The 115,343-nt window shown below is 66.9% G+C and carries 105 protein-coding genes and 1 riboswitch (1 of these 106 running past the window's edge); of the genes, 55 read left to right on the top strand and 50 right to left on the bottom strand.

The window, feature by feature from the left end; all coding sequences use genetic code 11:
• Positions 1-1,419, top strand: the 3' portion of a protein-coding gene (locus AC59JP_RS19485; protein WP_497327454.1) for an acetyl/propionyl/methylcrotonyl-CoA carboxylase subunit alpha. Its footprint begins 372 nt before the window's first position; 1,419 of the gene's 1,791 nt are visible here — the last part of the coding sequence; its start codon lies off the left edge, out of view; it ends in the stop codon at positions 1,417-1,419.
• Positions 1,416-2,120 carry a haloacid dehalogenase type II gene (locus AC59JP_RS19480; RefSeq protein WP_497327453.1) on the top strand — a complete coding sequence of 235 codons (705 nt, stop codon included), beginning with the start codon at positions 1,416-1,418 and terminating at the stop codon, positions 2,118-2,120. Before AC59JP_RS19485 ends, AC59JP_RS19480 begins: the two co-directional genes overlap by 4 nt.
• Here the strand turns inward: AC59JP_RS19480 and AC59JP_RS19475 are convergent.
• Together AC59JP_RS19475 and AC59JP_RS19470 are read right to left on the bottom strand one after the other, a co-directional pair.
• Positions 2,117-2,515, bottom strand: coding sequence for a hypothetical protein (locus AC59JP_RS19475; RefSeq protein WP_497327452.1), 399 nt, complete (start codon positions 2,513-2,515; stop codon positions 2,117-2,119). The two genes, AC59JP_RS19480 and AC59JP_RS19475, sit on opposite strands and share 4 nt — an antisense overlap.
• Before the next feature lie 30 nt (positions 2,516-2,545).
• Complete coding sequence (locus tag AC59JP_RS19470) at positions 2,546-3,109, bottom strand: nucleotidyltransferase family protein (protein WP_497327451.1); 564 nt, start codon at positions 3,107-3,109, stop codon at positions 2,546-2,548.
• 118 nt (positions 3,110-3,227) lie between these two features.
• Between AC59JP_RS19470 and AC59JP_RS19465 the strand changes: the two genes are divergently transcribed.
• The 6 genes from AC59JP_RS19465 to AC59JP_RS19440 are packed head-to-tail and all read left to right on the top strand — an operon-like array spanning position 3,228 to position 10,451.
• Positions 3,228-5,138, top strand: a complete 1,911-nt coding sequence (locus AC59JP_RS19465) for a solute carrier family 23 protein (RefSeq protein ID WP_497327450.1) — start codon at positions 3,228-3,230, stop codon at positions 5,136-5,138.
• A gap of 9 nt (positions 5,139-5,147) precedes the next feature.
• On the top strand, positions 5,148-5,654 hold the full coding sequence (gene uraD / locus AC59JP_RS19460) for a 2-oxo-4-hydroxy-4-carboxy-5-ureidoimidazoline decarboxylase (protein ID WP_497327662.1): 507 nt from the start codon (positions 5,148-5,150) through the stop codon (positions 5,652-5,654).
• Entirely contained in the window at positions 5,651-5,974 is a 324-nt protein-coding gene (uraH, locus tag AC59JP_RS19455; RefSeq protein WP_497327449.1) for a hydroxyisourate hydrolase, read from the top strand. The genes uraD and uraH overlap by 4 nt, the downstream gene beginning before the upstream one ends.
• 5 nt (positions 5,975-5,979) lie before the next feature.
• Positions 5,980-6,900, top strand: coding sequence for a factor-independent urate hydroxylase (gene pucL, locus AC59JP_RS19450; protein ID WP_497327448.1), 921 nt, complete (start codon positions 5,980-5,982; stop codon positions 6,898-6,900).
• Positions 6,901-6,948: 48 nt separating this feature from the next.
• Complete coding sequence (locus tag AC59JP_RS19445; RefSeq protein WP_497327447.1) at positions 6,949-7,764, top strand: FAD binding domain-containing protein; 816 nt, start codon at positions 6,949-6,951, stop codon at positions 7,762-7,764.
• Entirely contained in the window at positions 7,761-10,451 is a 2,691-nt protein-coding gene (locus AC59JP_RS19440) for a molybdopterin-dependent oxidoreductase (protein ID WP_497327446.1), read from the top strand. Before AC59JP_RS19445 ends, AC59JP_RS19440 begins: the two co-directional genes overlap by 4 nt.
• Here the strand turns inward: AC59JP_RS19440 and AC59JP_RS19435 are convergent.
• The 3 genes from AC59JP_RS19435 to AC59JP_RS19425 are packed head-to-tail and all read right to left on the bottom strand — an operon-like array spanning position 10,439 to position 12,791.
• Positions 10,439-10,876 (bottom strand): Lrp/AsnC family transcriptional regulator, encoded by a 438-nt coding sequence (locus tag AC59JP_RS19435; protein WP_497327445.1) that lies wholly within the window; start codon positions 10,874-10,876, stop codon positions 10,439-10,441. The genes AC59JP_RS19440 and AC59JP_RS19435 overlap by 13 nt on opposite strands.
• A 23-nt stretch (positions 10,877-10,899) precedes the next feature.
• On the bottom strand, positions 10,900-11,610 hold the full coding sequence (locus tag AC59JP_RS19430) for a CPBP family intramembrane glutamic endopeptidase (protein WP_497327444.1): 711 nt from the start codon (positions 11,608-11,610) through the stop codon (positions 10,900-10,902).
• Positions 11,607-12,791, bottom strand: coding sequence for an NAD-dependent epimerase/dehydratase family protein (locus AC59JP_RS19425; protein ID WP_497327443.1), 1,185 nt, complete (start codon positions 12,789-12,791; stop codon positions 11,607-11,609). The genes AC59JP_RS19430 and AC59JP_RS19425 overlap by 4 nt, the downstream gene beginning before the upstream one ends.
• Before the next feature lie 110 nt (positions 12,792-12,901).
• On the opposite strand from AC59JP_RS19425, the gene AC59JP_RS19420 reads away from it, so the two are divergent.
• From AC59JP_RS19420 to AC59JP_RS19405, 4 genes are all read left to right on the top strand, one after another.
• Positions 12,902-13,510, top strand: a complete 609-nt coding sequence (locus AC59JP_RS19420; RefSeq protein WP_497327442.1) for a ribulose 1,5-bisphosphate carboxylase large subunit — start codon at positions 12,902-12,904, stop codon at positions 13,508-13,510.
• A 78-nt stretch (positions 13,511-13,588) separates the two neighbouring features.
• Entirely contained in the window at positions 13,589-18,106 is a 4,518-nt protein-coding gene (locus AC59JP_RS19415; protein ID WP_497327661.1) for an ATP-dependent helicase, read from the top strand.
• Positions 18,107-18,109: 3 nt separating this feature from the next.
• Entirely contained in the window at positions 18,110-18,883 is a 774-nt protein-coding gene (locus tag AC59JP_RS19410) for a DNA-formamidopyrimidine glycosylase family protein (protein WP_497327441.1), read from the top strand.
• A gap of 123 nt (positions 18,884-19,006) precedes the next feature.
• The gene (locus AC59JP_RS19405; RefSeq protein ID WP_497327440.1) at positions 19,007-19,135 is read left to right on the top strand and encodes a hypothetical protein; all 129 of its coding nucleotides are present in this window, start codon (positions 19,007-19,009) and stop codon (positions 19,133-19,135) included.
• Here the strand turns inward: AC59JP_RS19405 and AC59JP_RS19400 are convergent.
• Together AC59JP_RS19400 and AC59JP_RS19395 are read right to left on the bottom strand one after the other, a co-directional pair.
• Entirely contained in the window at positions 19,119-20,300 is a 1,182-nt protein-coding gene (locus AC59JP_RS19400; RefSeq protein ID WP_497327439.1) for an aminotransferase-like domain-containing protein, read from the bottom strand. The two genes, AC59JP_RS19405 and AC59JP_RS19400, sit on opposite strands and share 17 nt — an antisense overlap.
• Before the next feature lie 159 nt (positions 20,301-20,459).
• A complete protein-coding gene (locus AC59JP_RS19395) occupies positions 20,460-21,863 on the bottom strand; it encodes an NAD(P)H-quinone dehydrogenase (RefSeq protein WP_497327438.1) in 1,404 nt (467 codons plus the stop codon).
• Positions 21,864-22,008: 145 nt separating this feature from the next.
• Between AC59JP_RS19395 and AC59JP_RS19390 the strand changes: the two genes are divergently transcribed.
• Complete coding sequence (locus AC59JP_RS19390; protein ID WP_497327437.1) at positions 22,009-22,470, top strand: gamma-glutamylcyclotransferase family protein; 462 nt, start codon at positions 22,009-22,011, stop codon at positions 22,468-22,470.
• Between the two features lie 51 nt (positions 22,471-22,521).
• Here the strand turns inward: AC59JP_RS19390 and AC59JP_RS19385 are convergent, their stop codons facing one another.
• Genes AC59JP_RS19385 through AC59JP_RS19375 form a run of 3 tightly spaced genes read right to left on the bottom strand, consistent with a single transcriptional unit; the run spans position 22,522 to position 25,618 of the window.
• Positions 22,522-23,694: a M20 family metallopeptidase gene (locus AC59JP_RS19385; RefSeq protein ID WP_497327436.1), complete on the bottom strand. Its 1,173-nt coding sequence runs from the start codon at positions 23,692-23,694 to the stop codon at positions 22,522-22,524.
• Positions 23,691-24,878, bottom strand: coding sequence for a M20 family metallopeptidase (locus AC59JP_RS19380; RefSeq protein ID WP_497327435.1), 1,188 nt, complete (start codon positions 24,876-24,878; stop codon positions 23,691-23,693). The genes AC59JP_RS19385 and AC59JP_RS19380 overlap by 4 nt, the downstream gene beginning before the upstream one ends.
• A 38-nt stretch (positions 24,879-24,916) precedes the next feature.
• Positions 24,917-25,618, bottom strand: coding sequence for an enoyl-CoA hydratase/isomerase family protein (locus AC59JP_RS19375; protein WP_497327434.1), 702 nt, complete (start codon positions 25,616-25,618; stop codon positions 24,917-24,919).
• A gap of 59 nt (positions 25,619-25,677) precedes the next feature.
• Between AC59JP_RS19375 and AC59JP_RS19370 the strand changes: the two genes are divergently transcribed.
• Positions 25,678-26,472, top strand: a complete 795-nt coding sequence (locus tag AC59JP_RS19370; protein ID WP_497327660.1) for a purine-nucleoside phosphorylase — start codon at positions 25,678-25,680, stop codon at positions 26,470-26,472.
• On the top strand, positions 26,469-28,061 hold the full coding sequence (locus tag AC59JP_RS19365) for a phospho-sugar mutase (protein ID WP_497327433.1): 1,593 nt from the start codon (positions 26,469-26,471) through the stop codon (positions 28,059-28,061). The genes AC59JP_RS19370 and AC59JP_RS19365 overlap by 4 nt, the downstream gene beginning before the upstream one ends.
• A gap of 16 nt (positions 28,062-28,077) precedes the next feature.
• On the opposite strand, the gene upp is transcribed toward AC59JP_RS19365, so the two are convergent.
• The gene (upp, locus tag AC59JP_RS19360) at positions 28,078-28,701 is read right to left on the bottom strand and encodes a uracil phosphoribosyltransferase (RefSeq protein ID WP_497327432.1); all 624 of its coding nucleotides are present in this window, start codon (positions 28,699-28,701) and stop codon (positions 28,078-28,080) included.
• 93 nt (positions 28,702-28,794) lie between these two features.
• Here upp and AC59JP_RS19355 point away from each other — a divergent pair, with 93 nt between their 5' ends.
• Genes AC59JP_RS19355 through AC59JP_RS19335 form a run of 5 tightly spaced genes read left to right on the top strand, consistent with a single transcriptional unit; the run spans position 28,795 to position 32,028 of the window.
• Positions 28,795-29,100, top strand: coding sequence for a type VII secretion target (locus tag AC59JP_RS19355; RefSeq protein WP_497327431.1), 306 nt, complete (start codon positions 28,795-28,797; stop codon positions 29,098-29,100).
• Positions 29,097-30,194 (top strand): C40 family peptidase, encoded by a 1,098-nt coding sequence (locus AC59JP_RS19350; protein ID WP_497327430.1) that lies wholly within the window; start codon positions 29,097-29,099, stop codon positions 30,192-30,194. Before AC59JP_RS19355 ends, AC59JP_RS19350 begins: the two co-directional genes overlap by 4 nt.
• Positions 30,191-30,475: a hypothetical protein gene (locus AC59JP_RS19345; protein WP_497327429.1), complete on the top strand. Its 285-nt coding sequence runs from the start codon at positions 30,191-30,193 to the stop codon at positions 30,473-30,475. Before AC59JP_RS19350 ends, AC59JP_RS19345 begins: the two co-directional genes overlap by 4 nt.
• The gene (locus AC59JP_RS19340) at positions 30,472-30,744 is read left to right on the top strand and encodes a hypothetical protein (protein WP_497327428.1); all 273 of its coding nucleotides are present in this window, start codon (positions 30,472-30,474) and stop codon (positions 30,742-30,744) included. The genes AC59JP_RS19345 and AC59JP_RS19340 overlap by 4 nt, the downstream gene beginning before the upstream one ends.
• A 15-nt stretch (positions 30,745-30,759) precedes the next feature.
• Positions 30,760-32,028, top strand: coding sequence for a SatS C-terminal domain-containing protein (locus tag AC59JP_RS19335; RefSeq protein ID WP_497327427.1), 1,269 nt, complete (start codon positions 30,760-30,762; stop codon positions 32,026-32,028).
• On the opposite strand, the gene AC59JP_RS19330 is transcribed toward AC59JP_RS19335, so the two are convergent.
• Positions 32,025-33,128 carry an adenosine deaminase gene (locus AC59JP_RS19330; RefSeq protein WP_497327426.1) on the bottom strand — a complete coding sequence of 368 codons (1,104 nt, stop codon included), beginning with the start codon at positions 33,126-33,128 and terminating at the stop codon, positions 32,025-32,027. The genes AC59JP_RS19335 and AC59JP_RS19330 overlap by 4 nt on opposite strands.
• A 175-nt stretch (positions 33,129-33,303) precedes the next feature.
• Here AC59JP_RS19330 and AC59JP_RS19325 point away from each other — a divergent pair, with 175 nt between their 5' ends.
• Entirely contained in the window at positions 33,304-34,818 is a 1,515-nt protein-coding gene (locus tag AC59JP_RS19325) for an APC family permease (protein ID WP_497327425.1), read from the top strand.
• 23 nt (positions 34,819-34,841) lie between these two features.
• The gene (locus AC59JP_RS19320) at positions 34,842-35,705 is read left to right on the top strand and encodes a universal stress protein (protein ID WP_497327424.1); all 864 of its coding nucleotides are present in this window, start codon (positions 34,842-34,844) and stop codon (positions 35,703-35,705) included.
• A gap of 95 nt (positions 35,706-35,800) precedes the next feature.
• On the opposite strand, the gene AC59JP_RS19315 is transcribed toward AC59JP_RS19320, so the two are convergent.
• The gene (locus AC59JP_RS19315) at positions 35,801-37,222 is read right to left on the bottom strand and encodes an NAD(P)/FAD-dependent oxidoreductase (protein ID WP_497327423.1); all 1,422 of its coding nucleotides are present in this window, start codon (positions 37,220-37,222) and stop codon (positions 35,801-35,803) included.
• The gene (locus AC59JP_RS19310) at positions 37,219-38,700 is read right to left on the bottom strand and encodes a gamma-aminobutyraldehyde dehydrogenase (protein WP_497327422.1); all 1,482 of its coding nucleotides are present in this window, start codon (positions 38,698-38,700) and stop codon (positions 37,219-37,221) included. The genes AC59JP_RS19315 and AC59JP_RS19310 overlap by 4 nt, the downstream gene beginning before the upstream one ends.
• Before the next feature lie 113 nt (positions 38,701-38,813).
• Between AC59JP_RS19310 and AC59JP_RS19305 the strand changes: the two genes are divergently transcribed.
• Both AC59JP_RS19305 and AC59JP_RS19300 read left to right on the top strand, forming a co-directional pair.
• Complete coding sequence (locus AC59JP_RS19305; protein ID WP_497327421.1) at positions 38,814-39,275, top strand: Lrp/AsnC family transcriptional regulator; 462 nt, start codon at positions 38,814-38,816, stop codon at positions 39,273-39,275.
• On the top strand, positions 39,272-40,657 hold the full coding sequence (locus AC59JP_RS19300) for an aspartate aminotransferase family protein (protein ID WP_497327420.1): 1,386 nt from the start codon (positions 39,272-39,274) through the stop codon (positions 40,655-40,657). Before AC59JP_RS19305 ends, AC59JP_RS19300 begins: the two co-directional genes overlap by 4 nt.
• A 77-nt stretch (positions 40,658-40,734) precedes the next feature.
• On the opposite strand, the gene AC59JP_RS19295 is transcribed toward AC59JP_RS19300, so the two are convergent.
• The 4 genes from AC59JP_RS19295 to AC59JP_RS19280 are packed head-to-tail and all read right to left on the bottom strand — an operon-like array spanning position 40,735 to position 44,726.
• Positions 40,735-41,505, bottom strand: coding sequence for an amino acid ABC transporter ATP-binding protein (locus AC59JP_RS19295; protein ID WP_497327419.1), 771 nt, complete (start codon positions 41,503-41,505; stop codon positions 40,735-40,737).
• Positions 41,502-43,007, bottom strand: coding sequence for an ABC transporter permease subunit (locus tag AC59JP_RS19290; protein ID WP_497327418.1), 1,506 nt, complete (start codon positions 43,005-43,007; stop codon positions 41,502-41,504). Before AC59JP_RS19290 ends, AC59JP_RS19295 begins: the two co-directional genes overlap by 4 nt.
• Before the next feature lie 35 nt (positions 43,008-43,042).
• Positions 43,043-44,323 (bottom strand): thymidine phosphorylase, encoded by a 1,281-nt coding sequence (locus AC59JP_RS19285; protein ID WP_497327417.1) that lies wholly within the window; start codon positions 44,321-44,323, stop codon positions 43,043-43,045.
• Complete coding sequence (locus tag AC59JP_RS19280) at positions 44,316-44,726, bottom strand: cytidine deaminase (protein ID WP_497327416.1); 411 nt, start codon at positions 44,724-44,726, stop codon at positions 44,316-44,318. Before AC59JP_RS19280 ends, AC59JP_RS19285 begins: the two co-directional genes overlap by 8 nt.
• A 278-nt stretch (positions 44,727-45,004) precedes the next feature.
• Here AC59JP_RS19280 and sdhC point away from each other — a divergent pair, with 278 nt between their 5' ends.
• Genes sdhC through AC59JP_RS19260 form a run of 4 tightly spaced genes read left to right on the top strand, consistent with a single transcriptional unit; the run spans position 45,005 to position 48,418 of the window.
• Entirely contained in the window at positions 45,005-45,409 is a 405-nt protein-coding gene (sdhC, locus tag AC59JP_RS19275; protein WP_497327415.1) for a succinate dehydrogenase, cytochrome b556 subunit, read from the top strand.
• Positions 45,410-45,412: 3 nt separating this feature from the next.
• Positions 45,413-45,874 (top strand): succinate dehydrogenase hydrophobic membrane anchor subunit, encoded by a 462-nt coding sequence (locus AC59JP_RS19270; protein ID WP_497327414.1) that lies wholly within the window; start codon positions 45,413-45,415, stop codon positions 45,872-45,874.
• A gap of 14 nt (positions 45,875-45,888) precedes the next feature.
• Entirely contained in the window at positions 45,889-47,640 is a 1,752-nt protein-coding gene (sdhA, locus tag AC59JP_RS19265) for a succinate dehydrogenase flavoprotein subunit (RefSeq protein ID WP_497327413.1), read from the top strand.
• A 1-nt stretch (position 47,641) separates the two neighbouring features.
• On the top strand, positions 47,642-48,418 hold the full coding sequence (locus AC59JP_RS19260) for a succinate dehydrogenase iron-sulfur subunit (protein WP_497327412.1): 777 nt from the start codon (positions 47,642-47,644) through the stop codon (positions 48,416-48,418).
• A 63-nt stretch (positions 48,419-48,481) separates the two neighbouring features.
• Here AC59JP_RS19260 and AC59JP_RS19255 read toward each other — a convergent pair whose 3' ends face one another.
• Both AC59JP_RS19255 and AC59JP_RS19250 read right to left on the bottom strand, forming a co-directional pair.
• Positions 48,482-49,687, bottom strand: coding sequence for an acyl-CoA dehydrogenase family protein (locus AC59JP_RS19255; protein WP_497327411.1), 1,206 nt, complete (start codon positions 49,685-49,687; stop codon positions 48,482-48,484).
• A gap of 61 nt (positions 49,688-49,748) precedes the next feature.
• Positions 49,749-50,729 carry a Gfo/Idh/MocA family protein gene (locus AC59JP_RS19250; RefSeq protein ID WP_497327410.1) on the bottom strand — a complete coding sequence of 327 codons (981 nt, stop codon included), beginning with the start codon at positions 50,727-50,729 and terminating at the stop codon, positions 49,749-49,751.
• A gap of 60 nt (positions 50,730-50,789) precedes the next feature.
• Here AC59JP_RS19250 and AC59JP_RS19245 point away from each other — a divergent pair, with 60 nt between their 5' ends.
• From AC59JP_RS19245 to AC59JP_RS19235, 3 genes are all read left to right on the top strand, one after another.
• Complete coding sequence (locus tag AC59JP_RS19245; protein WP_497327409.1) at positions 50,790-51,824, top strand: Gfo/Idh/MocA family protein; 1,035 nt, start codon at positions 50,790-50,792, stop codon at positions 51,822-51,824.
• A 78-nt stretch (positions 51,825-51,902) separates the two neighbouring features.
• On the top strand, positions 51,903-53,081 hold the full coding sequence (locus AC59JP_RS19240; RefSeq protein ID WP_497327408.1) for a phytanoyl-CoA dioxygenase family protein: 1,179 nt from the start codon (positions 51,903-51,905) through the stop codon (positions 53,079-53,081).
• Between the two features lie 22 nt (positions 53,082-53,103).
• Positions 53,104-54,345 carry an MFS transporter gene (locus AC59JP_RS19235; protein WP_497327407.1) on the top strand — a complete coding sequence of 414 codons (1,242 nt, stop codon included), beginning with the start codon at positions 53,104-53,106 and terminating at the stop codon, positions 54,343-54,345.
• On the opposite strand, the gene AC59JP_RS19230 is transcribed toward AC59JP_RS19235, so the two are convergent.
• A complete protein-coding gene (locus AC59JP_RS19230; RefSeq protein WP_497327406.1) occupies positions 54,307-55,338 on the bottom strand; it encodes a LacI family DNA-binding transcriptional regulator in 1,032 nt (343 codons plus the stop codon). The genes AC59JP_RS19235 and AC59JP_RS19230 overlap by 39 nt on opposite strands.
• A gap of 73 nt (positions 55,339-55,411) precedes the next feature.
• On the opposite strand from AC59JP_RS19230, the gene AC59JP_RS19225 reads away from it, so the two are divergent.
• The 4 genes from AC59JP_RS19225 (at position 55,412) to AC59JP_RS19210 (ending at position 59,110) form a co-directional block, all read left to right on the top strand.
• A complete protein-coding gene (locus AC59JP_RS19225; protein ID WP_497327405.1) occupies positions 55,412-56,194 on the top strand; it encodes an SDR family oxidoreductase in 783 nt (260 codons plus the stop codon).
• Entirely contained in the window at positions 56,194-57,201 is a 1,008-nt protein-coding gene (locus AC59JP_RS19220) for a Gfo/Idh/MocA family protein (RefSeq protein ID WP_497327404.1), read from the top strand. Before AC59JP_RS19225 ends, AC59JP_RS19220 begins: the two co-directional genes overlap by 1 nt.
• Positions 57,198-58,088 (top strand): sugar phosphate isomerase/epimerase family protein, encoded by an 891-nt coding sequence (locus AC59JP_RS19215; protein WP_497327403.1) that lies wholly within the window; start codon positions 57,198-57,200, stop codon positions 58,086-58,088. The genes AC59JP_RS19220 and AC59JP_RS19215 overlap by 4 nt, the downstream gene beginning before the upstream one ends.
• A 62-nt stretch (positions 58,089-58,150) precedes the next feature.
• On the top strand, positions 58,151-59,110 hold the full coding sequence (locus AC59JP_RS19210; protein ID WP_497327659.1) for a Gfo/Idh/MocA family protein: 960 nt from the start codon (positions 58,151-58,153) through the stop codon (positions 59,108-59,110).
• 64 nt (positions 59,111-59,174) lie between these two features.
• On the opposite strand, the gene AC59JP_RS19205 is transcribed toward AC59JP_RS19210, so the two are convergent.
• From AC59JP_RS19205 to AC59JP_RS19185, 5 genes are all read right to left on the bottom strand, one after another.
• Complete coding sequence (locus tag AC59JP_RS19205; protein WP_497327402.1) at positions 59,175-59,315, bottom strand: hypothetical protein; 141 nt, start codon at positions 59,313-59,315, stop codon at positions 59,175-59,177.
• A 48-nt stretch (positions 59,316-59,363) separates the two neighbouring features.
• Positions 59,364-60,179 carry an ATP-binding cassette domain-containing protein gene (locus AC59JP_RS19200; protein WP_497327401.1) on the bottom strand — a complete coding sequence of 272 codons (816 nt, stop codon included), beginning with the start codon at positions 60,177-60,179 and terminating at the stop codon, positions 59,364-59,366.
• A gap of 20 nt (positions 60,180-60,199) precedes the next feature.
• Positions 60,200-61,258: an ABC transporter permease gene (locus tag AC59JP_RS19195; RefSeq protein WP_497327400.1), complete on the bottom strand. Its 1,059-nt coding sequence runs from the start codon at positions 61,256-61,258 to the stop codon at positions 60,200-60,202.
• Positions 61,259-61,372: 114 nt separating this feature from the next.
• Positions 61,373-62,536 (bottom strand): Gfo/Idh/MocA family protein, encoded by a 1,164-nt coding sequence (locus tag AC59JP_RS19190; protein WP_497327399.1) that lies wholly within the window; start codon positions 62,534-62,536, stop codon positions 61,373-61,375.
• 65 nt (positions 62,537-62,601) lie between these two features.
• Positions 62,602-63,339: a GntR family transcriptional regulator gene (locus AC59JP_RS19185; protein ID WP_497327398.1), complete on the bottom strand. Its 738-nt coding sequence runs from the start codon at positions 63,337-63,339 to the stop codon at positions 62,602-62,604.
• Between the two features lie 172 nt (positions 63,340-63,511).
• On the opposite strand from AC59JP_RS19185, the gene iolC reads away from it, so the two are divergent.
• From iolC to iolD, 4 genes are read left to right on the top strand one after another with little or no spacing between them, the layout of a single operon-like run.
• Positions 63,512-64,531 (top strand): 5-dehydro-2-deoxygluconokinase, encoded by a 1,020-nt coding sequence (gene iolC, locus AC59JP_RS19180; protein WP_497327397.1) that lies wholly within the window; start codon positions 63,512-63,514, stop codon positions 64,529-64,531.
• On the top strand, positions 64,524-65,462 hold the full coding sequence (locus AC59JP_RS19175; protein ID WP_497327396.1) for a Cgl0159 family (beta/alpha)8-fold protein: 939 nt from the start codon (positions 64,524-64,526) through the stop codon (positions 65,460-65,462). The genes iolC and AC59JP_RS19175 overlap by 8 nt, the downstream gene beginning before the upstream one ends.
• A gap of 6 nt (positions 65,463-65,468) precedes the next feature.
• Entirely contained in the window at positions 65,469-66,347 is an 879-nt protein-coding gene (gene iolB, locus AC59JP_RS19170; protein ID WP_497327395.1) for a 5-deoxy-glucuronate isomerase, read from the top strand.
• 2 nt (positions 66,348-66,349) lie between these two features.
• Entirely contained in the window at positions 66,350-68,329 is a 1,980-nt protein-coding gene (gene iolD, locus AC59JP_RS19165) for a 3D-(3,5/4)-trihydroxycyclohexane-1,2-dione acylhydrolase (decyclizing) (protein ID WP_497327394.1), read from the top strand.
• Between the two features lie 55 nt (positions 68,330-68,384).
• On the opposite strand, the gene AC59JP_RS19160 is transcribed toward iolD, so the two are convergent.
• Positions 68,385-69,407 carry a LacI family DNA-binding transcriptional regulator gene (locus AC59JP_RS19160; RefSeq protein ID WP_497327658.1) on the bottom strand — a complete coding sequence of 341 codons (1,023 nt, stop codon included), beginning with the start codon at positions 69,405-69,407 and terminating at the stop codon, positions 68,385-68,387.
• A 186-nt stretch (positions 69,408-69,593) separates the two neighbouring features.
• Here AC59JP_RS19160 and AC59JP_RS19155 point away from each other — a divergent pair, with 186 nt between their 5' ends.
• The 7 genes from AC59JP_RS19155 (at position 69,594) to AC59JP_RS19125 (ending at position 77,439) form a co-directional block, all read left to right on the top strand.
• A complete protein-coding gene (locus AC59JP_RS19155; protein WP_497327393.1) occupies positions 69,594-71,009 on the top strand; it encodes a sugar porter family MFS transporter in 1,416 nt (471 codons plus the stop codon).
• A gap of 38 nt (positions 71,010-71,047) precedes the next feature.
• Positions 71,048-71,953 (top strand): sugar phosphate isomerase/epimerase family protein, encoded by a 906-nt coding sequence (locus AC59JP_RS19150; protein WP_497327392.1) that lies wholly within the window; start codon positions 71,048-71,050, stop codon positions 71,951-71,953.
• 23 nt (positions 71,954-71,976) lie between these two features.
• Entirely contained in the window at positions 71,977-73,011 is a 1,035-nt protein-coding gene (locus AC59JP_RS19145; protein WP_497327391.1) for a Gfo/Idh/MocA family protein, read from the top strand.
• Between the two features lies 1 nt (position 73,012).
• Entirely contained in the window at positions 73,013-73,888 is an 876-nt protein-coding gene (locus AC59JP_RS19140) for a sugar phosphate isomerase/epimerase family protein (protein WP_497327390.1), read from the top strand.
• A 7-nt stretch (positions 73,889-73,895) separates the two neighbouring features.
• A complete protein-coding gene (locus tag AC59JP_RS19135) occupies positions 73,896-75,392 on the top strand; it encodes a CoA-acylating methylmalonate-semialdehyde dehydrogenase (protein ID WP_497327389.1) in 1,497 nt (498 codons plus the stop codon).
• 102 nt (positions 75,393-75,494) lie between these two features.
• Positions 75,495-76,772, top strand: coding sequence for a D-alanyl-D-alanine carboxypeptidase family protein (locus AC59JP_RS19130; protein ID WP_497327657.1), 1,278 nt, complete (start codon positions 75,495-75,497; stop codon positions 76,770-76,772).
• Between the two features lie 49 nt (positions 76,773-76,821).
• On the top strand, positions 76,822-77,439 hold the full coding sequence (locus AC59JP_RS19125; protein WP_497327656.1) for a class I SAM-dependent methyltransferase: 618 nt from the start codon (positions 76,822-76,824) through the stop codon (positions 77,437-77,439).
• Here the strand turns inward: AC59JP_RS19125 and AC59JP_RS19120 are convergent.
• The 10 genes from AC59JP_RS19120 to AC59JP_RS19075 all read right to left on the bottom strand — a co-directional run bounded on the left by AC59JP_RS19120 (position 77,436) and on the right by AC59JP_RS19075 (position 86,865).
• The gene (locus tag AC59JP_RS19120) at positions 77,436-78,443 is read right to left on the bottom strand and encodes a prenyltransferase/squalene oxidase repeat-containing protein (protein WP_497327388.1); all 1,008 of its coding nucleotides are present in this window, start codon (positions 78,441-78,443) and stop codon (positions 77,436-77,438) included. The genes AC59JP_RS19125 and AC59JP_RS19120 overlap by 4 nt on opposite strands.
• Before the next feature lies 1 nt (position 78,444).
• Positions 78,445-79,161: a class I SAM-dependent methyltransferase gene (locus tag AC59JP_RS19115; protein ID WP_497327387.1), complete on the bottom strand. Its 717-nt coding sequence runs from the start codon at positions 79,159-79,161 to the stop codon at positions 78,445-78,447.
• Positions 79,155-80,381, bottom strand: coding sequence for a glycosyltransferase family 4 protein (locus tag AC59JP_RS19110; RefSeq protein ID WP_497327386.1), 1,227 nt, complete (start codon positions 80,379-80,381; stop codon positions 79,155-79,157). The genes AC59JP_RS19115 and AC59JP_RS19110 overlap by 7 nt, the downstream gene beginning before the upstream one ends.
• A 75-nt stretch (positions 80,382-80,456) precedes the next feature.
• Complete coding sequence (gene yhjD / locus AC59JP_RS19105; protein WP_497327385.1) at positions 80,457-81,479, bottom strand: inner membrane protein YhjD; 1,023 nt, start codon at positions 81,477-81,479, stop codon at positions 80,457-80,459.
• A gap of 4 nt (positions 81,480-81,483) precedes the next feature.
• Positions 81,484-82,494 carry a tryptophan--tRNA ligase gene (gene trpS, locus AC59JP_RS19100; RefSeq protein WP_497327384.1) on the bottom strand — a complete coding sequence of 337 codons (1,011 nt, stop codon included), beginning with the start codon at positions 82,492-82,494 and terminating at the stop codon, positions 81,484-81,486.
• 110 nt (positions 82,495-82,604) lie between these two features.
• Positions 82,605-83,099 (bottom strand): pyridoxamine 5'-phosphate oxidase family protein, encoded by a 495-nt coding sequence (locus AC59JP_RS19095; protein ID WP_497327383.1) that lies wholly within the window; start codon positions 83,097-83,099, stop codon positions 82,605-82,607.
• A 44-nt stretch (positions 83,100-83,143) separates the two neighbouring features.
• Positions 83,144-84,199 (bottom strand): alkene reductase, encoded by a 1,056-nt coding sequence (locus tag AC59JP_RS19090; protein WP_497327382.1) that lies wholly within the window; start codon positions 84,197-84,199, stop codon positions 83,144-83,146.
• Positions 84,200-84,364: 165 nt separating this feature from the next.
• Positions 84,365-85,153, bottom strand: a complete 789-nt coding sequence (locus AC59JP_RS19085; RefSeq protein WP_497327381.1) for an exodeoxyribonuclease III — start codon at positions 85,151-85,153, stop codon at positions 84,365-84,367.
• 2 nt (positions 85,154-85,155) lie between these two features.
• Entirely contained in the window at positions 85,156-85,635 is a 480-nt protein-coding gene (locus AC59JP_RS19080; RefSeq protein ID WP_497327380.1) for an Lrp/AsnC family transcriptional regulator, read from the bottom strand.
• Between the two features lie 21 nt (positions 85,636-85,656).
• Positions 85,657-86,865, bottom strand: a complete 1,209-nt coding sequence (locus AC59JP_RS19075; RefSeq protein WP_497327379.1) for an MFS transporter — start codon at positions 86,863-86,865, stop codon at positions 85,657-85,659.
• A 115-nt stretch (positions 86,866-86,980) separates the two neighbouring features.
• Positions 86,981-87,099, top strand: a riboswitch (SAM riboswitch).
• Between the two features lie 167 nt (positions 87,100-87,266).
• Between AC59JP_RS19075 and AC59JP_RS19070 the strand changes: the two genes are divergently transcribed.
• Entirely contained in the window at positions 87,267-88,613 is a 1,347-nt protein-coding gene (locus AC59JP_RS19070) for a bifunctional o-acetylhomoserine/o-acetylserine sulfhydrylase (RefSeq protein WP_497327378.1), read from the top strand.
• On the top strand, positions 88,610-89,758 hold the full coding sequence (gene metX / locus AC59JP_RS19065) for a homoserine O-acetyltransferase MetX (protein WP_497327377.1): 1,149 nt from the start codon (positions 88,610-88,612) through the stop codon (positions 89,756-89,758). The genes AC59JP_RS19070 and metX overlap by 4 nt, the downstream gene beginning before the upstream one ends.
• 1 nt (position 89,759) lies before the next feature.
• On the opposite strand, the gene AC59JP_RS19060 is transcribed toward metX, so the two are convergent.
• Complete coding sequence (locus AC59JP_RS19060) at positions 89,760-89,999, bottom strand: DUF3017 domain-containing protein (protein WP_188546137.1); 240 nt, start codon at positions 89,997-89,999, stop codon at positions 89,760-89,762.
• A 38-nt stretch (positions 90,000-90,037) separates the two neighbouring features.
• On the bottom strand, positions 90,038-90,886 hold the full coding sequence (locus AC59JP_RS19055) for a bifunctional methylenetetrahydrofolate dehydrogenase/methenyltetrahydrofolate cyclohydrolase (RefSeq protein ID WP_497327376.1): 849 nt from the start codon (positions 90,884-90,886) through the stop codon (positions 90,038-90,040).
• 32 nt (positions 90,887-90,918) lie between these two features.
• On the opposite strand from AC59JP_RS19055, the gene AC59JP_RS19050 reads away from it, so the two are divergent.
• Complete coding sequence (locus AC59JP_RS19050; protein WP_497327375.1) at positions 90,919-91,383, top strand: tRNA (cytidine(34)-2'-O)-methyltransferase; 465 nt, start codon at positions 90,919-90,921, stop codon at positions 91,381-91,383.
• A 15-nt stretch (positions 91,384-91,398) separates the two neighbouring features.
• Here AC59JP_RS19050 and AC59JP_RS19045 read toward each other — a convergent pair whose 3' ends face one another.
• Positions 91,399-94,695: an error-prone DNA polymerase gene (locus AC59JP_RS19045; RefSeq protein WP_497327374.1), complete on the bottom strand. Its 3,297-nt coding sequence runs from the start codon at positions 94,693-94,695 to the stop codon at positions 91,399-91,401.
• A 134-nt stretch (positions 94,696-94,829) separates the two neighbouring features.
• On the opposite strand from AC59JP_RS19045, the gene AC59JP_RS19040 reads away from it, so the two are divergent.
• The 3 genes from AC59JP_RS19040 to AC59JP_RS19030 are packed head-to-tail and all read left to right on the top strand — an operon-like array spanning position 94,830 to position 99,855.
• Positions 94,830-95,741 (top strand): NAD(P)/FAD-dependent oxidoreductase, encoded by a 912-nt coding sequence (locus AC59JP_RS19040; RefSeq protein WP_497327373.1) that lies wholly within the window; start codon positions 94,830-94,832, stop codon positions 95,739-95,741.
• A gap of 10 nt (positions 95,742-95,751) precedes the next feature.
• Positions 95,752-97,866, top strand: a complete 2,115-nt coding sequence (locus AC59JP_RS19035; protein WP_497327372.1) for an MMPL family transporter — start codon at positions 95,752-95,754, stop codon at positions 97,864-97,866.
• A 24-nt stretch (positions 97,867-97,890) separates the two neighbouring features.
• The gene (locus AC59JP_RS19030; protein ID WP_497327371.1) at positions 97,891-99,855 is read left to right on the top strand and encodes an SDR family oxidoreductase; all 1,965 of its coding nucleotides are present in this window, start codon (positions 97,891-97,893) and stop codon (positions 99,853-99,855) included.
• A 3-nt stretch (positions 99,856-99,858) separates the two neighbouring features.
• On the opposite strand, the gene AC59JP_RS19025 is transcribed toward AC59JP_RS19030, so the two are convergent.
• The 4 genes from AC59JP_RS19025 to imuA' are packed head-to-tail and all read right to left on the bottom strand — an operon-like array spanning position 99,859 to position 104,127.
• Entirely contained in the window at positions 99,859-100,611 is a 753-nt protein-coding gene (locus tag AC59JP_RS19025) for an alpha/beta fold hydrolase (protein ID WP_497327370.1), read from the bottom strand.
• Between the two features lie 29 nt (positions 100,612-100,640).
• A complete protein-coding gene (gene dinB / locus AC59JP_RS19020; protein WP_497327369.1) occupies positions 100,641-101,840 on the bottom strand; it encodes a DNA polymerase IV in 1,200 nt (399 codons plus the stop codon).
• Entirely contained in the window at positions 101,837-103,426 is a 1,590-nt protein-coding gene (locus AC59JP_RS19015; protein WP_497327368.1) for a DNA polymerase Y family protein, read from the bottom strand. Before AC59JP_RS19015 ends, dinB begins: the two co-directional genes overlap by 4 nt.
• Positions 103,423-104,127, bottom strand: coding sequence for a DnaE2-dependent mutagenesis accessory factor ImuA' (gene imuA' / locus AC59JP_RS19010; protein ID WP_497327367.1), 705 nt, complete (start codon positions 104,125-104,127; stop codon positions 103,423-103,425). Before imuA' ends, AC59JP_RS19015 begins: the two co-directional genes overlap by 4 nt.
• 220 nt (positions 104,128-104,347) lie before the next feature.
• Between imuA' and AC59JP_RS19005 the strand changes: the two genes are divergently transcribed.
• Positions 104,348-105,547: a serine/threonine-protein kinase gene (locus tag AC59JP_RS19005; protein ID WP_497327366.1), complete on the top strand. Its 1,200-nt coding sequence runs from the start codon at positions 104,348-104,350 to the stop codon at positions 105,545-105,547.
• Between the two features lie 3 nt (positions 105,548-105,550).
• Here the strand turns inward: AC59JP_RS19005 and AC59JP_RS19000 are convergent, their stop codons facing one another.
• Both AC59JP_RS19000 and AC59JP_RS18995 read right to left on the bottom strand, forming a co-directional pair.
• On the bottom strand, positions 105,551-106,198 hold the full coding sequence (locus AC59JP_RS19000; protein WP_497327365.1) for a response regulator: 648 nt from the start codon (positions 106,196-106,198) through the stop codon (positions 105,551-105,553).
• A complete protein-coding gene (locus tag AC59JP_RS18995; protein WP_497327364.1) occupies positions 106,195-107,436 on the bottom strand; it encodes a PspC domain-containing protein in 1,242 nt (413 codons plus the stop codon). Before AC59JP_RS18995 ends, AC59JP_RS19000 begins: the two co-directional genes overlap by 4 nt.
• Positions 107,437-107,550: 114 nt before the next feature.
• On the opposite strand from AC59JP_RS18995, the gene AC59JP_RS18990 reads away from it, so the two are divergent.
• Together AC59JP_RS18990 and AC59JP_RS18985 are read left to right on the top strand one after the other, a co-directional pair.
• On the top strand, positions 107,551-108,747 hold the full coding sequence (locus tag AC59JP_RS18990; RefSeq protein WP_497327363.1) for a PspC domain-containing protein: 1,197 nt from the start codon (positions 107,551-107,553) through the stop codon (positions 108,745-108,747).
• The gene (locus AC59JP_RS18985; protein WP_497327362.1) at positions 108,740-108,955 is read left to right on the top strand and encodes a hypothetical protein; all 216 of its coding nucleotides are present in this window, start codon (positions 108,740-108,742) and stop codon (positions 108,953-108,955) included. Before AC59JP_RS18990 ends, AC59JP_RS18985 begins: the two co-directional genes overlap by 8 nt.
• A 3-nt stretch (positions 108,956-108,958) precedes the next feature.
• Here the strand turns inward: AC59JP_RS18985 and guaA are convergent, their stop codons facing one another.
• The 4 genes from guaA to guaB all read right to left on the bottom strand — a co-directional run bounded on the left by guaA (position 108,959) and on the right by guaB (position 115,070).
• Positions 108,959-110,521 (bottom strand): glutamine-hydrolyzing GMP synthase, encoded by a 1,563-nt coding sequence (gene guaA / locus AC59JP_RS18980; RefSeq protein WP_497327361.1) that lies wholly within the window; start codon positions 110,519-110,521, stop codon positions 108,959-108,961.
• 20 nt (positions 110,522-110,541) lie between these two features.
• Positions 110,542-112,254: an FAD-dependent oxidoreductase gene (locus AC59JP_RS18975; RefSeq protein WP_497327360.1), complete on the bottom strand. Its 1,713-nt coding sequence runs from the start codon at positions 112,252-112,254 to the stop codon at positions 110,542-110,544.
• A 55-nt stretch (positions 112,255-112,309) separates the two neighbouring features.
• Positions 112,310-113,452, bottom strand: a complete 1,143-nt coding sequence (locus tag AC59JP_RS18970) for a GuaB3 family IMP dehydrogenase-related protein (RefSeq protein ID WP_497327359.1) — start codon at positions 113,450-113,452, stop codon at positions 112,310-112,312.
• A 76-nt stretch (positions 113,453-113,528) separates the two neighbouring features.
• Positions 113,529-115,070: an IMP dehydrogenase gene (guaB, locus tag AC59JP_RS18965; protein ID WP_497327358.1), complete on the bottom strand. Its 1,542-nt coding sequence runs from the start codon at positions 115,068-115,070 to the stop codon at positions 113,529-113,531.
• Between the last annotated feature and the right edge of the window lie 273 nt (positions 115,071-115,343).

Genomic DNA, 115,343 nt, shown 5'->3' with positions numbered 1-115,343 from the left:
ACCGCCCGCCACATCGCGACCCGCGCGAAGGCCCCGTCGGTGCCCGGCACCTCGGAGCCGGTCAAGGACGCCGACGAGATCCTCGCGTTCGCCGACGAGCACGGACTGCCCATCGCCATCAAGGCGGCGTTCGGCGGCGGCGGACGAGGCATGAAGGTCGCGCGCACCCGCGAAGAGATTCCCGAGCTGTTCGACTCCGCCACCCGCGAAGCGGTCGCGGCGTTCGGTCGCGGCGAGTGCTTCGTCGAGCGCTACCTCGACAAGCCCCGCCACGTCGAAGCTCAGGTCATCGCCGACCAGCACGGCAACGTCGTCGTCGCCGGAACGCGCGACTGCTCGCTGCAGCGTCGCTTCCAGAAGCTCGTCGAAGAAGCTCCCGCGCCGTTCCTCACCGACGAGCAGCGCGAGCAGATCCACTCGTCGGCCAAGGCGATTTGCCGCGAAGCCGGGTACTACGGCGCCGGCACCGTGGAGTACCTCGTGGGCCAGGACGGACTGGTGTCGTTCCTCGAGGTCAACACCCGCCTTCAGGTCGAGCACCCCGTCACCGAGGAGACCTCCGGCATCGACCTCGTGCTGCAGCAGTTCCGCATCGCCAACGGCGAAGAGCTGTCCATCAAGGAAGATCCCACACCGCGCGGACACTCCTTCGAGTTCCGCATCAACGGTGAGGACGCCGGCCGCGGCTTCCTCCCGGCGCCCGGCCCCGTCACCTCCTACTCGGCCCCGTCGGGTCCGGGTGTGCGCGTGGACTCCGGTGTCGAGTCGGGCAGCGTCATCGGTGGTCAGTTCGACTCCATGCTGGCGAAGCTGATCGTCACCGGCGCCACTCGCGAAGAAGCTCTCGCCCGCTCGCGCCGTGCGCTGGCCGAGTTCGACGTCCAGGGACTCGCGACGGTCATCCCGTTCCACCGCGCCGTGGTGTCGGACCCCGCCTTCATCGGCAACGACGAGGGCTTCTCCGTGCACACCCGGTGGATCGAAACCGAGTGGGACAACCAGGTTCCCCCCTTCACCGGTGGCGCCCCCATCGAGGAGGACGACGCCCTTCCTCGCCAGAGCGTGGTCGTCGAGGTCGGTGGCCGACGCGTCGAGGTGTCGCTGCCCGGACAGTTCTCCGTCGGGTCCGCACCCGCCTCGGACGGCGCCGTTCGTCGCAAGCCGAAGTCGCGCAAGCGTGGAGCCGCCGGCGGCGCAGCAGCCTCCGGAGACGCGGTTACCGCTCCCATGCAGGGAACCGTCGTCAAGGTTGCCGTCACCGAGGGCCAGGAAGTTGCCGAGGGTGACCTGATCGCCGTCCTCGAGGCGATGAAGATGGAGAACCCCGTCAATGCTCACAAGGCCGGTGTCGTCACCGGACTCTCGGTCGAGCCCGGTGCCGCCATCACACAGGGAACCGTTCTCGCCGAACTGAAGTGACGCTCCGGGCGGCTCTGTTCGACGTCTTCGGCACGGTCGTCGACTGGCGTAGCGGCATCGCGCGCCACGTCGACGAATGGATGGGCGCCCACGGTCATACGGGCGTCGATCCGTTCGCGTTCGCCGACGAGTGGAGATCGCGGTACGACCCGTCGATGCGGGAGGTCCGTGAGGGCCGCCGCGACTTCGTTCGCCTGGACGTCCTGCACCGGGAGAACCTCGTCGAGGTCCTGCACAGTCATCGGATCACCGCGCCGGACGACGCAATCGATGCCCTGAACGCGTCCTGGCACGACCTGCCCGCCTGGCCCGACTCCATTGCCGGGATCACGAGGATGAAGTCGTCCATGATCGTGGCGCCGCTGTCGAACGGCAACGTGTCGTTGCTGCTGAACATGGCCAAGGCGGCGGGGATTCCGTGGGACGCGGTGCTGGGCGCGGAGGTCGCGCGCGCCTACAAACCGACGCCCGACGCGTACCTCCGGACGGCCGACATTCTGGGACTCGCGCCCGCAGAGTGTCTGATGGTGGCCGCCCACAACTCGGACCTGCTGGCCGCGCAGCAGTGCGGGTTCGAGACGGCGTTCGTGCGCAGGCCCACCGAGCACGGTCCGGAGCAGACGACCGACCTGGAAGCCGACGGGCCGTGGAACGTCGTGGTCGACAGCCTGGAGGATCTGGGCACCGCGCTGGGTTGCTAGACGCGACGCGCGACCCGTCGAGATCCGAGGTGTGGGTGCACGATCAGAAACACCCCGGCCGCCGTGAGGACTACCTGAACGGTCGGTGCGTGCACTTCGAGGACGATGATCTGCCAGAGAACCCAACCGACCGTCAGGACACCGATTCCGACCACCGGACGGGTGGTGTTCGGAAAATCGACGAGGATGGCGGCGCCGCACACGAGCGGCGCAATCCCCAGGGCAACCAGAACGAAGAGTCCCGCCCAGCGATAGTCCCAGGTGTGCCACGCGGGCAACATGTCCACACGCAGTCCCAGGGTCCGCCCGGACGGGTCCGACACCAGGGCGGTTCCGTTGAACAGGCCGGCGGCGCCCAGTGACATCAGCACAGCGCCGTCCAAAGCCTTTCTCATACCGATGAATCGACCGCAGCGGACCGATCGTTACGGTTCGGGGTCGTCGGGATAATCGTGATCCGTGCCGTCCGCCAGGTCGTCGCACGGCACCGCGACGACATCGCGGCGGCCCGAGAGGAACGCCCGCGCTCCCTCGTCGCCCACCGCGACCGCAGCCGCGTCCGACCACCATCGCCGCGCCATCACGACCGGGTGGCCGGGAGCGTCGCCGAACCGGGCTCGCGCAAGACCGGACGCCGAATCTGCCGCCTTCGCAACGACTCTGCGCACCACGTCGGCACCGACGTCCGGCGTGTCGACGGGCATGATCACGGCGTACTCGGACGGCAGATCACGGCACGCCTCGAGGCCGAGCCGTAGCGACCCACCCATTCCGTTCGACCAGGCGTCGTTCACCACGGCGATCACGCCGTCGGGCACGTCGACCACCGCGGCGCCCATCACGACGAGCACCGTCTCGCATTCGCCCAGTGCGTCGATTGCAGCCCTGAGCCATCGTCCGTCGTGCGCTGTCACCTTGGGCATGCCGTACCGGCTTCCGGCCCCCGCGGCGAGTATCAGGCCACAGGTACTCGTCACGCCCGCGCTCACGGCACCAGTATCGCGTCTCGAGTCGCGGTAACGGCGTCGATGGTCGATTCTGGTAGCTATTCATTTCCTCCTGCAGCGTGGCAGGGGTCGGGCGAACAACCTGCGTGAGGCAACTGCCATGTCGTCTGAAGCTCCAGTACGCGTCAAGAAGACCCATCCGGTCGACGAGGTACTTCCCGCACCCAAGCTGGCCGCGTACGGATTCCAGCACGTCGTCGCCTTCTACGCCGGTGCCGTCCTCGTTCCCATCATCATCGGCAGCGCGATCGGCCTGACCAACGAGCAGCTCATTCATCTGATCAACGCCGACCTGTTCACGTGCGGCATCGCGTCGATCATCCAATCGGTCGGCTTCTGGAAGGTCGGCGTCAGACTTCCTCTGCTGCAGGGTGTCACGTTCGCCGGAGTGTCCCCCGTGATCGCGATCGCGATGGCGAACGGCGGCGGAACGGACGGACTTCTCTACGTCTACGGCGCGGTCATCGTCGCCGGACTGGTCACCTTCTTCGTCGCGCCCTACTTCAGCAAGTTGCTGCGATTCTTCCCACCGGTCGTCACCGGCACCGTCATCACCATCATCGGCGTCGCGTTGCTCCCGGTGGCGGTGAACGACGCCGTCACCAATCCCCGCACGCACGAACAGGATCCGACCAACGGCCGGTGGATGGCCTACGCCATCGGCACGCTGCTGATCATCGTGCTCATCCAGCGATTCTTCAAAGGTTTCATGGCCACCATCGCCGTCCTGCTCGGACTCGTGATCGGGTCGGCGGTCGCGTTCGTGTTGGGAGACATGAACTTCGACGGGACGGCGGATGCGTCCTGGGTCGGTTTCACTCAGCCGTTCCTCTTCGGCGTCCCCAAGTTCAGCGTGGTCGCCATCATCTCGATGATCGTGGTGATGCTCATCATCGCGGTGGAAACCACCGGAAGCGTGTACGCCACCGGCGAGATCGTCGGCAAACGGATCAAGAAGGAGGACATCGCGGCCACCCTGCGAGCCGACGGCGTCGCCACGGTGATCGGTGGAACCTTCAATTCCTTCCCCTACACGGCGTTTTCGGAGAACGTGGGACTGGTGCGCCTGACCGGAGTCCGCAGCCGCTGGGTGGTGGCGACGGCCGGCGGCATCATGATTCTCCTGGGGCTGCTGCCCAAGACGGCCGCCGTCGTGGCGTCCATCCCGGCGCCGGTCCTGGGCGGCGCCGCCCTCGCCCTCTTCGCCACCGTGGCCGTGGTCGGCATCCAGACGCTGTCGAAAGTCGATTTCACCGATCACCGCAACCTGATCATCGTCGCCACCAGTCTGGGACTGGCCATGCTGGTGACGATCCAACCGACCGTGTCCGAGGGTGTGCCCGACTGGCTCTCGATGTTGTTCGGCAGTGGCATCGTGCTGGGCGCGGTATCCGCGATCGTGCTCAACGTCCTCTTCTTCCACATCGGACCGAACCGCGGTCAGGCCGTCGCCGGTGAGCCCGGCCGGGCGATCACCCTCGACCAGGTCAACGAGATGACCCCGGAGAAATTCGCCGACACCTTCGGCGGTCTGGTCCAGGGCACGCCCTGGGTCGTGGAACGCGCCTACGAGAGCAGGCCGTTCGCGGACGCCCATGCCCTGCGGGAGGCATTTCAGGAGTCGCTCCTCGCCGGCACCACCGAGGAACAACTGGACTTGATCCGGGCCTTCCCCGACCTCGGCAGCGAAGATCCCACCGGCCTCGCCTACGCGCGGGACCACGTCTCGCTCAGCAACCTCGACGACGACCAGCACGGCAGCGTCGTCGAGCTCGCGACCGCATATCGAGAGCATTTCGGTTTCCCGTTGGTGATCTGTGCGCGCGAGACCGAACGCTACGACCGGGTCCTGAGCAACGGCTGGTCGCGCATGGAGAACTCCGAGAGCGCGGAGCGGTCGTTCGCGATGATCGAGATCGCCAAGATCGCCAACTACCGATTCGACGACCTGGTGGCCGACGCCAATCCGATCTCGGCCGCTCGTTTCGGTCGTATGGGCGAGCTGAGCTGATCTGTGGCACTGCACGAATGGATCGGATTGAAGGGGTTCAACGAACTGTCCGATCGCGCCGCGATGCACGCGTTGTTCGAATGTTGCTCGTCGCTCATCTGGGCGCGACGGGTAGCTATGCGCCGGCCCTTCGACTCCCGTGAAGCACTGTTCGAGCGCGCGGATCGCGTGCTCGCGGAGATTCCCGAGGCCGAACTCGATCACGCCCTGGACGGGCACCCGAGAATCGGCGGGAGGGTGAACAATTCGTCGTCACAACGCGAGCAGGCCGCGGTCGCCTCGGCGGATCGAGAGGTGCTCGATGCACTGGCGACAGGCAATCGGGCCTACGAGGAAAAATTCGGCCACGTCTATCTCGTCTGCGCCACCGGCAAGTCCGCCGCCGAGTTGCTGAGTATCCTCGAGGACAGAATGGACAACGACGCCGACACCGAACGGCGAGTGATGCGCGCTGAGCTTGCGAAGATCAACCGAATCCGGTTGGACCGAATGCTCGGAGAGGACAAGACCGAGTGAGTGTCAGCACACACGTTCTGGACGCCGCGAAAGGCATTCCCGCTGCCGGTGTTCCGATAACCCTGACCGATTCGGAGGGACTCGTGCTCACCTCGTCGGCCACCGACTCCGACGGTCGCGCAGAGCATCTGCTCCCCGCGGACTCCGACCCCGGCGTCTATCGCATCACTTTCGACACCGGCAACTACTTTCGGTCGACCGGCACCGTCGGTTTCTACCCCGAGGTGACCGTCGCCTTCACCGTGACCGACCCATCGAGCCACCACCACGTGCCGTTGCTCTTGTCCCCCTTCGCATTCTCGACCTACAGAGGAAGTTGATCACCGTGACCGACCTGACCGGCAACATCGTCCTCGGCGCCAATCAGTACGGAAAAGCGGAGAACCGCGTCGTACGCATCTATCGCGACTCGCCGCGACACGAGATCCACGACATCAATGTCTCCTCCGCCCTGCGCGGCGATTTCTCGGCGGCCCACCTCGTGGGAGACCAATCCGAGGTGCTCCCCACCGACACCCAGAAGCAGACTGCCTACGCGTACGCCAAGGAGAAGGGGCTGCGGAACCTCGAAAGCTACGGACTCGACCTCGGGCGTCACTTCGTCGACGACACCGCTCCGGTGCAGGGAGCCCGCATCGAGCTCGAAGAATATGCGTGGGAACGCGTCGTCGTGGGAGGCAAGGAGCACGATCACACGTGGGTCCGCAAGGGCCAGGAGACGCGAGTGGCCTCGGTGACCGTGGAAGGCAAGGGTGACGACCGGAAGACCTGGGTCACAGCCGGTTTCAAGGATCTGGTCATCCTCAAGTCCACCGGGAGCGAGTTCGCCGGGTTCCTCGAGGATTCCTACACCGTTCTCGAACCCACCCACGACCGGGTCATGGCCACCTCGCTCGAGGCCCGGTGGCGCTACACCACCACCGACGTCGACTGGGACGCAACGTACGCCGGCGCGAAGGCGGCCATGGTCGGGCGATTCGCCGAGGTGCAGTCACTTGCGCTGCAGCAGACGCTGTTCGAGATGGGCAAGGCGGTCCTGGAAGAGTTTCCGTTCGTGGCGGAGGTTCGCATGTCGGCGCCCAACAAGCACCACTTCGTCTACGACCTCTCGCGGTTCGGTCTCGACAATCCCAACGAGGTGTTCAACGCCGACGATCGACCGTACGGACTCATTCAGGCCACGGTCGAGCGAGAGGACGCCCCCGACGCCGGCCCCGCCTGGCGTACCTACAGTGTGGTGGGCTGAACCGTTCGTGTGACGCCGACCAACGCGCCCGAGACAGGTGAATGATCGATGGATCTGGGAACCGTCGGCGACGTCGTAAGGGCGCGCACACGCGACGACCTCCGATCGGTGGGCGGCGACACCGCCGTGATCGCGGGTGGCACCTGGATGATGTCGGAGCGGCAGAACCACCTGCACCACCTCGTCGACATCACCGAAATGGGATGGGCAGCAACAACCGTCCGGGACGACGGACTCGAGATCGCCGCCACCTGCACGCTGACCCAGCTTCTCGGCGCCGACCTGCCCGAGCGGTATTCGTCGGTGTCGACTCTGGTGGCGCAGTGCTGCGACGCGGTTCTGCTGTCGTTCAAGGTGCAACGGTTCGCCACGGTGGGCGGGAACATCTGCCTGGCTCTGCCGGCGGGTGCGATGACATCGCTGTGCGCGGCACTGGACGGTCAGGCACTAGTCTGGGCCGCCGACGGACACGACTACACCGTGCCCGTCGCCGATCTGGTGACGGGAGCGGTGCAGACCTCCTTGAGCGAGGGTGACGTCCTGCGCAGCATCACCGTCGCCGAATCGGCCATGCGCTCTCGCACTGCGTTCCGCAGGGTCTCGCTCGCACCGCGTGGTCGGTCCGGCGCGGTGGTGATCGGACGGGTGGATCCGAACGGGGAATTCCTGCTCACCGTCACCGCGTCGACGGACCGTCCCTATCAGGTACGACGGGCAGGTGTCCCCGATCCCGACGACATCGTCGATATTCTGTATTCCGTTGTGCCGGAATCGAGTTGGTACGACGACGTACACGGCGCTCCCGACTGGCGCCGCGACGTCAGCGGCGCGGCAGCACGCGAGATCTGTGAGGAGCTGCGATGAAATTCGAGGTGAACGGCACCGGCGTCGACCACACCCCCGCGCCCGGTCAGTGCCTGCGAACCATGCTCCGCGACCTCGCGCATTTCGAGGTCAAGAAGGGGTGCGACGCGGGCGACTGCGGAGCGTGCTCGGTCCTGATCGACGGCGAGGCCGCCCACTCGTGCATCGTCCCCGCGTACCGGGCCGAGGGAAAGACCGTCACCACCGCCGCCGGTCTCGGATCACCGGGCGATCTGCACCCCGTTCAACGCCGGTTCGTCGAGGCCGGTGGATTCCAGTGCGGCTTCTGCACGGCCGGCATGGTGGTGACCGCATCGACGTTCACGGCCGAGCAGGCCGACGATCTCGACACCTCGTTCAAGGGAAACCTGTGCCGCTGCACCGGGTATCGAGCCATCGAGGACGCCGTGCACGGGGTCGTCAACGTCGAGCGCCCCTGCGGCGTGTCCACCGGCCGCGACGTTCCCGCCCCGGCGGGCGAGCGCATCGTGACCGGTCGCGAGCCCTACACGATGGACGTGACGCCGCCCGGTCTGCTGCACATCGCGGTTCTCGCCAGCCCGCACGCGCACGCCAGGATCACCGCGATCAACACCTCGGGCGCATTCGAGGTACCCGGAGTCGTGGAGGTTTTCACGCACGAGGATGCTCCCGACGTCGCGTTCTCCACCGCCCGTCACGAGGTGCGCTACGACGACCCCGACGACACCCTCGTCTTCGACACGGTCGTCCGGTTCGTGGGCCAGCGGGTGGCTGCCGTGGTCGCCGACACCGTGCTCGCCGCCGAGGAGGCTTGTCGCCGCATCGAGGTGACCTACGACGTTCTGCCCGCGGTCTTCGACCCTGTCGAGGCCATGGCCGTCGGCGCTCCCGTCATCCACGACGACGCCAGTGCGCGCGTCGGAATCGCCGACCCTGCACGCAATCTCGTCGCGGAGCTGCACGGCAGTTCCGGTGACGTCGACGCCGCGGTGGCGGCCGCCGCAGCGACGGTGACGGGCACCTGGCGGACGGCACGGGTGCAGCACGCGCACCTCGAAACACACGGGGCGCTCGCGTGGCACGACGAGGACGGCAGGCTGAACGTGCGCACGAGTTCGCAGGTGCCGTTCCTCGTGCGCGACGAGCTGTGCCACATCTTCTCCCTGCGCCCCGACGACGTGCGCGTGTTCACCGCCCGCGTCGGCGGAGGGTTCGGCGGCAAACAGGAACTGCTCACCGAGGACCTGGTGACCCTCGCTGCGCTGCGCACCCGCAGGCCGGTCTCGTACGAATTCAGTCGGTCGGATCAGTTCACGAAGGCGCCGTGCCGTCACCCCATGACCGTGGACGTCACCGTGGCCGCCGACGCCGACGGCACCTTGACCGCCCTGGCCGTCGACGTCGTCAGCGACGCAGGGGCCTACGGCAATCACAGTGCCGGTGTCATGTTCCACGGTTGCGGCGAATCGGTGGCCGTCTACCGATGCGCCAACAAGCGCGTGGACGCCAGAGCGGTGTACACCAACAACATTCCGTCGGGAGCGTTCCGCGGATACGGGCTCGGGCAGGTCATGTTCGGCATCGAGTCCGCCATGGACGAGCTGGCGCGGAAACTGAACATCGATCCCTACGAGTTCCGACGTCGCAACGTGGTGGTGCCGGGCGACCCGTTCGTCGACGCACACGTCGAGGACGGTGACTTGCTTTACGGCAGTTACGGTCTCGACCAGTGCATCGACCTCGTCGACGAGGCGATGACGAGCGACGGCGGCCTCGACGCACCCGAAGGGTGGTCGGTGGGCACCGGCATGGCCGTCGCCATGATCGCCACGATTCCACCTCGCGGACACCGCGCGGACGCGTCGATCGAACTGCGTTCCGATGGAACATATCTCGCTCGCGTCGGCACCGCGGAGTTCGGCAACGGGACCACCACGGTGCACACCCAGATCGCGGCGTCGGAACTCGGCACGTCCGTGGAGAACATCGTGGTCGCCCAATCCGACACGGACGCAACCACCTACGACACCGGGGCGTTCGGGTCGGCGGGAACGGTGGTCGCCGGCAAGGCGTTGTTGCTCGCCGCGACCACCCTGAAGTCCCGCCTGCTCACCCTGGCGTCCGAGATGACCGGCGAGTCCCACGGGACGCTCACCGCGACATCGGTTCGGTTCGGTTCGTCCGAGGTCGCACTGAGCGACGTTCTCGCGCACGCCGGCGGATCACTCATCGAGATCGGCCGCCACGACGGGTCACCTCGTTCGATCGCGTTCAACGTCCAAGGCTTTCGGGTGGCGGTCGACCCGGCGACAGGCAGAGTGAAAATTCTGCGCTCGGTGCAGAGCGCGGATGCGGGCACCGTCATGAACCCGGCACAGTGCCGAGGTCAGGTGGAAGGCGGTGTCGCGCAGGCGATCGGCACGGCGCTGTACGAGGACATCCGGACGGACGACACCGGCGCCGTCACCACGACCACCCTGCGCAACTACCACATTCCGCAGTTCTCGGACGTGCCGCGAACCGAGGTGCTCTTCGCCGACACGTACGACTCCATCGGTCCGCTGGGGGCCAAGTCGATGAGCGAATCCCCGTACAACCCCGTGGCGCCGGCGCTGGCGAACGCTATCCGGGACGCGACAGGGGTGCGCCTGCACAGCCTTCCGATGAGCGCGGACCGTCTCTGGCGGGCCCTTCAGGAGCCGTAGAAGGTCTGCAGGATGATCGTGCTGCGCGTGCGAACGTTCGCGGTGGAGCGAATCAGTTGCAGCAGTCGTTCGAGATCGCGCGGGCCGGTGACCCGAACGAGGAGCACGTAGCTCTCGTCGCCGGCCACGGAATGGCACGACTCGATTTCCGGGATGTCCTTCAGACGAGCAGGCGCGTCGTCCGGAGCCGCGGGGTCGAGCGGGGTGATGGCCACGAAGGCCGAAAGCATGTGCCCCAACGATTCCGGATCGACCCGCGCCGTGTAACCGAGTATCACGCCACGCGCTTCGAGCCGGCGAACTCTGGACTGAACCGCCGAGACGGACAGGCCGGCCTTCTCGGCGAGCGCGGCGAGCGTTGCCCGACCGTCCTCCACCAGCTCGGACACCAGTAGGCGATCCGTCGGATCGAGAATGTCGGACATTGCCGCAACGCTAGCGGATCAGGTCAGGTGAACATCGGCGGCAGGACCAGAACCATGATGGTCGACCACGAGAGGTGCGTGAGAATCGGCGCCAGAATACCGCCCGATGCTCGCCGTTCGAGCCCGAGCACGAAGCCCAGAAGAATGGCCGCGAACGCCAGCATCGGATTGCCGGTCGCGAGGGTGGCGATGGTGTAGACGACGGTCGAGATGACCACCGGACCCTTGCGCCCGATCGCCGCGAACAGCGCACCGCGGAAGAAGACCTCCTCGGCCAGCCCGTTGAGCAGCGCAATGAAGACGATCAGCGGAAGCGAACCCTGTGTGGCGTAAGCCAATACGCTCGCGATGAAGTCGCGCAGAGGAGGAATCTCTCGCACGACGAGACCACCGAGAACGAAGATCCCGCCGGCGGCCAGACCGATCGCGATCGGAGTGACGATCGGTCGTCGCAAGTGGCCCGCGAAATTGATGCTGCCCAGATGCAGCGGCCCGGACAGGAAACCGCCGACGATCCACACCAACGCGACTCCGATGGTGAGCGGATAGAACGCCGTGTCGCCCGGGTCGACGTTCAGGGAGATACCCAGCAGCGTCGCGCCGAGTATCAGAACGATCGTCACCACGATGCGCCGGCGGAGGAATGCACGATCGCTTTCGGTGTGGTCTCGCTCGACCTTGTCGACGAGTGCAGACCGGACAGTGCTTTCCAACCTGGTGCGCAGGGAGGTCATGTGTTGTCGTCTCCTCGGACGGGTCGTCGCACCACCGACCGTACTCGATCGGCCACTGCCTCGAGCACGTCCAGGTTCGTGCGGACCACGGGTGCCACCGGCCACCGGTACAGAAGCGACCCGGCGCCGAGTCCTTCGAGAACCTTCCACCCGTCGCGCGTCAGCACCTCACCGGCGCGTCGGCGGATACTCGCCTCGTCTCCACCGGTCCATTCGGCGTCGGAGTCGACGAGCCGAAGCGTGTCGGGAGTGGCGCCGATCGACTTCGGAACCGCGTGCTGGTTGGCGAGTGCGCGACGCATTGCTTCGGCGACGGGTGTCAGGCCACCCGGCGGATCCGGAATGAAGGACCGAATGCGATCGTCCGCGGCGGTCATCGAGTTCTGGAGCGACGCCACCAGATCCTCGGCCAGACCGGCCGGCACGGGAATGATGCGTCCGATCACCGCGGCGGCCAGCGACATGGGAACCAGAGGCACGGGCACGCCCAGACGTCGAAGGCCCGCTGCCCGAATGTAGGCGAAGACCAGTTCGCTGTAGGGCATGACGTCGGCGCCGGCGATGTCGTACGAGCCGGGCGGCAACGAGTCGTCCGCGGACTCGATCAGGTAGTGAATGACGTCGTCGACCGCAATGGGCTGCACGTCCTTGTCGAGCCACGTCGGCAGCGGGACCACCGGCAACCGGTCCGAGAGGTAGCGCAGCATCTCGAACGACGTCGATCCCGCACCGAGGACGATGGCCGCCTGGAGGCAGACCACCTCGATCCCGCCGACGTCGAGCGCCTGACCCACCTCGGCGCGACTCGCCAGGTGTTCCGAGAGCTGCTCTCCCTGCGGAACGAAGCCGCCCAGGTAGACGATGCGGCGCACTCCCGCATCCCGCGCCGCCTCGGCGAAGTACCGCGCCGAACGCATGTCGGTGTCGCGGTAGTTCGACTGGCCGATCGCGTGGACCAGGTAGTACGCCACGTCGACGTCGCCGATGCGATCGAAGGCGGCCGTACACGACCGCTTGCTGGTGACGTCCATCTTCGTCGTGGTGACGTCGGTGCTCCAGTCGAAGCGGGCCAGGCCCTCCGGACGGCGACTGACGGCCACCACGTCCTCCCCAGCCCGTCGCAGCGCGGCGACGAGGCGGGATCCGATGTATCCGGTTGCGCCGGTCACGAGTGCTGTCATGAACTCGACATTACGGTCGGCGGGTCGGCGACGCCGCGTGAGGATCGTCGCATTCGACCGATGCCGTCAATGCGTGTCGGCGAACCGCGAAGTGGGTACAGGATGGGGTCATGACGACCGTTGCGCGATCACCCGACCGCCCTGCGCCCGCGCCGCGGCGACTCACGCTCACCGTACCCACGGCAGGTGATCTGATCGCGGCCGTGCGCGGCACGGTGCTGTGGTCGCTCGACACAGTTGCCCTCGTGGCCTCGCTGCCCGCCCGTGTCGAGGGTCTGTTCGGACAGCTCGACGCCTTGCTCGCGAAGGTCGAAGCGATCACCGAGAGCGCGGCCGCGGTCATCGTCGACGTCGAACGCACCACCACCGACGCCTCGGTGGTGGTGTCCGGCGCGTCCGAGGCGTCCACCGTGGCTCAGCGTCTGATCGGCGAACTCGAACCGATCGCCGAACGGGGCTTGCCTCTCGGCCGAAAGTTCGTGGACAACTTCTCCGACGCCGAACTCGATGCCGCGATCAAGATGGTCGATCAACTGCCGGAGCTGATGACGCGGATGGAGGCGTTGATGCCGATCCTCGAGACCATGGATTCGGTGGCGCCGGAGTTGCACCAGCTTCTCGAGGTCACCACCGACGTGCGCCGCGCCGTGATCGGGATCCCCGGTTTCAAGTTCTTCCGCAACCGTGGTCAGGACAAGATCGACGACGATCAGCTCTAGGCTCCGGGGTGTGTCGGTGGGTCGAGGCACAATGAGGCGGTGACCGGAACCAGGAAGGGCGCGGACGCCGCAGGCGGGCTGGAGGTCGATCAGTCGGCCGTGCTGGCGCGGTTCTCCGAGTCCACGCGCACCTGGTTCGACGGAGCATTCCGCGCTCCCACTCCGGCTCAGCTCGGGGCGTGGGACGCCATCTCGAGCGGCGCGCACACCCTGGTCGTCGCTCCCACCGGATCGGGCAAGACGCTCTCGGCATTCCTGTGGGCTCTCGATCGGCTCGCCTCCCGCAGCGAGGACGAGCCGCGAGGCACCCGCGTCCTCTACATCTCACCGCTCAAGGCGTTGGCCGTCGACGTCGAACGCAACCTCCGCGCGCCCCTCGTCGGCATCACGCAGACCGCGAAGCTGCACGGTCTCGTACCACCGGAGATCTCGGTGGGTGTGCGATCGGGTGACACCACCCCGGCGGATCGGCGACTGCTGATCAAGACGCCACCCGACATCCTCATCACCACCCCCGAGTCGCTCTTTCTCATGCTCACCTCGGCGGCGCGCGAGACACTCGACTCCGTCGACACGGTCATCGTCGACGAGGTCCATGCCGTCGCGGGCACCAAACGCGGTGCGCATCTGGCCCTGTCGTTGGAGCGACTCGACGCCGCGCTGCCGCAGCCGGCGCAGCGCATCGGGCTGTCGGCGACGGTACGTCCGCACGAGGAAGTGGGTCGGTTCCTCACCGGTTCGGCGCCCATCCGCATCGTCGCGCCGCCGTCCACCAAGACGTTCGAACTGTCGGTGCGCGTACCCGTCGAGGACATGACCGAGCTCGGATCCTCGGCGCCGCAGGAAGGGTCGGCTTCGGCTGCGCCGCAACAGGGTTCCATCTGGCCGCACGTCGAGGAGCAGATCGTCGACATGGTGCTCGAACATCGGTCGTCGATCGTGTTCGCCAACTCGCGGCGCCTGTCGGAGAAACTCACCGCGCGCCTCAACGAGATCTACTCCGAACGCCTCGGCGAGGCAGTGGACACCGACCACGCGCCGCCCTCACAGGTCGGTGGCGCCTCCGACGTCACCCACGGTGCCGGAACCCTCCTGGCCCGCGCCCACCACGGCAGTGTGAGCAAGGATCAGCGGGCCGTCATCGAGGACGACCTGAAGTCCGGTCGACTGCGATGTGTGGTGGCCACCAGCAGCCTCGAACTCGGAATCGACATGGGCGCAGTCGATCTCGTCGTGCAGGTCGAGGCCCCGCCGTCGGTGGCCAGTGGCCTGCAGCGCGTCGGCCGTGCCGGCCACCAGGTGGGCGAGGTCTCGCGAGGCGTGCTCTTCCCCAAGCACCGGACCGATCTGGTTCACTGCGCCGTCACCGTGCAGCGTATGGCCGACGGACAGATCGAAGCGCTGAAGGTTCCCACCAATCCGCTCGACATCCTGGCTCAACACACCGTCGCCGCGTGCGCACTCGAGCCGATCGACGCCGACGAATGGTTCGACAGCGTCCGCCGGACGGGCAACTTCGCGTCGCTGCCGCGCTCGGCGTACGAGTCGACACTCGACCTTCTGTCGGGCCGCTATCCGTCCGACGAGTTCGCCGAGTTGCGCCCCCGTCTGGTGTGGGACCGCGAAACCGGTTCTCTCACCGGCAGACCGGGCGCGCAGCGACTGGCCGTGACCTCGGGCGGCGCCATCCCGGACCGCGGAATGTTCACCGTCTTCATGGTCGGTGAGCGTGCCACCCGAGTCGGCGAACTCGACGAGGAAATGGTGTACGAGTCCCGCGTCGGTGACGTGTTCGCCCTCGGCGCCACCAGCTGGCGGATCGAGGAGATCACGCACGATCGGGTTCTCGTCAGCCCGGCATTCGGTGTGCCGGGGCGCCTTCCGTTCTGGCACGGCGACGGCCCCGGCCGCCCCGCCGAGCTCGGTGAGGCACTCGGTGGGTTCCTTCGCGAGAGCGCGGACGAGGACGCACTGCGTGAGCGTCTGGTGGCCGGCGGCCTCGACGTCAACGCCGTCACCAACCTCGTGGCGCTGCTCGCCGAACAACGCGCCGCGACGGGCAACCTCCCCACCGACAAGACGCTGGTGGTCGAACGTTTCCGCGACGAGCTGGGCGACTGGCGCCTCGTTCTGCATTCGCCGTACGGCCAGAAGGTGCACGCGCCGTGGGCACTCGCGGTCGGCGCCCGGTTGATCGAGCGCTTCGGTATCGACTCCTCGCCCACCGCGTCCGACGACGGCATCATCGTGCGCTTGCCCGACACCGAGGACGCGCCACCCGGCGCCGAGTTGTTCGTGTTCGATCGGGACGAGATCGCGGACATCGTGACCGAGCAGGTCGGCGGCTCGGCCCTGTTCGCATCGCGCTTCCGCGAGTGCGCCGCGCGGGCCCTGCTGCTCCCCCGCCGCAATCCCGGCAAGCGTGCGCCGCTGTGGCAGCAACGCCAACGTGCGGCCCAATTGCTCGACGTGGCAAAGAAATACCCGTCGTTCCCCATCCTGCTCGAGACGGTGCGCGAGTGTCTGCAGGACGTGTACGACCTGCCCGCCCTCGAGGAGCTGTGCACCCGCATCGCTCGCCGCCAGATTCGGGTGATCGACGTCGAGACGGACTCCCCGTCACCGTTCGCGACGTCGCTGCTGTTCTCCTACGTCGGGCAGTTCATGTACGAGGGCGACTCGCCGTTGGCCGAGCGCCGCGCCGCAGCGCTGACGCTGGACGCATCCCTGTTGGCCGAACTCCTCGGCCGCGTCGAGCTGCGCGATCTGCTCGACGCCGACGTCGTCACCACCACCGAAGCGGAGTTGCAGCGACTCCCCGAGGACCGGCGCGCACGCGACCTCGAGGGCGTTGCCGACCTGCTCCGCATTCTCGGCCCTCTCACCACCGCCGAGGTGGTGGCACGAACCGTGGCCGACGGCGACGCGCCGGAATGGTTGCACCAGTTGGTGGACACGCGGCGGGCGATGGACGTCTCGTTCGCCGGTTCCCAGTGGTGGGTGGCCATCGAGGACGCGAGCCGGTTGCGCGACGGGCTCGGCGTTCCCCTACCCATCGGTGTCCCCGACGCGTTCATCGAACCGGTCGAGGACCCGATGGGAGATCTGGTCAGCCGGTTCGCCCGCACACACGGCCCGTTCACCACCACCGACGTCGCGTCGCGGTTCGGCATCGGCGCCGCGGTTGCGCGCGACACACTGCACCGCCTGGCAGCGCAAAAACGCGTGGTCGAAGGCGAGTTCCGTCCTGGCGCAACGGGATCCGAGTGGTGCGACGCCGAAGTTCTGCGCCGGTTGCGGCGTCGCTCGCTAGCCGCGGCGCGGCACGACGTCGAACCGGTGTCGACCGGAACACTCGGGCGATTCCTGCCGTCGTGGCAGCACGTCGGGGGCAAGTTGCACGGCATCGACGGGGTCGCCACCGTCGTCGAACAGCTTGCGGGCGTGCCGGTTCCGGCGTCAGCCTGGGAGTCGTTGATCCTTCCCTCGCGCGTGCGCGACTACTCCCCCGCCATGCTCGACGAGCTGACGGCCACCGGAGAGGTCATGTGGTCCGGGCACGGCGCCATTTCCTCCAAGGACGGGTGGGTGTGTCTGCACACCGCTGACGCGGCGCCGCTCACTCTCACCGAGCCGCCCGACACCGAGCTCACCGATGTCCAGGAACGGATACTGGGTGCGCTGTCGGGCGGGGGTGCGTACTTCTTCCGGCAGCTCTCCGATTCGGTGCAGAGCACCGACGACGACACCGTGGTGGCCGCGTTGTGGGACCTGGTGTGGACGGGGCGGCTGACCAACGACACGTTCGCCCCGCTGCGCGCGTTGCTGCACGGGTCCGCCAAGTCCGCGCCGAGCCACCGCCAGGTGCGCCGGACACCGCGCACGCGCTCCTACCGACGCTTCGAACGCCCGTCCCTGCCCACTCGTACCGGTCCGCCGTCCGCGGGCGGCCGGTGGGCACTGCTGCCGGAAGCGGAAACGGACCCGACAGTTCGCGCCAAGGCCACCGCCGACATCTTCTTGGAGCGGTACGGAGTCGTCACACGCGGGTCAGTCATGAGCGAAGGCGTTCCCGGTGGTTTCGGCGCCATGTACAAGGTGCTCTCCACCTTCGAGGACACTGGTCGTGCCCGGCGCGGATACTTCGTCGATTCCCTGGGCGGCGCACAGTTTTCCACCTCCGACGTGGTCGACCGGCTCCGCAACGAGAGCGAACGCAAGTCCGGCCCCATCGCTCTGGCTGCGACGGACCCGGCCAACCCGTTCGGTGCGGCGCTGGCGTGGCCCAAGGGACCCACCGACGCCGGGTCGGGCCACCGACCCGGGCGCAAGGCGGGTGCCATCGTGGTGCTGGTCGACGGGGAGCTCGTGCTGTACGTCGAGCGCGGCGGCAAATCGGTGCTGACGTTCACCGAAGATCGCGACGTGCTGCAGGCTGCGGCGGGTGCACTCGGCAAGCTCGTCACGCAGCGATCGGTCGACCGCATCCTTATCGAACGCACCGACGGGGCGGACATCCACGGCAGCGTGTTCGCGTCCATCCTCACCGAGGCGGGGTTCTCCGCGACCCCGCGCGGGCTGCGGATCCGGGCGTAGCGCGTGCCCGAAGGAGACACCGTCTGGCGGACGGCCAATTCATTGCGCGACGCCCTCGTCGGCCGCGAGCTCACGGTCTGCGATGTGCGCGTACCACGTTATGCCACAGTGGATTTGAGTGGTTCGGTTGTCGATTCGGTGGATTCGAGGGGCAAGCATCTGCTGATCCGAGCGGGCGGCAAGGTGGTTCACTCGCACCTGAAGATGGAGGGAGCGTGGCACGTCTACGTGCCCGGCACTCGGTGGCGCAGGCCGGCGTACCAAGCGCGCATCGTGCTCGCGAACTCCGAGCGCACAGCGGTGGGTTTCGAACTCGGTGTGGTCGAGATCCTGGACGACGACGACACCGCAGTCGGGTATCTCGGGCCCGATCTGCTCGGCCCCGACTGGGACGCATCCGTCGCGGCCGCTAACCTCGTAGCCGACCCGGATCGCCCGGTCGGGTTGGCGCTCCTCGATCAGCGCGTCATCGCCGGCCTCGGCAACGTCTATCGCAACGAGGTGTGCTTCCTGCGAGGGGTGCGCCCCACAACACCGGTCGGCCACGCCGGCGACATCGGCAAGCTGGTCGACGTCTCGTTCCGCACCATTCATGCGAACAAGCACCGCAACGGCCGCACCATGACCGGAGACCTGCGCCCCGGCCGGCAGTTCTGGGTGTACGGGCGCGAGAACAAGCCGTGCCGCCGGTGCGGAGCGGGCATCGTGTTCGGTCACCTCGGCGACAACCCGCTCGAGGAGCGTCAGATCTACTACTGCCCGCGCTGCCAGCACTGACGACGCACCGGCGTCGTTCGATGGCACGGCAAAGCTTCACAGCTTCCTCCCAGCCGCGCGTCATCCTCCGCTCAGCCGCACACAGCACGATGGGTGCCAGACCCACTCACAAAGGATTTCGTCATGGCAACCACGATCGTCACCGTCGGCCTGCTCCTCGTCATGGCCCTGTCGGGATACGTGGCTGCTCGCGCTCCGCGCAATCTCGTACAGACCACCGACGAGGCGCATCGGGTCACGGCGAGACGCTGACACACGCCTCGTGCGCACGGCGAAGCCTGGCGACCGCGTCGACGGCCACCTGCTCGTCCACCGTCGCGAAGCACAACCGGGCCGCACCGCGGAAGGCCGGATCGGATCCGAACGCCGCACCCGGCACATAGGCGACGCCGTGCTGCGTCGCTGTGATGAGCAGCGCCGAAGTGTCCGTGTCGTCGGTGAACGTCGTCCAGACGAACATGCCGCCGGTGGGTTCGTCGAACGTGATCGACGACCCGAACGTCGACGTCAGCGCCCCGGTCAGTGCGCGGCATCGTGATCGGTACGCGCGTCGAAGATCGGCGAGGTGCTTCTTCAACCACACTGTGTCGTCCAGCAACTCGGCCGCCACGATCTGCGTGAGGGACGACCCGCACAGGTCGGCGCCCTGCTTGAACAGTTCCACCGCTGCTGCCACCGGGCGCGGCGCCGTCATCCATCCCACCCGCAGGGTCGGCGCCAGGATCTTCGACGCCGACCCGAGCCGGATCACGCGATCCGAGGCGATCGGATCGGGCGGTGGGGTGTCGAACCAGATCTCCCCGTAAGGGTCGTCCTCGATGATCCAGAATCCGTATCGGTCCGCGAGATCGGCGAGCGTCCGCCGTCGGTCGGCGGACAAGGTCACACCGCGGGGGTTGTGAAAGTTGCTGACGGTGTGCACGATTCGCGGCCGCACTCCCGATGCGAGCACCGCCTCGAGCGCATCGACGTCGGTTCCGTCCGCGTCGACGGGGACAGCGCGGATCTCCGCACCCGCGGCGGCGAAGACCTGCAGCGCACCCGTGTAGGCCGGAGCGTCGACGATCACCACGTCGCCCGGATCGATCAGCACGGTCCCGAGCAGGCTCAGGGCCTGTTGCGATCCGTGCGTGACCACGACCGATTCGATGTGGACCGGTGCGCCGCTGCGCCGGGTTTCGCGTTCGGCGATCACGGTTCGCAGTCTCCGCACACCCGTGGTCTCGGCGTACTGCAGCGCGACTGTTTCCCGGAGCGCGGCCGCGACTGCATCACGAATACGCTTGTGCGGCATCAGGTCCGGAGCCGGTAGACCTCCAGCGAGCGAGATGATGTCGTCACGGGCGGTCAGCGTGAGCAGGTCACGGATCGCCGATCCCTGAACGCGAGTGGTGCGGTGGGCCAGAGGTGGGAGCATGCGGACTCCTGAGAACGAACGGACGAGGAGCGACGTCGCTCGCCCGTCTGTTCACAGGGCGTCACTTCGGTCGAGATGCGCCTGTGGTGGGGCGCATCTCGACTGTACGAGCTTCGGCCACGATGTGAAACTGCAATCTCACATCATGAGATATTGGGATTATCCCAGATCGTCGTGCCGCATCAGCTGACGCGCCGCCTCGGTGATGGACCCGGTCAACGACGGGTAGACGGAGAACGTCTGCGCCAGGTCGCTGACCGACAGATTGTTCTGCACCGCAATGGCAATGGGCAGAATCAGCTCCGACGCGGTCGGTGCCACCACCACTCCGCCGATGACCACACCGGTGGCCGGGCGGCAGAAGATCTTCACGAAGCCGCGGCGCAGGCCCGACATCTTGGCGCGCGGGTTGGTGTTCAGCGGCAACATCACCGTGCGCGCCGGCACCTCGCCGTTGTCGATGGCGGACTGACTGACGCCCACGGTCGCGATCTCGGGTCGAGTGAACACGGCCGACGCCACGGTCTTGAGCTTGATCGGACTCACGCCCTCACCGAGTGCGTGATACATCGCGATGCGCCCCTGCATGGCGGCGACGGACGCGAGCGGGAGCAGTCCCGTGCAGTCGCCCGCGGCGTAGACGCCGGTCACGGAGGTCCGCGACACGCGGTCCACGCGCAGGTACCCACCGCGATCGAGTTCGATGCCGACGCGGTCCAACCCGAGATCGTTCGTGTTGGGGACGGAGCCGACGGTCATCAGCGCGTGCGAACCCTCCACGGTCTGACCGTCCGCCATCTTCACCACGACACCGGTGGCGGTGCGTTCGACGGCGTCGGCGCGCGCGTGCTTGATCAGCGTCACTCCGCGTTCGTTGAACGCATCTTCGAGTACGAGCGCAGCGTCGGCGTCCTCGCCCGGGAGGACGCGATCGCGGCTCGACACCACCGTGACCTTGACGCCCATCTCGGTGTACGCGGAGACGAACTCGGCGCCTGTCACGCCGGATCCGACCACCACGAGATGCGTCGGCAGTTCCTCGAGGTCGTAGAGCTGACGCCAGTTCAGAATGCGCTCGCCGTCCGGCTCCGCGCCGGGGAGCACCCGCGGGCTCGCGCCGGTCGCGATCAGCACCACCTCGGCGTCGAACGTCTCGAGCTCACCCGTCGACAGCTGCGCCTCGATCTTGTGCGCAGCCAGACCAGTCTGCGTGTCGACCAGTCGCGCACGGCCGGACAGCACGGTCACCCCGACGGTCTGCAAGCGCGCCCTAATGTCCGCTGACTGCGACAGCGCGAGCGACTTCACACGCGCGTGAATCTGCGGCAGCGACACCTCGGCCTGCGACGGTTCGAGGTTGATACCCAGGTCGGTGGCGCGGCGCATCTCGGTGCGAATACCCGTCGACGCGATGAACGTCTTCGACGGCACGCAGTCCCACAGGACGCACGCACCTCCGACACCGTCGGAGTCGATCAGCGTGACCGACCCGCCGTGTTGGGCGGCCACGAGCGCGGCTTCGTAGCCCGCCGGTCCGCCACCGATGATCACGATTCGGGTCATTCGTCCTCCGCCTGCGTCTGGGATCGCCAACTGCACGTTTCGTCGGGATACAACGCTATTGCAAGACCCGGTCGTCGCGCACCTCACCCTGATCGATCGCGATCCGAGACCGCCCGAAGCGGGCAGACGGTTTAGGCTGACCGCCGTGCCGATCTACGCCGCTTACGGATCCAACATGCATCCCGAGCAGATGCTCGAACGCTGCCCGCACTCACCGGTCGCGGGAACGGGCTGGCTGCCCGGGTGGCGTCTGACCTTCGGCGGCGGTGACATCGGATGGGAAGGCGCCCTCGCCACCATCGTCGAGGATCCCGCGTCGAAAGTGTTCGTGGTGCTCTACGACGTCCCGCCGGAGGACGAGGAAAGTCTGGACCGGTGGGAAGGCTCCGAGCTCGGCATCCACCGCAAGATCAGGCTGCGCATCGACACCGAAGACGGTCCGGTGCTGGCATGGATGTACGTGCTCGACGCATACGAAGGCGGCTTGCCGTCGGCCCGGTACCTCGGCGTGATGGCCGAAGCAGCCGAGATCGCCGGAGCACCTGCGGATTACGTCCGTGACCTGCGCACCCGCAACAGCCGCAACGTCGGGCCGGGCACGCTGTAACTGAAACCCCCGACCGGCCTCCGGCCTACCCGCTGTAATTTCCGACTGGCCTCAGGCGTCGTCCGAAATACCCAGCGCCAGATTGGTCATCACTCGCACACCGACGGCCAATGCCCGCTCGTCGAGGTCGAACGTGGGCTGATGGATGTCGAGCTGCGGCCCCACCCCGGACCACACCCCCAACCTGGCCATGGCACCAGGCACGTGTTCGAGGTACCACGAGAAGTCCTCACCGCCGCCCGACTGGGCCGTGTCCGCCAACGCGTCCGGTCCGGATGCGCGGATGGCGTTCTCGAAGCGGCGCGTCGCGGCCTCGTCGTTGACGACGGGCGGCACGCCTCGGCGGTAGTTCACCTCGAACTTCACCCCGGTCGGCGCGAGCACCCCGGCCACGATTTCGTGCACCAGCGGTTCGAGCAGCGCCCAGGTCTCGTGATCGCCCGTTCGGACGGTGCCGGTCAGCATGCCCTTCTGGGGGATCGCGTTCGGCGCCTGGCCGGCCACCACAGCGCCCCACACCATCACGGTGCTCGTGCGCGGATCGACTCGTCGGCTGAGCAGTCCCGGGAGGCCGGTGATCACGGTGCCCAGGGCGTAGACGAGGTCCGACGTCAAGTGCGGACGCGAGGTGTGACCGCCCGCAGAATCGAGGCGCAGCTCGACCGTGTCCGCCGCCGACGTGATGGCGCCGACCCTGATGCCGACCTTGCCGACTTCGAGTCGCGGGTCGCAGTGCAGCGCGAAGATCTGTGAGACACCGTCGAGAGCTCCCGCGGCCACGAGGTCGATCGCGCCGCCGGGCATCACTTCCTCGGCCGGCTGGAACAGCAACCGAACTCCCATTGGAAGCTCGGGCAGAGACGCGAGAGCCAGGCCGGTCGCGAGCAGGATCGTGGTGTGGGCGTCGTGGCCGCAGGCGTGGGACACACCGGGCACGGTGGACGCGTAGGACGCGCCGGTGAACTCGTCGAGCGGCAGCGCATCCATGTCGGCGCGCAGACCGATGCGCGGCCCGGCCGGTCCGATATCGCAGATCACGCCCGTCCCGGGGAGTCGACGCGGGGACAAGCCGGCCGCGGCGAGCGTGGCAAAGACGAACTCGGTGGTGGCGAACTCCTGACGCGCCAGTTCGGGATGCGAGTGAATACGCCGGCGCCACGACACCAGATCCGCGCCGTGCGCGTTGATCCACTCGTCCGCCGGGTTTCGGTGCAGCTGACTCATTGCGCCGCCTTTCGTTTCTGCGCGCCCTCGAGCAAACGCTCCCGCTGGGTGGGATCGGTTGCTGCGGAGATCGCGACGTCGATCAGAGCGCGTGCGCCGTCGAGAAGGGCCAGGTCGGCCGACTCGGTCACCGCAGCCGCGGCGAACCCGGGTTGGTGCGTGACCGACCCCTGCGAGTCGAGACCGATCACCGGATGGATCGACGGGATCACGCGCGAGACGTTGCCCATGTCGGTACTGCCGAGAGGTCGGAATGCTTCCTCCTCCGGCGTCAGCGGGGTGCGTCCGAGTGCGCGGACCGCCGCCCGGTACGCGTCGACCAGCCAGGGGTCGGGCGTCAGTTCGGTGTACGTCGGCGAGACGGTCACGATCTCGTGCGTGCATCCCGTGGCGACGGCGCCGGCTTCGAAGCATCCGTGGGCGCGCTCGGTGAGGTTGGCCAAGGACTCCGCGGTCTCGGCACGCAGGTAGTACAGCAGTTCGGTCAAGCCCGGAACGATGTTGGGGGCGACGCCGCCGTTGCCGACGATTCCGTGCACCTGCTGGCCGGGACGCAGGTGCTGGCGTAGCAGTCCGATGCCGACCTGGGCGACGGTCGCGGCATCGGCTGCGTTGATTCCCCATTCCGGTGCCGCCGACGCGTGCGCCTCGCGGCCTGTGTAGCGAACGGCAATGTCGGCCAACGCAAGCGATCGTGCGCCCGCGACGTCGAACGGCCCCGGATGGACCATCAGAGCCGCGCCGACGCCGTCGAACACACCGTGATCGAGCATGACGACCTTGCCGCCGCCGGATTCCTCGGCCGGGGTGCCGAGCACGCGAATCGTGATTCCGAGGTCGTCGGCGACCGACGCGAGCGCGATCCCTGCCCCCACCGCGGACGCCGCAATGATGTTGTGGCCGCACGCATGTCCGATTTCCGGGAGCGCGTCGTACTCCGCGCAGACCGCGACGACCAGGTCACCGGATCCGAAGCGTGCGTCGAACGCGGTGGGAAGGCCCGCCACTCCGCGCTCGACGTCGAAACCCGCCTGGCGCAACAGATCTGCGGTCGCCGCGGAACTGGCGACCTCCTCGAAGGCCAACTCCGGGCGGGCGTGGATGGCGTGCGAGAGCGCCACGAGGTCGGACGCCGACGCGTCCAACCGCGCGGCCGCTCGGCTCTGCACCCCGGTGTTCTGCACGCAGGACAGTCTGTCACCGGCCGTCGACGCAGGCAGAGTCACTGCCCGTTTGCGAACAGTTTCTCCGACGTATTCTGCGCGAGGGCGGCCAACGTCGCGCCGTGGATGCTCCTCTTGATACTGCTCAGGTTGGGCCCACGCGTCGACGTCAGCGCGGCAGCCACGGATACGGCGGTGGCCCGAATTTCCTCCGCCGACGCGGTGGACTCGACGATCCCGGCCTCGACGGCCTCGGCTCCGCCGTAGCGGCGCCCGGTGGTCATCGCCTCCAGTGCCGTCTGCGGCGACAGCCGGGACGTGACCAGCGACGCCATGCCCGGTGTGAACGGCATCTGCAACGACACCTCCGGCAGGCAGAAGTAGCCGCGGTCGGCTCGCATGATGTGGAAGTCGTGGGCGAGCGCGAGCATGGCGCCGGCGCCGAAGGCGTGCCCCTGCACCGCGGCCACGGTGGCCATCGGGAACTGCAAGATGCGGCTGTACACCTCGTGCACGCTGTCGAGATAGGCAGGCAGTGCAGCCAGATCGGAGAACGCGTGATCGGTGTCCAGTCCGTTCGTGTAGAACTTTCCGGCCGCCGTCGTGACCAGCGCTGCCGGCCCTTCGGAGGCCAGCACCTCGTCGAGCAGGGCGTGCACCTGTTCCATCCAGGCCGGGCCGAAACGATTCTCGGGATTGGTCCCGTCGTCGTGGTTGAGCAGGAGGACGAAGACGTCACCGTCGCGTTCGAGGGAAGGCATTCACGGGATGATAGTCGGGCGGCAGATCGCGACTTTCACTACTGTGAGTCGACGTGAGCATTCCTGATCCCACCTCTGCCGCCAACGACGCCGCCGCCTCTCTCGCATCCGCGACGGGGGTGAGCGAACATCCCGTCGCCGTCGTTCTCGGCTCGGGATGGCAAACCGCTGCCGAGCAGTTCGGTGAGCCGGACACCGTCGTGCCCATGTCGTCGCTGCCCGGTTTCGCGCAGCCGTCGGCGCTCGGCCACTCCAACGCGATGTGGTCGGTCACGGTGGGATCGACGAAGGTCCTGATCCTCCTCGGGCGCACCCACGCCTACGAGGGACACGATCTGTCGCGCGTCGTCCACCCCGTCCGCACGGCATGCGCTGCGGGCGCTCGCACGGTGATCCTGACGAACGCGGCCGGCGGAATCCGCGAAGGCATGAGCGTCGGCGACCCGGTTCTCATCAGCGACCATCTCAACCTCACGGCCCGCTCCCCGCTCGTGGGCGCTCAGTTCGTCGACCTGGTCGACGCGTACTCCGCCGATCTGCGCGAGGTCGCCCGCGGCATCGACCCGTCCTTGACGGACGGCGTCTACGCGGGACTGCCCGGCCCGCACTACGAAACGCCGGCCGAGATCCGCATGCTGCGCACGATGGGAGCCGACCTGGTCGGCATGTCGACCGTGCACGAGACGATCGCCGCCCGCGCCGCCGGAGCCCGCGTGCTGGGCATTTCGCTGGTCACCAACCTCGCGGCCGGGATGACCGGCGAGCACCTCGACGCCGACGAGGTCATTGCCGCCGGCGCCGCGTCGGCCGTGCGAATGGGAACCCTGCTGCGCGAACTCGTTCCGCACCTGTGACTCTCGCCGACGACGTCGCCGCCTGGATCGACGGCGACCCGGACCCGCAGACCCGCGCCGAGCTCGCCGCGTTGCCGGACAGCGAACTGACGCAACGCTTCTCCGGCGCTCTCACGTTCGGTACGGCGGGACTTCGCGGTCCTGTCGAAGCGGGCCCGATGGGGATGAACGTCGCCGTCGTCACCCGCACGACGGCGGCACTCGCCGCGTATCTGTCGAACGCGTGCCTCGCCGGCTCGGAGGTCGTGGTCGGACGCGATGCTCGCACCGGATCCGATGCTTTCGCCGTCGCGGCGGCAGAGGTGTTCGCCGCAGCGGGATTTCGCGTCACGCTGCTCCCCCGGCCGCTCCCCACGCCGGTGCTGGCGTTCGCAGTCCGTTCGCGCGGAGCTGCCGCCGGAGTGCAGATCACGGCATCGCACAATCCCGCCGCCGACAACGGGTACAAGGTGTATCTCGACGGCGGCGCGCAGCTGATTTCCCCGGCCGATCGCGAGATCGAAACGCTCATCGCGTCGGTCGGACCCGCGTCGGCCGTCCCGCGCACCGCGGTGACTCCCACCACCGACGACGTCGTCGGCGCCTACCTCGATCGCGTTGCACTGCTTCCGCATTCGTCGAGTACCGTGCGCATCGTTCTGACCGCGATGCACGGGGTCGGGGGCGCCGTGGCACTGGACGCGCTGCGCCGCACCGGGTTCGACGACGTCGTGGTGGTCGAGGAACAGTTCGAACCCGACCCCGCATTTCCGACGGTCACCTTCCCGAACCCCGAGGAGCCCGGCGCCGCGGACCTGTTGCTGGCGTTGGCCGAACGCGCGAAAGCGGACATCGCGATCGCGTTGGATCCCGATGCGGATCGCTGCGCTGTCGGCGTCGAGACGCCCGACGGATGGCGCATGCTGACCGGCGACGAGACAGGATCCCTGCTGACCGAGTGGTCGCTCGGGCGGGCTGCTCCGGATGCACTCGTGGCCAACACCATCGTGTCGTCGACGCTGATGTCGAAACTGGCACCGGCGCGGGGCGCCCGCTACGCCCGCACTCTGACCGGCTTCAAGTGGCTGGTGCGAGCCGGCGACGGACTGGCCTACGCCTACGAAGAGGCGATCGGCCACTGTGTCGATCCGAAGGCGGTCCGGGACAAGGACGGCATCTCGGCGGCCGTGGCTCTGGCGTCCTACGCGTCCGCCCTGAAAGAGTCAGGCCGTGGGTTCGTCGACGTGCTCGACGACCTGGCCGTCGAGTTCGGGCTGCACGCGGGCGCACAGGTCTCCCGCCGAGTCGACGACCTCTCCGACATCGAGGCCATGATGGACCGTCTGCGGACCACGCCGCCGACCGAACTCGCCGGCGTCGCGGTCTCCGTGACCGACCACCTCCTCACCAAGGGCCGGATGCGCACCGATGCAATCGAATTGAGCGGAGACGGACTTCGCGTGATCGTGCGCCCGTCGGGCACCGAGCCCAAGCTCAAGGCATACCTCGAAGTGGTGGTGCCGGTATTTGATCGCTCGTTGCTGCATCAGGCGCGCAGCGATGCCGCATCGCGCCTCGACGAGCTTCGGGAGTTCGCCGAGGCGCTCTGACCGCGGGCGCCCTCGACTACCGGGGGCCGAACTGACGGTCTCCCGCGTCACCGAGACCCGGAACGATGTACGCGTTCTCGTTCAGACCCGCGTCGATGCTCGCCGTCACCAGACGCACGGGGAACCCTGACTTCTCCAGTGCCGCAGCGCCTTCCGGTGCGGCAACCACGCAGATGGCCGTCACGTCGTCGGCGCCGCGCTGGACCAGCAACTCGATCGTGTGCACCATCGAGCCTCCCGTGGCCAGCATCGGGTCCAGTACGTACACCGGGTAGCCGGCCAGGTCGTCCGGCAGCGACTCCATGTACGGCACGGGTTGATGCGTTTCCTCGTCGCGCGCCATGCCGACGAACCCGACGCGTGACTGCGGGATCATCGAACTTGCCTTCTCGACCATGCCGAGGCCGGCACGCAGAACCGGGACCAACAGCGGCGGGTGTGCGATCCGCACTCCGCGCGCGGTGTCGACCGGGGTCCGGACGTCGAACTCCTCGACCGGGGCATCCCGGATGGCCTCGTACACGAGCATCTGCGTCAGTTGGCGCAGCGCGGAGCGAAACGCGGGGTTGTCGGTTCGTTCGTCGCGCATGGTGGTCAGCAGAGCTGCGGCGAGCGGGTGATCGATGACGAGCGTGTCCATGGACCTGAACACTAATTGCTTTCGAGGCGGAACCGTGGGCGTCTGCGCACCGTCCAAGACGATGACACGAGAAACAGTGAGGTCGGAGGGCGAATGATCGAAGTTGCGGTATCGGACGGTCTGGCGGCCGTCGCCGACTCGGCCGCCGAGGTCTCGGGCGTGGTCACCGAGGCCGCGGTCGCCGCGGTCGGCGGCACGGCCGCCCTGGCGGCGACGTTCGGGCTACTCGGAGCCGAGTTCGTCGCGGCGTTCGGTACAGCCGTCGGCGCTCACGGCGCCGCCGCCACCGAACTCGCCGCCGTGTTCGACAGCCTCGCCGCCGCGGTGCGTGATGCCGCTGCGTCGTATCGAGACGGCGACGACGCAGCCGCGCGCTCGCTGGCGAACGGACTCGCATGATCGATCTGCTCAGCGCACCCATCCGAGAACTCGCCGACTCGATCGGATCCGGCACCTGCCCGCCCGGAAGCTCACCGGACGCCCTGCGCGACGCGTCGACCGGGTTGGCGACGGCCGCACGACTGGCCACCGCCACCGCAGGCGCGCTGCAACCGGTGTGGTCCGGAGTAGCGGCCGTCGCAGCCGAACAGGCGATCATGGAAGCGTCGCGGGTGGCCGGTGCGTTGGTGAGCCACGGCGACGAGTTGAACGCTCTACTGGCCCGCGCCGCGGCCAGTGTGCACGCGGGACACGTCGAACTCGTCGGCATCCTCGAGTCGTTCCTGGCCTACGCCGCCGCCGCGATGCCGACGCTGCTGACTCCGGCGGGACAGACTGCGCTCGTCGCCGTCGCTGCGGAACACCTGGGCCGCGCAATGGCGGTCGTCGAACGAGTGAAGGCCGAGCTGGCGGTGCACACCTCCGAAGCGAACGCACTGATGCAGCCTCCGGCCGTTCCCTGCCGAGCCGAAACAGGGCCGGCCGCAACGACACCCGCGTCGAGTGCGCCGGTGCAGGCACTCCGCGACATCGGACAGGCGCTCACCTCTCCCACCTCCACGGCGCCCTCGTCCGTCGCCGGAATCACCGACAGCGCGCCGGACGGCAGTTCCACCCGAGCCGAGGGGCATCGGGCGTACGACCCCCGCACCGGCGGCAAGGGCGTGGAAGTCACACTCCCGGACGGGAGCACCGCGATCGCGCCGAACGACAAGGCCGCGAGCGCCGTGAGATTCGCGCTGGCCCAGCAGGGCACGCCTTACGTGTGGGGCGGCACCACACCGGGGCAGGGTCTCGACTGTAGCGGCCTCACCCAGAGCGCCTACGGCCAAGCTGGACTCGACATTCCGAGGCTTGCCGCGGATCAGGACATCGGCACGCCCGTCGACGCGGAGAATCTCCTACCGGGCGACCTCGCGGTCTGGGACGGGCACGTCGCGATGGTGGTCGGCAACGGTCAGCTCGTCGAGGCGGGCGATCCGGTTCAGGTCAATCCCATCCGAATGTCCAACTCGGGCATGGCGTTTTACGGCTTCTACCGGCCCACCGAATGACGCGCGCACAGGCGTCGACTCCCGACGGCACGGTGCGTGTGCTGGCCACCGAGACCGGCCTGTTGGTCGGCCTGCACCTCGATCGACGCGAGTTGTCCTTCGGCGGTGAGGCTCTCGCGGCCACCATCCTGTCGGTCTGCGCCGACGCCACCGCTGCTGCCGCCGAGCGCCACCGAGCGGCTCTGCTCCGCGACGGTGTGGCCGCCGATGTCGTCGATAGAGTTGCACCCGCGGTAGCGGCGACGCCGCATCGCAGCGAGCGGTGGTCGACGCGGCCGTGAGGGCGGCACGCACGCTCGACGCCATGCACGACTTCCTCGAACGCACCGCGGCCATCCGCGGCGTGGGGGAAGCGGGCTTCGGCGTGCGCGCCGTGGTGGACGGGAGCGGCAGGATGGTCGATCTGTCCATATCCGGCTCGCTGCGCGGCGTCCGCGCCGACCTTCTGGCGGCCGAGGTGGAAGTCGCCGCAGGTCGCGCCGCCGAGCGGGCGTCTGCGGAGCGCGCGGAACTCGTCGCGTTGCTGCACAGTTCGCTCTCAGCGCCCTGAGATAGTCTCTCGGGCATGGCTGGAGACATCGTCCCGATCGAGCTCGGTGTGACCGCCGGCGACCTGGTCACCCTCTGGGCGCCGGAATGGCGCGAAGGTGACGAGGAATGGGAGGCATTCCTCGGTCACGACGAGGAGTTCCACGCATTCCCGACGGTCGCCGAGCTGGCGGGCTTCGTGCGCACCGACACCGAGAACGACCTCGTCGATCACCCCAGTTGGCGTGTGCTGGTCGCGCTTTCTGCGGCCCAGCTCGAGCCGGACGAGGACCATCGTTACGACTTCGTCGGTGTGCCCGAGCTTGCCGCCGGCAGCCCGACGTACGAGACGGTCTCCGAACTGGGCGAAACGCTCGAGATGGCGCGCACCATCGGTGAGGTCTGCGAACTCGACGCCGTCACTCGCTTCTTCAACTCCAACCCGGTCCTCGGAGTCCTGGGTCGCGGGGCGGACACCTTCACCGGACGCGACGGCAAGCAGCTCTGGGATCGCGTCGGGGCCGTCGTGGCCAAGGGCTGGGACGCCGTGCTCGATGCCATCGACACCGTCATCACCTCCCCGACCGTCGAGGCGGAGGCAGTCGCCCTCGCCGAGGCCGAGATCGTCGCGGCTGCCGAGAGCGATCTCGACGTCGACGAGCTGGTCGACGAGGACATCGACACCGACGAGGCGACCGAGGAAGACGAAGACGAGGCCGAGGCCGTCGACGACACCGAGGACGACGAGGAGGAAGCCGAATCCTTCTGGACGTCGGTGGGCGTGGACCCGGTGCGAATCATCACCTCGGACAACACTTTCTACACACTGCGGTGCTACCTCGGTGACGATCCCGTGTTCCTCGGGCGCAGTGGCGCCATCACCGTCTTCACCTCCGAGCGGGCGCTGGCGCGGTATCTCGCCGACGACCACGATCACGACCTCGCTGCGGTGAGCACGTACGAGGAGATTCGGACGGCCGCGGTCGACGGGTCCCTCGAAGTCGAGGTCACCGACGAGAACGTCTACGTTCTGCCGGGCCTGGCCGACGACCTGGCGAAGGGCCCGGACTCGGTCGATGCGGAGCAGCTGGACCTCGCCGTCGAGTTGTTCGCCGACGCAGCTGAATATGCGCGCGACCCGTCCGTGGACCAGGCACTGGCGCCGTCGACCCCTCTCGGGTGGTACGTGTCGTACGTGACCGATCCGGCGGCGGGCCGCATGGCTCCCAGCGCGCCGTTCGAGGCCGAGGCGGTGGCGTGGCGCGCACTCGAGCAGGAGTTCGAGGCGCGCCTGCGCAAGCACTAGCCCACCAGCACGGCGTATCCCGGCTTGACCACGTGATCGATCATCTCGAGGCGTTCGTCGAACGGGAGGAAGGACGACTTCAGCGCGTTGATCGTGAACCGCTGAAGGTCGGTCCATCCGTAGCCGAATGCTTGTGAGAGAGCGTGCATCTCCTTCGTCATCGACGTGTCGCTCATCAACCGATTGTCGGTGTTGACCGTGACCCGGAATCGTAGCCTGGCCAACAGATCGAACGGATGCTCCGCGATCGAGGCGACGGCGCCGGTCTGGACGTTCGAACTGGGGCACAGCTCGAGTGGGATGCGCTTGTCACGAACGTAGGCGGCGAGCAGCCCCAGAGTCGGTGTGCCCTCGGCGTCGACGTCGATGTCGTCGATGATCCGGACGCCGTGTCCGAGTCGGTCCGTGCCGCAGAAGGCGACCGCCTCCTGGATGGACGGCAGCCCGAATGCCTCACCGGCGTGAATGGTGAAGTGCGCGTTGTTCGCTCGCATGTACTCGAACGCGTCGAGGTGACGGCTGGGTGGGAATCCGGCCTCGGCCCCGGCGATGTCGAAGCCCACCACGCCGCGGTCGCGGAACCGGACCGCGAGCTCGGCGATCTCCCGTGAGCGCGCGGCGTGCCGCATGGCGGTGAGCAGACACCCGATGCGAATGTTCTTGCCTCGCACCCGCGCCGCGGACTCCCCCGCTCGAAATCCTTCGAGGGTGTGCTCGATGACCTCGTCGAGGCTCAGTCCCCGTTCCAGGTGCTGTTCGGGGGCGAAGCGCACCTCTGCGTAGACGACCCCGTCGTCCGCCAGGTCCTCCGCGCACTCCTGCGCAACTCGTGAAAGCCCGGTCTCGTCCTGCATCACGGCAACGGTGTGAGCGAACGTCTCGAGGTACCGGACGAGCGAGCCGCTGTCGGCCGCGTCGCGGAACCATCGGCCGAGGGCGTCCGCGTCGGTTTCGGGAAGGCCGTCGTATCCGCAGTTCGCGGCGAGATCCACCACGGTGGCCGGCCGCAGCCCACCGTCGAGATGGTCGTGAAGGAGCGCCTTCGGTGCTCGTGCGATGGACGTCGGATCGAGGGGGGCGGGTCCCGTGGTCGCTTCCATGCTCCGACACTAGTCGCCGGACCCGTCGCTGCGCAGGAAGAGGTTTGTCTGCACCTGCCGCAACCAAAACAGTCGACTTGTTACCCGCATGAAAACAATTCCGTCGCTTCAGCCCCCGATGACAACCGAAACCGTACTATTCTCTGCATTCACCGGATCGATCCTCGGAGTGAACATGAGCAGTGCCGTACCACCGGCGCCCCACGCACCGGGTACCACCAGCAAGGGTTTGAACGCGGGCGCGCTCGGACTCGTGGGCAACGTCGTCATCGGACTCTCCGCAGTCGCTCCGGCCTACAGCCTCGCTGCGACACTCGGTTACGTCGTGCTCGCGGTCGGCGACAAGGCACCGTCGATGTTTCTCGTCGCGTTCGTGCTGATGCTGTTGACCGCCTTCGCCTATCGCGAGTTGGGCCGGGACACACCGGACTGCGGGACCTCGTTCACGTGGGGCACCAAGGCATTCGGGCCGTGGGTCGGCTGGATGGCCGGCTGGGGCCTCGCCGTGTCCGCCATCATCGTGCTCGCCAACGTCGCGGAGATCGCGGCCATCTATCTGTTCGAGTTCCTGGGCTTCGACGGCGCGGCCGACTCGCTGTTCGCGAAGGTGACGCTGGGTTGCTTCTTCATCGTGGCGATGACGTACGTGAGCTTCCGCGGAATCCTGATCAGCGAGCGCATGCAGAACGTCCTGCTGGTGGTGCAGTTCGGCGTGCTCGTGGGAGTGTCCGTGATCGCGCTGTACAAGGTGTTCGCCGGCACGGCGGGGCCGCAGGCCATCACCCCGCAGTGGAGTTGGCTGGTCCCGACCGGGCTGACGATGTCCGACGCCGCGCAGGCGATCATCCTGTGCATCTTCATCTACTGGGGGTGGGACGCCTGCCTGGCCGTCGGCGAGGAGACCAAGGATTCGGAGAAGACGCCGGGCCGGGCGGCCGTCATCACCACACTCATCCTGGTGCTGACGTACGTGCTGGTGGGATACGCGGTCCAGTCGTTCGCCGGGTTCGGTGACACGGGCATCGGACTCAACAATCCGGACAACGTCGACGACGTTCTGACGATCCTCGGCGATCCCGTCGCCGGCTCCATCGCGGCGTCCCTGCTCCTGCTGACCGTCTCGATCTCGGCATTGTCCTCCACCCAGACGACGATCCTGCCGACCGCTCGCGGCACTCTGTCGATGGCGGTGTACGAAGCCATTCCGAAGCGCTTCGCCAGCGTCCACCCGAAGTACATGACCCCCGGATTCGGAACCCTGGTCATGGGCGCTGCCGCATTGATGTTCTACCTCGTGCTGAGCTTCGTCAGTTCCAGTGCACTGCAGGACTCGGTGGCCTCGCTCGGCCTGGCCGTCGCCTTCTACTACGGCATCACCGCGTACGCCTGTGTGTGGTACTTCCGTCGAACGCTCACCTCGTCCGTACGAAACCTGTTCATGCGCGGCATCTTTCCGCTACTCGGTGGCCTGTCGATGACGTGGGCGTTCGTTCAGAGCGCCGTCGACATGATCAAGCCCGACTACGGCTTGACGGCGTACGGACCCATCGGCGGAGTGTTCGTCCTCGGCGTCGGGATGCTGGTACTCGGCATCCCGCTCATGTTGCTGTGCTTCGTCGGCAACAAGGCGTTCTTCCAGGGGAAGACTCTCGACGCGACCACCGAAGTCAAAGTCCCCGACACCTACTGACATCGCTGGAAGGACATCCGAAGATGCACGTCACTGTCGGCTACCTCGCCACTCCCAGCGGCGACGACGGCGTCGCCCTCGCGGCAGCCCTGGCCACCACTCTCGATGCGACGGTCGACGTCGTACTCGTCCTGGCCGGCGACGATCCGCCGATGGAGGGCAGCGGGCCCTACCGCAAAATTCTCGAAGCCAAGGCGGCCGGATGGCTCGACGCCGCCGTCGCGCAATTTCCCCCATCGGTCACCGTCGCCTCGCACACCGTCTACAACGAGTCCTTCGCCGAGGGGCTGATCGAGTTCGCCGAGGGCAACAACTCGGACATGATCGTGCTGGGCGCCGCGGGAGACGGCATCCTCAATCGCCACGCGGTGGGGTCCGTCGCCGGCACCCTCCTGCACGCATCGCCGGTCCCGGTTGCGTTGGCGCCACGCGGTTTCCGCGACCGAGGCGTCACCGAGATCACCGGGCTCACCGTCGCGGTGCCCACACGGACGTCGTCCGCCAACCCACTCCCCTTCGCCATGACCCTGGCGAGCGCCGCAGAGATCCCGCTGCGCCTGATGTCCCTGGTGTCGCTCGAGCCCGGCGGATACGGCCCGGACGGACCGTCGATGTCGACAAGGCAGAAATACGTCGACGCCGCGGGGGACAATCTCGACACCGCGATGCGCGCGCTCCCCGACACCCCCGGCCTCGAATCGATCGTCGCCGACGGATCCACGCTGGAGGACGCGGTGTCCTCGCTCGAGTGGCGCGCCGGCGACATGCTGGCACTCGGGTCGGGCCGGCTCGGTCAGCCGTCGCGAGTGTTCCTCGGCTCGGGCGCCGCAAAGATCCTGAAGGCGACGACGGCGCCGGTCGTGGTGGTGCCGAGGCAGTTCGAGTAGCGGCTCCCGGCACGACTGGTCACGTTCCAGCAGTTCTCACATGCTGCAACGGGTGAGAATTGACGAAACGTGACCAGTCGTCGCTGCAAGCTCGATCAGGAATCGAACCCCAGCCCCACTTTGTTCATCGCCCGCAGCCACAGCCCGGACTTCCCCTCGTTGCGATCCGCTCGCGCAAACGCGTTGCGCGTGATGGTGATACCCAGCCACCGCAACGGTTCAGGCGGGAAGGGAAGCGGTTTCGTACGCACCATGTTCAGTCGTGTGCGTTCGGTGTCGAGACCGTCGACCAGATCGAGCGCGGTCCGCGCCCCGAAGTGCGACGCCCCCACACCCAGACCCGTGAAGCCGAGCACCGAAACCACTCGGCCCTTCGCCGAGACGTCCCAGAACGCGCTGAACCGCGAACAGGTGTCGATGGCGCCGCCCCACGCGTGCGACGCACGTAGGCCCACCAGCGACGGAAAATACTGCAGAAGGTGCTCGGCCAGCACCGCGAACGAGTCGGGGTCCTGCGAGCGACGCGGATCGGTGTCGTTGCCGAAGAAGTAGTGAGCGTCCCACCCGCCGAACAGAATTCGATTGTCCGCGGTCAGCCGGAAATAGTGGAATCGGTGACCTCCGTCCGCGAGTCCTTCTCGCCCGCTCCATCCGATGGAGTCGAGCTGCTCGGCGCTCAGGGGCTCGGTCATGATCGAGTGATCCCACACCGGGACGATCCAGTGCCGGAGCTTGGGCAACACCGGAGTCGTTGCCGCTGTTGCCAAGACGACCTTCGACGCTCTCACGTCCGCGTATCCGGTACTCAGCCGAACCCCCGACGGTTCCTCGGCCAATGACACGACCGTCGAGTGCTCGTGGAGGCGCACCCCGAGCCGCTCGGCCGCGGCGGCCAAGCCCCACACCAGCTTTCCCGGGTCGACCATCATGACGTCGGGGTCGAACGCTCCGCCGAGAGCGCGGGGAGATGTGATGCGTCCGGCCATCTCGTCGGCGTCGAGGAATTTCATAGGCTGGCCCAGATCCGCAGCGTCGTCGACAAGTTCGCGAAGCTCGCCGACCTGGTACGGGAAGTTCGCGATGTCCAGCTCGCCCGTGCGCTCGAAGTCCGCATCGATACCGAGGCGATTGCATGTCTGCTCGATGGCGTCCAGCGTCTCGGTTCCCATGCGCAGCAGGGTCGGCAGTTCGTCTGCGTACCTGTCCATTCCGTTGCCCAGGCCGTGTGTGAGGCTCGCCGAGCAGAACCCGCCGTTGCGACCGCTCGCTCCGTCACCGATGCGGCCGCCCTCGAGCAGGACGATCGACCGGCCCGGGTTCTCCTCGGCAGCCTGCACCGCGATCCACAGTCCGGTGAACCCGCCGCCGACGATCACGAGATCTGCGCTCACCTCACCGACCGCACGCGGGCGCGGGTCCGGCCGCTCGGGCCGGTCCAGCCAGAACGGTTCGGGCGCCGCGTGCGCCACCATGTCGATTCCGCGCCGCGTCGGTGCCGTCGCCCAGGGTGTGGTCATCCGCCGAACACCGTTCTGTGCCAGGGTTTCCGAGCGACGCCGGTGATGTCGATCATCACATGCTTGACGGTGAGGTACTCCTCGAACGAGTACGTGGACATGTCCTTGCCGAACCCCGACGCACCGAATCCGCCGTGGGGCATCTCGCTGATGATCGGGATGTGATCGTTGATCCAGACGCACCCGGCGTCGATCTCCCTCGTGGCGCGGCCGGCGCGGTAGACGTTGGTGGTCCACGCCGAGGCCGCGAGTCCGTAGGGGGTGTCGTTGGCGCGGCGGATGGCGTCGTCGTCCCCGAAGTGGCGGCTGACCGTCAGCACCGGTCCGAACACCTCGTCGCGGTAGATCTCCGCATCCTCCTCGACGTCGGCCACCAGGGTGGGCGGGTAGAACGCCCCCGGTCCGTCGGGAAGATCGCCGCCCGTGACGATGCGGGCTCCACCCGCTTGGGCGCGGTCGACCATGGCGTGCAGCCGATCTCGGTGACGGCGCGAGACGAGCGACCCCATGTCCGTCGCCGGGTCGGTGGGATCGCCGACGACCACCCGACTCATCGTCTCCGCGACGCCGTTCACGAAGTCGTCGTACACCGCGTCCGCCACGATCGCGCGAGTTGCCGCTGTGCAGTCCTGGCCCGCATTGATCAGCGCGCCGGCAACCGCACCCTGGATGGCGGCTTCGAGGTCGGCGTCGTCGAAGACCACGAACGGCGCCTTGCCTCCGAGTTCGAGCTGTACACGGGTGCCGTTGGTTGCGGCGTGCGCCATGACGGTGCGGCCCACGGCGGTCGATCCGGTGAACGTCATCACGTCGATGTCGGGGTGGCGCGCCAGAGATGCGCCCGCGTCCAGTCCGGTACCGGTGACAACGTTGAACACCCCGTCCGGCAGCCCCGACTCCGTCGCCAGACGCGCGAGGCGCAGCGTCGTCAGAGGCGTGAGTTCGGCCGGCTTGAGGACGACGGTGCACCCGGCGGCCAACGCGGGGATCACCTTCCACACCGCCATCTGCAGGGGGTAGTTCCACGGCGTGATGGAGCCGACGACGCCAACTGCGTCACGCCGGATGCTCGACGTGTGGTCGGGTGAATATTCGGCGGTCGCCTTGCCGTCGAGGGTGCGGGCGGCCCCGGCGAAGAAGTCGATGTTGTCGACGCTGCCCGGTACGTCGAACTCCCGAGCCAATCGGATCGACTTACCGGTCTGCGCAACCTCTTCGGCGGCGAAGTCCTCCGCGTGGGCGGCCACGGCCCGCGCCAACGCACCGAGCACCGCCGACCGCTCGGCCGGCGAGCGCCGTGACCAGTCGGGAAACGCACGGCGGGCGGAGGACACCGCGCGGTCCACGTCGGCGGCGGTGGCCAGCGTCAGGGTCACGAGGTCGGCGTCGGTGGCCGGGTTGGTGACGACGAAGGGTTCCCCGGACCCCTCGGCGGCCGTACCGTCGATCCAGCAGCCGGGCACATACGGAGCGGTCATGACGCCGATGATACAACCGATTCCACTGCTTTTTGTGCCCTCCACAACGGATTCCTGCGTTCGGTAGCCGCATTGGACTTGAATTAGTGACGCCGACGGGCAAAGATCGAGGCATGCCCGAACAGCCCGTGCCGCTCGACGCCGTGTCCAAGGCGATCATCGAGCAGCTTCAGGAGGACGGTCGTCGCTCGTACGCGGCGGTGGGCAAAGCCGTCGGCCTGTCCGAAGCTGCTGTCCGGCAACGTGTTCAGAAGTTGACCGACAGCGGTGTCATGCAGATCGTCGCAGTCACCGATCCACTTCAGGTCGGGTTCGCGCGGCAGGCCATGATCGGCATCAGGTGCACCGGCGACACCGACGAACTGGCCCGCTCGCTCGCCGACATCGACGAGATCGACTACGTCGTTCTCACCGCAGGGTCGTTCGACGCCATCGTCGAGGTGGTCTGCGAGGACGATCTTCACCTCCTCGAAATCCTGAACAAGAGAATTCGCGCCCTTCCGGGAGTGACCAGCACCGAAACCATGGTCTATCTCAAACTCGTCAAGCAGCAATACAATTGGGGAACACGATGACCGCAGTCACCGACACCGTATCCGCGTCCACCGATCTCGGCGCGAAAGCCGCACGTCACCTGTGGGGTCACTTCGCGCGTCACGGAGCGGGCATCACGCCGCCCATCATCACCCGCGGTGAGGGCGCCACGATCTGGGACAGCCACGGCAAGAGCTACATCGACGGTCTGTCCGGACTGTTCGTGGTCCAGGTCGGTCACGGACGCACCGAGCTGGCGGAGGCCGCCGCTCGTCAGGCCAAGGAGCTTGCGTTCTTCCCGCTCTGGTCCTACGCCACACTGCCGGCGATCGAGCTGGCCGAACGCCTCGCCGGCTACGCGCCGGGCGACCTGAACCGCGTCTTCTTCACCACCGGTGGCGGCGAGGCCGTCGAGAGTGCCTGGAAGCTGGCGAAGCAGTACTACAAGAAGGTCGGCAAACCCGGTAAGCACAAGGTGATTTCGCGGTCCATCGCGTACCACGGCACACCGCAGGGCGCGCTCGCGATCACCGGTATCCCGGCCTTGAAGGAACCGTTCGAGCCGCTCACTCCCGGCGCGTTCCGCGTTCCCAACACCAACATCTACCGCGCACCCGCGCCGCTCGACACCGACCCGAAAGCGTTCGGTCGCTGGGCCGCCGATCGCATCGCCGAAGCCATCGAGTTCGAGGGGCCGGACACCGTGGCCGCCGTCTTCCTCGAACCGGTGCAAAACGCCGGAGGCTGCTTCCCTCCCCCGCCCGGATACTTCGAACGCGTTCGTGAGATCTGCGATCGGTACGACGTGCTGCTCGTCTCCGACGAGGTGATCTGCGCGTTCGGACGCATCGGATCGATGTTCGCCTGCAACGACTTCGGGTACGTTCCCGACATCATCACCTGCGCCAAAGGACTGACGTCCGGGTACTCCCCCATCGGCGCCATGATCGCGTCCGACCGGCTCTTCGAGCCCTTCGACGACGGGCACTCGTCGTTCGCGCACGGCTACACGTTCGGCGGTCACCCGGTGTCCGCTGCCGTCGCGATGGCGAACCTCGACATCTTCGAGCGCGAAGGAATCAACGCCCACGTCGCCGAGAAGGCGCCGGCGTTCCGCGCGACGCTGGAGAAACTGAACGACCTCCCGATCGTGGGAGACGTTCGCGGAGAGGGATTCTTCTACGGCATCGAGCTCGTGAAGGACAAGGCCACCAAGGAGACCTTCGACGAAGCCGAATCCGAACGCATTCTGCGCGGCTTCCTGTCGAGCGCTCTGTTCGATGCCGGGCTGTACTGCCGCGCCGACGATCGCGGCGACCCGGTGGTGCAGCTGGCTCCCCCGCTGATCTGCGATCAGCCGGACTTCGATGCGATGGAGTCGATCCTGCGGTCGGTGCTGACGGAGGCCTGGAAGCTGGTGTAGCCGGGCTCCGCCGCTGTGCGCGAATTCCGCCCCTCTAGGGCACTAATTCGCGCACAGGTGGCGCAGCCGCCTCCCGCCTACAGCGGATCCAGAATCCGCTTCAGGAACTGCCTCGTCCGCTCCTCTTTCGGCTCCACCAGAACCTCTGCGGGCGTCCCGCTTTCGAGCACCACGCCGTTGTCGATGAAGAGCACCTGGTCCGCCACCTGTTGTGCGAACTTGATCTCGTGGGTCACCACGACCATCGTCCAGCCCTGAGCCGCCAGATCCTTCATCACCACCAACACCTCGCCCACCAACTCGGGATCGAGCGCGGACGTCGGCTCGTCGAACAGCATCAGCTCCGGCTTCAGCGCCAGCGCCCGCGCGATCCCGACGCGTTGCTGCTGACCACCGGAGAGCTGGAACGGGTAGGAGTCGGCCTTGTCGGCGAGACCGACCTGATCGAGAAGGACGCGCGCGTCCTTCTCGGCCTCGGCGGCGAATCGCTTCTGCACCACGACAGGACCTTCGACGATGTTCTGCAGCACGGTCTTGTGCGGGAACAGGTTGTGGCTCTGAAACACCATGCCGCTCTGCGCACGGAACGACTTGAGCACCTTCTTGTCCACCGCGCCGCCGAAGTCCGCGGACACGTCGTCGATCCGGATGGTTCCGCCGTTCGCGACGTCCAAAGCGTTCAGGGTGCGCAGCAGCGTCGTCTTGCCGGATCCGGAGGGCCCGATCACCACGGTGACGGTCCCGGAGTTCGCGGTGAAGCTGACGTCCCGGAGAACGGGTACCCCGTTGAATTCCTTGCGGACACCCTGCACGTCGAGCAGCGGCCCTTCGAGCACTGGTTCGGTCATTTCGCCACGTACCTGTCGAGTCGCACTTCGAGTTTGCCTTGGAAGAAGGACAGAATGATGCAGATGACCCAGTAATACAGCGCCGCAACCGAATACAGGGCGAAGAAGTCGAACGTCGGTGCCGCGGCCAGCTGAGCGACCCGCAGCAGCTCCGTCACCAGAATGGTCGACGCCAGCGACGTGTCCTTCACCAACGAGATCAAGGTATTGGACAGCGGCGGAACCGCGGTGCGCATCGCCTGCGGAAGCACGATGCGTTGCAACGTCGTTCGATATCCCATGCCGATGGTTTGCGCCGCTTCCCACTGCCCCTTGGGCACGCTGAGGATGGCGGCGCGGATCACTTCGGCTGCGTAGCCGCCGACGTTGATGCTGAACGCGATGACCGCCGCGGGGAACGGATCGATGACCACGCCGAACTGCGGCAGTGCGTAGAACACGATGAACAGTTGCAGCAGAAGTGGAGTGCCGCGAACGATCGAGACGTAGAACCTGGCCACCAACGACAGCGGCCGGATCGAGGAGATGCGCGCCAGCGCCACCGCCAGCGCGATCACCAGTCCGATCACGAAGCTGATGGCCGTCAGCGGAAGCGTGGTGGTGACGGTGGCCTTCAGCATCGGCACCAGGTTGTCCCCGATGAGCGAAAGCTTCGACGGCCCCTGCGCCGCTGCGGCCGTGTCCGTGGGGGCCTGCACCGAGGACAGGTCGGGCGCGGCCACGTCGCTGCCGAAGTACCGGTTCGAGATGTCCGCGAGAGTGCCGTCCGCCTGCAACTTGATCAACGCGGTGTTGATCGAGTCCATCAGGCCGCTGTCCTTGCGGGCGGCGAACGCCTGCTCGCTGGTGTCGCCGGTCTGCGCCGCCACCTTGACCGCCGGGTCCGCGGTCTGCTTCTGGTACTCGGCGATGGCGAGGGAGTCGTTGACGGTCGCGTCGACCCGCCCGTCCTTCACGAGCGTCACCGCCTGCACGAAGCCTTCGACGGCCTCGACGTTCGCCCCCGCGTCGCGGGCGACCTGCGCCCAGTTGCTGGTGGACGACTGCGCCGTGGTCTTACCTGCCAGGTCGGCGAGCGAGGTGATGGACGTGTCGTCGGTGCGGGTGAGGATCTCGCCGTCCGAGACCGTGTACGGAAGCGACAGGTCGTACTTCGCCTGCCGGTCCGCGTTGATCGTCACCTGATTGGCGATCAGGTCGAATCGTCGCGACTCCAGGCCGGCGAAGATGGAGTCGAACGGTGTCTGTACGAACTCCACCCGGACGCCGAGTTCCTTGCCGACGGCCCGTACGACGTCGACGTCGTATCCGGTCAGCTGACCGTCGCTGCCCTGAAAGCTGAACGGGCTGTAGGTCCCCTCGGTGCCGACGACGAGAACACCGTCGGACTGAACGGAGTCGATCAGCGGTCCGGACGAGGACCCGCACGACACGGCAGTGAGGGCGAGAATCAACGCCATCACCGCCACGAGCTTCTTTCGAAGGGCAATACGGGGGCGCATCACCGAAAGATAGCCCGTCAGCGCCCGGTGTCCTATCAACGCACGGTATCGATGACCAATGGGGCAGCCGAGGGGGCGTCGCCGCCGATGTCCCACCCACCGGTGAGCGCGTCGATGGCGGAGGCGAACCGTTCCGGTGTGTCGGTCGACAGGGTGAACAGAGGTTGGCCTGAGTGAACGGTGTCGCCCGGTTTGGCGTGCATCGTCACTCCGGCGCCGAACTGGACCGGTTCACCCTGACGTTCCCGGCCCGCCCCCAGCCGCCACGCCGCGACGCCGACGGCCATGGCGTCGAGTCGGGTGAGCACGCCGTCGGAGTCCGCGGTCACCTGCTCGGTGTGGCGGGCGACCGGCAGCGGCGCGTCGGGATCGCCGCCCTGCGCGGAGATCATGGCGCGCCACCGGTCCATGGCGCTCCCGTCGCGCAGTCGCTCCCGAGGGTCGACGTCGTCGATTCCGGCAGCGGCGAGCATCGCGGCGGCGAGTTCGACGGTCAGCTCGACTATGTCGTCGGGGCCGCCGCCGGCAAGCACCTCGAGCGACTCGGCGACCTCGAGCGCGTTTCCGGCGGTGAGGCCGAGCGGGGTGTCCATCCTCGTCAGCAGAGCGATGGTCTTCACACCGGCGTCGGTGCCGAGATCGACCATGGCAGCGGCCAATTCACGCGCCTGCTCGGCGGTCTTCATGAAGGCTCCGGTGCCCACCTTGACGTCGAGCACCAGGGCCGAGGTGCCCTCGGCGATCTTCTTGCTCATGATCGAGCTGGCGATCAACGGGATCGACTCGACGGTGCCGGTGACATCGCGCAGCGCGTACAGACGCTTGTCGGCGGGAGCCAGGTCGGCGCCGGCCGCACAGACGACTCCACCCACCGCGGGATCGGCCAGGATCGAGTGAATTTCCTCGTTGGTCAGGTCCGCGCGCCATCCGGGAATGGATTCGAGTTTGTCGAGTGTGCCTCCGGTGTGGCCGAGCCCGCGGCCCGAGAGCTGCGGAACCGCTGCGCCGCACGACGCGACCAGCGGTGCGAGAGGAAGCGTGATCTTGTCTCCGACACCGCCGGTGGAATGTTTGTCGACGGTCGGGCGCGGCAGCGAGGAGAAGTCCAACCGGGTGCCGGAGGCGATCATCGCCGACGTCCACGCGGAGATTTCCTCGCGATTCATTCCGCGCAACAGAATTGCCATCGCGAGGGACGACATCTGTTCGTCCGCGACGATGCCCCGCGTGAAGCCGTCGACCACCCAGTCGATCTGCTCCGAACTCAGAGCATGACCGTCACGTTTGGTCGCGATGATCGATACGGCGTCAGGCATGGGTCACCTGTCCTGCCGCCAGATCGTCGGGTCCGAATGCGTCTGGCAGCAGGGACGACAACGGCGTGGGTCCCGACACGGTGTCGATCAGCAATTCTCCGCCTCCGAATTCGTAGAGCAGTTGGCGGCAGCGCCCACACGGAAGAAGCACTTCTCGGCGGCTGTCGCAGCAGGCGAACGCAATCAGGCGTCCACCGCCCGACGAGTTCAGAGCCGAGACCAGCCCGCATTCGGCGCACAGGCCCAAGCCATATGAGACATTCTCCACATTGCACCCCGAGACGATGCGGCCGTCCGACACCAGGGCAGCCGCCCCGACGGGGTAGTTCGAGTAGGGGGCGTAGGCATGTCGCATAGCTTCATGAGCCTTGTCCCGCAACAAATTCCAATCGATTTCCGCCATGGCGGACAATCCTGTCACGCCGGCGCCGACCACGCAGCCGTTCCCTTCCCGCCGACTGCGAATTTTGGACAGGCAATCCTAAGAAAAGGGTTGCCGCCCTTGGGAACCACGTGTCGACGCTGTACCCCGAACGGCATGGGTTTACAGTTTCAACTAGTGGATTCACCCTTCGCGACGAGATGGATCCGAGACTTGCCGCACCAACAGCGGGGCGACGATCATCCGGGCCTTTTCCACTGTCGTCGCGTCCATCAATGATGTTGGAGGCTGTGCACTCGATGGCTAGTACGACAGAAGTCGCTCCCACGCGGGAGCGCACACGGTCGCTGTACCGCGGGGACCCCGGAATGTGGTCCTGGGTGTTGCACCGAATCACCGGTGTCGTCACCTTCTTCTTTCTCTTCGTCCACGTCCTCGACACTGCGCTCGTCCGCGTGAACCCCGAGGCGTACAACGACGTCATCGACACGTACAAGACGCCGATCGTCGGCCTGATGGAACTCGGCCTCGTCGCTGCCGTGCTCTACCACGCACTCAACGGCATCCGCGTCATGCTGGTCGACTTCTGGTCGAAGGGTCCGAAGTACCAGCGCCCGATGCTCTGGACCATTGCCATCATCTGGCTCGTGGTCATGATTCCGGGTGCAGCACGCATCCTCTACAACACGTTCGCGGGGCACTGACACATGGCGACCCAGGAAGCAAACAACAACTTGGCGCGCACGATCGGCACCAACCACGATCGCCCGGCCAGCTTGGACAACCCGCGTACGCCTCGGCGTCAGAACCGCGGAAACTTCGAGATGTACGCATGGCTGTTCATGCGCTTCTCCGGCCTCGCACTCGTCGTGCTGGTGCTGGGCCATATGACGATCATGCTGATGCTCGACGAGGGCGTGCACCGCATCAACTTCGCGTTCGTCGCCGGACGCTGGTCCAGCCCGTTCTGGCAGGTCTGGGACCTGTCGATGCTGTGGCTCGCGCAGCTGCACGGTGGTAACGGTCTGCGCACGGTCATCAACGACTACTCGCGCAAGGACTCGACCCGCTTCTGGCTCACCACGCTTCTGGTGCTGTCGATGATTCTGATCATGGGTCTCGGCACGTACGTCATCTTCACGTTCGACCCCAACATCACCGCCAGCTAGGGGAGATAAACGACATGCAGGAACATCGCTACGACGTGCTCATCGTCGGCGCAGGCGGCGCAGGTATGCGCGCTGCCATCGAAGCCGGCCCGCGTGCCCGCACCGCAGTTCTCACCAAGCTGTACCCCACTCGCAGCCACACCGGCGCGGCTCAGGGCGGTATGTGTGCTGCCCTCGCCAACGTCGAGGAGGACAACTGGGAGTGGCACACCTTCGACACGGTCAAGGGTGGCGACTACCTCGTCGACCAGGACGCTGCGGAGATCATGGCGAAGGAAGCCATCGACGCCGTGCTCGACCTGGAGAAGATGGGTCTTCCGTTCAACCGCACCCCCGAGGGCAAGATCGACCAGCGCCGATTCGGTGGGCACACTCGTGACCACGGCAAGGCACCGGTTCGTCGTGCGTGCTACGCCGCCGACCGCACAGGTCACATGATTCTTCAGACGCTCTACCAGCAGTGCGTCAAGCACGACGTTGAGTTCTTCAACGAGTTCTACGCACTCGACATCGCGCTCACCGAGACCGACAACGGTCCCGTCGCCACCGGCGTCATCGCGTACGAGCTGGCCACGGGCGAGCTGCACGTCTTCCACGCCAAGTCCATCGTGTTCGCCACGGGTGGGTCGGGCCGTATCTACAAGACGACCTCGAACGCGCACACCCTCACCGGCGACGGCATGAGCATCATCTTCCGTAAGGGCCTGCCGCTCGAGGACATGGAGTTCCACCAGTTCCATCCGACAGGCCTCGCCGGACTCGGAATTCTGATCTCGGAAGCCGTACGCGGCGAGGGCGGAATTCTTCGCAACGCCGACGGCGAACGCTTCATGGAGCGGTACGCACCCACCATCAAGGACCTCGCTCCGCGTGACATCGTCGCCCGGTCGATGGTTCTCGAGGTGCTCGAAGGTCGCGGCGCAGGCCCCAACAAGGACTACGTCTACATCGACGTGACCCACCTGGGTGCCGACGTGCTGGAGGAGAAGCTTCCCGACATCACCGAGTTCGCTCGCACGTATTTGGGCGTCGACCCAGTCACCGAGCTGGTGCCGGTGTACCCGACGTGCCACTACGTCATGGGCGGCATCCCCACCAAGATTCGCGGTGAGGTGCTCCGCAACAACGACGACGTCGTTCCCGGACTGTTCGCCGCGGGCGAGTGTGCCTGCGTGTCGGTCCACGGATCCAACCGTCTGGGCACGAACTCGCTGCTCGACATCAACGTCTTCGGCCGGCGCGCCGGAATCGCCGCTGCCGAGCACGCCAACAGCGTCGACTTCACGCCGCTGCCCGAGGCCCCGCAGAAGATGGTCGAGGACTGGCTCGAGCTGATTCTCTCCGATCACGGCCACGAGAAGGTCGCGACCATTCGCACCGAGTTGCAGCAGTCGATGGACAACAACGCGTCCGTCTTCCGCACCGAGGACACGCTGAAGCAGGCGCTCACCGACGTGCAGAGCCTCAAGGAGCGCTACGCCCACATCACGGTGCAGGACAAGGGCAAGCGCTACAACAGCGACCTGCTCGAGGCCATCGAACTGGGTTTCCTCCTGGAGATGGCCGAGGTCACCGTCGTGGGTGCGCTCAACCGCAAGGAATCGCGCGGCGGACACGCTCGCGAGGACTACCCGGATCGCGACGACGTGAACTACATGCGGCACACCATGGCCTACAAGGAAGGCAAGGATCTCCTCTCGGACATCCGCCTCGACTACAAGCCTGTTGTGCAGACCCGTTACGAGCCGATGGAGCGTAAGTACTGATATGAGTGCCCCCGTCATGGACAAGCCCGCCAGCGATCTGCCCGAGGTTCCCGAGGGTGCGGTCATGGTGACGCTGAAGATCGCGCGCTTCAACCCCGAGGACGACAAGGGTGCGCACTGGGACAGCTTCCAGGTCCCGACGCTGCAGACCGACCGGTTGCTCAACCTGCTCCTCTACACCAAGAGCTACCTCGACGGAACGCTCAGCTTCCGCCGTTCGTGCGCTCACGGTGTGTGCGGTAGCGATGCCATGCGCATCAACGGCGTCAACCGGCTGGCGTGCAAGGTCCTCATGCGCGACATGCTGCCGAAGGACCCGAGCAAGCAGCTCACCATCACGATCGAACCGATCCGCGGCCTGCCGGTGGAGAAGGATCTGATCGTGGACATGGAGCCGTTCTTCGACGCCTACCGCGCGGTGAAGCCGTACCTGGTGACCAGTGGCAACGAGCCGACTCGTGAGCGGATCCAATCCGCAACGGACCGTGCACGTTTCGACGACACCACCAAGTGCATCCTGTGCGCGTGCTGCACCACCTCGTGCCCGGTGTACTGGAGCGACGGCAGCTACTTCGGTCCCGCTGCCATCGTGAACGCGCACCGCTTCATCTTCGACAGCCGTGACGAGGGTGCCTCCGAGCGACTGGACATCCTGAACGACGTGGAGGGTGTGTGGCGGTGCCGCACCACCTTCAACTGCACCGACGCGTGCCCCCGTGGCATTCAGGTGACGCGGGCGATCCAGGAAGTCAAGAGAGCACTGCTTTTCGCTAGATAGCGCCCGACCACAGCTGTGCGCGATTTCCGCCCCTGGAGGGGCGGAAATCGCGCACAGCTGTTTCTAGACGAATGCCGAGTATCCGGTCACTCCCCTGCCGACGATCAAGTTGTTCATCTGCGAAGTGCCTTCGTACGAGTACAGCGCCTCGGCGTCCGCGAAGTAACGGATCACGTCGTACTCGATGAGAATTCCGTTGCCGCCCATGATCTCTCGGGCCCACCCGACCACCTCGCGCAGCCGAGTCGTGCAGTACGTCTTGGACAGTGCGGCGTGCTCGTCGAGGAAGACACCGTCGTCCTGAAGCTGCGACACGCGCAATGCCATTCCCAGGCATGCGGTGATGTTGCCGGCCATGCGAGCGATCAGGTCGGAGATCAACTGGAACGATGCGATCGGTTTACCGAACTGCACTCGCTCCTGCGAGTACGCCACGGCGCGCTCGTAGGCTCCCATCATCACCCCGATCGCACCCCAGGCCACGCCACCTCTGGTCAGCCGCAACACCTTCGACGTGTCTGCGAACGAGTTGGCGTGCTCGAGTTTGTTGGACGCAGGGACCCGACAGTCGTCGAGGTGGACGTCCGCGTTCTCCACGGCGCGAAGCGAGTACTTGCCCTCGATCTTGTCCGCTCGAAACCCGGGGAACTCCTTCTCCACGACGAACCCCTTGACCTCACCGTCGGATTCGTCCTTGGCGAAGACGATGATCAGGTCGGCGAACGTCGCGTTCCCGATCCACCGCTTGGAACCGTTCAGTATCCAGTCGTCGCCGTCCCGTCGCGCCGTGGTCTCCAGGCCGCCGGCGACGTCCGATCCACCGTGCGGTTCCGACAGGCCGAACGCGCCGATCTTCTCCATCCGCCGCATCGGCGGCAACCATCGATTCTTCTGTTCGTCCGACCCCAGAATGGCGATGCTGCTCATGGCCAGTCCGCTGTGCACGCTGAACATCGTGCCGGTCGACGGATCCACACGAGAGAACTCGAGTCCGAGCCAGCCGGTGAGCACCTTGCGCGCGGGCGTGCGCCCGTCGAAGTCGTACCCGAGACCGACGATGTCGAGCTCGGCCAGTCTCGGTAGCAGGTGAACCGGGGACTCCCCCTTCTCCCAGAACTCGTTGGCGCGAGGGGCAACTTCCTCACGAAGAAACTCGCGAACCGTGGTCACGATCTTTGCTTCGTCGTCGGTCAAGACGCTCTGATAGCCGAACAGATCCGCCTGGAGGAAATCCGGCGACAAGGGTTCGAGTGGCTCGTGCTTGCTCATGTGGCTGACTCCTTCGTCCGTGCCGGAGTACCCACAATCCATCCGCAGCGAACCCGGTAGTTCAGTACACCACCCGAACCGGTGCGCCGCCGCTGTTCATCGAGGCGACGACGGCGTCGGCCACCAACCCTGCCCGAAGCCCGTCGACTCCCGTGGCGAGAGTGGACGGCCGTCGCTGGTCGATCGAGTCGATCCACTCCTGAAGTTCGATCCGGTACGCGTCGGCGTAGCGAGGAACCCAGTCGGCCGGGTAGGCGAGCGACCGTGATCGCGCAGCGTCCACGACCACCCGGGTGGGCAGTGTCAGCGCCGCCGTCCCGACCTCGCCGACCACCTCGCACCGAGTGTCGTATCCGTAGCGTGCGTTCAAGAATATCTCGACGGTCACGAGCACCTCGGATTCGGTGCGTAGCAGCATGATTTGCGGATCCTGGCGAGCACCGGAGTTCGCCGAGGACCGCCCGCAATGCCAACTGACCTCGACGATGGGCGAATCGAGAAGCCAGGGCATGACGTCGAGCTCGTGAATGGCCGAATTGGTGATCGTGGAGGCCGAATCGCCACCCGGATACGTCTCCACCGTGCGACTGACGCAGTGCGCGACCAGGAGCTCGCCGATGTCCCCGCTCAACGCGGTGCGGCGCAATTCGGCGTAGGACGGATCGAAGCGTCGCATGAACCCGACGCTCAGCAGCCCTCGCCCCGCTTCGGCGTCGATCACGTCACGACACTCCGCTGCAGTGGGTGCCAGCGGCTTCTCGCACAGCACCGGCTTCCCCGCCTCCAGGGCAGCGAGGGCGAGATCCTTGTGGGTCGAGTCGTGCGAGGCGATGACGACGGCATCGACGGCGTCGTCGGCGATCACCTCGTACCCGTCACCGACGACGCGCGCGTCATGCATCTCGGCGGCGACCGAGTGCGCGCGGGCCGCATCGAAGTCGGCGATGCGTGTCACGGCAGCGCCCGCTACTCGGCCGTTCAGATTGCGTGCGTGATCGGCGCCCATGACGCCCACGCCGACGATTCCCACCCGTACAGTCACGCGGCAAAGTATGACATCAGATTGTCCTGACAAATGGGCTTTCGGCCGTACCATTCTCGTATGACCCATCCTCCGGCGACGATGCCGTTACCGACTTCGCGAGTCCCCGATCCGATGACCGCGCCCTCGCTTCGGTGGGGAATCATGGGACCGGGGTGGATCGCGCATCGCTTCGCCCTCGCCCTGCAGACACACACCGGCCAGAAGGTGGTAGCAGTGGCGTCGCGGAGCGCCGATCGTGCAGAGGCGTTCGCTCGGGAGCGATCGATCGACACGGCGTACGGAAGCTACGACGCACTACTCGCGGACGACGACGTCGACATCGTCTACGTCGCCACCCCGCACACCGAACATCATGCGTGTGCCCTGGCTGCCCTCGCGGCGGGTAAACACGTTCTCGTCGAGAAGCCACTGGGAGTCGATGCAGCACAGGCTCGCGAGATCGGCGAGGCGGCGCGAGATGCGAATCTGTTCGCCGGCGAAGCCATGTGGTCACGCTTCCTACCCAAATACGATGTGCTGCAACAGATCCTCGACAGCGGAGTGCTCGGGACCGTACACACCGTGCTGGCCGATCACGGTGAGCACTTCACCACGGACCACCGCATCTACGACCCGGCATTGGCCGGCGGACCGCTGCTGGATCTGGGCACCTACGTCGCGAGCCTGTCGTACCTGGTTCTCGGTGCACCGACCTCGGTCGTCGCGGTGGGCCAGGCGGCGAACGACCGCATCAACGGACAGGTGTCCGCCCTCCTCACGAGTGCGAGCGGGGCCCACTCGGTGCTCAACACCACGATCCTCACGGACACCCCCAATTCCGCATCGATCTGCGGCACCGATGCGACCCTCGTCGTTCCCGGCACGTTCTACATGCCGGGGCCGATGCAGTTGATCCACCGCGACGGCCCGACGCTCGAGTACTCCGAAGATCGCGGTGGCCACCTGGCCGGGCTTCACTTCTCCGCGGTCGACGCCGCTCGGACCATCGCGAACGGAGGAATCGAGTCGGCGGTACACACCGTGTCGGACGCGGTCGCCACGTTGGCGATCGTCGACGAGATCCGCGCGCAGCTCGGCATCACCTTCGCGTGAGGTGTTCTCGAGGTGTTTCAGGCCTTGTGTGGCGACGACGGACGGACCAAGCTCGTGCATGACGAAAGGATCGCGGACATGACCACCACCACCTCGCACGCAACGACCGGCCGACTGACCGAGAGCGATTGCAGCATCGACGATTTTGCGCGCTTCGTCGCGCGGACGACCGACCTGTCGGACTACCCGCACGCGATGGACGTGGTGTCGCAGGTCGTGCGATACGACGCAGCGGAACTGACCGCCAGAATTGCGGATCCGGCTGTTCGCGCCGACGTCCAGGACGAGTTGGCCTACGCACTCATGAACGGTCCGGGAATCGTGGTGTTCACGGGAGCCTTCACCGAAGCGAACGCACTCGACGAGGCCACCCGCCACTTCACCGAGACCATTGCCCGTCAGCACGAATCCGGTGTGCAGAACGGCGACCACTTCGCGAAACCGGGTGCGAACGACCGCATCTGGAACGCCTTGCAGAAGCTGGCGTCGAGCGAACCCGAGGTCTTCACCGCGTACTACTCGAACGACGTGCTCGCGCTCGTGTGCGACGCGTGGCTCGGACCCATGTATCAGGTGACGTCGTCGATCAACGTCGTCAATCCCGGTGGGCAAGCGCAGAATCCGCACCGCGACTACCACCTCGGGTTCATGTCGACCGACTCCGCGGCGCAGTTTCGTGCGCACGTGCATCGCCTCTCCCCCGCGTTGACGCTGCAGGGCGCCGTTGCCCACGTCGACATGCCGATCGAGAGCGGACCCACGATGTATCTCCCGTATTCCCAGCAGTACGAAGCGGGTTACATCGCCTTCAATCTGCCGCCGTTCCGGGAGTATTTCGCCGACAACCACGTTCAGCTCCCGCTGTCGGCGGGCGACGCGGTGTTCTTCAACCCGGCCCTCTTTCACGCGGCCGGCACCAACACCTCGTCCGGCATCTACCGCATGGCCAACCTCCTGCAGGTGTCCTCGGCATTCGGACGAGCGATCGACAGTGTCGACCGCGAGGCCATCGTGAATGCGATCTACCCCTCGCTTGTCGCGCTGGCAGAGTCCGGTGACGAGAAGGCGGTCCGAAACGTCGTGGCGGCGTCGGCGGAGGGGTACGCGTTCCCGACGAATCTCGATCTCGATCAGCCGGTCACCGGGCTGGCAGCAGAGACGCAGGCCGAGCTGCTCACACGCGCGCTGGCGACGAACATGAGCGCCGCGGAGCTGTCGGACGCCCTGCGCGAGCAGACCCACCGTCACCGTGCCTGACCGCGCAGGACAAGCTACGGAGATGACCACCGCCCCACCCCCGATCAGCCGACGCCTGGTCCTCCTCCTCGCCGTGGCGTGTGGCACCCTCGTCGCGAATCTGTACTACGCGCAGCCCCTGCTCGACACCATCGGCGGCGCGTTGGACGTCGGCGGCGGGACGGCCGGCCTTCTGGTCACCACGTCCCAGATCGGATACGTTCTCGGACTCGCGTTCCTCGTGCCGCTCGGCGACCTCGTCGAGCGACGCCGGCTCATCGTGTCGGCGACAGTGGTGAGCGCGGTCGCGAATACCGTTGCCGCACTGTCCCCGTCGTTCTCGATCCTCGCCGGTGCGCTGATACTGGCCGGGATCGGAGCGTCGGCAGCGATGGTCATCGTTCCCCTCGGTTCGGCCCTGTCGGCGCAAGAGGACCGAGGGAAGACGGTCGGCACGATCATGAGCGGTCTCCTGATCGGAATTCTGTTGGCGCGCACGGTCAGTGGCTTCCTGTCCGAACTCGGCGGGTGGCGACTCGTCTTCGCTTTCGCAGCCGTCGCGTCGACGGTGCTCGCGGCGGCGTTGTGGCGCTCCGTGCCGGCGGCCACGCCGGACATCGATTCCGGCTACGGGTCCATCCTGCGCTCGGTCGTGACGCTGATCGTTCGCCTTCGTGAGCTGAAATTGCGAATGGCTCTGGCGGCCTTGATCATGGCCGGCTTCTCGCTCATGTGGACCGGTCTCGCGTTCCTGCTCGCGGGCCCGCTTTTCGGCATGAACGACGCAACGATCGGTCTCTTCGGAATCGTGGGCGTGGCAGGGGCGCTCGCCGCGCCGGTGGCCGGCAGACTCGCGGATCGGGGTCGCGGGCACCTCGCGGTACCCGGCTTTCTGTGTGCCCTGCTGGTGAGTTGGGCGTTCCTGGCGTTCGGCGGAACGAGCTCGTCCGTGTGGACGGTCGCGGCACTGATCGTCGGCATCTTCCTGCTGGACGCGGGCGTTCAGGCCACTCAGGTCAGCAACCAGAACGTCGTGTTCGCACTCGACCCGCCGGCGCGCAGCCGCCTCAACACCGCCTACATGGTCAGCTACTTCCTCGGCGGCGTCGTCGGATCCGTCGCAGCCTCGGTCGGATTCGCGATCGGTGGGTGGAACGCCCTGTGCGCCATCGGTGCGGTACTGGCACTGGCCGCGCTCGTCGTGTGGTTCGTGTTCCGGTCTCGACCGGCGGAACGCTCGGCCGAATCAGAGACTGTTGAAGCGGGTGAGAATCTGGATGGGTGAGCTGACATTGGTCACTCCTTCCACCGCTCCGCGAGCTTGCATGAGCATCCGGCACGCCAGTCTCGCGTCGGCACGCAACTCGTGATGGAGAACGGCCGAGAGGGTTCCCGAGCGTAGGAGTCCGCGGTTGTCCTCGTCGAGGTCGTGGCCCACGAACACCCGGCACCGGCGGCCGACCTCTGCAAAGGCGCGGGCGATGGCAGTGTTGCCTCCGCCGATCGAATACACCGCTTCCACGTTCGGGTGCTCGTTCAGCGCGTCGAGCACGAGAGTCTCGATGGTGTCGTCCAGCCCGTCGGTGCCGGAGATCTCGACGACGGTTCGAGCCGAGGCCGCTCCTCTGTCGGCCGCCAGCGTTCGGAGCGTGGTTCGAAATCCCATCTCCCGCTCGCCCTCACCGCGAAATACGCTGCTGCTCAACGTGATCAGGACGTCCTTGTCCACGTCGCCGAGCCATTGGTCGACGAGGTACGCCGCCGTCGCGCCGGCCGCGCGGTTGTCGATACCCACGTAGGCCAGCCGAGCCGACGCCGGCACGTCGGTCACGTAGGTCACGACCGGAACTCCGATGTCCACGAGACGATCGACGGCGGTGACGACGTCCGGGTGATCCGGTGCCTTCAGAATCACTCCGTGGGTACCGCGAGCGGTCAGCTTGCCCAGAGTGTCGACCATGTCGGGAACGGATTCGGTGTCTCGAAAGTGGAAGCGGCACCGCACCAGTGCGGGCGAGAGCATGGGCAGTTCGGCCTCGAGGGCGGCGCGGAACTCCGCGGAGAATCTCGGCGGCGTCTGCATGATGACGTCGAAGATGAACTTTCGGCCGTTGAGGCGCAGCTGTGAGCGCTGTTTGTCCAGATCCGAGATCGCCTGCTGCACCTCGGCTCTGGTGTCCTCCCTTACGCCCGGCCGCTCGTGCAGGACGCGGTCGACGGTCGCTTCGCTCAAGCCGGCCTGCTGGGCGATCTCACGGATCTTGTATCGGTGTTTCACAGCCGCCTCCGTGAGGTCTTTTTGATGTGTTCCGGGTGTTGATCGTAGCCTGCTCGGCCACCAGACTGAGTCGGTGAACACACCTTTGCTGCAGAACACTGTCGTTCTGGTGAGCGGCGGTACGCAGGGTGTCGGCGCCGCGGTTGTGCGCGCGGCGATACGGGAGGGCGCGCAGGTCGCCTTCAGTGGGAGACGAGGCGATGTCGGCTCCGCTCTCGCCGACGAATTGACCGCACTCGGACACACCGCCATCTTTCTCGAGGCCGACGTCTCGGACCCCCATGCTGCGGGGCGTTCGGTCGAGCGCACGGTGGAGACGTTCGGGCGCATCGACGCTCTCTGCAACGCGGCGGGGCTCACCACCCGCGGCACCCTCCTCGACACGACCCCCGAACTGTTCGACCAGCACGTCGCAGTGAATCTCCGCGGACCCTTCTTCACCATGCAGGCTGCCGTCCGCGACATGACGGGTCGCGGTGCGCCCGGAACGATCGTCAACATCGGCTCGATCTCCGAGCGAGGTGGCCAGCCCTATCTGGCGCCGTACGTTGCCGCGAAGGCAGGCCTGTCCGGGTTGACGCGCAACGCGGCGCACGCGCACCGCTGGGACCGCATCCGGATCAACGCTCTGAACATCGGCTGGACCGACACCGAAGGTGAGGCACAGACCCAGAAGCGGTTCCATGGCGCCGACGACAACTGGGTGTCCGACGCGAGCGACTCGCTGCCCATGGGCAAGTTGGGTCAGGTCGACGAGATCGCCGATTTCGTCGTGTTCCTGCTGTCCACGCGCAGCGGGGTGGTCACGGGTTCCGTGATCGATTGGGACCAAACGGTTGTCGGAGGGCAGGACTGATGGGATCGACGATCGGTGTGATCGGACTCGGGCGGATCGGCGCGTTCCACGTCGACACCCTCGCCCATCTGAACGGTGTCGACGCACTCGTGGTGACGGACGAACGGCCCGACGTGACGAAGTCGGTGGCAGCGTCGTTCGGCGCGAAGGCCGTGGCGTCGGCGGCCGAGGTGTTGGCCGCCGGTGTGGACGGTGTCGTCGTCGCAGCCGCCACGCCCGCCCACGCGTCGCTGGTGATGGCGTGCGTCGACGCCGGCATTCCCGTTTTCTGCGAGAAGCCGATAGCGTCCACTGCAGCCGAGAGTCACGCCGTGGTGCAGGGCATCACGACGTCGAGAGTGCCCGTACAGATCGGATACAACCGGCGATTCGACCCGGCGTTCGTGGCCGCCAAGGCCGCCGCCGAGTCGGGCGACCTCGGCCGGCTGCACACCGTGCGGTCCACCACCCTCGACCCTGCTCCCCCACCGATGTCCTACATCGCGTCGTCCGGTGGCATCTTCCGCGATTGCAGCGTGCACGATTTCGACATCGTCCGCTGGGTCGTCGGACACGAGGTGACGGAGGTGTACGCGGCGGGCTCGAACCAGGGCGACCCGGAGTTCGCGGCCCACGGCGACGTCGACACCGCCACCACCACAATGACATTCGAGAACGGAACTCTCGGCGTCGTATCCAACACTCGGTACAACGCGCGTGGGTACGACTGCCGACTGGAAGTGCACGGTCAGGACGACGCCGTCGCCGCCGGCTGGGACACCCAGGTGCCCGTCCGCAATCTCGAGTCGGGAGCGACGTTCCCGACCGGAACGCCGCACACGTTCTTCATGGACCGTTTCGCCTCGGCCTACCGTGCCGAACTCGCAGCATTCCTTCAGGTGATCGACGGGACCCTCGAATCACCCTGCACAGCGCAGGACGCGCTCGAAGTCGCGTGGATAGCCGAAGCCGCCACCCTTTCCCTACAACAGCACCGTCCGGTGCGGATCGACGAGGTACGCCAATGATCACCATTCGTATTGCCGGAGCGCCCATTTCCTGGGGTGTCTGCGAAGTTCCCGGGTGGGGCTACCAGATCTCACCCGACCGCGTGCTGACCGAGATGCGCGACGCGGGGCTGACCGCCACCGAGGTGGGCCCCGAAGGTTTCCTGCCTGCCGAACCGGCGGAGCTCGCCGCGACCCTCGACCGCTACGACCTCACGTCCGTCGGCGGCTTCGCACCCGTACTTCTGCACGAACGCAACCACGACCCCGTTCCCGGCATCGGGCATCTGCTGGACGCGTTCGTCGCGAGCCGCGCCGAGGTCCTGGTGCTCGCCGCCGCCACCGGGAGCGATGGGTACGACTCGCGCCCCACTCTCGACGACGATCAGTGGAAAACCCTGCTGCACAACCTCGATCGCCTGCACGCTGCCGCAGCCGAACGGGGCATCCGCGCCGTCCTGCACCCCCACGTCGGGACCATGATCGAAAAGCGGGACGAGGTGTACCGAGTTCTCGACGGGTCGATCATTCCGCTCTGCCTCGACACCGGCCATCTCCTCATCGGCGGAACCGACCCGATGGAACTGGTGACGACCGCAGCCGGCCGCATCACCCACGCTCACCTCAAGGACGTGTCGCTGCCGTTGGCCCGACGGGTTCAGTCGGGTGAGCTCACGTACACCGAGGCCGTCGCGCAGGGCATGTACACCCCGCTCGGGACGGGTGACGCCGACATCGCGTCGGTTGTGAATCGCCTGTTGGACAACGGTTTCGACGGATGGTTCGTTCTGGAACAGGACACCATCCTCGGTGACGAACCGCTCGACGAGGGGCCCGTCCTCGACGTCCGCAAGAGTGTCGCATTCCTGCGCAGCGTGGTCGACGCACGCGCCGGCGTGTCCGTGTGACCAGCTCTTCCAACCCCGACCGGCCTCCGGCCTTCCCGCTGGCCAACCCCGACCGGCCTCCCTTGCGTATCGGTGTCCTCGGAGCCTCCCGCATCGCCGAGCAGGCCATCGTCGAACCCGCCCGGATTCTGGGCCACCGACTGGTGGCCTGTGCGGCGCGCGACCGGACCCGCGCCGAGGCCTTCGCCGAACGGCACGGTGTCGAGCGAGTGGTCGACACCTATCAGGGCGTGATCGCTGATCCCGAGGTCGACGTCGTCTACAACCCGTTGGCGAACTCGTTGCACGCACCGTGGAATCTCGCTGCCGTTCGTGCCGGCAAGCCGGTGCTCACCGAAAAGCCCTTCGCCGCAGACGCATCCGAGGCGGACGAGGTACGGCGAGCAGCGGCCGACGTCGGTGTCACCGTGATGGAAGGATTCCACTACCTCTTCCACCCGGTCACGAAGCGGCTGCAACAACTACTCGGCGACGGCACGCTCGGCAATCTCGTCCATGTCGAGACCGTCACCCACATGCCGGCTCCCGCGGGCGGTGACCCTCGCTGGTCGCCCGAGCTCGCAGGTGGGGCGTTGATGGATCTCGGGTGTTACGGGCTGCACGCCCAACGCCTGTTCGGAGCGTTCGCCGGCGGCGACCCCGCCGTTGTCGCGGCAGAGATGACGCGGCACCCGTCGGGTGTGGACTCCGCGTTCGACGTCGGGCTGTCGTTCCGGAGCGGCGCAAGCGGATCGACGGTCGGTTCCATGACCTCCGACGCGTACGACTTCCGCATTCGGGTGGTCGGATCGCGCGGAGAAGCGATGGCCCACAACTTCATCAAGCCGAACTCCGACGATCGGGTCACCATCGTCTCGGATGGCATCTCCACGACGGAGCATCTCGGTACTCGCTCGTCGTACACCTACCAGTTGGAGGCCTTCGCCGAGCACGTCCGAACCGGATCACCGCTGCCGATCGGCACGGACGACGCCGTGACGAACATGGCGATGATCGACCGCGTCGTCGAGTTGGCCACCTAGCCGAACTGCAAGACGCAGCGAGCCCCGCACCAATCGGTGCGGGGCTCGCTGGTTGTGCGGTCGCTCAGTCGCGGAAGGCTGTCGCGAGTCCTGCCACGGCCGACGCGGTCATCCCGATCGGGAGTGCGATGAGCATCGCCGTGAGCGCGATGGCCGCTGCGACGACTTTGACTGCGGTGGCGCATGTTTCGACCATGTACGTCATTGCGTGTCCTTTGTCCTGTGATGTTCCTCGGTGAGCGAACTGCGAGCGTCAGCGGCGCAATTCGTGTGTCAGGGTGTCGAGTTCGTCGCCGCCGGCCATTTCCTTGGTCAGGTCGTCGAGGCTGATCTCGTCGTACTTGCAGTCGAGTTTCTGCTTGCCGCGGTTGAGCAGGACGAAGTGATCGCCCACCATGTACGCGTGGTGCGGGTTGTGCGTGATGAACACGACGCCGAAGCCCTGTTCCTTGGCCGCGGAGATGTAGCGGAGCACCATCCCGGACTGCTTCACGCCCAGTGCCGCGGTGGGCTCGTCGAGGATGAGCACCCGAGCGCCGAAGAAGATGGCGCGCGCGATGGCAACGCACTGGCGCTGGCCGCCCGAGAGCGATCCGATGGGCGCGTCGACGTCGGGCAGGTCGATCCCCATCTTGTGGAGCTCTTCCTTGGTGGTCGCGCGCATCGCGTTGGCGTCGAGCTGGCGCAGCACGCCCTTCTTCCGCAGCTCCTGGCCGAGGAAGAAGTTGCGCCACACCGGCATCAGCGATACGACCGCGAGGTCCTGGTAGACGGTGGCGATGCCCTGCTCGAGCGCATCCTTCGGCGAGGAGAACTTGGTGTCGACACCGTCGACGAGCAGTTCGCCCTCGGTTTGCTGGTGCAGGCCGGCCATGATCTTGATCAGGGTGGACTTGCCGGCGCCGTTGTCGCCGAGCACACCGGTGACCTCACCGGCGCCGACGCGCAGGTTGATCCCGGACAGGGCGATGATGTTGCCGTAGGACTTGCCGACGTTCTTGAGTTCGATGAGCGGGGTTTCGCCGCCGCCCGAGGTCGGTTCGGTTGTCGGCTCAGCTGTTGTGGTCACGATCGAATCCTCTTCGGTTCTCAGCGCTTGGCTGCGTAGGTGCGGAAGGAGTTGTTGGCGACGACCGCGAACAGCAGCATCGCTCCGAGGAAGAACTTGAACCAGTCGGGGTTCCAGCCGGCGTAGACGATGCCCTGGTTGGCCATGCCGAAGATGAACGCTCCGATCAGCGCGCCCACGGCGGTGCCGAATCCACCGGTGAGCAAGCATCCACCGATGACGGCGGCGATGATGTAGAGGAACTCGTTGCCGACGCCCTGACCGGACTGCACGGTGTTGAAGGCGAACAACAGGTGCATGCCGACGAACCAGGCGCAGAATCCGACGAACATGAACAGACCGATCTTGACCTTGGTCACCGGCACGCCGATGGCGCGAGCGGAGTCCTGGTTGCCGCCGACTGCGAAGATCCAGTTGCCGATTCGGGTCTTCATCAGCACGAACGTGGCGATGACGGTGAAGAGCACCCACCACAGGACCGTGATCCGCACCGAGACGCTACCGATGCTGATCGAGGAGGCGAAGACCGCCTTGGCCGAGTCGAAGCCCTGGATGTCGGAGACGTTCTGGGTGGCGACCTGCCCGGTGACGAGCTTTGTCACGGCCAGGTTGATGCCGGTGAGCATCAAGAACGTCGACAACGTGATCAGGAACGACGGAATCTTGGTCTTCATGACCAGATACCCGTTCAGGAATCCCACGGCCAGCGACAGCACGAGGGCCAATGCTGCGGCGAACCACATGTTCAGGTGCAGGTTGTAGGCGAGCATCGACGCCGAGATAGAGGAGAACGTCACCGCGACGCCCGTGGAGAGGTCGAACTCGCCACCGATCATCAGCAGCGAGACGCCGATGGCCATGATGCCGATCGTCGACGACGCGTAGAGCACCGTCGCGAGTGCCTCGGGAGACCGAAACGGCGGGGCGACGATGGCGAAGAAGACGAAGATGATGATTGCGCCGAAGAGTGCACCGATTTCGGGACGAATCAGCAACCGCTGGAACGGCTTCTGCTTCTTCACCCGCTCGTCGGTGACAACCGTGTGCTTCGACAGATCCAGATCCGCCTGAGTGACCATGAGGTTCCTTCCGGGGTGACCGGTTGCGACTGCGGCAGGAAGCGCCGCTCGGGTTCTATGTAATACCGGTCACACCCAGAAGTCAACCATTTGTCTTAACATTAAGACTGCAGATTACGGCGAGGGTGAAACCCACTGGCCCGTGTCGACCGACTCGACCATGGCATCGAGCACCGCCGCGGCGCGCACTGCGTCCCACACCGTCGCCCCGACCGGCTCGCCTCGTTCGATCGACAGCAGGAAGTTCTTCACCTCGACGACCTTGAGATCGTCGTACCCCATCGCCGACGCCGACCCGGGCTGGAACGCTGCGTAGTCGCCGCTGCCGGGCCCGACGAAGACCGTGGCGACCGGCTGGTCCTGATACTGCGATCCGCGACTGACGCCCAGCTCCCCCATGCGTCTGAAATCCCAGAAGAGCGCGCCGGTGGTGCCGTGGATCTCGAATCCGTACGCGTTCTGCTCCCCGACCGACACCCGGCTGGCTTCGAGCGTGCAGCGCGCTCCCGACGCCAATCTCATTTGCGCACTGACGAAGTCGTCGTTCTCGACGAGTCCTGATTCACCACCCGTCGCTCGGGCGTGACCGCTGGTGGCCCCGGTGGGAATCGCGCGCCGCGGAATGAAGATCGCGGTGTCGGCGACGAGCGAATCGATGTCGCCCAGCAGGTACCGGACAAGGTCGGCCCCGTGGGACGCGAGATCGCCGAGAACACCGTTGCCCCCGCGGGCCGTCTCGAATCGCCAGGACAGCGCACCGTCCGGATGCGCCGCGTAGTCGCTGAAGAAGCGGAAGCGCGCGTGGGTGACCGTGCCGATCTCGCCCGAGGCTACGATCTCCCGAGCCGCCTGGACGGCCGGCGCGTTGCGGTAGTTGAAGCCCACCGCGGCCTGCACGCCCGCGGCATCGGCCGCTTCGGCCACCGCGCGGGCGTCGGCCGCCGACAATCCGACCGGCTTCTCGATCCAGATGTGTTTGCCCGCGCTCGCAATGGACGTCCCGATCTCCCGGTGGAGGAAGTTCGGTGCCGTGATCGAGACTGCCCCGATCGTCGGATCGGCAGCGATGTCGCGCCAGTCGAGCAGTGCCGAGGCGAAGCCGAACTGCGCTGCAGCCTCGTCCGCGCGACCCGGCACCTCGTCGGCGACGGCGGCGAGCACCGGCGTCACCGCGAGGCTCGGGTAGTGGTGGCGCACTCGGGCGTAGGCCTGTGTGTGCACACGGCCCATCCAGCCGAAACCGGCGACGCCGACGCGTATTTCCTGTGGTGCGCTCATCGTGAATGTCTTTCGAGAGTCGAGGCGAGGGAATGCAGACCGGTTCGCACCCGTTCGATCGGCGATCAGCGGTCGACGAGCGTGGTGTCGAAGTAGTACCGGGATGCCCGATAGACGTGCGACCCGTACTCGACGACCTTGCCGGAATCATCGAAGGCGGTGCGGTGCATGGTCAGCAGAGGTGAGCGTACTTTCTCGTCGAGCAGTTGCGCTTCGTCGCGCTCGGCGGCCTTGGCTCCGATGCGCTGTCTGGCCAGGCGGATGTGAACGCCCTTGGTGCGCAACGACTGATAGAGACCCTGACCTTCGAGCTCGGCCGGATCGGGAGCCAGATCGACCGGCAGGTAGTTCGTCATCAGGGCGAGAGGCTCGCCCTTGGTGCTGCGGAGCCGACGAATCGTGACCACCTCGGAGTCCGACGACACGTTGAGCTCGCGTGCGACGTCGTCACCCGGCAACCCGACCGAGTACTCGAGAAGTCTCGTGCTCGGATCCTGGCCGGCGCGGGCGAGGTCGTCGAACAGGCTGGTCAGTTCCACCGGACGGTGCACCGGGCTCTGCACCACCTGCGTGCCGACTCCGCGCTTGCGCACCAGCAAGCCCTTGTCCACCAGTTCCTGGATGGCTCGCCGCGTGGTGGGCCGCGAGAGGTTGAGCCGCTTCGCCAGTGCCAACTCGTTCTCGAATCGGTCTCCGGGTGCCAGGGTGCCGCCGAGTATCGAGCCCTCGATCGCCTGGGCCAGTTGGTAATACAACGGCACCGGACTGGACCTGTCGAGCTCGACGGCGAGCTGCTGGCTCATACCTGACTCCGATCTGACGCGCTCTGCTGTGACGACCCCGCGTGGTGGACAGAGTCTAGGTGATGGTCAACCTCATGACATCAAGTTAGAATGTCAGGACAAAGTATTGACATCCCTTGTGGCCTGGAGCACAGTATGGGCAAGCCGACCACTTCCGACGTTTGGAGCCGATGTGTCCACCCCCGCACCACGAACCGACGCAGGATTCGACGTCCTCGCCATCGGCCGCAGTGGCGTCGACATCTACCCACTGCAGGTCGGAGTCGGCCTCGAAGACGTCGAGACCTTCGGCAAGTTCCTCGGCGGCAGCGCGGCCAACGTCGCCGTGGCCGCCGCCCGACTCGGCCGTCGTAGCGCACTCATCTCCGGAGCGGGTGACGACCCCTTCGGCCGCTACGTTCGCGCGGAGCTCGCACGTCTCGGCGTCGACAACCGTTACGTGATCACCGACGAGCAGTACGCGACGCCGGTGACCTTCTGCGAGATCTTCCCGCCGGACGACTTTCCGCTCTACTTCTATCGCAAGCCGACGGCGCCCGATCTGCAGATTCGGCCCGAGGACATCGACACCGACGCCGTGAAGGCCGCGGCGCTGTACTGGTCGACGGTGACCGGTCTGTCCGAGGAGCCTAGTCGCAGTGCACATTTCGCTGCCTGGGAAGCCCGCGAGCGTGCACCGCTGACCGTTCTCGATCTGGACTACCGGCCCATGTTCTGGTCCTCCCCCGCCGCCGCCACCGAGCAGGTGCAGCGCGCGCTGCAGCACGTGACGGTGGCGGTGGGCAACCGCGAGGAGTGCGAGGTGGCCGTCGGTGAGACCGATCCCGATCGCGCCGCCGACGCGCTCCTCGACCTCGGACTCGAGCTGGCCATCGTCAAGCAGGGCCCGCGCGGCGTTCTCGGCAAGACGCGGACCGAACGCGTCGAGGTCCCTCCGAACTTCGTCGACGTCGTCAACGGCCTCGGCGCGGGCGACAGCTTCGGCGGGTCGCTGATCAACGGACTCCTCGCCGGCTGGCCGCTCGAGAAGATCCTGCGCTACGCCAACGCCGCCGGTGCCATCGTGGCCTCGCGGCTCGAATGTTCGACCGCCATGCCGACGGAAGCCGAAGTGTCCGCCCTCGCGAATTCCGACGTGCCCTCCACTCGAGGCACCGAGCCCACCACCACCTCCGGAGCCGTCAATGTCTGACACCGTCCTGGCGTCGCCGCGCGCCACCTGCGCCTCCTACGCCGAGGTCACGGCCGTTCGCGCGGCCGACCCCGGCGCCATCGAACGAGCGTGGGCCACCCGTGTCACGCGCGAGACCATCCGCGGCAACGGTCGGCTCATGATCGTCGCCGCCGATCACCCCGCTCGTGGTGCCCTGTCGGTCGGCTCCAACCCCACGGCGATGAACAGTCGCAGCGAACTGCTCGATCGGCTGCGTACCGCACTGGAAAACCCCGGTGTCGACGGCGTCCTGGCCTCGTCGGAAATTCTCGACGATCTCGTTCTGCTCGGGGCGCTCGAGGACAAAGTGGTTTTCTCGTCGATGAATCGCGGCGGACTCGCCGGGGCATCGTTCGAGCTCGACGACCGCATGACCGGCGCCACCGCCGCGTCCACGGCCAAGGCGCGTATGAACGGCGCGAAGATGTTGACGCGCATCGCACTGGAAGACCCGGGCACGCTCGCGACGATGACCGCGTGCGCCAAGGCAATCGACGAACTGGCCGCCGAAGGTCTGATCGCCATGGTCGAACCGTTCCTGTCTCGCCGAGTCGAAGGGCGCGTCAAGAACGACTTGAGCCCGGACGCAGTGATCAAATCCATTCACATCACGCAGGGACTCGGTTCGACGTCCGCGTACACCTGGATGAAGCTCCCGGTCGTGGACGAAATGGAACGAGTCATGGACGCGACCACACTCCCCACCCTTCTGCTGGGCGGCGACCCCCAGACCGCCCCCGACGAGACGTACGCCAGTTGGGCTCGCGCACTGGAGATTCCGGCCGTGCGCGGACTCATCGTCGGACGCACCCTGCTGTACCCGCCGGACGGCGACGTCTCGGCGGCGGTCGGCACCGCAGTCGACATGGTGCGGTCCGCGGATTCGACCGGCCTCCGGCCTGCCCGGTAACCGGCGATGAACAGCGAGTACTACATCCCCGCGGGCAGCGGCGCTTCCGGTCCGTTCTCCACCTCGGTCACCCCGGAATCGGCCGGGTGGACCGAGTCGACCCTGCACATTCTGACGCTTGCTCCGCACCAGTCCGTCGACCTCACGTCCGAGGGTGACGAAATCATGGTCGTGCCCCTCTCCGGCTCGGCCACCGTCACCAGCGGCGACACGACATTTGAACTCGCAGGCCGTGATTCGGTGTTCGACGGTCCCTCGGACTTCGTCTACGTGGGCAGGGATTCCTCCTACTCCGTCGCGAGTGCCGACGGCGGACGCTTCGCGCTGTGCGGTGCGCGAGCAGCCACCGCACTGCCGTTCCGGTACGTCCCCGCCGCCGACGTGTCGGTCGAGCTCCGCGGCGCCGGCAACTGCAGCCGCCAGGTCCACAACTTCGGCACCGCGGACACGTTCGAGGCCGATTCGATCATCGCCTGCGAGGTCATCACCCCGGGCGGCAACTGGTCGTCCTACCCCGGCCACAAGCACGACGAGAACACCGAACACGAATCGGCGCTCGAAGAGATCTACTACTTCGAGATCGCCGACGGACCCGACGGCAGCAAGGGCTTCGGCTACCACCGTGTGTACGGAACACCGGCACGGCCGATCGAGGTGCTCGAAGAGGTGCGGACCGGCGATGTCGTGCTCGTGCCGCACGGATACCACGGGCCGTCCGTCGCCGCGCCCGGCTACCACATGTACTACCTCAACGTCATGGCCGGGCCGGGCGCCGAACGCGCCTGGAACATCGTCGACGACCCCGAGCACACCTGGATCCGCGGAACCTGGGCGGACCAAAACATCGATCCCCGACTGCCTCTACAACGCACCGAAGGAGTTTGACCGTGGTGTCCACAGCGCCCATCTCGGCGGACAAGACCGAGAACACCGAAGCCACAGTCCATCTGACGGTGTCGCAGGCGGTCGTGAAGTTCCTCGCCAACCAGTACGTCGAGCGCGACGGAGTACGCACCAAGTTCTTCGCGGGCGCGTTCGGCATCTTCGGCCACGGGAACGTCGCCGGCCTCGGGCAGGCCTTGCTGCAGGCGGAGATCGACGCGGTCGAGGCCGGGACCGACCCCGAGCTTCCCTACGTCCTCGGCCGCAACGAGCAGGCCATGGTGCACAGTGCGGTGGCGTATGCGCGTCAGAAGGACAGGCTGCAGACGTGGGCCGTGACGGCCAGCGTCGGCCCTGGCTCGACCAACATGCTCACCGGAGCGGCCCTCGCCACCATCAACCGATTGCCGGTACTGCTGCTGCCCGCAGACACTTTCGCCACGCGCGCCAGCGCACCGGTGTTGCAGGAACTCGAACTGCCGTCCAGCGGCGACGTGACGGTCAACGATGCCTTCAAGCCGCTCTCGCGCTACTTCGACCGCGTGTGGCGACCGGAGCAGCTGCCCAGCGCACTGCTCGGCGCCATGCGCGTTCTCACCGACCCGGTGGAGACCGGCGCCGCCACCGTTGCGATCCCCCAGGACGTTCAGGCCGAGGCCTTCGACTGGCCGGAGTCGCTCTTCGCCGCTCGCACGTGGCATGTCGCACGGCCGCTTCCCGAGAAGTCGGTGATCGCCCGCGCCGCGGACGTCATCCGATCCGCTCGCAAGCCGTTGATCGTGGCCGGCGGCGGCGTGATCTATTCCGGCGCAACGCAGTCTCTCGCCGCCTTCTGCGAGAAGACCGGTATTCCGGTCGGTCAGAGTCAGGCCGGCAAGGGATCGCTGTCCTACGACCACCCCCAATCCGTCGGCGCTATCGGCTCCACCGGATCCACCGCGGCCAACGCGCTCGCGACGGACGCCGACGTGGTCATCGGAATCGGCACCCGCTACAGCGATTTCACGTCCGCCTCGCGCACCGCGTTCAACAATCCGGACGTGCAGTTCGTCAACATCAACGTCGCCTCCATCGACTCGGTCAAGCAAGGCGGCGTGAGCGTCGTATCGGACGCGCGCGAAGCGCTGGACGCGCTGTCGGTCGCACTCGACGACTACCGGGTGGCCGACGACTACCGCACGCGCGTAACGGATCTCGCGGCCGAGTGGGACGAGACGGTGGCATCGGTGTACCGCATCGACGACGACACGGTGGCGCTGAACCAGAATCAGGTGATCGGGCTGGCCAACACCCTGTCCGACGCTCGTGACGTCGTGGTCTGCGCTGCCGGCTCCATGCCGGGTGATCTGCACAAGCTCTGGCGTATCCGTGATCCCAAGGGCTACCACGTCGAGTACGGCTTCTCCTGCATGGGATACGAAGTCGCCGGCGGCATCGGCGCCAAGATGGCCGAGCCCGACCGCGACGTGTTCGTGATGGTCGGCGACGGCTCCTACCTGATGATGGCGACTGAACTGGTGACGGCCGTGCAGGAAGGCGTCAAGATCATCATGATCCTGGTGCAGAACCACGGCTTCGCGTCGATCGGGTCGCTGTCGGAATCGTTGGGATCACAGCGCTTCGGCACCTCCTACCGCTACCGGGGCGACAACGGTCGGCTCGAGGGCGGCCTGCTGCCCGTCGATCTCGCTGCGAACGCGGCGAGCCTCGGCGTCGAGGTCGTCCGGGTGAGCAACGCATCGGAGTTCACGCAGGCGGTCAAGGGCGCGAAGGCGAGCGAGACGTCCACCGTCATCCACGTCGAGACCGACCCGCACATCGCCGCGCCGGACTCGCAGTCCTGGTGGGACGTACCCGTCAGTGCCACGTCGACACTCGAATCCACGCAGACCGCGTACGCGACGTACGAGAAGTGGAAGAAGATTCAGCGTCCGTTCCTCCGCCCCTCCGGCTCGTCGACATCGAGCGCCGAAGGTGAGCGGTAGCCGGCCGGGCGAGGTGCACACGTCCACGGCGCCGTCACCGCGGCGGCCGTGGGATTCACGAGGTGAAGCCGCGCCGGCCCAACACTCGCGAGCGGTCCGCCGTACGCACCGGCCCGGTACTTCCGCGCACGACGAGGTGCGGTTCGACGACGATCTCCGTCGCCCGCGCCTCGTCGTCCTCGAGGCGTGCCACCGCGAACGCGACGGCGTTCTCGGCCAAGCCGTCCACGTTCTGCCGGACGGTGGTCAGGTCGATACGCGCGAGCCGAGCGATGTCGCTGTCGTCGTAGCCGACAATCGAAACATCCTCGGGCACTCGCACTCCCGCTCGATCCAGGGTGTCCATCAAGCCGAGGGCGCTGCGGTCGTTGCCGGCGAGCACCGCCGTCGGCAACGCACCCTCGTCCAGCATCCGTCGCCCGGCCGCGGCTCCGGACTCCTCGTCGTGCGCTCCGTCGAGCACGCGCACGTCGTCACCGAGACCGTGCTCGTGCATGGCCCGCACGTAGGCATCTCGTCGTATCGCGGCGCTGGACTCGGCTCCACCGCCGATGTGATGGATGGCGCGGTGACCGAGGTCGACGAGGTGCCGCACCGACTGGCGGATTCCGCTGTCGTCGGCGCTGCGCACGCTGTCGAACGCACTCGGCGGCGACGGCTTGCCCACCACCACGACCACGGCGCGCTGTTCGAGTTCTTCGAGGTAGTCGTGCTCGGCACCGGGTCCGAGCAGAATCAAGCCCTCGCAACGGTGTCCGATCAGGGACTCGATCGCCGCAGCCTCGTCGCGCCCCGGCGCGCTCGCCGACAACAGCACCTCGTATCCGGCCGACTTCGCCATCGGGTAGATCCGCGTCACCAACTGAGCGTGGAACGGCTGTTCGACATCGATCAGGACACCGAGGGTGCGACTGCGGCCACGGGCCAGCAGTTGCGCGGCGGCGTCGGGTAGGTAGCCGAGCTCCTCGGCGATCTGCAGCACGCGCTGCCGGGTCTCCTCACCGGCTCCCGCCTTGCCGCGCAGCACGAACGACACCAGTGTGCGGGAAACTCCGGCGCGCACCGCAATGTCGTCCATCGTCGGCTTGCGTGCTCGCGCTCCGGTCACCACACCTCATCTCCCGCCATGGACCGATCCACCCTCGCGGACCGGTCATTCGACAGGGCGCCTCTTGACACCCCTGGTGATCCAGATCATAGTATTACTTACGCGCGTTACTTAAGCGCGTTAGTCCATCTTGTTCGGCAACCAGATTGGCCCCCCATGCCCTCCACGACGACGTCGGGACATCGATTCCTGACCAAGCTGACCGTGATCTCCACACTCGGTGGCCTGCTGTTCGGCTACGACACCGGCGTCATCTCGGGCGCCCTGCTCTACATGAAGGACGACCTCGGACTCAGCGCGTTCGGTGAAGCCACCGTCGTGAGTTCGCTGCTCTTCCCCGGCGCCGCCTTTGGTGCGCTCCTGGGCGGTCGACTGTCCGACGTGCTCGGCCGCAAACGCACCCTGCTCGTCTGCGCCGCACTGTTCCTGCTCGGCGCGCTGGGATGCGCCATCGCCCCGAACGTCGAATTCATGGTCGCCGCACGCATCGTCCTCGGCCTCGGCGTGGGCGCCGCTGCCGTCACCTGCCCGCTCTACCTGGCCGAAATGGCTCCGGCCGAGCGCCGCGGACGCATGGTGACCATCAACGAACTCATGATCGTGACCGGGCAGATGCTCGCCTTCGCCATCAACGCAGCCCTCGACGCACTCATCGACGACCCCCACGTGTGGCGCTACATGCTCGCCGTCGCCACCATTCCCGCCGTCGCACTCTTCGTCGGCATGTTCGTCCTTCCCGACTCACCGCGCTGGTACGCCGCCAAGGAACGCCTCGGCGACGCACGACACGTGCTCGAGCTCAGCCGACCCGCCGAGGACGTCGAGCGGGAGTTCGACTCGATCGCCGAACACGCACTGCGCGAGCGGAACGAAGACCGCGGCGCCGCCGTCCGCTACCTGCGCTACTACCCGTGGATGCGCCGGCTGCTCTGGACCGGAGTAGGTCTCGCCATCGTGCAGCAGGCCACCGGGATCAACACGGTCAACTACTACGCACCGACCATTCTCGAAGAGAGCGGCCTCGGCGTCAGCGCGTCGCTCGTGAGCACCATCGCCGTCGGAGTCACGTCCGTGATCATGACGATCGTCGGAATCGTGTTGCTGGGCTTCGTTTCTCGCCGGCGAATGCTGACCGTCGGGTTCATCGGCGTCGCCACCTCCCAGGCGGCACTGGCTCTGGTGTTCCTTCTCCCCGAATCGACCGTGCGCAGCTACGTCATCCTCGGAGCCATGATCGTGTTCGTGGCGTTCGTGCAGTGCTTCATCGGCACCTGCGTCTGGCTGCTGCTCTCGGAGATCTTCCCGCTGGCCATCCGCGGGTTCGCCATGGGCCTGGCCGTGTTCGTCCTCTGGTCCACCAACGCCGCCATCTCGTTCCTGTTCCCCATCCTCAACTCCGCACTCGGATCCACCGGAACGTTCGGCATCTTCGTGATCGTCAACATCGCGTCGATCGTCTTCGTCCGAAAGATGGTGCCGGAGACCAAGGGCCGCTCGCTCGAAGAACTCGAAGACCAGTTCCGCAGCTCCGAATTCGTACCCGCAGACGTCGACAACCCCACACACGCGTAACAGCCCACCACCCCCCATATTTCCGAAAGGCACTGACAATGAGCAAGATTCTCGTAGGTTCCGCACCCGACTCATGGGGCGTCTGGTTTCCCGACGACCCGGGCCAGACTCCCTACGGCCGATTCCTCGACGAGGTGTCCGCATCCGGATACGAGTGGATCGAGCTGGGCCCCTTCGGATACCTGCCGACGGACCCGAAGCAGCTCCTGGACGAACTCGGCGCGCGCAACCTGAAGCTCTCTGCCGGAACCGTTTTCGAACACCTGCACCAGGACGACTCGTGGGACGCGGTGTGGACGCAGATCGAGGACGTCGCGAAACTGACTGCGGCCGCGGGCGGACAGCACGTCGTCGTCATCCCGGAGATGTGGCGCGACCCGAGCACCGGCGCCGTCCTCGAGGATCGCAACCTGACCACCGACCAGTGGCGCAAGAAGACCGAGGGCATGAACGAACTCGGCAAGCGCATGTTCGAGCAGTACGGCGTCAAGGCCCAGTACCACCCGCACGCGGACTCGCACGTCGACACCGAGGAGAACGTCTACCGCTTCCTCGACGGCACCTCGGGCGACTTCGTGAACCTGTGCCTGGACACCGGACACATCAGCTACTGCGGAGGGGACAACATCGCCATCATCGAACGTGCACCGGAGCGCATCGGCTACCTGCACCTCAAGCAGGTCAACGAGGACGTCCGGGCCAAGGTCGCCGCAGAGGACCTGCCCTTCGGTGAAGCCGTCAAACTCGGGGCGATGACCGAACCTCCGCTCGGTATCCCGGAGATGCCGCCGCTGCTGGCCGCGATCGAGAAACTCGACATCGACGTCTTCGCGATCGTCGAGCAGGACATGTACCCGTGCGATGTCGACGCACCCCTGCCCATTGCCCAGCGCACCCGAAAGTACCTGGGGTCGTGCGGGATCCCCGCGGTCACCTTCTCCTGACGAGAAAGAACGGACTTCTACTCATGAGCCAAGAACTTCGCATCGCAGTCCTGGGCGTCGGCATGATGGGCGCCGACCACGTCCGCCGCATCACCAGTGCCATCGCCGGCGCCCGTGTCGCCGTCATCAACGACTACGACAGCTCCAAGGCCGAGGCGCTCGCCGCCACCATTCCCGGCTGCCGAGTGGTGGCCGACCCGATCGACGCAATCGCCGATCCCGACGTCGACGCAGTGCTGCTCGCCACCCCGGGTCCGACCCACGAGAAGCAACTTCTCGCGTGCATCGAGCACGGCAAGCCCGTCATGTGCGAGAAGCCGTTGACCACCGACGTCGACAGCTCGCTCGCCGTGGTCAAGGCGGAGGCCGAACTCGGCAAGAAGCTCATTCAGGTCGGGTTCATGCGCCGCTTCGATCACGAGTACGCGGCCCTGAAGGCGCTCATCGACTCCGGCGACCTCGGCCGCCCGCTGGTGGTGCACTGCGCTCACCGCAACCCCGCCGTGCCACCCCACTTCGACAGCGCCATGATCGTCAAGGACTCGCTCGTGCACGAGGTCGACGTCACGCGATTCCTGCTCGACGAGGAAATCACGTCCGTGCAGATCATCAAGCCCTCCGCCAATCCGTCTGCGCCGCAGGGTCTTGCGGATCCGCAGATCGCACTGTTCTCGACCGAATCCGGCCGGCACGTCGACGCCGAGGTGTTCGTCACCACCGGCGTCGCCTACGAGGTCCGCACCGAGGTCGTCGCCGAACACGGCTCCGCGATGATCGGTCTCGACGTCGGACTCGTGCGCAAGACGGCTCCGGGAAACTGGGGCGGCACGATCACCCCCTCGTTCGTCGAGCGCTTCGGACAGGCCTACGACTCGGAGATCCAGCGCTGGGTCGACGCCGTCGTCGCCGGCGCCGAGACGGGCAACTACATCGACGGGCCCGGAGCATGGGACGGATACGCCGCCGCGGCCGTGTGCGCTGCCGGTGTGAAGTCCCTCGAGTCCGGCGAGCGTGTCGCGGTCGACATGGTGCCGCGCAGCAGCATCTCGGGGGCATGAGGTGAAGGTCGCACTCGATCCGACTCCGTTTCACCACGATTACTCGCTGCTCCAGCTGCCCGGTGTCGTGGCCGATCTCGGGTACGAATGGCTGCAGCTCACCCCGCACGTGGACATGATCCCGTTCTTCAACCACCCCAAGGCCGACGACGCCCTGGTGGGCAAGTTCAAGAAGGCCTGCGCCGGCGCCGGCGTCGGAATCGCCTCCGTGCTACCGGTTCTGCGGTGGTCCGGTCCCGACGCGGACGCCCGCGAGGCGGCGGTGCGGTACTGGAAGCGGGCCATCCAGATCACCGTCGACCTCGGCGTGAACGTCATGAACACCGAGTTCAGTGGCCGGCCCGAAAAAGCCGAGGAATCCGAGCGTGCGTTCTACCGGTCGATGGAAGAGTTGCTGCCGATCATCGAGAGGGAGGGAATCGACGTTCGGATCGACCCGCACCCGGACGACTTCGTCGAGGACGGCCTCGCCGCCGTCCGCGTGATTCGCGGCGTCAACTCCCCGAACATCGGCATGGTCATCGTCGCGTGCCACCAGTTCCACATGGGAGGCGACCTCGCGGCGATCATGGAGGCCGCCGGTGACCTCGTGCGGCTCGTGCACGTCGCCGACACGATGGATCATCATCGGTCCCACGGACTTCGGTACATCACCAACCCGCCGGGCAACGCAGTGCGCGTCCACCAGCACCTCAAGATCGGTGACGGCGACGTCGACTGGGATCAGTTCTTCGGCGGTCTCGGCGACCTCGGGTTCTACGATCGAGACGACACCGTCATGGTCTCGAGCGTCTTCGCCGAGAACGAGAACGCGCACGAAGTGTCCCGCTATCAACTCCAGACGATGACCGACTACGTTGCCAAATACAGAAAGTGAAGTTGCCATGAGCGCCAAGACGATTGCCCATTGGTTGGACGGAAAGCCGTTCGCCGGAACATCCGACAAGACCTCCCCCGTCACCAACCCCGCCACCGGCGAGGTGACAGGTGAGCTCGCCCTCGCCAACCTCGACGACGCCCGGGCCGTCATCGACGCCGCCGCCGCCGCGTTCCCCGCCTGGCGCGACACCTCGCTCGCCAAGCGCACCCAGGTGCTCTTCGCGTTCCGCGAGCTGCTGAACGCCAAGAAGGGCGAACTCGCCGAGATCATCACCAGCGAGCACGGCAAGGTGCTCTCCGACGCACTCGGAGAAATCAGCCGCGGCCAGGAAGTCGTCGAATTCGCCTGCGGCATCCCGCATCTGCTCAAGGGTGGGTACACCGAGAACGCGTCGACCAACGTCGACGTCTACTCCATCCGCCAACCGCTCGGACCGGTCGGCATCATCTCCCCCTTCAACTTCCCCGCCATGGTCCCCATGTGGTTCTTCCCCATCGCCATCGCGTGCGGTAACACCGTCGTTCTCAAGCCGTCGGAGAAGGACCCCACCGCCAGCATCTGGCTCGCCGAACTGTGGGAGGAGGCCGGACTGCCCCCCGGTGTGTTCAACGTCCTCCAAGGCGACAAGCTCGCCGTCGACGAGCTGCTCGAGAACAAGAAGATCAAGTCGATCTCCTTCGTCGGCTCCACCCCCATCGCGCAGTACGTCTACTCCACCGGCACCGCCCACGGCAAGCGCGTCCAGGCCCTCGGCGGAGCCAAGAACCACGCCATCGTCCTCCCCGACGCCGATCTCGACCTCGCCGCCGACGCGATGGTCAACGCCGGCTTCGGGTCCGCCGGTGAACGCTGCATGGCCATCTCCGCCCTCGTCGCCGTCGGGAACATCGCCGACGATCTCGTCGCCAAGATCGTCGACCGCACCACCCCGCTCGTCACGGGCGACGGAACGCGGAACGCCGACATGGGACCCCTGGTCACCAAGGCGCACCGCGACAAGGTGGCCTCCTACGTCGACGCCGGCGAAGAAGCCGGCGCCACGATCGTCGTCGACGGTCGCGGGGTGAAGGCCGACGGCGCGGACGGCGGATTCTGGTTGGGACCGACGCTCATCGACAACGTCACCCCCGACATGTCCGTCTACACGGACGAGATCTTCGGACCCGTCCTGTCGGTCGTGCGCGTCGACACCTACGACGACGCTCTCGCCCTGATCAACGACAACCCGTACGGCAACGGCACCGCCATCTTCACCAACGACGGCGGTGCGGCCCGACGGTTCCAGAACGAGGTCGAGGTCGGAATGATCGGCATCAACGTCCCCATTCCGGTGCCCATGGCCTACTACAGCTTCGGCGGCTGGAAGAACAGCCTCTTCGGCGACACCCACGCCCACGGCACCGAAGGCGTCCACTTCTTCACCCGCGCCAAGGCCGTCACCTCCCGCTGGCTCGACCCCAGCCATGGCGGCATCAACCTCGGATTCCCTGAAAACAGCTGAGTCCCGACAACAGCTGAGCCCCGAAAACAGCTCAGACCCCAACACGCCGAACGCCCCCGTCAGCCATCCGACGGGGGCGTTCGCCTACTGTGGCGGGCGATGATGAGATCGATCGCCGCCGCGCTCGCCACGTCGGCGATCCTGCTCGGCTTCGCGGCGCCCGCGGCAGCTCAGCCTCCCGAAACATCGGTGACGACAACACCATTCACGACACCGAATACGGACAACTGCCCCAATCGCACCACCCCGCCGCCGCCCATCGATTCGTCCGAAGTCCCTCAACCCGGAAGCACTGTTCCCTCGCCCGCGCCGGTCCCCGCCGAGGCGGTGGGAGGCTCGGAATTGGATGCGTGCGGTGTGATCACCGCCGACGGGACGCCGCCGCTGCCGGCCGACATCTCGGCTCACGCGTGGGTGCTGTCGGACCTCGACACCGGCGACGTCATCGCCGCGAAGGATCCGCACGGTCGCTACCGTCCGGCGAGCACCATCAAGACCCTGCTGGCGCTGGTGGCGCTCGACGAACTCGATCTGAACAAGACCGTGACCGGCACGGCGGAGGACGCGCAGGCGGAGGGAAGCGCGGTCGGCATCGGCAAGGGCGGTGTCTACACGATCCGTCAGCTTCTTCAAGGGCTGGTGATGGCCTCGGGCAACGACGCGGCGCACGCGATCGCCGTGCAGCTCGGCGGCGTCGACGCGGCGGTGCGGAAGATGAACGACGAGGCCGCCGCTCTCGGCGCACTCGACACTCGGGTGGTCACCCCGTCCGGACTCGACGGTCCGGGTATGTCCTGCTCGGCCTACGACCTCGCCCTGATCTTCCGGGCCGCAATCGCGAACCCCACGTTCGCACAACTGGTTTCGACGGAGTCCGTGCCGTTCCCCGGATATCCGAAGGACCCCGCGATTCCGGACGACAAGGACCGTCCCGGTTTCACGCTCGCCAGCGACAATCAGCTCCTCTACAACTACGACGGCGCGCTCGGCGGCAAGAACGGTTACACCGACGACGCACGCCAGACCTTCGTCGGTGGAGCTCAGAAGAACGGGCGTCGACTCGCGGTGAGCCTCATGGACGCGGACGTCCTGCCGATCCGGCCGTGGGAACAGGTTGCGCGCCTGCTGGATTACGGATTCGCGCTTCCGGTCGGCACGTCGGTCGGGACGTTGGTGGAGGCGAATTCCGTGCCCGCCGCGACGGTGACCAGAACGGCGAGTCCGTCGTCGACATCCGCGGCGGCGGTCCCCAATCGGCCCCTGGCGTCGGGTTCGGACTCCGCCGACGGGGAACTGGCGGTACGGGTGGGCGTCGGCATCGTGGCTCTGATCGCTGTCGGTGGTCTGCTCACGTGGGCGCGCAAGCTGTCCCGGCGCTGATTCCGCACACAGGCCCTGACAGGATCGGACCGTGCCGACTTCCATCACCATGCCCGAGCACCGTCTGCGCATCGCGGAGCGCGCGACCGGATTCATGCCCACCGACGAGGGGCTCGGGTTGTTCGACGCCGCGCTCGCCCATCTCGGAGAGGGCGTCGCCCTCGAGATCGGAAGCTACTGCGGCAAATCCACGGTGTTCCTCGGCAGTGCCGCCGAGATCACCGGCGGTCGTGTCGTCACCGTCGATCATCATCGGGGCTCGGAAGAGCATCAGGTCGGGTGGGAGTACCACGACTCGACCCTCGTGGACCCCGCCGACGGAAAGTTCGACACCCTCGGACGGTTCCGACGGACCATCTCCGACGCCGACCTCGACGAGACCGTCGTGGCCGTGGTCGGTCGTTCCGGGGCCGTCGCGGCCATATGGAACACGCCGATCGACGTTCTGTTCATCGACGGCGGTCACACCGACGAGGCGGCGTCCACCGACTTCGAGGGCTGGTCGCCGTGGATCAAAACCGGTGGCGCACTGCTGATTCACGATGTCTTCCCGGATCCGAACGACGGCGGCCAGGCCCCGTACCGGATCTACCGGCGCGCCCTCGACAGCGGGGACTTCTCCGAGGAGACGGTGGTCGGGTCGCTGCGCGTCCTGACCCGCAACTAGCGGAAGATCTCGCTGCCGGGAGTGGCCCCGCTGAGGACGTCCGCCGCGAGGATCACCGCCGCGGTGGTCCACGTGGTGCGCTCGACGGGCCATCGCTTTCCGTCCGAGTACACCAGACCGGTCCAGTACGCACCGTCCGGATCTCGGAGGTGCTGCATGTTGGCGAACTGCTCCACGGCCTGCTCGCGTCGACCGATCGCGTCGAGGGCCATCACGAGTTCGCAGGTCTCGGCCCCCGTGACCCAGGGTTGGTGGTCGACACAGCGAACACCGAGTCCGTCGACGACGAAATCGTCCCACCGACGGTCGATCCTCGTCTCGGCGGCGCCACCCCGCAGCGCCCCTGCGAGAATCGGGTAGTACCAGTCCATCGAGTGCGAGGACTTGGTCACGAACGCATGCTCGTGGTCCCGGAGGACGTCACCGAGTCGGTCCGCCGACAGCTCCCACTCTCCGCGTGCGTCGGCCAGGTGTTCCGCCATGGCGACGGCGCACCGCAGGCTGTGGAAGATGCTCGAACTGCCGGTCAGGAGAGCAGCTTCCGCGCGACCCTTCGGCCCGGCCGCCCACGCGATCTCACCGCGGTCGCTCTGGAAGTCGAGAACGAAATCGATGGCCGCCGCCACGGTCGGCCACATCCGCGCCAGGAACGCGTCGTCGTGGGTCATCGAGAAGTGGTGCCACACACCGACTGCCACGTACGCGCAGAAGTTGGTGTCCGATCCCGCGTCCTCCACGACGTCCCCGCGGTACTGCATGGGCCACGACCCGTCGGGTCGTTGCTCGCGGCGCATCCAGTCGTAGGCGCGCTCGGCTTCCTCCCGCAGTCCGCCGACCGACAGCGCCATGGCGGACTCGACGTGATCCCACGGATCGGTGTGCCCGGTGGGTGACCACGGTATGGCGCCGGAGCGTTGCTGAACCGCGGCAATGGATTCGGCGCTGCGGACGATGTCGTCGGCGGTCAGGACACCGACGACCTCCGGTACGTCGACGCGGCGCATGCTATTCGGTCGGCTTTCTCAGATAGATCACGACGCTCTTGCCGATCACCGGGTTCAGCAGGCGTTCGAGAGTGCGCGAGAACCTCGGCGCTTTCATCATGTCCCACACCAGGAACCGGTGATAGGTACGCACCAGGACGTTGTCCTCGTCGTTCACCCCGACGGCGCACTTGATCCACCAGTAGGGCGAGTGCAGGGCGTGTGCGTGATGACGGTGCGTCTCGACCAGGCCGGCGGCGGTGAGGGACGCGGCGAGTTCGTTCGCGCGGTAGATCCGCACGTGCCCACCCTCGTTGGCGTGGTACTGATCCGACAGCGCCCAGCACACCCGCTCCGGTAACCAGCGGGGCACGCTCACGGCGACCGTGCCGCCAGGCTTGACCACGCGGGCGATCTCGGCGATCGCCTCGGCGTCGGACGGAATGTGCTCGAGCATCTCCGAGACGATCACCCCGTCGAAGTGTCGATCCGGAAAGGGAAGCGCCAGTGCGTCTCCCGGGACCACCTCGGCCTCGGTGCCGACGGGGATCTCGCCGACCTCGCGCATCGCGGCGAACATGTCGGCGACCGTGTCGAGTTCTTCCTTGTTCTGATCGAAGGCGATCACGTCGACCCCGCGGCGGGCCAGTTCGAACGAGTGGCGCCCGGCGCCGGCGCCGATGTCCACGACCGTCTGTCCGGGCCGGAACCCGAGGCGGTCGAAATCCATTGTCAGCATTGCTCACTCACCTTGCGATAGCAGTCGACGGTGGCGGATGCGACCGCCGCCCAGCTGAACTTCTCCACGGCGCGGACGCGGCCACGCTCCCCCATCCGGGCGCGCCGGTCGTCGTCGCCGAGCGCTCGGGTCAGGGCGACCGCCAGTGCGTCACTGTCTCCCGGTGGCACCAGGTCGGCGCACGCGCCGTCCTCGCCCACGACCTCCGGAATCGCCCCGGTACGGCTGACCACCAACGGGGTTCCGCAGGCCATCGCCTCGATCGTGGGCAACGAAAACCCCTCGTACAACGACGGGACACACGCGAGGTCGGCGGAGCCGAGCAGTGCCGCCAGCTCGTCGTCGTCGAGATCGGACCGCGTGTGCACGACGTCGCCGAGGCCGAGTTGCTCGATCAGGCGGGCAGTGCGCCCCTGCGGATCGAGCTTGGACACCAGCTGCAGCTCGACGGTCCGTTCCGTTCGCACCTTGGCGACGGCTTCGAGCAGATGACGAACGCCTTTGAGCGCCACGTCAGCCGACGCGATCGCCACGATCCGGCCCGGCACCCGCGACTCGCTCGGCGGACGGAACGTCTGCGTGTCGACGCCCAACGGCACGATGTCGATGTTCGAGGGGTCGACGTCGAACGCGGTCGCCGTGTCGGCCGCCGAGGACGAGGACACCGTCAACACCCGCGGCAGACGCTTCGCGACCCGCTTCTGCATGGTCAGAAATCCGTACCAGCGCATGACAGCGACCTTGCGGAACCACGGCGCGGCGGCCAGGTCCAACGCGCGGTCGCGGGTTATGGGGTGATGAATCGTGGCCACCAGGGGAAGCCCCCGTCGGCGAACCGACAGCAACCCGTAGCCGAGCGACTGGTTGTCGTGCACGATGTCGAAGTCCTGCAGGCGATGTCGCAGCAACCGCGCCGACCGCAGGCTGAACGTCAACGGCTCCGGGAAACCAGCCGTCCACATCGTGAGCACCTCGAGCACGTCGATCCAGTTCCTGATCTCACCGGGACGCGGAGTCCGGAAGGGATCGGGCTCGCGGTAGAGATCGAGACTGGGGACCTTGGTCAGGATGACGCGCGGATCGAGATCCGGATACGGCTGCCCGGAGAACACCTCGACGTGATGGCCGGCGTCGATCAGCGCCTTGCTCAGCCGCGAGACGTAGACCCCTTGACCACCGCAGTGCGGCTTGCTGCGGTAGGACAATAGAGCAATTCGCACATGCCTGACTTTCTCCCGGTCGAACGTGGATGACGAATGTCTCGCGCAGTTGAATGCCTCGCGCCGTTCAATGTCTCAGCGTCGCAGTCGGTCTCGAATTCCGCTCAGGCCCACTGCGGCGAGCAGTCCGGCTCCGACGGCGGCGGCCACACCGACGCCGGACAGCCCCTCGCGCATGTCGACCCGCGGAGCGATGATTGCCGAATCGGGCGGTGGGGTGGCGGCGAGCGCCATGTTCTCCCGCGCCGTCGCCGCCCAGGTGGTGCAGAAGAGCAGAAGCCGAGAGGTGGTGAACACGAAGACGAGCAGACCGATGATAGGGCCGAACGCGACTCCCGCGGGTCCGCTGGTGACGGACGCGAGGTAGATGGCGCCGACCTGCTTGAGCACCTCGAAGGCCACCGCCGCGAGCAACGCGGCCCGCACGGCACTCTTCGCGGTGACCGGTTCGCGGGGCAGCCGGGCGATGACCCAGATGAACACCGCCCAGGTGGCCACGATGGACACCAGAATCGACACCACCCGAACGAGCACACCGACGCCCACTACGTTGTCGACCTTCAGCAACTCGAGAACGCGGTCGGCGATACCGCTGCTGCCGAGCGCCGACAGCGACAGCGAGACGGCCAACGCGAGTCCGAGGCCGACCAGAGCGCCGAGGTCCTTGAGCTTGGTCACCAGGAAGTTCGACCGCTCGTGCTGGCTCTCCCACATCGCGGTGAGAGCTTCGCGTAGGTTCGCCGTCCACCCCAGCCCCGCGTACAGGGCACCGACCAGACCGATGACGCCGACGCTGGTGCGCGACTCGATGGCCGTGTCCACGAGGTCGCTGACGGTGGTACCGAAACCGCCAGGGACGTTGTCGGCGATCGCCGTCTGCAGTTGTTCGAGCAGATCCGGGCGTGAGCTGAGGACGAAGCCCACCACCGCGAACGCCACCATCAGCAGCGGCACCAGCGCCAGGATGCTGAAGTAGGTGATGCCGGCGGCGTAGTAGTCGCCCTTCTGCTGCGTGTAGACCGACCCCGCGCGTACCACGTGGTCGAGCCACGGCCAGGCCTTGCGGCGTCGATCGAGCGCTCCGGCGAAATCGGGCACCTAATCACCCGACCTGCGGCGCGAGGAAACCCACGCGCTCGTAGACCTGAGCGAGTGTCGCCGACGCGATGGACCGCGCCCGCTCGGCGCCGTCGGCGAGAATGCGGTCCAGCTCGGCCGGGTCCGCGAGCAGCTCGTCGACCTTCGCCCTGAGCGGCACCACGAACTCGGTGAGGGCGTCTGCCGTGTCGGATTTGAGATCGCCGTACCCCTTGCCCTGGTAGTTCTCCACCAATGTCTGCACGGGAGTACCCCCGAGCGCGGACTGGATAACGAGCAGGTTGCTGACACCCGCTTTCTCCACCGGGTCGAATCTGATGTCGCGCTCGTTGTCGGTGACCGCCGACCTGATCTTCTTGGCCGAGACCTTCGGGTCGTCGAGGATGTTGATCAACCCGGCTGCGGTCGACGCCGATTTGCTCATCTTCGACGTCGGGTCCTGCAGGTCGAAGATCTTCGCCGTCTCCTTGACGATGTGGCCCTCGGGGACCACGAACGTCTTGCCGAACCGAGAGTTGAAGCGCTGGGCCAGATCACGCGTCAGTTCGAGGTGTTGGCGCTGGTCCTCTCCGACCGGAACGAGCGCGGGGCGGTACAGCAGAATGTCCGCCGCCTGCAGCACCGGGTACGTGAAGAGACCGACGCTGGTCTGCTCGCTGCCCTGCTTGGCGGACTTGTCCTTGAACTGCGTCATCCGGCTGGCCTCACCGAAACCGGTGATGCAGTTGAGCACCCACGCCAACTGCGTGTGCTCGGGAACCTGGCTCTGGACGAACAGGGTCGAGCGTGTCGGGTCCACGCCCGCGGCGAGGATCTGCGCAGCCGCGATGCGCGTACGCCGACGGAGTTCCTTCGGGTCCTGAGGGACGGTGATCGCGTGGAGATCCGGGACGAAGTAGAACGCCTCGAAGTCTTCCTGCAACGTGACCCAGTTCCGCACGGCGCCGAGAAAGTTTCCCAGATGGAACGAATCAGCGGTGGGCTGGATTCCGGAGAGTACGCGCTGGGTCGTCATGGTCTACAGATTCAATCACCTCGGCGCTGGGGCGTTCCCCACCTGTGCGCGAATTCCGGCCCCCGGGGGCCGGAATTCGCGCACAGCCGACGGCGATGGCCCAGCGCGGATCACATGTCGACGGTGTCGTTGGTCCCCACATCCGGCCTCTCGCCGGTGATACGCGACTTCGCGTACGCCAGCAGCGTCAACACCTTGGACCCTGGCGCGGACCAGTATTCGGCCCCCTCGGCGACCACCTTGATGAGCAGCACCTCGTCGGACGTCGGGCCATTCTCGAACCAGGCGGCTGCGCGAGAGTTCCAGAGTTCTGTGCGCTTGGCGTCGTCGGTGACCGTCTCGGCGTGACCCGACAACGACACCCAGGACGTCCCCGACTGGAACGAGACGTTCACCGACGGATCCTTGCCGATGTCGGCTACCTTGCGAGAGTCGCTCTGCGCGAAGAACCAGAGGTCGCCGTCGAATTCGGTCTCCTGCAGCGCCATCGGCCTGGACTTCAGATGGCCGTCCAGGCCGACGGTGGTGAACATGCAGAGCGATGACTTGCTCATCAGTTCGGCGACCTTGCGGACGCCGTCGGTACGTTCGGTGCTCGTTGTCATGGCGTCGGGATACCCCCGAGCGCGGCAGGTCACACCCGATCGAGCTAGGCGGTCAGCGCAGGGTAGTCGGTGTACCCCTTCGCACCGTCGGTGTAAAAGGTGGACTGATCCGGGGCGTTCTCCGAAAGATTCTCGCGCCAGCGGCGGGCGAGATCGGGATTGGCGATGGCAGGCCGACCCACCACGACCGCGTCGCCCAGACCCTCGGTGATCGCGTCCAAGGCCTCGTCACGACTGGTGATCTGTCCGAAGCCGCTGTTGACCAGCAGGGGCCCGTCGAACGACTTCCGCAGACCTTGAACCAGATCCCCGGACGGATCCTTGTGCAGGACACTGAGATAGGCGAGCCCGAGCGGTGCCAACCGCTCGACGAGGGAGGTGTACGTCGCCCGCACGTCTTCGCCGTCCTCCTCCAGTGCGTCCTGGATGTTGTGCTCGGGAGAAATCCGAAGCCCGACGCGACCGGCGCCGAGCTCGGCGGCAACAGCCTCCACGACCTCTGCCACGAAACGCGCACGGTTCTCCGGCGAGCCGCCGTAACGATCGGTCCGCTGGTTGGACGCGGGTGAGAGGAACTCGTGGAGCAGGTATCCATTGGCTCCGTGAACCTCGACACCGTCCAGACCGGCGTCGATCGCATTCTTCGACGCTGTGACGAATTCGGCTGCAACAGTTGCAAGTTCGTCTGTTCCCAGCTCACGCGGGACCGGGTAGGGCTTCTTGCCCTCGTAGGTGTGGGTCTCGCCGTCGATGGCGATCGCGCTCGGTCCGACGACTTCGTGGCCACCCGTGGTGGCTTCGTGGGTCACTCGTCCTGCGTGCATCACCTGCGCGACCACGACCCCACCCTCGCCGTGCACCGCAGTGGCGACGTTGCGCCATCCCTCGACTTGCTCGGGCGTGACGAGACCGGGCTGACCGGGGAATCCTTGGCCGGCGCGGCTCGGATACGTGCCCTCGGTGACGATGAGGCCGAGTGTGGCGCGCTGGCGGTAGTGCTCCACCACGATCGGACCGGGGACACCGTCGGTGCCCGAGCGCATTCGAGTCAAGGGGGCCATCACGAGCCGGTTGGCCAGCGAGAGGTCTCCCAGTGTCACGGGGGTGAACAGTGTCGTCGTTTCGTTGATCACGACAAGGACAACCGCGCTACCGAACGGGCCTATTCCGGGTGGAGACGACGGTCACCTTCGGTCGGTCGCTCCGCACCTGTGCGCGAATTCCGGCCCTCCAGGGCCGGAATTCGCGCACAGCGGGGGCGGACCTCAGCGATAGACCACGGTCACGGGGGCATGGTCCGACCATCGCGTGTCGTAGGTCGGCGCACGCTCGACCACGGCGTCCTTCGCGCGGTCCGCAAAGTCCGTGGTCGCGAGGTGGTAGTCGATACGCCAGCCGGCGTCGTTGTCGAACGCGCGCCCCCGGTACGACCACCAGCTGTACGGTCCGTCGACATCGGGATGCAGCTCCCGAACGACGTCGACCCACGAGCCGGACAGCAGCGCGGTGATCCACTCTCGTTCCGCGGGAAGGAAACCCGACTTGGCCCGGTTGGCCTTCCAATTCTTGAGATCTCGCTCGGTGTGCGCGATGTTCCAGTCCCCGCACATCACCGCGTCGACCCCGGTGGCTTCGAGGGTGGCCATGCGGGCAGCGAGGGCTGACATGAACCGCTCCTTGGCCTGCTGCTTCTCGGTGCCCGCCTCGCCGGTCGGCAGATACAGACTGCCGACGGTCACTCCGTCGATCACCGCTTCGATGTAGCGGCCGGCGGAGTCGAACTCGTCGCTGCCGATTCCGATCGTCACCGACTCGAACGGCTCGCGGGACAGGATGGCGACGCCGTTGCGCCCCTTCTGCGACGGCTCGGCGGACGCGAGATGCCATCCCGAGCCGAGCGCCGAGTCGAGACTCGAGACGATCTCGTCGTCCGACGCGCGTGTCTCCTGGAGACACACGATGTCGGCGTCGGATCGTGACAGCCACTCCGACATCCCTTTGCGCACTGCGGCGCGAATTCCGTTGACGTTGACCGTCGTGATGGTGTGAGACATGGTCACTTTCGTCGTGGGTCCGCGGCGCGCTCGAGGACGGGTGTGAGTCGGTAGGTGACCAACTCGCGCATCGCGATGGCCATGTTGGTGCGCTCGACGCCGGGGATGTCGAGTATGAGGCCGGCGATCCGATACAGGTCGTCGGCGTCCACGGCCACGATGCGGACGAGAAGGTCGGACGCGCCGGACAAGCCGAACACCTCGACGACCTCGGGAATGTCGGCGAGCGCGGTGGTCACGCCCGACAGACGGTGCTGATCGACCCTGATGGTCACGAACGCCAGGAGCGGGTAGCCGAGAGCGCTGGGGTTGACTCGTCTGTCGATCGAGCCGAGCTGACCGCCGGTGTCCCACTTGGCCAGCCGCGACTGCACCGTGTTGCGGGCCAATCCCAGCGAGTGTGCGAGCTCTACGCCCGAGGCTCTGGGCTTCTCCGAGAGTTCGAGAAGAAGGCGTGCATCGGTGGCGTCCAGTTCCGGCATGACGGAAAGTCTGCCATCCGCTCAGACGCGGGCGCGGCGATCCAGTACGACGGCAGTGGTGAGAACGCCCAATCCCAGAACTCCGAGAATCGCGCCCGCCGCCGCAGGTGCGGTGTACCCGTAACCGGCTGCGATGACGAGACCACCGATCCACGCTCCACCGGCATTCGCGAGGTTCAGCGCCGCGTGGTTGAGGGTCGCCGCGAGGGTCTGGGCGTCGCCGGCGACGTCCATCAACCGCGTCTGCAGTCCGGGGATCATCGCCGAGCACGACACGCCGATGAGGAACACGAAGATCAGCGCCGTGACGGGATTGTGGGCGGCGAAGACGAAGCCCACGAGCACGGAGACGAGCGCGATCATGCAGAGGAACAGCCCCGGCATGAGGGCCCGGTCGGCAATACGGCCGCCGAGCACGTTGCCGGCCACCATGCCGAGCCCGTAGATCATCAGGGCCACCGGCACCGCGCTGCGGGGCAGACCGGAGACGTCGGTCAGCGTCGAGCTGATGTAGGTGTAGACGGCGAACATTCCGCCGAAGCCGACCATGCCGAACAGCAGGGTCATCCACACCTGCACGCGGCGCAGTGCGCCGAGTTCCTTGATCGGATTGCTCAGGTGCAGACCCTGCAACGTCGGAACGAGCTTCCAGAGAGCGCCGACGGTGACGATGCCGATGGCCACCACCACGGCGAAGGCCGAGCGCCACCCGAAGGTCTGTCCGATGAACGACGCCGCCGGGACGCCGATGACGTTCGCCACCGAGAGCCCCATCATGACCAAGGCGACGGCCTTGGCTCGGTTGCCGGGTTCGGCGAGATGCGCGGCGACCAGTGCCGCGACGCCGAAGAACGCACCGTGCGGAAGGCCGGCGACGAACCGCGCTGCGACCAGAGTTCCGTAGGTCGGGGCCAGGACGGTGGCCAGATTGCCGATCGTGAAGGCGACCATGAGACCGATGAGCAACGTCTTGCGCTCGACGCGCGCGGCCAGTGCGGCGATCGTCGGTGCACCGACGACGACGCCGAGTGCGTAGGCGGAGATGAAGTGGCCGGCAACCGGTTCCGTCACTCCGACGCTCGACGCCATTTCGGGAAGAAGCCCCATCGAGACGAATTCCGTGGTGCCGATGCCGAATCCGCCGAGAGCCAGAGCCAGCATCGCGCCACGTCGGCTCCGGGATGTCACGTCCGGAGACTGGAGGATGTCGCGTTCGACGACCTGGGTCATGACACTTTCTCGATTCAGTAGGTAGCGCAACCATTGTCCAACCCGCGGTCGCCCATTCACGAATCGAGCAGCCGTGATTCCACTCACGGCAGGCCTCGGCTAATATCGCCGCCAAGGTCATGAGTGCCAGCATCGAGCCCCGGCTTGCTGGCCGGCAACCCTCCAGCCGCGGTGGGGTGCCCCGGGTGATTGACCGGGTTACTCGATCTACCTGATCGGGAGCAAGCGCGGGTCCGCACGACGGGCCCACTGACCGGATGCTCTCCACGGAGCAGCCATCGGAGGTTTTCTCACCATGTGTAGCTGTCCCCGATAGACCCCGACACCACACTTCTCTCTGACTTTCCCGACACCGCCGCCCGATACGGCCGCGGCGTCGACGCGACCCCGAAGGATCGACCATGACCGACATCTCCCCCGACGCTGCACCCGAAGATCCCACCGCCAACTGGAGCTTCGAGACCAAGCAGATTCACGCGGGCCAGACCCCGGACGCGGTGACACACGCCCGCGCTCTGCCGATCTACCAGACCACCTCGTACACCTTCGACAACACCGATCACGCCGCGGCACTGTTCGGTCTGGCCGAGCCGGGCAACATCTACACCCGCATCATGAATCCGACGCAAGACGCCGTCGAGCAGCGGATCGCCGCGCTCGAGGGTGGCGTGGCGGCGCTGCTGCTCGCATCGGGCCAGGCCGCGGAGACACTCGCCATTCTCAATCTCGCGGAGGCGGGCGATCACATCGTCTCGAGCCCGCGTCTCTACGGCGGTACCTACAACCTCTTCCACTACACACTGCCGAAGCTGGGCATCACGGTCTCGTTCGTCGAGGACCCTGACAACCTCGAGCACTGGCGCGGCGCCGTGCAGCCCAACACCAAGGCGTTCTACGGCGAGACCATCTCGAACCCGAAGAACGACATCTTCGACATCCCGGGTGTCGCGGACGTCGCCCACAGCGCCGGAATTCCGCTCATCGTCGACAACACCGTCGCCACCCCGTACCTCATCCAGCCGCTGAAGCACGGCGCCGACATCGTGGTGCATTCGGCGACGAAGTACCTCGGTGGGCACGGAAACGCCGTAGCGGGCGTGATCGTCGACGGCGGTACGTTCGACTGGACGCAGGGCCGCCATCCGCAGTACACGACCCCCGATCCGAGCTACCACGGCGTGGTTTTCGCCGACCTGGGAGCGCCCGCCTTCGCACTCAAGGCTCGCGTGCAGTTGCTACGCGACATCGGTGCGGCGGTCTCGCCGTTCAACGCCTTCCTCATCAGCCAGGGCATCGAGACGCTCAGCCTGCGCCTGGAACGGCACGTCGAGAACGCGGTGAAGGTTGCGAACTACCTCATCGGCCGAAGCGACGTGGTGACGGTCAACTACGCCGGCCTTCCGTCGTCGCCGTGGTACGAGCGCGGGCAGCAACTCGCCCCGCGGGGCGCCGGCGCGATCGTGGCGTTCGAGCTGGCCGGAGGGGCCGACGCGGGCAAACGCTTCGTCGATGCACTCACACTGCACAGCCATGTCGCTAACATCGGAGACGTGCGTTCTCTCGTCATCCACCCCGCGTCCACGACCCACTCGCAGCTCAGTCCCGAAGAGCAGCTCGCGTCCGGTGTCACTCCGGGTCTCGTCCGGCTGGCCGTCGGTATCGAGGGAATCGACGACATCCTCGCCGACCTCGAGGGCGGTTTCCGCGCCGCCTCGGGTGCGGCCTCGGTCGCTGCGGCGGCGTCTTGACCCTCAGCTCCACACCCGTCGCCCGTCCGGCTGCGTTTCCGCCGCCGGACGGGCAACTGGGCTTCGTGAACATCGGTGACGTCCAGCTCGAGAGTGGGCAGAGCATCCCCGACGTCACCGTTGCCGTACAACGCTGGGGTGAGGTGTCGCCCGAACGAAACAACGTCGTCCTGGTCGAGCACGCACTGACCGGCGATTCTCACGTGCACGGCCCGGCGGGTCCGGATCATCCGTCACCCGGCTGGTGGAACGACGCCGTCGGTCCGGGCGCCCCGCTCGACACCGACGAGTGGTGCATCCTGGCCACGAACGTTCTCGGTGGGTGCCGCGGCACCACCGGGCCCAGTTCGCTTGCGCCGGACGGCAATCCGTGGGGCTCACGCTTTCCCGCCATCTCCATTCGCGACCAGGTGACCGCGGAGCGACAGCTCGCCGACGCACTCGGCATCGCCAAGTTCGCGTCGGTGGTCGGCGGATCCATGGGCGGTATGCGCACGCTGGAATGGATCGTCGGGCATCCCGACCGCGTCGCGTCGGCGCTGGTGCTCGCCGTCGGTGCACGCGCCTCGGCAGATCAGATCGGTACGCAGACCACGCAGATCGCGGCCATCACGAGCGATCCGAACTGGCAGAACGGCGATTACCACGGCACGGGCCGACTTCCCGAGGCCGGGCTCGGCATCGCGCGCCGCATCGCACACCTGACCTACCGCACGGACCAGGAGCTGGACGCCCGCTTCGGCAACCGGTCACAGCAGTACGAAGACGCTCTGGACGGCGGCCGATACGCGGTGCAGAGCTACCTCGAACATCAGGCCGCCAAGCTGGTCGGCCGGTTCGACGCGGGCACCTACGTGCTGCTGTCCGAAGCGATGAATCGACACGACGTGGGCCGCGGACGCGGCGGCGTCGAGGAAGCACTACGGGCGACGACGGTTCCGACCGTGGTCGGCGGTGTCGATTCCGACCGCCTCTACCCGATTCGGCAGCAGCAGCTGATCGCCGATTCACTGCCGAACTGCGAGGGTCTGAACGTGGTGCTCTCCCGAGACGGTCACGACGGCTTTCTCACCGAAGCGGTTCCCGTGGCGTCCATGCTGGGCCGGACGATGGACCTGGCGCGGGGCGAACTGGCCGGTTCCTGAACTACCCCGTGCCCAGCGGATCGATCGAGATCGACAACCACACGATCGCGCCGCCGACGGCGGCGAGCGACACCGTGTCGAACGCGCGCGAGCGGACCGCGAGAATCCCCACGCGATCCGACGGCAGACACAACCTCAGCAGCGCCGCGAACACGATGGCGACGCCGAACAGCAGCGACCCGCGGCGCCACCGGTCGGCGAGAACGAGCACGGCGGCCGCGGCCATGATGGCCAACACCATCACGACCGGAATGCTGCGGCCGACCACGCTCTGACGCCTCACAGCTGCCGTTCTGCCCGTTCGACCACATTGGTCAACAGAAAGGCGCGCGTGAGCGGTCCGACACCGCCGGGGTTGGGCGAAAGGAACCCCGCCACCTCGGCGACGTCGGCTGCGACGTCCCCGCGCAGTCCGTCGTCGGTGCGGCTCACCCCGACGTCGATCACCGCGGCGCCGGGCCGCACCATGTCGGCGGTGATCAGACTCGGCACTCCGGCGGCCGCGATCACGATGTCGGCGCGGGAAACCTCGGCGGCCAGGTCACGAGTTCCGGTGTGGCACAACGTGACCGTCGCGTTCTCACTGCGCCGAGTCAGGATCAGCCCGATGGGTCGGCCCACCGTGACGCCCCGACCGATCACCACCACGTGCGCCCCGTCGATCGGAACCTCGTAACGGCGCAACAGATGCACGATGCCGCGCGGGGTACACGGCAGCGCACCGGGAGCGCCCAGCACCAGCCGGCCCAGGTTGACCGGATGCAAACCGTCGGCGTCCTTGTCGGGGTTCACGCGCTCGAGCGCGCGGTTCTCGTCGAGGTGCTTCGGCAGCGGAAGTTGCACGATGTATCCGGTGCACGCCGGGTTCGCGTTGAGCTCGTCGATGACCGCGTCGAGTTCCTCGGACGAGACGTCGGCGGGCAGATCGCGCCGAATGGACTCGATGCCGACCTTCGCGCAGTCGTTGTGCTTACCGCGTACGTACGCGGCGGATCCGGGGTCGTCGCCCACGAGAACGGTGCCGAGTCCCGGCACGATTCCCTTCTCGCGCAGTGCGGCAACACGCGCGGTCAGGTCGACGAAGATCTCGTCGCGGGTCAGTTTTCCATCCAGTCGCAGCGCGGTCACGGGAGAAGTTTTTCACATGGCAGTCTGGACCGGTGTTTCGACTGATGTTCCACCAACCGTGCATTCCGCAGAACACCGGAAACGCGATTCGCCTGGCCGCCGTCACCGGGTGTGAGCTCCACCTGGTGCGCCCACTGGGGTTCGACCTGTCCGAGCCGAAGCTGCGCCGGGCGGGGTTGGACTACCACGATCTCGCGTCGGTGACCGTGCACGACGACCTCGACGCGGCGTGGACCTCGCTCGCCCCGGAGCGGGTTTTCGCCTTCACCGCGCACGCCGACACCTCGTACGCGTCACTCGAGTACCGACGCGGTGACGTCCTGCTGTTCGGTCCCGAACCCACCGGGCTGGCCCCGGAGGTGTTGGACGACGCTCACGTCACCGACCGCGTCCGCATTCCCATGGTGCCGGGCCGTCGATCGCTCAACCTCGCGAACGCCGCCTCGATCGTCATGTACGAGGCGTGGCGTCAGATCGGTTTCGACGGCGGAGTCTGACCGACACGTCGCCCGTCATCGGAAGTCGCGCGACCTGAGGATGACCCGCAGATCCAGGGCCTCGAGCTGGTCGGCGACCACCGTGACCGCGCCCTCCGCGTTCTGCACCTTGCCGCGTACGAACAGCGCCGTCGACAGCTGCGCGAGCTTGCGGTACTTCGACCACAGGCCGATCGAACACACCACGTTGACCATCCCCGTCTCGTCCTCGAGGTTGATGAACGTGACACCCGCGGCGGTGGCCGGACGTTGCCGATGTGTCACCGCCCCCGCCACCAGAACCCGGTCTCCGTCGGTGACGCTCAGCAAACGGTTCGCCGGCACCACCTTCATCTCGTCGAGCCGTGTGCGCAGGAACTGAGTGGGATAAGTGTCGGGTGAGACCCCGGTTGCCCAGATGTCGGCGGCGGCCAGCTCCCATGCGCTCATGCCGGGAAGCGACGGTGAGCGTGTCGACGCGCCCAAACCGGGAAGTCGATCGGGTCGTTCCGCCGCCGCGGCCCCGGCCGCCCACAACGCTTCTCGACGGGTCACTCCGAAACACGTCAGAGCGCCGGCGGTCGCCAACGACTCGGCTTGCGCCACCGACAGTTCCACTCGACCGGTGAGATCGAGGAAGCTCGTGAACGGACCGCCGGCAAGACGCGCGTCGACGATCTTCTCGGCCAACGGCTTTCCGACGTTGCGGACGTCGGCCAGGCCGAGGCGCACCTCGTTTCCCCCGCCTTCGACGGTCGCCTCGGCGAGGCTGGCGTTCACATCGGGTCCGTGTACCGGCACACCGTGGCGACGAGCGTCGGCGACCAACGACTGCGGCGAATAGAACCCCATCGGTTGTGCCCGCAGCAGACCGGCGCAGAACGCGGCCGGATGGTGCAGCTTGAACCACGACGAGTAGAACACCAGCGCGGCGAAACTTTGCGAATGGCTCTCGGGGAAACCGAAATTGGCGAAGGCGTAAAGCTTGTCGAAGATTCGGTCCGCCTTCTCCCCGGTGATGCCGTGCAGCTCACGCATACCGTCGTAGAAGCGGCTGCGGAGGCGTTCCATCTTCTCGGGGCTGCGCTTGGATCCCATGGCCCGACGCAGTTGATCGGCTTCGGTTGCCGAGAACCCGGCCACGTCCACCGCCATCTGCATCAGCTGCTCCTGGAACAGCGGCACACCCAGCGTGCGCTTGAGCGCATTCTCGAGCGACGGATGATCGAAGGTGACCTCTTCGAGTCCGTTGCGGCGCTTGACGTACGGGTGCACCGAGTTGCCCTGGATGGGTCCGGGACGAATGAGCGCGACCTCGACGACCAGGTCGTAGAACTCACGTGGCTTGAGCCGCGGCAGCGTCGCCATCTGTGCGCGCGACTCCACCTGGAACACGCCCACCGAATCCGCTCGCTGCAGCATCTCGTAGACCGCCATCTCGGACAGGTCCAGCTGCGCCAGGTCGACAGTGATTCCCTTGTGTTCTGCGACCATGTCCATCATGTAGTGCAACGCGGACAGCATTCCGAGCCCGAGCATGTCGAACTTGACCAAACCGACTGCGGCACAGTCGTCCTTGTCCCACTGCAGAACGCTGCGGTTCTCCATTCGCGCCCACTCGACCGGACAGACGTCGGCGATGGGGCGATCGCAGATCACCATTCCGCCGGAGTGGATTCCGAGGTGCCGCGGAAAGTTCTCGATCTGTGCGGCGAGATCGAGCACCGGTGCCGGAATGTCGTTGTCGGCCTTCGGGTGTCCCCTACTGGACCACCGATCGATCTGCTTGCTCCACGCGTCCTGCTGCCCCTGCGAGAACCCCAACGCGCGGGCCATGTCTCGCACCGACGACTTGCCGCGGTAGGTGATGACGTTCGCCACCTGCGCCGCGTAGTCGCGGCCGTACTTGCGGTAGACGTGCTGGATCGCTTCCTCGCGGCGGTCCGACTCGATGTCGACGTCGATGTCGGGCGGCCCGTCCCTCTCCACGGAGAGGAAGCGTTCGAACAACAGCGCATTCTTGACCGGATCGACGTTGGTGATCCCGATGGCGTAACACACGGCGGAGTTCGCTGCCGATCCTCGCCCCTGGCACAGAATGTCGTTCTGCTTGCAGAACGTGACGATGTCGTGGACGACGAGGAAGTACCCCGGAAACTCCAGCCCCTCGATGGTGCGCAACTCGTGCTCGATCTGCCGGTACGCCGCCGGATTCGCGTGCGACGGACCGTATCTGACCGCCGCGCCGCGCAGGGTGATCTCGCGCAGCCAGCTGATTTCGGTGTGCCCCTCCGGCACGTCGAAGGGCGGCAGCTGGGGAGCGATCAGGTGCAGGTCGAACGCGCAGTCTCGCCCGAGCTGCGCTGCTGCGGCCACCGCGCCCGGGTACTGCGCGAACAACGTTTCCATCTCCGCCCCGGATCGCAGATGCGCCCCGCCCAGAGGGGCCAACCACCCGGCTGCTTCGTCCAGACTTCGGCGCGCGCGTACGGACGCCATCGCCATCGCCAGCCGGCGTCGGCTGGGCTCCGCGTAGTGCGCCGCCGTGGTGGCGACCGTCAGCAGATCCATCTTCCCGGCCAGGTGCGCGAGCACGTCGTTGCGCTCGTCGTCCTCGGGAACGCCGTGTCGTGTCAGCTCCACCGCCACCCGGCCGGATCCGAACCGGTCGACGAGTTCCGCCAGGGCCCGTTCGGCACCGGCCGAGCCGGTCTCGGCCAGGCCGCGTCGCACACTTCCCTTGCGGCACCCGGTCAGGATCTGCCAGTGCCCGCCCGCGGCGTCCGTGAGCCGATCCAGGTCGTATCGCAGCTTGCCCTTCTCCCCGCCGGCCATGTGCGCGGCGGCGATCTCGCGCGACAACCGCCGATAGCCCTCCTGCCCGCGGGCGAGAACCAACAGATGGTCGCCGCCGGGATCGGGTGAGCCGGTACGCGGATCGGAGAACCCGCCGTTGCCGAGCGAGAGCTCCGATCCGAACACCGTGCGCATCCCGAGTTCGCGGGCCGCCTCAGCGAACCGCACCACCCCGTACATGCCGTCGTGATCGGTGAGGGCGATGGCGTCCAGGCCCAGCCGCGCCGCTTCCTCGACCATCTCCTCGGGCAGGGAGGCACCGTCGAGGAAGCTGAACGCCGAGTGGGCGTGCAGTTCCGCGTAGGGCACGGACACCGGTTCGTTGGGCTCGACGGACCCTCGGTACTCGGCCCGTTTGCGTGACCAGGCGGGGCTGTCGCCGCCGTCGCCGGCCAGTGGATCGACGACCCGGCCCGGACGCCCGGACAGAACGCGCTCCATCTCCGTCCAGGTCGGAGGACCTTGGTTCCACCCCACCGAGCACCGCTTCCATCACGTCGTTCGCCTTCAGCTGTTCGAACATGTGTTCCCATTAGACACCTCGGCCGCGCGTTCCGACAACCGCCCCGAGCGCACCCATCGGGTACGGGTGAGCTGGTACTAGTGGAGCAATGACAACCCCACACGTCACCGTCGTCGGTGCAGGTATCGCCGGAGCCGCGTGCGCGGTCGCGCTGCGCGAGGAAGGCCGCACGGTGCGCATCCTCGATCGCGGCCGCGCGCCGGGTGGACGCATGGCCTCCCCCGAGCTGCACGGCCGCCGAGTCGACACCGGAGCGGGGTACTTCACGGTCTCCGACGACGGGTTCGGCGCCGTCGTCCAGGGATGGGCGAAGGCCGGGCTGGCGCACGAGTGGACGGACACGTTCGGCGTCCTCGCCGCCGGTTCGGACCCGCAGACCAAGACCGGTCCCATGCGCTGGGGCACGCCGGGTGGCCTGCGGTCGTTGGTGCGGAACCTGCTGGACGGGTTCGACGTCGTCACCCGGACCGTCGACGAACTTCCGGCCGGTGACGTGGTGATCGCGATGCCCGACCCGCAGGCCGCACGGCTCACCACCCTGGAGGACGCGGTCGACTACGAGCCCGTCATCGCCGTGGTGGCCGAATTCGCCTCACGCGCATGGCCGTTCGAGAACGCGGCGTTCGTCAACGACCATCCCGACATCTCCTTCGTGGCCGACGACGGCGCGCGTCGTGGCGACGGGGCACCGGTTCTCGTAATCCACACCACCGCAGACCGCGCCCGGCAACACCTGGACGCACCCGACGGCGCGATCGACCCCGTGCTCGCCGCCGTGTCCGACGTCCTCGGCGCCGCCGATCCCGTGTGGAGCCACGCGCATCGGTGGACGTTCGCCAAGCCCGCGGACCACCACGATGCGCCCTTCGGATACACGAAAGAGAACGGGCGAATCATCGGTTTCGCCGGTGATCAATGGTGCCCCAACGGTTCTCCGCGCATCGAAAGCGCCTGGATGTCCGGTACCGCGTTGGGAAAGCAGATCGCCGCGGACACATAGGATCATCGGCATGACTCGTTGGGCCGCTTTCGCCGTCGGACGCAAATGGTGGGTGCTCGTCACCGCCGTTCTGATCGTCGTGATCAGCGGAATCTGGGGACTAGGCGTCTTCGGCAAACTCGGCTCCGGCGGCTACGTCGACTTGAACAGCGAATCGGCACAGGTCGCGCTGAAGGTGGCCGATCTCGGAACGGCCACCCCCGACATCGTCGCGATCTACAAGGCCCCCGCCGGGCAGTCGCTCGACTCGATCGGCGGCGCCGTCGAGCAGACCCTGAACACCTTTCAGAGCGAGGTGAAACCGGCCAAGGTCACGTCCTACTGGACCGGCACGGCGCTCGAGAAGCCGCTACTGGTCTCGAACGACGGCACCATGGGGCTTGCCGCGATCACCCTCGGCGACAACACGGGCGTCACGCTGGCGACGTTCGGCGACCTTCTGACCAAGCTCGAGGTCCCGGGTGTCCAGTCGCAGTTCGCGGGCCAGTCCGTCGTCGCCGTGTCGCTGAACACCACGCTCCAGGACGATCTGGTGCGTGCCGAGCTGATCGCCATCCCGATCACGTTGATCCTGCTGGTGTTCATCTTCGGCGGACTGGTCGCCGCACTCGTTCCCGTCGTCGTCGGAGCCCTGTCGGTTCTCGGAGCACTGGCGGTTCTGCACGGATTCACCTACCTCACCGACATCAGTTCCTTCGCCATCAACGTCGCGTCCCTGCTGGGACTGGGCCTGGCCATCGATTACGGACTGTTCATCGTGAGCAGGTTCCGAGAAGAACTGAGAACCGGCGCCGACCCGTCCGACGCCGCGATCCGAACCGTTCTGACCGCCGGACGAACCATTGCGTTCTCCGGCTTGCTGCTGATCTGCGCATTCGCCGGAATGCTCGTGTTTCCGCAGGCGATCATTCGCTCGCTCGGCTACGGCGCCATGGCCGCGGTGGCGTGCGCGGCCATTCTGTCCCTGACCGCAGTTCCGGCCGTTCTGGCCATTCTCGGTCCACGCATCAACGCCATCACCTGGTCCCGCACCGCGTCCGATCGCGGCGAGCAACGCGCTCAGAAATTCTGGGGCGCCGTGGTCACCCGAGTGATGCGCCGTCCGATCGCGTTCGCGACGGTGATCGTCGTCGGCCTGCTGGTGCTCGCGGCTCCGCTGGTCGGGGTGAAGTTGGGCGACGCGTCGTACACCGCCCTCCCGGCGAGCGACCCCGCGCGCATCGCCTACGAGACACTCGCCGCCGACTTCCCCAGCACGGGCGACGGCGCCGTCGTCGTCCTGCAGGGCGACGGAACGCGGCCCGACGGGGCGGCCATCAGCACCGTCACCAACGAGATGAAGGCCGTCGACGGGGTGAGCAACGTCCAATTCACCACGGCGAAGGACGATTTCGTCGTCTTCCAGGCCGTCTACAGCGAGGGGGCCGACCAGGCCGCGACGCAGAACGTGGTGACCGGCTTGCGCGCCCTGCCGGCGCCGCCGGGCACCGACATCCAAGTGGGCGGCAGCGCAGCACTTCTGCTCGACAGCAACCACGCCATCACCACCTGGCTCCCGGTGATGCTGGCGATCATGGTGGTGTCCACCCTGGTGCTGCTGTTCCTCGCGTTCGGCTCGGTGGTACTGCCGATCAAGGCGGTTCTGATGGCCGCGCTGAGCATGGCCGCCACGTTCGGCGTCCTGACCTTCGTCTTCCAGGAAGGCCACGGAGCGGGGCTGCTGGGTATCACGCCGTCTCCCCTCGAGGCGACGTTCGTCGTGCTCATCCTCGCCGTCGTCTTCGGTCTGTCGACGGACTACGAGGTGTTCCTGATGTCTCGGATGGTCGAAGCACGCAACGCGGGCGCCACCACCGAGGAGGCGGTGAAGCTGGGGACCCAGCGCACCGGCCGCATCGTGACGGCGGCGGCGCTGATCCTGATCATCGTCACCGGCGCGTTCACCATCTCCGGCCTGTCGATCATGCGGTTCCTGGGCGTGGGCATGATTCTGGCCCTGATCATCGACGCCACCATCATTCGCATGCTGCTGGTGCCGTCGCTGGTCAAGCTCATGGGCAACGCCAACTGGTGGGCGCCGACGTGGATGAAGCGGATCCACTCCAAGGTGGGCATAGGCCACTAACTTACTTCGGAGTAAGTTGGCGCCATGCGACACACTCTGGTCACCGGCGGCACAGGATTTCTAGGGCGCGCAGTGCTCGCGCGTCTCCTCGACGAGGCCCCGGACGCCCACCTTCACGTGCTGGCGAGAGCCACGTCCGTGGGCAAGGTGCCCGAGCACGAGCGCATCACGCCCGTCGTCGGCGATCTGACCGAGCCGGGACTCGGGCTCACCACCGGCGACCTGCCCGGCCGGCTCGACGACGTGATCCATCTCGGCGCCGTCTACGACCTGCGGGCCGGGGAGGAGCAGGCTGCCACCAACGTCGACGGAACCCGTGCGGTGATCGACGTCGCACGCTCCACCGGCGCCACCCTGCACCACGTCTCCACCATCGCCGTCGCCGGGGACACGACGGGAACCTTTCGGGAGTCCGATTTCGACCGCGGACAACGGTTTCCGACGCCCTACCACCGCACCAAGTTCGAGGCCGAGAAGCTGGTGCGGGAGGCCGCCGGACTCACCTGGCGGATCTACCGTCCCTCGGCCGTCGTGGGCGATTCGGTGACGGGTGAGATCGACAAGATCGACGGGCCGTACTACCTGTTCGGCATGATCGCCGCGCTCGCCAAACTGCCGACGGGCTTTCCCATGGCCGTTCCGGCGCTGGGGTCGACGAACATCGTTCCCGTCGACTACGTCACCGCCGCACTCGTCGCGCTCGCACTGACGCCCGGTCTCGACGGCCGCACGTTCCATCTGGGTTCGCCTCGGCCGCAACCGATCCGGGAAGTGTACTCCGCGCTGGCCCGCGCCGCCGGCGCTCCGGAAGCGCGCGCAACCCTTCCGGGCAAGCCCGCGGACGCCTTTCTTCACTCGGAGAGCGCGCCCGTGTCCACGATCCGCAAGGTGGCGCTGCGCAAGTTCGGCATCCCCTCGGTGATGGCCGACCACCTCACGTTCCCGTTCGAATTCGATACCGCCCAGACGCGAGAAGCGTTGCGGGGAAAGGGTATCGACGTTCCGGATCTCGAGTCCTACGCACCGGCGCTCTGGAACCACTGGGAGAAGCACCTCGACCCGTTGCGTGCACGCCGGCAACACCCGGCAGGTCCCCTGGTCGGCCGACACGTGCTCGTCACCGGCGGTTCCTCGGGCATCGGCCGAGCGACGGCCATCGCCGCAGCGCGAAAAGGGGCGGTGCTGTTCCTCCTCGCCCGCGGAGAGGACGAACTGAACAGAACCGTCGAAGAGATCAGGGCGTTCGGCGGAACCGCCTACGGCTACGTGTGCGATGTCACCGACTCCGAGTCGGTCGACGTGACCGTGAGATCGATTCTGCACGAACACGATCACGTCGACATGCTCGTCAACAACGCAGGCCGATCCATCCGGCGGTCCCTGTTGCGCTCCACCGACCGCCTCCACGATTTCGAACGAACGATGGCCGTCAACTACTTCGGTGCGGTTCGGCTGATCCTGGCCCTGCTCCCCCACATGACCGAACGCAAATACGGCCACGTGGTCAACATCTCCAGCGCTGCAGTGCAAGCGCACACCCCTCGGTTCGCGGCGTACGTCGGCAGCAAGTCGGCGCTCGACGGGTTCACCGAGGTGGCCGCAGCCGAAACCCTCGGCGACGGCATCACGTTCACCACCATCCACATGCCGCTGGTGGACACCCCGATGATCGCCCCGACCGAAGACGGCAACGCCGGTCCGATCGCGACTCCGGAAAAGGCTGCTGCCATGGTGATTCGCGCGCTGGTGGAGCGACCCAAGCGCATCGACGTTCCACTGGGCACCTTCGGCGAGTGGGGCGCCCTCGTCAATCCACGCGGGAAAGACCGCGTGATGCATCAGTTCTTCCGTGCGTTCGACGACTCGGCCGCGGCGAAGGGTGAGGCGCCCCGCACCACGGAGGCGCCGAAAGCCGTTCACGCCAAGGAGATCAAGGTACCCAAGCTGGCTCGCCGTCTGGGACGTCTCGTCCCCGGCGCGCACTGGTGACGATCAGCCTCGCATGAGGAACGGCACGACCGCCGCCTCGAAGCGGTCGTAGTCGTCGCGGTGCACACTGTGCCCGATCGGGATGGTCACGACCTCGCACCGAGCGATGCCGGCACTCAATGCGATCAGCCTGGTCGGGTCCATCATTCCGGACGGACCGCCGACGATCACCAACGTCTCGGCTTCGATGTGCGCCAGGGCATCCCACCACTGCGCGTTCGGCGTGCGGAACTGCGCCAGGGCGGAGGACGTCATGGAACGGTCGAACGCCAGCACGGCCCGCGGATGCCGCAGCGCACTGGTCGTGGCGTGCATCAGCTCTCGGAAGGTCGGAAACCGGTTGGTGATCTTGGGCGGCGGGTCGCCCGGGCTGATGGGGAGCGGCGATTCTTCGATCACGAGTCGGCGGACTGCGTCCGGTCGCCTCTGCGCGACGAGCGAACTGGCGTACCCACCGAGCGAATGACCGACCACGTCGAACCTCTCGATGTTCAGGTGGTCGACGAGGCGTTCGATGTCGGTGCCGAACTCGGCGAACTCGTAGGACGCGGTGTGCGCGCTGCGACCGTGGCCACGCAGGTCGGGAACGATCACGCGGCGGCCGAGGCTCACGAGATCCCGAGCGAGGCGATCCCAGGTGTATCCGTCCCCTCCCATGCCGTGCACCAGCACGACGGGAACCGGGTCGTCGCCCCCGGAATCACGGAAAGCCAATGCGTGTCCGTCGACGATGTGGGTGGCTTCGATCATCTGCACGCGTTCCGAGGGTAATACTCCGATCGCCGCTAGTCCGACAGCATCGGAACGGTGAGGTGGGGATCGCGCCCGAGCAGGACGCCTCGCGTGAGCGCCGAGGTCCCGAACTTGTCGTGAACACTGTCGAGCGCGGAGTCGAGCGAGAGCGGATCGATCGTGTCGAACGGCAGCTCGAGCTGCAGGTGCGCGTCGTCCTCGATGTTCGACACCGCAATCCCGATCAGCGTGATGCCCTTGGCCTCGATGGTGGGCGTCGCCGCCTCGAGGAGTCCGCGTGCCGCGTTCAGGATCACCTGCGTCTCGGCAGTAGGCCGGGAGACGGTGCGGGACCGGGTGGCACGGGTGAAGTCGTCGAAGCGCAACCGCAGCGTGACCGTTCGGCCCACCCTGCCTGCGGTGCGCATGCGCCGAGTCACTCGATCGACCAGGGCGGTGAGCGAGGCGTCGATGTCCTCGGCGGATGTCGGGTTACGCCCCAGCGCGTGCTGCGCGCCCACGGATTTGCGGCGCCGGCGGGTGTGCACCGGGCGTGGGTCCACCCCGTGCGACAGGGCGTGCAGGTGGCCGCCCGCGGCCTTGCCGAGAACGGCCGCCAGCGCCCCCTCTCGGTGGGAGGCCAGGTCACCGATGGTGCGGATGCCCTGTGCGTGCAGCTTCTCCGCGGTGATTCGGCCGACTCCCCACATACGTTCGACCGGGAGCGGGTGCAGGAACGCCAGCTCGCCGTCGGGGGGTACCTCGAGCAGTCCGTCCGGTTTCGCGACCGCACTCGCGATCTTGGCCAAGAACTTGGTTCGCGCGATACCGACCGTGATCGGGAGACCGACCTGATCGGCGACCGTCGTGCGCAACTGCGCGGCGATGTCGACCGGGCTGCCCGAGAGCCTGGCCAGACCGGCCACGTCGAGGAACGCCTCGTCGATCGAGATGCCCTCCACGAGCGGCGTGACGTCGTGGAACACCGCGAACACGTCCTTGCTCGCCTGCGAATACGCGGACATCCGCGGCGGCACCACGATGGCATGCGGACACAACTGCAAAGCCTGCCGCCCGCCCATCGCGGTCTTGACCCCGTAGGCCTTGGCCTCGTAGCTGGCGGCGAGCACCACGCCGCCGCCCACGATGACGGGCCGACCGCGCAGCCGCGGGTCGTCCCGTTGTTCGACCGACGCGTAGAAGGCGTCGAGATCGGCGTGCAGAACGGTTGCCGCGCGGCCGGGGGTGCTCACTCGTAGATCCCTTCCACGAACCAGCGCCCGGTGTCGTAGACGAGCAGCAACGCCCTGGTGTCCTCGAGCAGAACCTGCGCGCGGGCGATCTGCCGTGCCGACGAGGTGGCGCCGATGTCCCACCACCGCTCGTCCACCGACCACGGTCCCGCCCAGCCGTGCAGCGGCCAATCCTTCTTTCCCCACCGCACCCGAGCCGGGACACTGTCGAAACCGCCGCGATCGGTGACGTGTATCGACTGCCCGGACGTACTCGTCATCGTCACCTCCGGCCGTGTCGGCATCAGCGCGGTCGGTGACGGTTCCGGCAACCGACCGGGCCACGGAGCGGTCGGATCGGCTTCGGGAACCAGCTCGTCGCCCAACGGCAGCAACGTGATTCGCTCCGCCGGTCCTCGTCCTCCGCTGAGGACGCCCACCTGGACGGCGTCTCCGCCGAGCAGACCCTGCACCCGAACCAACGCGCGTCGGGCGCGTTCGTCCTCGTCGCCGACGCCGCCCCACAGGCCCAGCTGCAGGGCGCCGGCGGAGACCACCTCGACCGGTTCCAACCGCAGAACGGTGATGCCCGCCGTGGGCTTGTTCTCGCTGCGTCCGGTGAGCCACCCGTCGAGCTGCCATCGGACACGGTCCGCCGTGCCCTCGGGGGTCAGCGGTTCCGCGCAGCGCCAGGTACGCGAAAGATGTTCCCCGTTGGCCGTTTTCGCCTGAACCAGCAATCGGGTGCAGGCAACTGCCGCCGCGGAGAGCGTGATGTGCAGCTTCTCGGCCAAGGCGCGTCCGGCGAACGCCGCCGCGTCGACTCGGTCGATGGGCGGGTCGCAGTGGTACTCCACGTCCAGATCCGGGGGAAGCACCCGAGACGACGGGGGTCGTTCCGATTCGCCGCGAGCGCTGCGGTGCGCGGCCACGGCGTCCGTTCCGAACCGCGACGCCACGTCGACCGGGGACAGGGCGCCGAAATCACCGATGGCGCGCAGACCGAGCCGCTTCAGCAGATCCACCAGTTCGGCGCGCTCCGGCGCGGCGAGACTGGGTTCGGCGGACAACTCCTCCACCGGCAGTGGGGCGAGGAACTGTGCGCCCGCACCGCGCGGAACCAGAACTCCGTGACGGGCCGCGATGACCGCGGTGGACAACTCGTCGGCGATGCCCACCTGACACTCGACGCCGGTGGCTGCCACCGTGTCGACCAGCCGCTCGGCCGCCGCGTCCTCGGAACCGAAGTACCGGGTGGCACCGCGCGCCGGGAGCACCAGAAGACCGGGTCGCAGTACCTCGATACCGGGAACGGCCTCGTCCACCGCGGCGGCGACCGGTTCGAAGAGTCGGGCATCCCGATCCGGATCTGCCTGTGCCACATGCAGATCCGGGCAGCGCGCCTGCGACTCACGCTTGCGCAGCCCTCGTCGCACGCCGTCCGTTCGCGCCGTGGCGGAACAGGCGATCACGCGGCCCCCCGCGATCACCGCCACCGGAGCGGACGCGGGCAGGCTCGCCGCGGCAGCCGCAGCCACCGCGGGCCAATCCGGGCACCACACCGCCAACACACGAGAGGGCTGGAGCACCCGGGAGGGGCCGGTCATATCGCGGCGAGCTGTGGGCGCCGGTTCTCGGTCCACTCGACGTGGCCGCCCACGGACGCCACGTCGAAGTGACCGATGCGGGGCTGGGACGACCGACTCGACACCTGCACCGCGAGATGCAACGACCGCACCCTGCCGTGTCCCAGTGCGCTGCCCGCACCGAGACCGCCGTAGCCGTCCACCCGCGCATCGAGACGCAGTTCCGCGCCGTCCCACTGACCGTCGGTGACGATGAGCGTCGACCCCTTGTTCCTCGCACGCGCGATCACCGCTCGGGTTCGCGACGGCGGAACCGAGGTGCCACCGAGGCCGAGAACGACCAGATCGAGACCGTCGAGCAGAACGGCCGCGATCTCCACGGGATCGTCACCCGGCTCGGGAATCCAGGCGCAGCGGGAAAGATCGGCACCGTGTTCGGTGGCGGCGAGCAGACCGAGCCGCGGGCACCCGATGACCGCAGCGTGCCGTCCCGACCCGGTGACGGACGCCAGCATCCCCACCAGCAGCGACCCCGCACCCGAGACCGACACCACGGACCCGCGCACCAGACCACCGTGAGGCAGCAGAGACGCCAGTGCAGACGGCACCGGCAGAACGGACTTCTCGGCGCTCGGCACCGAGGCGATCCGGCGACGAATATGCTCGACCCGCTCGGTTCGGGACAAACCCTCGAGCATCTCGAAGTCCACTTGAACCGGCATGATCACTCCATTCGACACACACGACCACGACCACGACCACGAGCACGAGCACGACCGGCCTCCGGCCTTCCCGCACGACCAGCGTCCGGCCTTCCCGCACGACCAGCGTCCGGCCTTCCCGCAGTGCATTCGAACGCTTGTTCGAACACATGTCCCAGTAAAGCCGGTCCCCGTTCCGTCGTCAAGACAGCCGAAATTAGCCCGGGATAACCTCGGCACTGTGACGGAGCAACAGCGTGCGCGGGCGGTCATCGGACCGGACTACCTTCTTGCCGGGCGGTACCGATTGGACTCGAAACTCGGTGGCGGAGGCATGGGCGCGGTCTGGCTCGCGGTCGACACCCTGCTCAGCCGCAAAGTGGCCGTCAAGCAGGCGACATCGACCGCCGACCTGACGGCCGAGGCCGCCAAGTCCATCCGCGAGCAGGCCATGCGTGAGGGCCGTATCGCAGCTCAGCTCGCCAACCCGCACGCCATCGCGATGCACGACGTCGCGATCGACAGCGGTGAGCCGTGGCTCATCATGGAGTACCTGCCCTCCCGCAGCCTCGCCATGGCGCTGAACATCACCGAGTCGCTTCCCCCCGACGAGGTCATCCAGATCGGCGCTCAGGTCGCCGATGCACTCGCGGCCGCGCACGCCGCCGGCATCGTCCATCGCGACATCAAGCCGGGCAACATCCTCATCGCCGATCGCGGCAGCGGTATGGGCATGGTCAAGATCAGCGACTTCGGCATCTCGCGGGCCAAGAACGACACGCACGAGGAGAACAGCAGCGTCATCACCGGAACACCGGCGTACTTCGCCCCCGAGGTGGCACGCGGCGCGGATCCCACCGAGGCCTCCGACGTGTTCTCCCTCGGCGCGACGCTCTACACCGCCACAGAGGGCCAGCCGCCGTTCGGTGTGGACTCGGACTCCATCGCCCTGCTGCACAAGGTTGCGGGCGCACGCATCACACCTCCGCGGCGCAGTGGAGCGATGACGGCGACACTGCTGCACATGCTCGAACCAGACCCGGCGAGACGGCCGAGCATGGAGCAGGTGCGCGAGCGACTCGTAGTGCTGGCCGTCGGCAAGAACGGCAGCCCGAGCTCGGTGCTGAACCAGCCGTTGCGCGCGGCGGACGGCACCGTCCCGTTCTGGGCGCGGCGAGGCGCCCGCGGCGGCGCCACCACCACCACCCGGCGAGCCGAACGCATTCACGGACAGACGATGACCGGCCTTCCGGCCGCGCACGAGGGGACTCCGTTGGACCGGGTGCCGAGGCCCAGCGAGGCGAGCGAGACCACCAAGCCCAAGACGCGCTATGCCCCACCGGCTTTCGAAGCGCCGAAGAAGAAATCGCAGACCCCGGTGTACGTGGCGATCGCCGTGGTGGCCGTGATCCTGCTGATCGTTCTGCTCGTCGCTCTGTGATCCTCAATCGATCCGGCGGGTGTGCGCCCACCTCGTGAGCGCATTTCGGTTGGACTGCTGCGTCTTTCGTAGAACGTTGGAGGCGTGCGTCTCGACGGTCTTGATCGAGATCACCAGATCCTCGGCGATCTCACGATAGGTGTACCCGCGGGCGAGCAACCGAAGAACCTCGAGCTCTCGTGGCGTCAGCGAATCCAGCTCCGGGTCCAGAGGGGGCTCCGGTGCCGCCGACTTTCCGGTGAAGGAGTCGAGCACGAAACCGGCCAGGCGCGGGCCGAACACCGCGTCTCCCCCGGCGACTCGGCGAACTCCGTCCGCGAGTTCGCTGCCGGAGATCGTCTTCGTGACGTACCCGCGGGCGCCCGCGCGGATCACCGCGATCACGTCCTCGGCCGCGTCGGACACGCTGAGCGCCAAGCACACCGGCCCGTCGGCGATTCCGGAGAGCACCGCGACTCCGCCGCCGTCGGGCATGTGCACGTCGAGAAGGACGACGTCCGGCTTGGTCGCGTCGATTCCGCGGACCGCCTCGGCTACGGAACCAGCCTCACCGACGACCTCGATGTCGGATTCGCGGCCGAGTTCGGCCCGCACTCCGGACCGGAACACCGCGTGGTCGTCCACGAGAAACACCGACAACCGTTCGCTCACGCGCTCTGATCCTCCGCTCGAAGTTCGTGCCCTCGCGGCATGAACAGTCTGATCTCGGTGCCGCGGCCGAGAGTGGACCGCACCTCGACAGACCCTCCACGCCGTTCGATACGAGCCCGCACCGATTTCGCCAAACCCTGTCGGTCCGTGGGAACGTCGTCGACGACGAACCCGGTTCCCCTGTCGCGTACGAACACCGAGACCCGATCGGGCTCGACCTCCGCGAACAGGTCGACGGTGGTACTTCCGGAATGCTTGGCCGCGTTCACCAGAGCTTCGCGGGTGGCGCCCAGAACAGCCGTGACGGCCTCGCGGCTCAGACCCGAACGCTCCTCCGGCTCTTCGAGATTCACGTCTCCGACGGTGACCGGGTCGACGGTCACGGCGTAGTGGTCTTCGACCTCCCCCGCGATGGTGGCCAACGCCCGGGTGAGAGACGAGTGGTCCGCCTCGCTTCCGCCGAACAACCAGCGTCGCAACTCGCGTTCCTGACTGCGCGCCAACCGCACCACTTCGGACGGGCGGTCGGATTGCTTCTGAATGAGGGCGAGGGTCTGCAGCACCGAATCGTGAAGGTGCGACGCAATTTCCTCGCGCTCGTCGTTGCGAATGCGCGCTGCACGCTCCGCGCCGAGTGCCTGCCAGAGCCGCATCCACAGCGGAACCGTGAGCAAGCCGGCGCCGACCAACGTGACCACCACGGCCAGGAGGGACGACCGCAGCGACGCGATGTCGACCCGAGCGAGAACGACCACCGCCAAGCCGATCACGACGAGGGTGGCACCGGAGGCGATGCGCGCCCAGCCCAGAACCGACGTGCGTTTGGTGGGGACGACGGCGGAACGCGAACCGGCGGAATCGAATTCACGCCAGACGAGGGCGACGCCGATGGCCACCACCACGACCGGACCCAGGAAGGACGACGTGACATCGCTGAGCAGCCATCCGAGTCCGACGGCGAGTCCGATACCGATGGCGGCGAGACCGTAGGCCCGTTGTCGCTCGGCCGCAGTGGGTCTCACGGTGTCGGTGCCTGCCGAGGTGAAGATCCACAGGGCGCCGTACGCCGCGACACCGGCCCCGGCGAGCGCCGAGAGGACCGCGAACACCAACCGCACCTTGAACACGTCGACCCCGAGGTGGTCGGCGATGCCGCCGCACACACCGGCCACGACCCGGCCGCCGGCGCGACGGGTCAGCGTCGGCGTCGGGTAGAGATCGACAGAGGAGGTGGACACACTTCGATAGTGACACGCCCCGGCGGATTCACAACACCCCGGCGCAGGAGTCGGGGGTAAAGATCAGGGTTTGCCCCGATGTGCCTTGCACACCTCGGGTTCGAAGATGAGTTCATGACCAATCCGACGATTCCCGATCAGGCGGCCGAGTTGTGGCGAACCCGGCCCGTTCGACTTCCCGACCAGGGCCCGGTTGCCGGCGTCGCCGCCGGAATCGGCTACCGGTACCGCATCGATCCGGTGATCGTGCGCGTAGCCTTCGCCGTGGCAACGGTGTTCGGCGGCACCGGAATTGCGCTCTACATCGCGTGCTGGCTGACGTTCACGAAACCGGGTGAGCAGTTCTCGCCGGCCGACTCGCTGTTCGGCCGCGGCCGGACCGGCGACACCAACACCGCCGCCGTCGTTCTGGCTGTCGCACTTGCCATCTCCCTGGTCGCCCTCGGGGTGGGACTCGGCGGATCGGGCCCGGTGTCGATCGCTCTCATGCTGGGCGGGTGGTGGTTGCTGCACCAGCGCACACCCGTTCCACCCCCCATGCCGACACTGCCCACCACCACCGCGACGAGCCCGCCGCCGCAGTGGGGCCCGTATTCCGTGCTGCCGAAGCAGTACGTCGCCGCCGAGCGGCCGAACGAGCCGGTCGACCTGCAGAAGAAGCCTCCGTCCTGGGACCCTCTCGGCGTCGCACCGTTCGCCTGGGACCTCCCCGATCCGTCCGCACCGCCGCCCACGGCATCGAAGCCCGAGAAGAAGAAGTCCCGATTCACCTCCGTGGTCATCGGACTGGCCATCATCGCGGCCGCCGTCACCGCTGCGATCGGCTCGGGCAGCGACGTGAATCCCGTCCGCATCGCCGCTGTCGCCCTCGCCGTCGTCGCCGCCGGACTGATCGTCGGTGCCTTCCTCCGACGCGGCCACGGGCTCTTGATCTGCGCCACACCGCTCGCAGGGTTCGTCATTCTGGCGAGCGCCGTCGATTCGTCCGGCACCGACAACGCACCCGTCGGGGACCAGGATTTCACCCCCACCACGATGACGCAGCTGATGCCGACCTACACCTCGAGTCTCGGCGATCTGACACTCGACCTCACCGAGCTCGACCTGACCGCCGACCGATCCGTGACCATCACGTCGGGCGCCGGCGACGTCGAGGTGAAAGTTCCGGAGACGATGAACGTGCGCGCCGTGTGCACGTCCGGCCTCGGCGACACCGACTGCCTGAACGGCGACACGGCGCAGACCAGCGGTCCCCTGCTGACGCTGACGATCGACAACTCACTCGGAGACGTGGAGGTACACCGTGACTGAACGACCGGACACCAAGAAGCGCCCGTCGGTGCTGCTCCTGCTCGCAGGAATCGCGGCACTCGTGGTCGCGGTGAGCGCGCTGGTGCAGAAGAATCCGCTGACAGTCGTCGACCACCTCGAATTCGGCTGGATCGCCGTCGCAGCCGCCGTGGTGGTCGGCCTCGCCCTGGTACTGGCGCCGGTCATCGGCCGCCGACGTAACCGCTAGCGGTTACTCCCATTCGATGGTGCCGGGTGGCTTGCTCGTCACGTCGAGCACCACCCGGTTCACCTCGGCCACCTCGTTCGTCACCCGCGTGGAAATGCGTTCGAGCACGTCGTACGGCACCCGGGTCCAGTCCGCGGTCATAGCGTCCTCGCTCGACACCGGCCGCAGCACGATCGGGTGGCCGTAGGTGCGGCCGTCGCCCTGCACGCCGACGCTGCGCACGTCGGCCAGCAGGACGACCGGGCACTGCCAGATCTGGTTGTCCAACCCCGCGGCGGTCAGCTCCTCGCGCGCGATCGCATCCGCCTGACGCAACGTGGCCAGGCGATCCGGGGTGACGGCACCGACGATGCGGATGGCCAGCCCTGGACCCGGGAACGGTTGCCGTCCGACGATGTCCTCGGGCAGTCCGAGTTCGCGGCCCACGGCCCGCACCTCGTCCTTGAACAACAGTCGCAGCGGTTCGACCAACGAGAACTCGAGATCTTCGGGCAACCCGCCCACGTTGTGGTGGCTCTTGATGTTCGCCGTCCCGGCGCCGCCACCGGACTCCACGACGTCCGGGTACAGCGTTCCCTGGACCAGGAAGTCGACGGTCCCCTCGCTCTCTCCCAGCACCTCGGAGACCGCACCTTCGAAGGCCCGGATGAACTCCCGGCCGATGATCTTGCGCTTGGTTTCGGGGTCGCTGACACCGTCGAGATCACCCAGGAACTTGTCGACGGCGTCGACCGTGACCAGCCGGGCGCCGGTCGCGGCGACGAAGTCCTGCTGCACTTGCTCACGCTCGCCGGCGCGCAGCAGACCGTGGTCGACGAACACACACGTCAGACGGTCACCGATGGCGCGCTGCACCAGTGCGGCCGCGACCGCGGAGTCGACACCTCCGGACAGACCGCAGATGGCTCGACCTTCCCCGACCTGCGCCTGCACCTGCTCGACCAATGCATCGGCGATGTTGGCCGCGGTCCACGTCGGTTCGATTCCGGCGATCTCGTGGAGGAACCGGCTGAGCACCTGCTGGCCGTGCGGTGAGTGCATGACCTCGGGGTGGTACTGCACGCCCGCGAGGCGACGGGCACGGTTCTCGAACGCGGCGACCGGGGCGCCGGCACTGGTCGCGACCACGTCGAAACCGTCGGGCGCTTCGGTGACGGCGTCGCCATGACTCATCCACACGGGCTGAGTCGACGGTAACCCGTTGTGCAGGGTTCCGCCCGTGACGTCGAGTTCTGTGCGACCGTATTCGCGAGTACCGGTGTGGCTCACCGTTCCTCCCAAAGCGCCCGCCATCGCCTGGAAGCCGTAGCAGATGCCGAACACCGGGATGTCGAGATCGAACAGTGCCGGATCGAGTTGCGGCGCACCGTCGGCGTAGACGCTCGACGGTCCACCCGACAGCACCACGGCCGCCGGTTTCTTCGCGGCGATCTCGGCAACCGACATCGTGTGCGGAACGACTTCGGAGAACACGCGCGCCTCGCGCACCCGCCGGGCGATCAGCTGCGCGTACTGCGCTCCGAAGTCGACGACGAGAACGGGAGCTTGCGGCGCGGTGTCGGTCACGCGCTCAGTCTAGAGAGCGCTCAGGCGACGGGCGCCGACGACCTGATCTCCACGATCGGAAGACGTAGGGCTGCCGGTGCACTCGCCGGGACGACCGGACTGCGCGGTGCGATGGGATCGAGCCGGCGGTACGGCTGCCCCTGCGCGGGGCGCAGATCTTCCTCGCCCTTGTTGGGCCACAGTGCCGCCGACCGCTCGGCCTGCGCGCTGATCGTGAGCGAAGGGTTGACACCGAGGTTGGCCGACACCGCCGAGCCGTCGACGATGCTCAGAGTCGGGTAGCCGTGCACCCGGTGGTACGGATCGATGACGCCGTGCGCGGCGTCCTCCGAGATCACGCAGCCACCGAGGAAGTGCGCGGTGAGCGGGATGTTGAACACCTCGCCCCAGGTGCCGCCGGCGATACCGTCGATCTTCTTCGCGATGCGGCGGGTGGCCTCGTTGCCCGCGGGGATCCAGGTCGGGTTCGGTTGTCCGTGGCCCTGTTTGGAGGTCACGCGGCGACCGAACAGCCCCTTCTTGGTGTACGTGGTGATCGAGTTGTCCAGGTTCTGCATCACGAGGGCGATGATGGTGCGCTCGCTCCAGTCCTTGACGCTGAGCATGCGCACCATCAGAAGCGGATGGCGCAGCGCCACGCCGAGGAAGCGCATCCACCGCGGAATGCGTCCGCCGCCGTCGGTCATCAGGGTCTGCAGCAGACCCATCGCGTTGGACCCCTTGCCGTACCGGCAGGGTTCGATGTGCGTGTCGCTGGTCGGGTGGAAGGACGAGGTGATCGCGACACCTCGGGTCAGATCCATGTTCGGGTCCACCTTCAGCTTTCCGGCGCCCACGATGGATTCGGAATTGGTGCGGGTGAGTTCGCCGAGGGTCTCCGAGAGCTTCGGCAGCGTTCCCTCGTCCTTCAACCGGTGCAGGAGCTGCTGGCTACCCCACGTGCCCGCGGCGAGCACCACGTTGTCGGCGGTGAACGTCTTGCGGCCCTTGCGGATCCACGATCCGGTCCGTTCGGTGTCGATCCGCCACGACCCGTCCTGCTGCTCGCGCAACGCGGTGACGGTGGTCATGGGGATGATCTGGGCTCCGGCGCGTTCGGCCAGACCCAGGTAGTTCTTGAGCAGGGTGTTCTTGGCGCCGTGCCGGCAGCCGGTCATGCATTCGCCGCACTCGATGCAGCCGGTCCGGTCCGGACCCACGCCGCCGAAGTAAGGGTCGGGCACGGTCTTTCCCGGCTCGTCGCCGAAGAAGACGCCGACCGGGGTCTGAATGAACGTGTCCCCCACGCCCATGTCCTCGGCGACGGACTTCATCACGTGGTCCGCCGGCGTCATGTGCGGGTTCTGCACGACACCGAGCATCCGCTGCGCCTGCTCGTAGTGCGGCGTCAGCTCACCGTGCCAGTCGGTGATGTGGGCCCACTGGGTGTCGTCGAAGAAGGACTTCGGCGGCTGGTAGAGCGTGTTGGCGTAGTTGAGCGATCCGCCGCCGACGCCGGATCCGGCGAGGATGAGGCAGTCGCGCAGCAGGTGCACGCGTTGGACGCCGAAGCACCCGAGCTTGGGGGCCCACAGGAACTTCTTCAGGTCCCAGCTGGTGGCGGCCATGTCCTCGTCCTCGAAGCGCCGGCCCGCTTCGAGGACGCCGACCCGGTAACCCTTCTCCACCAAGCGCAGAGCGGTCACGCTGCCGCCGAAGCCCGATCCGATGACCAGCACGTCGAAGTCGTTCATGACGCAACATTATCGTATGTGTACCGGCGGGTAACACGAAAATCTCGAAAAAATGTCAGGCGCGAACGTTGAGCCCGACCTTCTGGAACTCCTTGAGATCCGAATAGCCCGATTTGGCCATCGACCGTCGAAGTCCGCCGACGAGGTCGAGGGAGCCGAACGGATCGTCGGACGGCCCGGTCAGGACCCGTTCGAGCGACGGACGTCGGTCGTCGAACGAGACCGGCATCAACGCACCTCGCGGCATCGACGGGTGCGCGGCGGCGGACGGCCAGTACCACCCGCGACCCGGCGCGTCTGCCGCCGCCGCCAACGGCGCGCCCAGCACGGCCGCGTCCGCTCCGCAGGCGATGGCCTTCGCGAGCTGTCCGGACGTGGTGATGTCACCGTCGGCGATCACGTGGACGTATCGCCCGCCGGTTTCGTCGAGGTAGTCGCGGCGCGCCGCCGCGGCGTCGGCGATGGCGGTCGCCATCGGGACACCGATTCCGAGAACCTCGTTGGTGGTGGTGGCACCCTCGGTCGATCCGTATCCGACGATCACGCCGGCCGCACCGGTGCGCATCAGGTGCAGCGCCGTGCGGTGGTCGCTGACCCCGCCTGCGACGACAGGGACGTCGAGGTCGGCGATGAACGTCTTGAGGTTGAGCGGCTCCTCGCTGCCGTGAGCCACGTGCTCGGCCGAGATGATCGTTCCCTGCACCACGAGCAGGTCCACTCCGGCCTTCAGCAGCGCCGGCGTCAGGGTGAGCGCGCTCTGCGGACTCACCCGCACCGCCACCGTCACTCCCGCGTCACGCACCTGCGCCACGGCAGCCGCCAGGAGGTCCGGCTGAATGGGTGCCGCATGCAACTTCTGCAGGAAGGCCACCGGAGCGTCGGAGTCGACGTCGGATTCCGCGATCGCGATCAATTCGTCGATCTTGGACTGCACGTCGGCGTGCCGGCTCCACAGGCCCTCACCGTTGACGACGCCGAGGCCCCCTCGTTTGCCCATCTCGATGGCGAACTCCGGTGAGACGAGCGCATCGGTGGGGTGCGCCAGAATCGGGATGTCGAACCGGTAGGCGTCGAGTTGCCACGCCGTCGACACCTCCTTCGACGATCGGGTCCGCCGCGACGGAACGATGTCCACGTCGTCGAGTTCGTAGGTCTTGCGGGCGGTTCTGCCCATGCCGATTTCGACGAGGTCGCGCACGCGCGTCCTTTCTTCGGGGGTGTGTGGCCGGTGGGTGTGTAGCGGACAGGTAGGCCGGAGGCCGGTCGGAAAAGAGTCAGCGAACCGTGTAGTTGGGTGCCTCGACGGTCATCGTGATGTCGTGCGGGTGGCTCTCCTTGAGACCAGCAGCGGTGATCTGAACGAACTGTGCCTCCTGCAGATGCTCGACACTGTCCGATCCCGTGTAGCCCATCGCGGCGCGAAGACCACCGGTCAACTGGTGGATGACCTGCGACAGCGGTCCCCGGAACGGCACTCGGCCTTCGATGCCCTCGGGCACCAACTTGTCCTCGGCGAGCACGTCGTCCTGGAAGTAGCGGTCCTTAGAGAAGGACTTCGCTCCCCCACGGCCCTGCATCGCGCCGAGCGATCCCATGCCGCGGTAGCTCTTGAACTGCTTGCCGCCCACCAAGATCAGCTCGCCCGGCGACTCCGCCGTCCCCGCCAGCAGAGAACCGAGCATGGCGGTGGACGCACCGGCGGCCAGCGCCTTGGCGATATCCCCGGAGAACTGCAGACCACCGTCGGCGATCACCGGCACGCCGGCGGGTTTGCACACCGCGACGGCTTCGAGGATCGCCGTGATCTGCGGCGCACCGACTCCCGCGACGACGCGGGTGGTGCAGATCGATCCGGGTCCGACGCCCACCTTCACGGCGTCCGCGCCGGCCTCGACCAGCGCGAGCGCGCCCGAACGAGTGGCGACGTTGCCGCCGATGACCTGCACTCGATCGCCGACCTCGGCTTTGACCTTGCTGACCATCTCGAGAACCATCGAGTTGTGTCCGTGCGCGGTGTCGACCACGAGCACGTCCACACCGGCCTCGCTGAGCGTCATCGCGCGCGCCCAGGAGTCGTCGCCCACGCCCACCGCGGCACCGACCAGCAGGCGTCCGTCGCGGTCCTTCGTGGCGAACGGGTGCTGCTCGGTCTTGACGAAGTCCTTCACCGTGATGAGCCCGGTCAGATTTCCCTGACCGTCCACGATGGGAAGCTTCTCGATCTTGTGGCGACGCAGCAGACCCAACGCGGCATCCGCCGTCACGCCCTCACGTGCGGTGATGAGCGGCGCCTTCGTCATGACCTCGGCCACGGTCCGGGTCTGATCGACCTCGAAGCGCATGTCGCGATTGGTGATGATGCCGACGAGCGCGCCCATCTCGTTGGTGACCGGGAGACCCGAGATGCGGAAGCGCGCGCACATCGCGTCCACCTCGGCCAAGGTGTCCGTCGGCTTGCAGGTGACCGGATCGGTGACCATTCCGGCCTCGGAGCGCTTCACCATTTCCACCTGCGCGGCCTGATCGGCGACGGAGAGGTTGCGGTGCAGCACACCCATGCCGCCCGCACGGGCCATGGCGATGGCCATCCGCGCCTCGGTGACGGTGTCCATCGCGGAACTGACGAGCGGGACGCGCAGCCGAATGTCGCGGGTGAGCTGACTGGATGTGTCGACGGTGCTGGGAACGATGTCGGAGGCGGCCGGAATGAGCAGGACGTCGTCGAACGTGAGTCCGAGCATGGCGACCTTGTTCGGGTCGTCACCGCCGGTTCGCACGAACGCTCCGGACTCGGTGGGCCTGTTCGAACTTGTCATGGACTTCTCTGGCCCTCCTGGAGCACGGGTGGTGTATGGGTCGTCATCTTATCGGGTGAACCGACCGACCCCCACCGGCACGCATGACTCCGGCCTACCCGCAACATACCGACCGGCCTCCGGCCTATCCGCACATCCCGACCGGCCTCCGGCCTACCCGCATATCCCGACCGGCCTCCGGCCTACCCGCACATCCCGACCGGCCTCCGGCCTACCCGCACATCCCGACCGGCCTCCGGCCTACCCGCACATCCCGACCGGCCTCCGGCCTAC

It is taken from the genome of Rhodococcus sp. 320_ES, from assembly GCF_059691855.1.
Note: the sequence above shows the minus strand (reverse complement) of the source record. Positions and strands in the feature narration are given on the sequence as shown.

Excerpts from the sequence above, each read along its gene's own strand:
- AC59JP_RS19300 (WP_497327420.1), top strand. The coding sequence starts at position 39,272 with ATGACCGCAGTCACCGACACCGTATCCGCGTCCACCGATCTCGGCGCG.
- AC59JP_RS19215 (WP_497327403.1), top strand. The coding sequence starts at position 57,198 with ATGATCACCATTCGTATTGCCGGAGCGCCCATTTCCTGGGGTGTCTGC.
- AC59JP_RS19125 (WP_497327656.1), top strand. The coding sequence starts at position 76,822 with ATGCCCGAGCACCGTCTGCGCATCGCGGAGCGCGCGACCGGATTCATG.
- AC59JP_RS19255 (WP_497327411.1), bottom strand. The coding sequence starts at position 49,687 with ATGAGCAAGCACGAGCCACTCGAACCCTTGTCGCCGGATTTCCTCCAG.
- guaB (WP_497327358.1), bottom strand. The coding sequence starts at position 115,070 with ATGACAAGTTCGAACAGGCCCACCGAGTCCGGAGCGTTCGTGCGAACC.
- AC59JP_RS19440 (WP_497327446.1), top strand. The coding sequence starts at position 7,761 with ATGAAATTCGAGGTGAACGGCACCGGCGTCGACCACACCCCCGCGCCC.
- AC59JP_RS19330 (WP_497327426.1), bottom strand. The coding sequence starts at position 33,128 with ATGGAAGCGACCACGGGACCCGCCCCCCTCGATCCGACGTCCATCGCA.
- AC59JP_RS19240 (WP_497327408.1), top strand. The coding sequence starts at position 51,903 with ATGACCACCACCACCTCGCACGCAACGACCGGCCGACTGACCGAGAGC.
- imuA' (WP_497327367.1), bottom strand. The coding sequence starts at position 104,127 with ATGCCGGTTCAAGTGGACTTCGAGATGCTCGAGGGTTTGTCCCGAACC.
- AC59JP_RS19155 (WP_497327393.1), top strand. The coding sequence starts at position 69,594 with ATGCCCTCCACGACGACGTCGGGACATCGATTCCTGACCAAGCTGACC.
- AC59JP_RS19425 (WP_497327443.1), bottom strand. The coding sequence starts at position 12,791 with ATGACAGCACTCGTGACCGGCGCAACCGGATACATCGGATCCCGCCTC.
- AC59JP_RS19040 (WP_497327373.1), top strand. The coding sequence starts at position 94,830 with ATGACAACCCCACACGTCACCGTCGTCGGTGCAGGTATCGCCGGAGCC.
- AC59JP_RS19130 (WP_497327657.1), top strand. The coding sequence starts at position 75,495 with ATGAGATCGATCGCCGCCGCGCTCGCCACGTCGGCGATCCTGCTCGGC.
- AC59JP_RS19235 (WP_497327407.1), top strand. The coding sequence starts at position 53,104 with ATGACCACCGCCCCACCCCCGATCAGCCGACGCCTGGTCCTCCTCCTC.
- AC59JP_RS19430 (WP_497327444.1), bottom strand. The coding sequence starts at position 11,610 with ATGACCTCCCTGCGCACCAGGTTGGAAAGCACTGTCCGGTCTGCACTC.
- AC59JP_RS19290 (WP_497327418.1), bottom strand. The coding sequence starts at position 43,007 with ATGCGCCCCCGTATTGCCCTTCGAAAGAAGCTCGTGGCGGTGATGGCG.
- AC59JP_RS19175 (WP_497327396.1), top strand. The coding sequence starts at position 64,524 with ATGTCTGACACCGTCCTGGCGTCGCCGCGCGCCACCTGCGCCTCCTAC.
- AC59JP_RS19260 (WP_497327412.1), top strand. The coding sequence starts at position 47,642 with ATGAGTGCCCCCGTCATGGACAAGCCCGCCAGCGATCTGCCCGAGGTT.
- AC59JP_RS18975 (WP_497327360.1), bottom strand. The coding sequence starts at position 112,254 with ATGAACGACTTCGACGTGCTGGTCATCGGATCGGGCTTCGGCGGCAGC.
- AC59JP_RS19325 (WP_497327425.1), top strand. The coding sequence starts at position 33,304 with ATGAGCAGTGCCGTACCACCGGCGCCCCACGCACCGGGTACCACCAGC.
- trpS (WP_497327384.1), bottom strand. The coding sequence starts at position 82,494 with ATGACGACCCAGCGCGTACTCTCCGGAATCCAGCCCACCGCTGATTCG.
- AC59JP_RS19070 (WP_497327378.1), top strand. The coding sequence starts at position 87,267 with ATGACCGACATCTCCCCCGACGCTGCACCCGAAGATCCCACCGCCAAC.
- sdhA (WP_497327413.1), top strand. The coding sequence starts at position 45,889 with ATGCAGGAACATCGCTACGACGTGCTCATCGTCGGCGCAGGCGGCGCA.
- AC59JP_RS19295 (WP_497327419.1), bottom strand. The coding sequence starts at position 41,505 with ATGACCGAACCAGTGCTCGAAGGGCCGCTGCTCGACGTGCAGGGTGTC.
- AC59JP_RS19015 (WP_497327368.1), bottom strand. The coding sequence starts at position 103,426 with ATGACCGGCCCCTCCCGGGTGCTCCAGCCCTCTCGTGTGTTGGCGGTG.
- AC59JP_RS19190 (WP_497327399.1), bottom strand. The coding sequence starts at position 62,536 with ATGAGCGCACCACAGGAAATACGCGTCGGCGTCGCCGGTTTCGGCTGG.
- AC59JP_RS19095 (WP_497327383.1), bottom strand. The coding sequence starts at position 83,099 with ATGACAACGAGCACCGAACGTACCGACGGCGTCCGCAAGGTCGCCGAA.
- AC59JP_RS19030 (WP_497327371.1), top strand. The coding sequence starts at position 97,891 with ATGCGACACACTCTGGTCACCGGCGGCACAGGATTTCTAGGGCGCGCA.
- AC59JP_RS19280 (WP_497327416.1), bottom strand. The coding sequence starts at position 44,726 with ATGGCGGAAATCGATTGGAATTTGTTGCGGGACAAGGCTCATGAAGCT.
- upp (WP_497327432.1), bottom strand. The coding sequence starts at position 28,701 with ATGGACACGCTCGTCATCGATCACCCGCTCGCCGCAGCTCTGCTGACC.
- AC59JP_RS19420 (WP_497327442.1), top strand. The coding sequence starts at position 12,902 with ATGACGACCGTTGCGCGATCACCCGACCGCCCTGCGCCCGCGCCGCGG.
- sdhC (WP_497327415.1), top strand. The coding sequence starts at position 45,005 with ATGGCTAGTACGACAGAAGTCGCTCCCACGCGGGAGCGCACACGGTCG.
- AC59JP_RS19120 (WP_497327388.1), bottom strand. The coding sequence starts at position 78,443 with ATGCGCCGCGTCGACGTACCGGAGGTCGTCGGTGTCCTGACCGCCGAC.
- AC59JP_RS19395 (WP_497327438.1), bottom strand. The coding sequence starts at position 21,863 with ATGACCCGAATCGTGATCATCGGTGGCGGACCGGCGGGCTACGAAGCC.
- AC59JP_RS19475 (WP_497327452.1), bottom strand. The coding sequence starts at position 2,515 with ATGAGAAAGGCTTTGGACGGCGCTGTGCTGATGTCACTGGGCGCCGCC.
- AC59JP_RS19185 (WP_497327398.1), bottom strand. The coding sequence starts at position 63,339 with ATGAGCCAGCAGCTCGCCGTCGAGCTCGACAGGTCCAGTCCGGTGCCG.
- AC59JP_RS19355 (WP_497327431.1), top strand. The coding sequence starts at position 28,795 with ATGATCGAAGTTGCGGTATCGGACGGTCTGGCGGCCGTCGCCGACTCG.
- AC59JP_RS19035 (WP_497327372.1), top strand. The coding sequence starts at position 95,752 with ATGACTCGTTGGGCCGCTTTCGCCGTCGGACGCAAATGGTGGGTGCTC.
- AC59JP_RS19305 (WP_497327421.1), top strand. The coding sequence starts at position 38,814 with ATGCCCGAACAGCCCGTGCCGCTCGACGCCGTGTCCAAGGCGATCATC.
- AC59JP_RS19115 (WP_497327387.1), bottom strand. The coding sequence starts at position 79,161 with ATGCTGACAATGGATTTCGACCGCCTCGGGTTCCGGCCCGGACAGACG.
- AC59JP_RS19445 (WP_497327447.1), top strand. The coding sequence starts at position 6,949 with ATGGATCTGGGAACCGTCGGCGACGTCGTAAGGGCGCGCACACGCGAC.
- AC59JP_RS18990 (WP_497327363.1), top strand. The coding sequence starts at position 107,551 with ATGACCAATCCGACGATTCCCGATCAGGCGGCCGAGTTGTGGCGAACC.
- iolB (WP_497327395.1), top strand. The coding sequence starts at position 65,469 with ATGAACAGCGAGTACTACATCCCCGCGGGCAGCGGCGCTTCCGGTCCG.
- AC59JP_RS19375 (WP_497327434.1), bottom strand. The coding sequence starts at position 25,618 with ATGCCTTCCCTCGAACGCGACGGTGACGTCTTCGTCCTCCTGCTCAAC.
- AC59JP_RS19075 (WP_497327379.1), bottom strand. The coding sequence starts at position 86,865 with ATGACCCAGGTCGTCGAACGCGACATCCTCCAGTCTCCGGACGTGACA.
- AC59JP_RS19385 (WP_497327436.1), bottom strand. The coding sequence starts at position 23,694 with ATGAGTCAGCTGCACCGAAACCCGGCGGACGAGTGGATCAACGCGCAC.
- AC59JP_RS19405 (WP_497327440.1), top strand. The coding sequence starts at position 19,007 with ATGGCAACCACGATCGTCACCGTCGGCCTGCTCCTCGTCATGGCCCTG.
- AC59JP_RS19400 (WP_497327439.1), bottom strand. The coding sequence starts at position 20,300 with ATGCTCCCACCTCTGGCCCACCGCACCACTCGCGTTCAGGGATCGGCG.
- AC59JP_RS19085 (WP_497327381.1), bottom strand. The coding sequence starts at position 85,153 with ATGTCTCACACCATCACGACGGTCAACGTCAACGGAATTCGCGCCGCA.
- AC59JP_RS19145 (WP_497327391.1), top strand. The coding sequence starts at position 71,977 with ATGAGCCAAGAACTTCGCATCGCAGTCCTGGGCGTCGGCATGATGGGC.
- AC59JP_RS19435 (WP_497327445.1), bottom strand. The coding sequence starts at position 10,876 with ATGTCCGACATTCTCGATCCGACGGATCGCCTACTGGTGTCCGAGCTG.
- AC59JP_RS19135 (WP_497327389.1), top strand. The coding sequence starts at position 73,896 with ATGAGCGCCAAGACGATTGCCCATTGGTTGGACGGAAAGCCGTTCGCC.
- AC59JP_RS19335 (WP_497327427.1), top strand. The coding sequence starts at position 30,760 with ATGGCTGGAGACATCGTCCCGATCGAGCTCGGTGTGACCGCCGGCGAC.
- AC59JP_RS19060 (WP_188546137.1), bottom strand. The coding sequence starts at position 89,999 with ATGGTGTTGGCCATCATGGCCGCGGCCGCCGTGCTCGTTCTCGCCGAC.
- AC59JP_RS19310 (WP_497327422.1), bottom strand. The coding sequence starts at position 38,700 with ATGACCGCTCCGTATGTGCCCGGCTGCTGGATCGACGGTACGGCCGCC.
- AC59JP_RS19245 (WP_497327409.1), top strand. The coding sequence starts at position 50,790 with ATGACCCATCCTCCGGCGACGATGCCGTTACCGACTTCGCGAGTCCCC.
- AC59JP_RS19465 (WP_497327450.1), top strand. The coding sequence starts at position 3,228 with ATGTCGTCTGAAGCTCCAGTACGCGTCAAGAAGACCCATCCGGTCGAC.
- AC59JP_RS19080 (WP_497327380.1), bottom strand. The coding sequence starts at position 85,635 with ATGCCGGAACTGGACGCCACCGATGCACGCCTTCTTCTCGAACTCTCG.
- AC59JP_RS19320 (WP_497327424.1), top strand. The coding sequence starts at position 34,842 with ATGCACGTCACTGTCGGCTACCTCGCCACTCCCAGCGGCGACGACGGC.
- AC59JP_RS19160 (WP_497327658.1), bottom strand. The coding sequence starts at position 69,407 with ATGGACGACATTGCGGTGCGCGCCGGAGTTTCCCGCACACTGGTGTCG.
- AC59JP_RS19285 (WP_497327417.1), bottom strand. The coding sequence starts at position 44,323 with ATGCCTGACGCCGTATCGATCATCGCGACCAAACGTGACGGTCATGCT.
- AC59JP_RS19195 (WP_497327400.1), bottom strand. The coding sequence starts at position 61,258 with ATGGTCACTCAGGCGGATCTGGATCTGTCGAAGCACACGGTTGTCACC.
- AC59JP_RS19315 (WP_497327423.1), bottom strand. The coding sequence starts at position 37,222 with ATGACCACACCCTGGGCGACGGCACCGACGCGGCGCGGAATCGACATG.
- AC59JP_RS19345 (WP_497327429.1), top strand. The coding sequence starts at position 30,191 with ATGACGCGCGCACAGGCGTCGACTCCCGACGGCACGGTGCGTGTGCTG.
- AC59JP_RS19150 (WP_497327392.1), top strand. The coding sequence starts at position 71,048 with ATGAGCAAGATTCTCGTAGGTTCCGCACCCGACTCATGGGGCGTCTGG.
- AC59JP_RS19270 (WP_497327414.1), top strand. The coding sequence starts at position 45,413 with ATGGCGACCCAGGAAGCAAACAACAACTTGGCGCGCACGATCGGCACC.
- AC59JP_RS19205 (WP_497327402.1), bottom strand. The coding sequence starts at position 59,315 with ATGACGTACATGGTCGAAACATGCGCCACCGCAGTCAAAGTCGTCGCA.
- AC59JP_RS19220 (WP_497327404.1), top strand. The coding sequence starts at position 56,194 with ATGGGATCGACGATCGGTGTGATCGGACTCGGGCGGATCGGCGCGTTC.
- AC59JP_RS19350 (WP_497327430.1), top strand. The coding sequence starts at position 29,097 with ATGATCGATCTGCTCAGCGCACCCATCCGAGAACTCGCCGACTCGATC.